An 81,054-nucleotide genomic window follows, 5' to 3' on the forward strand; every position below is an offset into this window, starting at 1 on the left:
AAATGGGGAAGGCCACGAAATGGATTTCGTCGCGGAACAGGCGGTTCTTCAACGTGCCATAGAACGGGAAGAATGCAGTGTAGTTATGGTTCGTATCCGGCGAGCGTTGCTGAAAATAAAAAGGGAACAGTGTGAAGCGGTCTTTCGGCACTTCTTTGTCCAACGTCTTGCCTCCTGCAAAAGCGAACACTTGGAGGATATGGAATCGATACTCCGCGCCGAAACGATCATAGCTGACGAGCGGGTATAGAACATCCATCTCCGTCATATCCATCTCAGGATCGGTAGTGCGGGCAAAAAGAGGCGGGATGGCCCACAGGTTGTTGCCCTGGCTTTGCTGGTGGTAAAAAAGTGGTCCTAGCAGTTCGAACCGTTCGCCAGGTTGCAATGTCAAAGGGAAGACATGCGCCAACAACCCGGCCGAGAGGCTGTTGGTCTGGGCCGAGGCCGGGCGGGCGAATATGGCCAGCAGGACGGTCAGCAGAGTTAAATAGCGCAATGTCATTGACTTGTGTGGGCGCAAAGCCGGGCTAACTTTACGTTGCCTAGGCCAACCGTCAAGGAAGGTAGTGACGGATAGGAACGGAATTCAGATGCTCTACATCAAATCACTATATCGTTACCGTTTCCGCCAGTTTCCATATATTGACGCCTTTTTTGCAAAAACAGGGTTTGACTTTTTATTCACACTTTACTAATTTTGCACAATTCGATTGAGGCAATTACCTCGGTTCCTCCCGGCCCAGTGGCAATAGTGCATTATTGTCACTGGGTTTTTTGTATCTTCCAGCCCGTTCGCGAGAGGAAAATCAACAATGCGGGCAGGAATGTTATCGATGCAATCATGCTGGCAGCGACACCGAGGGACATCACCCAGCCTAAACTCTGTATGCCTTGGTGCTTGGCCAAAATAAGGCTGCCGAAGCCCGCCACCGTTGTCAGTGCCGAAACGATCACGGCCTTGCCTGTGCTCTTGGCCAAAATGCTGGGATTCTGTTCTTCCGCGAACCGGTTCAAGATATGGATGCCGTTCGTCACGCCGATACCCACCACCAGCGGTAATGTCATGATGTTCGCGGGGTTGAAGGGAATTCCAAATGTGCCCATAATACCGAGCGTCCACATGCTGCCTAACAACACGGGCAGCAGCGCCAGGATCACACACACGAGCGATCGGAAATGGATGAGCACCATGATGGCGATGGCGATGATCGCATACCAGGCGGCTTCTTCATAACTTCTGCGTAGGAGGTCGGTGTATTCGAGCAACTGCACCGGTGTGCCGGTGATGATGGGATGATTGGTGCCTTGCGGATCCAGCGTCTGGCGCAGTTCACCCACGAACTTCTCCTGCACATCGCGCCGCCAAACATCATCTTTCGGATACGCCTGGATGAGGTACTTGCCGCCCACACCGATGAAACGATTGCGCAAAGCGGGCGGCAGATCTTCCGCCCTGAGCGGCGCGCTGTCATCCTGCGTCTTCAAGGAGGCAAAGGTTTCGCGCAGATCTTGCAGCAGGGCCTGCTGGTAAAAGGCGACCTGGTAGGAATTGAACTCCTTGTTTCCCGCGTTGATGCGATTGCGCAATTCACCGACGGCTTTCCAGATGGATCGCAGGCCGGCTTCCATTTCCGGCTCGTTCTTGCCCTGGATCATCTCCAGAGCTTTGCCGAAGTAACCTTGCAGAGAGTAAAGCGTCAGGCTCAGGTCATTGATGTTAGCCTTCCGGTCATCGATGCTGGCGAAGTGGATGTCCGCCACGGCCTCCTTCACTTTTCTGACATACTCCAGCTTGCGCGTCTGGTCTTCCGAGAGGTAGCGGCTCATGGACTGCACATCCGCCACCGAGGAAAGGCCACGCAACTTTTTCTCGATCTCGATCGCCTCCGGCAAGGTGTCCGCGACGATCGCGCCGTAAAGCACGGAGTTGGAGGCGGAGTTGATCAGCTTCTTCTCATACACCACGGCGGGCAAACCGTGGGATTGCATGTTCAGCAGGTTGTAATCGAAGATCACGTGTCGCGCCTGCCAGAAACAAAGCGCCGTGAGGAGCACCGTGGCCGTCAGCACCAGTTCCGGGCGGTCCAGCCAGAGGCGTTCGATGCGCTCGCGCCGGTCTTCTTTGGGCGGATGCACGTGATCGATCACGTTCTGGCGCCCGCGCAATAGCAGGGCTGGCAGCATGGTCATCATGGGTATGAGGCAGACAAGGAGACCGCCACCGGCGATGACGCCCATCTCCTGGATGCCCTTGAAGTCCGTGAAACTCATCGCGAAAAACGCGCCCGCAGTGGTCAGACAGCCGGTGAAGATGCCCAGGCCGGTGTTCACCATGGCCTTGTGCAAGGCGCTTTGCTGGCTGGCGCCATGGCGCAACTCCTCCTCGTAACGCGTCACGAGATGCACGCCGAAATCAATCGCCAGACCGATGAGCATCGGCGCAAAGGTGATGGTGAGGATGTTCAGATGGCCTACGGCCAAAGTGGTGTAACCCATGGTCATGCCAAGCCCCATGATAAGGCAGATGGTCGCCTTGATGGGCCGGCCAGATTCTTGATATCCGTAGATGAAGATCAACGCGCAGAGGATCAGCGAGACGATGCTGGCCACCATCGTATCCTTTTGGGATTGGTTCATCTCGTCCAGCTCCAGAACGGATTCCCCCGTGATGCCTGCATTCACCCCCGGCACTTGTTGTTGAATCTCTGCCACTAATGCACGCAAGCGCCGGATGGCGGCACCCACTTCCTCAGGATCGGCCGCTTGAGCGGAGACGAGATAAAGGCGCCCGCCATCAAACGTGATATAAATCTTCTGCTCGGCCTCCTGTCCCTGTCCGAAGAGCGCGTTCACACCCGGTGAAGGCGGCATGCCGGGACGGTCCATCGAATCCTTCGCCTGCTTGATGATGCGCTGCAGTGCGGGCAGGGACTCCAGCATCGGCTTGATGTCGATGTTGGTGTTCATGCCCGCCGCGACGAACTGGCGGTTCATCTGCTGAAACATCGAATTCAGATTCGTGGCCTGGGCGAAGGTCTGGATAAAGGGCTTGTACTCCAGCAGCGTATGGTGAAGTTCCCCCAGTTGCTCTTCCGGCACGAAAAGGAGGGCCTTTGGCCCCATCAGTTTCAGGTCGCCCTTGTAAAAGACATCCGCGAAATGATTCGTCTCCGCCTCCATGCGGGCGCCGAGACGTTCGACGAACTGGCGGTTCTTCTCCGTGCGATCGCTTTCCACCACCACCACCAGATCATCCTGCCGGGGAAACTGTTCCTTATACTTCAGGAAGTTCTGGTGATACTTCTTGTCCCCGCCGACCAGGTCATTCCGCTTCGTGCTGAAGCCGAGGAATTTGACGGTGATGCCGACGCACAGGATGAAGACCAGCACCATCGGCCAGACGAACAATTTGGGCTTTTGGTAGACGACTTCAGCCAGCCGGTTCAGCAGCTTTTCGGCAAAGGATTGTTTCGGTGCGGACATGGCGGAATCAGGCGGTCACACCGGTCTCTGCATTGGTATAAGGCGTTATCACGTTCTTTGATCCCGGTTGCCCCTGGTTTTCACATGGCGTTCTTCAACTCAAGCACCGGGAATGGGCGGCACAGGCATGTTTTTCTGTTCCGTTTCCACCTGGACCGCGGTGCCGTAGCATAGCACCTCTGTGATGCCCACGCCAATCTCTGTGGCGTCATACCGCACACCGATCACCGCATTGGCGCCCATCTCACCAGCCTGACTAAGCATCTGGCGGAAGGCGTCATCACGTGCCTGCTCGCACAGACTGGTATAGAGCGTGATGTTCCCGCCGAAGAAGGCCTGGATGCTCGCGCCCATGTTTCCAATAGCCGAACGCGAACGCACCACGATGCCGCGTGCCACTCCGCAGTTGCGGAGGATGCGGTAGCCCGGCAGTTCAAAAGCCGTGGTCGTGAGCGGATGCGTAAAACTCATACGGTCGCGGGATTCAATACCAGCGGGCGAGGAAAGACAATTTTTGATTCAGCAAACCTTTGGACAATCAGATGTGTAGAATGGACTCGATTCGGTGTGCTTTTTCAGCAGACTTGGATGCCATGGAAGCCAGCGCTGTTTGGGTTAAGGTAAGGAAATAGCAATTTTATAAAGGATATGAACCCCGGGATGAGAAACGCGTTGGGGATATATGCCCTGATCGCTGCAGGAATGATGGTGGTCTTTGTTAAAGATTTTTGGGATAAGCCCGTGTGGGTAACGGTTGCGATTCTTTTATTTGGGCATGGTGTGACGGGGGTAATGCAATCGTTTCGTGAAATCTCACCCGCAGAAAAGAAAGCTGCTGAAGTCTTCGCACAACAATATCCGCAGCTCGAAAATGGAGGAATGACAGTTCAGGCAGAGGAGAAAGACCGGGTCATCATCTTGGTTTATCACTGGGAAAAGGGCGGCCTGCCGTCCAAACCTTGCGCTTTAAAAATGTTTTCCGTGGCCAAGGATTTGAGTGCGGTCGAAGAGCTGGCGTGGGAACCGGGTTCTCCCTATTGGTTCGGGCGGAAATAAAAAAGGTACGGTGCTTGTCCCCTCACCAAAAAAGGCTTGGCGTAGCGGTTGAATTATCAGGCAGATGCGCGCAACGTAATACCACGCACAAAGCAAGAGGCGGCCTCAGCATGAAGCTATTCTCTGATAAGCCCAAACCGATGGGACCAGTGGACGGGTGTCTGAAACTGGCCATCACTTTTGCGCAGGCACATGGTGCCACTAAGATCATATTTGGTGAGCCTCCGGCTGATGGTTGTCCGCGTACCCCTTCTCAAGCCCGCATGGAAGTGCCGATACCTTGGGCAGATGAAGATATGCTGCGGTTTAGCGGGGACAGGGCTACATATGAGCATAAGTGGGCACCTGGCCGTTCCTATCCCAATATTCCCATCTGGATGAAAACGGATCAAGGATACGAGGAAAGGCCAGCCGTGCATGGCGTTCTTTGGCTGCCCATGCTGACGATGCTGGATGAGTGGAACGGCAGGCTTCTTTATCACAACGGCGAAATCGAGGATTGCCCTGATGAGTTTAAGACAGCGGATGACAGTGCGTTCATGTCCTGTTTCATCTACGAATCCAGCAAAGACCGCCGCTCCAGGGTTTCACTTGGCATGGAGTCGAACTATTGTTTTTCTCTGACACTCAATCCGCTGCCGCCAGCATAAATATTTTAAAATCATGACACGCATTCTGCTCTTCATCGGTGCTTTGCTGGGCTCAATGCTTTTATGCGGCTGTCGCTCCGCTCAGGAAGCGAAGCCGTCATCGCCCTTGCCAACGGCTGCTCAGTCAGTGGCAAAACCAACCCCCAAGCCGCTTTACATGATTAGCGCAGGCGGACCGCATTCGGTCGTCGGCTTGGACCGGCCGCCAGAATCCAATCACGTGGCCATAGCTTTCTCGCGTCAAGGCGAAGCCAGCGGCATCTACCGCCTCACCAATCATGAACCGGTCCGGGTCTTGATCTGGAATGTGCGCGTGCAGGTTCCCGCCAAAGATTCCGGCACTGACGGCTTCGGTTGGAAAACAGTTCATGACGATTATCCCACCGGCCTCAAAGGTTATAACATTCCTCCCGGCGGTGCGGATGAGATTGAGGCACCTATGTTTGGCGCAGGGCCGTGGCGCGTCTGCGTGCTCTATAGCAAAGAGAAGCTCAGTCCCGATGGAAAATATAGATTCTATGGAAGTTACGAGATCGTCAGCCGCGAATTGAACGAAGACCAGTTACGCGGTCCGATGATCCGATAGCTTATGAATATCTCCGCTGCCCGCTTGTTACTGTTCGGTTTCTTGCTCATCCAATCGTCAGTCGCTTTCGCTGCCGAGCCGCGCACAGTCATCGTCTTCGGTGATTCCATCACGCACGGCAGTGCCTTGCCTAAGGAGCAACAGGGCCAGATCTGGATGGCGCTCATCCAGAAACAGACTGAGGGCAAACTCAAGCTGGTGAACGAGGGCAAGGGCGGTCGCCCGACGAATTCCGTGAAAGAGTTCGAGGCCATGCTGCTCAAGCACAAGCAGGCGGATCAGCTCGTCATCTCGCTCGGCACGAATGATTCGCGTGACATCACGGACCAATGCGTGCCCAAGGCGGTGACGAATATCACCGCCATGATCACCAAAGCGCGCGCAGCGTATGGCGAGAAGCTGCCGATCCTGCTGGTCGGCCCGCCGAACATTAACAAAGCCGCGCTGGGACCGACGAAGCCGATCGCCAATGAACGTGAAGGCAAGTTAAAGGAACTAGGAGCCGCGTTTGAGAAACTGGCTAAGGAGAAGAATTGCGATTACGTCAGCCTCTTCGGAGTGGTGCCTGACACCAGTCTCTTGAAGGACGGTGTGCATCCGGATGTGGCGGGAAATGTGCCGATCGCGGAGACGATTCTGCCAAAGTTGGTGGCGGTGAAAAAGTGAGCGGATTTCCTGAGGGACAACCTATTTTCCTGTGGCGTCAGGCATGACAGGCTTTAGAGCGGTTGCGGACCGGGGGGCGGCTGGCCTTGTCCTTGCGGGGGGAGCTGTACCACCTGCAGCGGGATGCGGGCGATAATGTTGTTATCCAAGCTCACATCGATGGAGTAGTGACCGGCCTTCTCGAACTTCAACCCTTGCAGGCTGAAGACCATGTTCATGCTGACGAAGAAAAGGTTCTCCGGCATGCGCACGTCCATGTTTGGTTCCAGACGGGGGAGGAGGTTGCGGCCGTCTTCATCGATCATGGTGACCCGGAGCTGGTGTTTTCCCTGGTCTTGGTCATGGAATACGATGCGCAGCGCGATGGAGCAATGCGGGTGGGTGGCCGGAAGATTGCGCACGCCGATGGTATCGAACGCACCGATCATGCACAGCTTGCCACCGTAATCAGCGGCGGAATCACAGAGGGCGGCTACTTGGACCTGCATATTGGAAATGGTCGCCGGTCAAGGGGACATGGCAAGGCGGAAATTTCGTTCGCTTTTCAAGGTTCCGGTTTTTGGGTTTCGAGCCGGAATTCACCACGGAGACAGCGGCAGCTTTGCCCCACCTTGATAAAGGGGGTTCAGGCGGATTTGGACGCTGTCTCCCCCTGTATAACCAGTAATGGTAATTCTCAGCACTTGGGGAGAGGAAGCCACCGTTCACATCGGTTGAGACGGCTTGCGGGTAGCCCGGTTCGAGACGAGGGCGATTAGTTGCTGGTGACTTGTGTGGTCACGAAAAAGCGGAGGCCACGAGGCCTCCGCTGCGCGCTACTACTTCTACCAACCTAAATTCGTCACGATCAATCCGTGGGATTGATGGTCCACATGCCGGTCTGGCGGGCAAGGGCGGTGTTGGTCTGGCCCAAGGTCTTGGCGGGCGCGAGGCTTTCCGCATGTCCGTCCACGAAGAGGTAGTCGATGTTGTCGTTGTGATAGGCTTTGCGATCGACGTATTGGATGTCCGTGGTGGTGGTGGTGCCGAAGTGGACATTGGCAGTATCAATGGTCTGGTTCTCCAGTGATCCTTGCTGGCAGGTGGATCCGCCGGTGCCGGAACTGGTATTGCGGCCCCGGATGATTTCCGTGAGGAGGATGGTGCCAGTGGGGTCACGGACGATGGCGTTGTTGATGTAGCGTTGACGGCGTGGCTCAGCCGCCAGGCCCCAACCATCGGTCCCCGTGTTGGCGGTCTCATCCTGCCAGGCCGCGCCGGGAGCATCACCATGATACCAGCGCAGGCCCACGCCCGTCTGGCTGGAGGGCGAGGGAGGCCACTGGGAAACGGTGGGGTAGAGGAAGGGAGCGGTGCCCGCGCCTGATCCCAAGATGTCCATGGAGTTACGGGGCATGGCGTAACTGCGGGTGGCGTCCGGGAAGCGGGTGTCCGAGGAGAACAGCTTGTTGGAGGGGCATTTGAGGACTTTGGCCGCAGGGGGATTCTGGATGTAGTTGGCGCTGTTGGCGTATTGGGTGCCGCCCTGCATCCGACGCGGTTCCCAAGCTTTCAGAGTGCCCATGGTCTCCGGACCGCCCATGTAGTTATGCATGTAATCATCCCAAGACCAGGCGACACCGGCCACCCAGCGCAAGACAGCGGGAGGGATGCGATCGCCGTTATCCGCGCCGTACATGGACATCATCACGCCGACCTGCTTGGTGTTACTCAGGCAGGTGTTTTGCAGGGCGCGGGCTTTGGCCTTGGCCAGGGCGGGGAGCAACATGCCGGCGAGAATCGCGATGATGGCGATGACGACCAGCAGTTCGATGAGGGTAAAGGCGCGAAAGAGCCTGATACCCGGAAGCGAGGGTGGTTTTTGTTTCATAGGAGGTTGGGTGGTTTTGCAGGTTTGACAGGGTTCATTGCGCGGTGATCTCGCCGGTTTTTTGATCGATCATGTATTTCTTTCCTTTGGGGGCGTAGAGGACCTTGGCGAGGTAGCGTGATTTCACGAGTTCCTCGATGTTGGCGGGGTAGCGGCGAAATTCCGCCTGAAAGCCGGTCACGGCTTCCATGACTGTGGCCAGATTGAGGTCATGGGTCTCCGGGGTGGCCTGGGATTTGAAATCATCGATGTCCCGCTGGGACATGCCTTTGAAGATGTCTTGGGGGCCGGTCTCCTGAGTTCCGGGGATGGCAGCAGCGGAGGCGGCACCGGGAGGCGGTGTCTGGCCCGGTGCCACGGGAGGCGCAGCCGGATCGGTGGCGGGGGTGATGGCAACGGCCTCCGAAGCTGGGGGAGGCGGCGGAGGGGCGACCATCCCGGCATCCTCTTTGTTGCCACAGCCGATGAGGGTGAGACCGGTAACGAAGGCGAAACCGGCGGAGAGAAATATTTTGGACTGGTTCATCACAATCAAATCCGGTGTGGATGTGATGAACTGTAGGATTGTTTATTAATAAGTTAAATAGGCATTTTGTGTTACCTACTTATATTAGTTTATATAATTTATATAAAAATGATTGGCTGGAAACTAATGAAAGGGAATTTCAAATTCTCAGTGTTCAGTTTTCAGCGGGGAAGTGATTTTCGGGGCGTCGTTGGGGTTTCGGGGGAGAATTCAACCACTGAGACACGGAGGGCACAGAGACAGAAGACGGACATCATAACGGCCGCTCGAGCCCAGTGATAATATCTGGGATGAAGCCAAAAAAGCGGAGGCCGTGGGGCCTCCGCTTTGCGAAGTTTTATGTTAAACTAAATCAGTCCCTAGGAGCGATGGTCCACATGCCGGTTTGTTTGGCCATGGCCGTGTTGGTAGAACCCAAGGTCTTGGCCGGCAACAAGGCTTCCGCATGACCGTCTATAAAGAGGTAGTCGATATAATCGTTGTGATAGGCACGAGGATCAACGTACTGGATGTCCGTGGTGGTAGTTGTGGCGTAGTGGACGTTCGCCGTGTCAATGGTCTGGTTGTCCAGTGATCCCTGTTGGCAGGTGCTGCCGCCCGTGCCCGAGCTGGTGTTACGACCACGGATAATCTCCGTCAGCAAAATGGTTCCAGTCGGATCTTGGATGATAGCACTGCTGATACCGCGCTGACGACGGGGTTCGGCGGCTTGCTGCCAGCCGTTATCCATCGGGTTGGCCGTTTCGTCTATCCAAGCGGCGGCAGGCGCTTCGCCATCCAACCAGCGGAGACCCACACCTGTGAGGCTGGCCGGAGAAGGCGGCCATTGAGAGGTGGTGTTCACCAAGAACGGTGCCGTGCCACCTGCACCCGGACCATTGATGTCCATGGAGTTACGGGGCATGGCGTAGCTGCGGGTGCCGTCCGGGAACCGTGTGTCCGACGAGAAGAGCTTGTTCGACGGACACTTCAGCGTTTTGGAAGCCGGAGGGTTCTGGATGTAGTTGGCACTGTTCGCATACTGGGTGCCGCCTTGCATACGGCGCGGTTCCCAAGCTTTCAGGGTGCCCATCGTCTCCGGACCGCCCAAGTAGGCGTGGATATAATCATCCCAGCCCCAGGCAACGCCTGATACCCAGCGGAGCACACCTGGAGGAATGCGGTCAGCGTTATCCGACTGGTACATGCCCATCATCACACCGACCTGCTTGGTATTGTTCAAGCAGCCGTTCTGGAGGGCGCGGGCTTTGGCCTTGGCCAATGCGGGCAGGAGCATGCCGGCGAGAATCGCGATGATCGCGATCACGACTAGCAGTTCAATGAGCGTGAACGCCTTCAGGCGCTGGCTCAATGATTTGGGTTGTGGTTCTTTCATAGGGGGGTGGGGGGTTGATCGGTTAAGAGCTTACTCAGCGGTGACTTCACCGGTTTTTTGGTTGATGGAGTACTTCTTGCCTTTGGGTGCATACAACACTTTGGCCAAATAGCGGGATTTAACGAGTTCTTCCATATTGGCGGGATAGCGGCGGAATTCGGCTTGGAAGCCGGTGATGGCTTCCATGATCGGCCCGATATTCATATCATGCGTCTCCGGTGTGGCCTGCGATTTAAAATCATCAATGTCACGCTGGGACATGCCTTTGAACATATCGGTAGGGCCAGATTGGGCGGCAGGAATCGCTGCAGCGGTGCCTGGAAGCGGTGCATCAGGAGTACCGGCTGGGGCAGGAGCACCTGGAGCAGCCGCAGGAGCGGTGGCATCCATGGCCACGGGAGCGGTGGACGCCGGAGGGGGTGCCACGCTGACATCCCCGCCATCTCCACCACCACAACCGGCCACCAAAAGGCCCAGAACAAGGGCACTGCCAGCGGTGTATCGATAATAGTTTTTCATCACAATTTCTTACAATTGGTATGTTTTGAATTTGCGCCTGCTAATTCTGGTTTTGAATAGGCATTTTGGGTGGGTGGAAAATAAGCTGCTCAAAGTGGAAAAAACAAAGGTATCACTCCAACGCCCCAAAAAAGGCCGATTTTAAAGGCAAAATGCAGGTTTTCACAAATATGACTCCTGCAGGAAGAATGCCATACGTAAAGGTACGCAAAAGGGCGTATACCCCATGTGAGAGGTGAAAGGGGTTCTGCCAAGTCATGTTCATCAAGGGGTATCTCGATGGAATCGGGGATTTTGGTTCGATGGGGCGGGGAATAGCCTCTGGTTTCAGGTGGAGAGCGTTTTTTTTTATTCTGTGGCCGATTGGGGCGGGGATTATTGGGTTCGGGCGATGAAAAGATTATCAACCGAATGGGGCAAGAGAATGGAAGGTTAGGATTAAAAGGAGGAGGAGGAGGGGTGAATCATAGCAGGAGTTTTCAGCCGGTTGCACCGGTGGACTGCTCAATAGCCACAAAGAGGTACCGAAGGCGCAAAAGGGATGAACTGATTTCCAGTTTTGGATTTAGTCATGCAGTGAAAGGATGGACTTTTTGGTTTTCTTCGGTCCCCCCCAGAAACGTGCGTGATCCCTCCGGCATCGAAGTCAATCGTGCTGGAACAATCCGGCTTATTCCCGGATATTAGAGATATGAAGTTCCTGGAGTTAAACCACGTGGCCGTGCATGTCGCGGATGTGACGAAGAGCTGCGAGTTCTATCAACAAGTGCTGCGGTTGGATTCCATTCCACGACCCGCGTTTGATTTTCCTGGAGCATGGTTTCGCTTGGGGGAGCGGCAGGAACTGCATCTCATCGGGGATCGCACCGTGCCGGTGAATTCGCACAATCGCGGCGACCACTTCGCACTGCTGGTGGATGATATCGATGCGTGGGAGAGGCACTTGCAATCCACCGGCTATCCGTTTCGCCCGAAGAAAACGCGGCCGGATGGCGCATGGCAGATCTTCATCATCGATCCAGATGGGCATTACATCGAGCTATGCACGCCACCGGGACCGGTGAAATGATCCCTGTCTTCGTCATTCGGATTTGGACATTGCCGCAAGCCCCTTGGCATTCGATCACATAACAGTATAATGCGGCTGATGTATCTGCGCTTTGCCAAACGCCTGCTGGTCGAGACCGATAAACGCCTGCTCATGAAGCTGGCGTATAACTTCGGCTGGCGCGGCATGCGCTCCGTGCAGCTTTTCAAAAAGCGCATGAAGCAGGGAGAATACTTTCCGCCCTTCCTCTACGTCTCCGTGCTAAATAGCTGCAACCTCCGCTGCCAAGGCTGCTGGGTGGACGTCGCGGCCAAACAGGAGAAGATTCCGGCAGAGGATTTGCACCGGCTTATCCGTGAAGCCAGCGCGGCAGGCAACAGCTTCTTCGGCATCCTCGGCGGCGAACCCTTCATGTACAAGGGCCTGCTCGATATCCTCGCGGAGCACAAGGACTGTTACTTCCAGATCTTCACGAACGGCCAGCTCATCACGGACGATCTTGCCAAGCAGATGCGCCAGATGGGGAACGTGACACCGCTCGTCAGCATCGAGGGTAACGAGATCATCAGCGATGAACGGCGTGGCAAGGATCAGGTGTTCACGCGCTCGATGGCGGGCTTGCAACGCTGCCTGGATAACAAGTTGATGACGGGCGTTTCCACCAGCCTGTGCCAGACGAATTTCAAGGACTTGTTGCGTGAAGAGTGGCTGGATCGGCTCATCGAGATGGGTGTGATGTATGCGTGGTATCACACGTATCGACCGGTGGGGCCGAATCCGAACACGCAACTCTGCCTCACGCCGGAGCAGCAGGTGGAGATTCGCAAGTTCGTGGTGGAGATGCGTGTGAAGAAGCCTATCGTGCTGGTGGATGCGTACTATCAACACGATGGTCAGGCGCTCTGTCCCGCCGCTACGGGCATCAGCCATCATATCAGCCCCTGGGGCGCGATCGAGCCGTGCCCCATCATCCAGTTCGCGAAAGAAAACATTCGCGACAAACGGAACATCAAAGACGTTTTCGTGCAATCCGAATACCTGCGCGATTTCCGCCAGCTCGCCTCGCAGACCACGCGTGGCTGCATCGTGCTGGAGCGCCCGGACCTGCTGAAAGATTTCGTGCAGAAGCACAAAGCTCCCGATGGCACCGCGCGCCAAACCTCACTCGCCGAACTCGCCGCCATGCAACCGCGCACTTCGCAGTATCGTCCGGGCACGGAAGTGCCGGAAAAGAGCTGGGCGTACAAGTTCGCGAAGAAACATTTCTTCCACGATTTTGGGGCGTATAAGGGGTTGAAATCTTAGATTTCTCTCGTCTCAAAAAATATGCCGCGCAGGGGAATCTCTTTCGAGATCAATCCTGCCCGAATATTTTCTCGTAGATTTTCTTCTGTCCCAAAACACTTCCGTGCTCTATCTCGCGAATCGGCAAGGGCACGTTCTTTTGCACCTCAGTCACTAAAGGCATTAGCGTATCACGATCTAGCCCTTGAGCCAGGACGTACCGATCGGTTTTGCCATCGATTTCAAATACTAGTTGTAACTCAGAAAGCTTTGATTCACCCGTTCCTTCTGATGAATAAAAATCACTGATGATAAATGCAAAACTCAAATGACTGGTGACACCAAATGTCAGATTACGATCCGGAAGAGTTATCTCGCCTGTCTTGCGATCATAGCGGAATACCGTGCCACGCTTCTGAGCTGATCGATACTCAGCGCGGTTGAGCATGATGCTGAAAATTGTCGTAAAGACACCGAACAAAACTATGCCAGTCGCGATGATGTAAGAGCCCTTGCTGGCCATGAAACCAGCCATGCTGCAGGCGAGAACCATGATCAACACGCCGACGGCAAAGTGTTTGCCCGTGGGCATATTCGTCGGAACTATCTCAAACACATTCTCAGAAATCTGTGCTTTCCATTTCCGTTCCCCGCTATAAATGCCTTCACCCACAACGAACTTCTCTCGTGGTATCTGGTGAGGAGGCATGTAGGTTCCTTTTAGCTATGGTTGGTATGTATCAAAGGTTGGATTGCTGGAATAGCAGAAATCTGAAGTAAGGTTCTTTATGAAATTCAAACGCCGCGTTGATTGCTCAACGCGGCGTTTTGAATTTGCTACTCGCGCCGGGTCGGAGACCGGCGCTCCACAAGGCCTTACGCCTTCGCGATCAACTGGCGCAGCACATACGGCAGGATGCCGCCGTGCTGGTAGTAGTCGATCTCGATCGGGGTATCGATGCGGCAGCTCACGGGGACGTTCTCCACGGAGCCGTCTTTGCGCGTGATCTTGAGCGTGAGGTCTTGCTGCGGCTTCACGTCCGGGCTGAGGCCCACGACGTCGTAGGTCTCGCTACCGTCCAGCTTCAAGGTCTGTGCGGTGGTGCCTTCCTTGAATTGCAAGGGCAGCACGCCCATGCCGACGAGGTTGCTGCGATGGATGCGCTCGAAGCTCTGCGCCACCACGACTTTCACGCCGAGTAGGTTCGTGCCTTTCGCAGCCCAGTCGCGGCTGGAGCCGGTGCCGTATTCCTGACCAGCGATGACGATGAGCGGGGTACCGCTGGCGATGTGTTTCACCGCGGCGTCATAGATGGACATCTTCTCACCCGTCGGTTGATAGATCGTGTTGCCGCCTTCTTCACCACCGAGCATCAGGTTCTTGATACGGACGTTCGCGAACGTGCCGCGTGTCATGATGCGGTCATTACCACGGCGTGAGCCGTAGCTGTTGAAGTCCGCGAATTCCACTTTGTTATCGCTCAAGAATTTGCCGGCAGGCGACGACTTCTTGATGGCACCTGCAGGGCTGATGTGATCCGTGGTGACAGAGTCACCGAAGATGCCGAGGGCACGCGCGCCGGAGATCGACTTGATCGTGCCGGGTTGCAGGGAGAAGTCCGTGAAGAACGGCGGCTCCTGGATGTAGGTGGACTGGCGGTCCCATTCGTAAACGTTGCCCACGCTGGACGGGATCTCGTTCCACTTTGGATTCTGCGCGGCGAAATCTTTGTACAGCTTGCGGAAGACTTCCGGCTTAAGCGCGGACTTCATCGCGTCGCTGACTTCCGTGAGCGTCGGCCAGATGTCGGCGAGATAGACGGGTTCGCCGTCCTTGCCCTTGCCGATCGGCTCGCAGCTCAGGTCGATATCTACACGACCCGCGAGGGCGAACGCCACCACGAGCGGCGGCGACATGAGGAAGTTCGACTTGATGTTCTGATGCACGCGCGCTTCGAAGTTACGATTGCCGGACAGCACGGAGGCCGTGACGAGATCGTTCTTCACGATGGCGTCTTCCACCGCTGCATCCAGCGGGCCGGAGTTACCGATGCACGTCGTGCAGCCGTAACCGACCGTGTTGAAGCGCAGCTTGTTCAGGTACGGTTGCAGCCCCGTCTTCTTGAGGTAATCCGTCACCACGCGTGATCCGGGGGCGAGGGAAGCCTTCACGGCAGGGTTCACCTTCAGACCTTTTTCCACGGCCTTCTTCGCGAGGAGACCGGCGGCGAGCATCACGCTCGGGTTCGAGGTGTTCGTGCAGCTCGTGATGGCCGCGATGAGCACGGAGCCGGTGCCGACGGTGGCTTTCTTCTTATCGGCCATCTCCAGCTTCACGGACTTGCTGAAATCTTTGCGCGTCTTGCCGAAACCGTTCTCGGTGACGGGGCGTTGGAACGCCTTGAAGAATTCGCGTTGCAGGTTGCCCAGCTCGATGCGGTCTTGCGGACGCTTCGGACCGGCGACGCTCGGCACCACGGTGCTGAGGTCCAACTCCACGACTTGCGAGTATTCCACATCGCCCTTGTTCGGGATGCCCCACAGGCCTTGCGCCTTGTAGTAGTTCTCATACGTAGCGCAATCCGCATCACTGCGGCCTGTGCCCTTGAGGTAATTCACGCACTCGGCATCGATCGGGAAGAAGCCCATCGTGGCGCCGTATTCCGGAGCCATGTTCGCGATCGTCGCACGATCGACGAGTGGCAACGCCGCGGCACCGGGGCCGAAGAATTCGACGAACTTGCCGACGACCTTCGCCTTGCGGAGCATTTGCGTAACAGTGAGAGCCACGTCCGTAGCAGTGACACCTTCGCGGATGGCACCCGTCAGATGCACGCCCACGACATCGGGCGTGAGGAAGTAAACCGGCTGACCGAGCATACCAGCCTCAGCCTCGATACCACCGACACCCCAGCCGACGATGCCCAAACCATTGATCATGGTGGTGTGGGAATCCGTGCCCACCAGCGTGTCCGGATAATAAACGCCTTCCGCGCTCAACACGCCCTTGGCGAGGTATTCGAGATTCACCTGATGCACGATGCCGATGCCCGGCGGCACGACCTTGAAGGTATCAAACGCCTGCATGCCCCACTTCAGGAACTGGTAACGCTCGCGGTTACGGGAGAATTCCAGGTCGAGATTCTTCGCCATCGCCTCGGCGTTGCCGGAGAAGTCCACTTGCACCGAGTGATCCACCACGAGGTCCACGGGGACGAGCGGCTCGATTATCTTCGGGTTCTTGCCGATCTTCGCCACGGCGGTGCGCATGGCCGCGAGGTCCACGAGCAGCGGCACACCGGTGAAGTCTTGCAGCACGATACGCGCGACCACGAACGGGATCTCCGCCGTGCGGCTCTCGGTCGGCTTCCAGTTCGCCAGCTCTTTCACGTTCGCTTCCTGCACCTTGAGGCCATCGCAGTTACGCAGGACGGATTCGAGGACGATGCGGACGGAAACCGGCAGCTTGGAGATGGGGCCGACCCCGGCCTGTTCCAAGGCGGGCAGCGAGTAGAACTTGCCCTTTTTCCCGTTACCGAGTTCAAAAGTCTGGAGGGTATTGAAGAGATTATGCGGCGTGCTCATAAGGCGGTGATCATCAAATCGTAAAATCTAGTGCGCTAAAAATGGGGTTTTGGACGGGGGATGTCAATAAACGCGATGAAAACACCGCTGCTTCGGCATGGAAACTAGAAACCCAAGGCTTTCCACCATGGTTTCATGATCTTGCTGATGACTTTCGCGTCTTTCTCGGTCGTCACCAGCCGGTCTGGATAGATCCAAACATCAAAATCCCCGTCCTCTGTGCCGCAATAGATGATCCAGTCGTGCTTGGTCTGGCATAGCTCCTTTTGGATAGTCGCCACGATCCAAGGCAAATCCCGGATAGCCTTGCGCGAAAGCAGGCTGAGCGTGCTGGAGCGGAACATGCCGTTATTGATGGGGAAATTGAAATCCTTCTCGTTCTTAAACTTCTCACCCAGGGCCTTTTCCAGACGAGTAAGCAACCAGTCACGTTCGCTCCACATCATGGCCTCATTCAGATCTTCGGGCCGCAGGCCATATGCTTCCTGACCATTGTAGCGGAGGAACTCTGATTCGGTCACCGTTTCCATTTTAGCAGATGGAGAACTCTTGGGTTTAGGAAGCAGAAAATCTTCATCCCATGACCTCAATGATTGCAACAATTTCTCTTTTTGCTCCGGATCGGCTGACGTTTTTTCAGCCAAGCGAAACTCCCGTAATCCTTCATTCTTGGCGGCCAGCAGGTTGCTGACCTTGGGACAGTTGAAAGCCAGCGACCTAAGCCGGAGATGAACAGGTAATTCAGCTGCATCTAAAGCCTCATCAGTCCAGAGTTCTAAATGTGTAAGCTGTGCGCAGGAATGTAATGGATGCAGCTTCGAAAAACTTCCTTTCAGGAATACATTCTCAAGCTTTGGAAAATTTCCGATGCAGTCTAATTTGGTCAAGTTGGCGGCACGAAGGTTGACCAACTGAGGCATGGCAGGCATCCCCTCCAGCGTGATGTCGCCTGAGCCATTGATCTTGAGCGTGACTAGGGCATTCAATGGTCCGCTATGGGACATGTGAGCCATTTGCGAGGGAGAGAGTTCCAGAGCCTTCAGCCGGGGCAGCGTTCCCAAGAATTTCAAATCCTCCGCTGGATTCCCACGCAGATCGAGGAATTCCAAGGCTTTCAATCCGCCCAACACGTTTAAGTTGGTGAGTTCGTTGCTGGCGAGATACAGCTTCCGCAACTTGGTCAATGAGGCTAAAGGAGCGATATCCCCCGTTGGATGCCCAGATAGCACCAATGTCTCCAGACCGGTCAGTAACGCCAAGGGGGACAGATCGGCAAGCTCATCCCTTTGAAAGCTGATCCATGTCTTCTTTTCCAGTTCCGACCAGGCCAGTTCCAATTCTTTCTCACTCAATTTGGCGAGGATACCATTGGCAGTCTGGGGAGTGGCTTCCCACAAAGTATCCAAATGCTTTGACAGAGCTCCAGTAGCCGAACCCAACATCTTCACCAGCGTATAGGCTGTCTGAGAGGCGAGGTTTTGGCTTCGACAAAGGTTGATGAAACTAGCTTGGCTCATGCTCCGGTTGGATTCGCTGCATTTATGATGCTTGGTGTATTTCGTGTCCAGCGCTGACTCTTAGTAAAACTCCCGCTTGCCCGCCTCGCCGTTTCTCCCGTAGCTTTTCGCCATCATGGATGCCACGGAGGCGTATATCGCGTTAAACATGATTGAGGGTGTCGGCCCGGTGAGGGTGCGGCAGTTGCTGGACTATTTCGGCGATGCCCCATCTATCTTGAAAGCGGGCAAGGACCAGCTCATGCGCGTGAACGGCATCGGGCCGGAGATCGCCAATAGCATCGCCTCATGGGAAAGCGATGTGGACCTTAGCGGTGAACTGCGGCGCATCCAGGAATACGGCTGCCATGTGGTGACGAAGGAAGACGCCGTGTATCCCGCCCACCTCCGCGAGATCTACGATCCGCCGATTGTCTTGTATGTGAAGGGTAAGTTGCTGGAGAAGGATAAGCATTCCGTGGCCATCGTCGGTTCCCGCATGACCACGAATTACGGCACTGAGACCGCCCGGAAGTTTGGTTACCAGCTTGCCTATGTAGGTGTGACCGTGGTGAGCGGCGGCGCTCGCGGCATCGATACCAGCGCGCATCAAGGCGCCTTGAACGCCAAGGGCCGGACCATCGCGGTGCTGGGCACGGGCATCAATATCGTTTTCCCCACCGAGAATGTGCAGTTGTTCGAACGCATCTCTGAAACTGGCGCGGTCATCACGCAATTTCCCTTCAATCGTCCGGCGGACAAGCAGACGTTTCCCATCCGCAACCGCATCGTGGCCGGGATGACCTTGGGCACCATCGTGGTGGAGGCGAATCTGGCCAGCGGCGCACTCATCACCGCACGCATGGCCGTGGATGCCGGGCGACAGGTCTTCGCCGTGCCAGGTCGCATCGATTCTCCGCGCAGCAAGGGCTGTCACGAGCTCATCAAGAAAGGCGCGAAACTCTGCGAAGGCGCAGAAGATGTGCTGAGCGAGTTCGAGTATCTTTTCCCGACGACGAACAAGCCGCCTTCCTTGGCGGAAGGCGGTGAACTGCCCGCTCTGGAACTCTCCACGAACGAAGCCAAAGTGCTGGACGCCTTCAATAAAGGCTCAGAGACGAGCATGGATGAGATCATCCGGGGCAGTGGATTACCTACATCGGCTGTAGGCGCGACTCTCTTCGGGCTGGAGATGAAGAAGATCGTGAAACGGTTACCGGGGAATCTGTTTACTCGGCAGCGTTAGGCGGGATCGGCACCGGCGGAGCTTCACCCGTCGCAGGCACCAGTGCCGCTTCTTTCAATTTCGCCACAAGTTCATCCACCTTCCACTCGTTGCCGATGAAGATCGAGTAAACTCGGCCGCGCGTATCGATGACCACGGTGCGCATGTTGTGATTGAAGTTAAAGGTGCCGTCCTCGCGGCTGAAGACCATGCCAAAGCGCTCGCCGATGTCATCGATCTCGATCAACGCACCCGTGAGGAAGCTCCACTTCTCCGGTTTGTAATGCGTGCGCTGCGCGTAGGCGCGCAAGACTTCTGGCGTATCCATCTGCACATCGAAGGAGAGACTGAGCAGGTGCCAGTTCTTCGGAGCTGTCGTGTCCTCTTCGAGCTTCTGATAGGCGCGCTTGAAGTTATCCGTGAGGCGCGGACAGAAGTTCGGGAACGGACAGCGCGTGAACATAAAAGTCAACGCCACCGCCTTGCCGCGAAATTCATCCGTGCGGACGCCTTTGCCGAACTCATTGATGAAAGGATAGTCAGGCAGTTTATCGCCCAGTTTTAACACATCCACATTCCGCACCAAGCGGGTGGTGGGTGGCGGGACGGGTGGCGTGTTCGTATGGCCCAATACCTGAACCTGATCGATCCAGCCATCGTCATGCGTCACCAGCATGCGGAAGGAGATGGTGTCACCCACCGCGACACCTGCGAGATCATTGGTGCTCTTGACGCTCAGAGGCATGGTCATCGCCTCCATGTAACCAGGTATCTCCTCATGGCGGATGACCGCTGTGGTCCCGTTCGGACGAAGCTGCTGCACCACGCCCTTTACCTCAAAAATATTGGTGGCACCAGGAAGCGGGTCTTTGACCCTCGCAACCGTGGGTTTGGCAATCGTTGGCTTAGTCGGTGCAGGCGGAGCGGTCACGGCTGGCACGGTTGGCGGCGGCGGGTCACAAGCAGTGACAAAGAGCGCAACTGCCACAAAGGCAGTCACGTAAGCAAATCGATGAACCATATCCAAACGCATGATGGACCTATTATAAGATCGTTTCTCCTGCCGCACAATAACGGGCGCAAACCACCTCGTTGCTAAGGTTTCCCGCCCGCGTCTCATATTACTAGACGTGTCTTACCCGCTTTATACTCAAAAATCTTTGGCTGAATGTGCCGTCAGGTGCCTTCGTCAGTCTTTTCCTCATTGAATCGGAATGCCTTTATGGCTTTGCTAGGTTTACCCAAACAGCCCGTGAATTTGTTTATGCATCAGCGCATCCTTGCCATCACGTTCAGCCTGCTCGGCGCCGTCATCGCCCACGCCCAGCAACCGGCGAAGCTGGACCTCAAACCCGGCGAGCACATCGCCATCATCGGCAACTCCCTGCCGGACCGCATGCAGCACAGCGGCTACTTCGAGGCGCTCATCCAGGCCAAGTATCCCAAACACGAACTGGTGGTGCGCAATCTCGGTTTCGCCGGTGATGAAGTGATGAAGCGCAGTCGCTCGGAGAATTTCGGCTCGCCCGATGAATGGCTCACCAAAGTGCAGGCGGATGTCATCTTCGCATACTTCGGCTTCAACGAATCGTTCAAAGGCTACGGCGGCATCGAGCAGTTCAAGGCCGAGCTGGGCCTGTTCCTGAAAGAGACGAAGGCGAAGAATTATTCCGGCAAAGGCGCACCGCGCATCGTCCTCTTCTCGCCGATCGCCAATGAGAAGCATCGTGATGCCAATTTCCCTGACCCGACGGCGAATAACACGAATCTGGAGAACTACACCGCTGCCATGGCCGAGGTGGCCAAGGCGAATGATGTGCAATTCGTGGATCTCTTCCGCCCGTCACAGCAACTTTACGCCGCGCAGAAAGGTCAATCACTCACGGTAAACGGCCTCCATCTCACGGAAGAAGGTGACAAAGTGCTCGCGCCCGTGATGTTCCAAAGCGTGTTCGGCGAGAAAGCTCCCGGCGGCAATCTGGAAAAACTGCGAGGAGCCATCAATGACAAGAACACCGAATGGCACGCGCGCTATCGCACGGTGGATGGTTACAACGTCTATGGCGGCCGCTCGAAGCTAAGCTACGAATCTCCCAAGGGCGCGGCGAAGATCTCTAACTACGATGTGATGCAGCAGGAGATGGCGCAGCGCGATGTGTTGACGGCGAATCGCGACAAACGCGTCTGGTCCGTGGCCCAAGGCGGTGATCTCAAAGTGGATGATTCAAATCTGCCTGCGGTGACCGAAGTGAAATCCAACAAGCCCGGCGCGAATGCCGACGGCTCGCATAAGTTCCTCGGTGCAGAAGAAGCCATCGCGGCCATGAAGGTTCACTCCAGCATGAAGGTGAATCTCTTCGCCAGCGAGGAGCAGTTCCCGGAACTGGTCTACCCCGTGCAGATGAATTGGGACACGAAAGGTCGTCTCTGGGTCGCCGCGTGGCTGAACTATCCCGAACGCACACCGACCTCGAAGAAGGGCGATAGTCTCCTGATCTTTGAAGACACGAACGGTGATGGCAAAGCGGACAAGTGCACGACCTTTCTCGAAGGTCTGAATTGCCCGACTGGTTTCCAGTTCTATCAGGATGGCGTGTTGCTCATGCAGGCGCCGGACCTGTGGTTCGTGCGGGATACGAATGGCGATGGCAAGGCGGACACGATGCAGCGCGTGCTGATGGGCATGGATTCGGCTGACTCGCATCATACCGCAAACGCCATCTGCTATGAACCGGGCGGTGCGATCTACTTGAGCGATGGCGTGTTCCATCGTTCCCAAGTCGAGACGGCCAATGGCGTGGTGCGTAACAACGATGGCGCGATCTACCGCTACGAGCCGCGCACGGGCAAGTTCGAGACGTATGTTTCCTACGGCTTCGCGAATCCGCACGGTCGCGTCTTCGATTACTGGGGCAATGACTTCATCACGGATGCCACGGGTAACAACACTTACTTCGGCCCGGCGTTCAGCGGTCGTATCGATTATCCCGCCAAGCATGCGAGCATGAAACAGTTCTGGGATCGTCCTTCACGTCCTTGCCCCGGCACTGGCATCCTCTCCAGCCGCCATTTCCCGGAAGAGTTTCAGAATAATTTCCTGAATCTGAACGTGATCGGCTTCCAAGGTATTTACCGCGTGAAGGTGGATCAGGACGGCTCTGGTCTGAAGGGGCAGACGCTTGAGCACCTGATCTTCTCGGAAGATCCGAATTTCCGTCCCTCCGATGTCCGCGTGGGGCCGGATGGCGCGCTTTATTTCACGGACTGGCACATCCCGCTCATCGGCCACATGCAGCATCACTTGCGCGATCCGAATCGTGGCAGCTCACGCGGTCGCATCTATCGCATCACGTATGAGGGCCGTCCGCTGCTGAAGCCTGCGAAGATCGATGGTCAATCCATCGAGAAACTCCTCGATCTCTTGAAGGAACCCGAGAACGGCACGCGTGAACTCGCGAAGATCGAACTCAGCAAGCACGACAGCGCAAAGGTCGTCGCAGCGGTGAAGAAGTGGGCGGCAGCCTTGGATAAGAAAGATCCCGCTTATGAGCATCACATGATGGAAGCACTCTGGGTGCATCAGTGGCACAACATTGTGAACGTGGACTTGCTCAAGCGCATGCTCCGCTCACCTGAAGCGAATGCCCGCGCCGCCGCTACACGCGTGCTCTGCTACTGGCGCGATCGCGTGTCCGATGTGCTGCCGCTCCTCGCAGTGCAGGCAGCGGATGAAAGCCCACGCGTCCGCCTCGAGGCCGTTCGCGCGGCCAGCTTCTTTGAGAATGCTCAAGCCGCCGATGTCGCACTCGCCTCGCTTAAGCAGCAACCCACGGATTATTATCTGGATTACACGCTGGGCGAGACGATGAAGCAGTTGGAGAAATACTGGCGCAAGACGATAGCCGATGGCAAACCCATCGCCGCGGATAATGCCCAAGGAATCAACTACCTCCTACGCTTCCTCACATCCGGCGAGTTGCAGAAACTACCGCGCACATCAGGTGTGCTGGAAGCGATCCTCACACGCCCCGGCATCAGCGATGCAGACCGTGCATTGGCTCTCGATGAGCTGGCTCAACAACGCAAGACGGACAAAGCCACGCTGCTGATCAATCTGCTCGATAGTAATCAGAAGGACCGCACGGCGTCGGGCAATCTGGCTCGCTTGCTCGCGTGGCAAGCTCCGGCGGAATTGAAAGCGCAACGTGCGCGGCTGGCCATGCTGACCAGCTCCAATGTGCCGGATGTGCGCTCCGCTGCATGGGCCGCGCTGGCATTGGCGGGTGACGGATTTGAAACGGTCTGGAAAGATGCGAGCAAGGAACCCAAGACCTTGCAGGATCTGTTGGCGGGCATTCCGCGCCTGACGGATTCGGATTTCCGCGCGAAGGCTTACAGCAAAGTTCTTCCGCTCTTGAACGAGCTGCCTGCCGCATGGAACGCGAATGCGCCCAAGACCGCGAAGGGTCGTTACGTTCGTATCGAATTGCCGCGCAAAGGCACGTTGACGCTGGCTGAGGTGCAAGTCTTCAGTGGCGGCAATAACATCGCGTTGAAGGGCAAGGCGAAGCAATCCACCACCTCGCATGGCGGCGATGCCAAACGGGCGATCGATGGCAAGATTGATACAAACTACGGCAGCGGCACACTGACACACACTCAGGAGAATTCGGACAATCCGTGGTGGGAACTGGACTTGGGCAGCGACCAGACGATCGAGAATGTGGCGGTCTGGAATCGCGTGGAGGGTGGCTTGGAAACGCGCTTGAATGACTTCACGCTCGTGGTGCTGGATGGCAATCGTGCAGAAGTTTTCAAGAAGGCGGGCAATCCGACACCGAAGCCGAGCGTGACACTCGCCGTGGGACCGAATGATCCGACGGGAAATATCCGACGCAACGCGATTCAGGCGCTAGTGAGCATGGGACATGAACCGAAGGCGGTCTTCAATGCGCTGGCGAAGTTGATCGCGGACAAGAAAGACGTGACTGCCGCTGCCCGCGGCATCGTGGTCCTTCCGCGCGCGGAGTGGCCAAAGAAGGAAGCAGGCGAGACGGCAAAAGCCCTCGCGGCTTGGGCCAAGACAGTGCCCGAAGGCGACCGCACGGCACAGGAATTCATCGAGACATTGCAGGTGGCGAACGATCTGGCGGGGCAGCTTCCAGCAAATGAAGCCACAACGCTCCGCAAGGAATTGCGGGCGATCAGCGTGTCCGTCTTCGTCATCCGCACAGTCGTCGAGCAGATGCGCTATGACACACCGCGCATCGTAGTGGAAGCGGGCAAGCCGTTTGAGATCATCATCGAGAACCCGGACTTCATGCCGCACAACCTGGTCGTCATCAAACCCGGCACGCGCGAGAAGATCGGCAATGCCACGGCCACGATGATGCCGGACCAGCTCGATAGCCAAGGCCGTCCTTTCGTGCCAAAGGGTGGCGATGTCCTTGCCGCCACGAAACTGCTCGAACCCGGCATGCGCGAAACGCTCAAGATGACCGCTCCGACTCAGGAAGGCGTGTATGAATACGTCTGCACCTATCCCGGCCACTGGATGATCATGTGGGGCCAGCTCGTAGTGACGAAGGATGTGGATGGCTATCTGCAAGCCAATCCGCAAGTGAAGCTCTCGGCGTCAGCCGAGGGCGAAGGCCACGAGCATCATAAGAAGTAAGCGAGCGAATCGACTGCGACTCATAGCCCTTTTGGCCTAGCCTCAAAGGGCTATGGGTTGTCACATAAGTGCATGCTACGTTTCTAATAATAAAGGAACGGCATGAAGTTGATTCAGCCAACAAGCAAGCGCCTCACTGCCTTCACATTGATCGAACTCATTGTGGTTGTAGGGATATTGGCTGTGCTGCTTGTGCTGTTCTTTCCGATTCCTCATCCGCACCGCAAACGCAGCCAAGCTTCGGTCTGTCTGAATAATCTCAAACAGGTGGGCGTTGCCTTGAGCCTCTACGCGGCCGATCACTCCGGCCTTTTCCCCTGGCAACAGTTCAGTGTGCCGGGTGACACAAATTCAACACCCGCTATCCCTGCGGAAAATTTGCCTGTGTGGTCATACTACGGTCGCACGTTTTCTGATGCCTATGGACCTGATTGGTCCGGTGTTAACAAAAATCTCCTCTGCCCGGCCGATACCGAGCGCAAGCCAAGTTCATTCTCCAAGACACGTATCAAAAGCGATCGGGAAACCAGCTATTTCATCGGCTTGAATGAGTTTAATACCCGAGAAGATGTAGTGGCCTTAGGCGATCGAAACCTGTCACCCGGCAAGGGTCAGCCTTTCTATTCCAGTGCCCATCGTAAGCCAGTCAATGTCGATACCAACACCACCGTCTGGGTAACCAACAAAAACGACCAGTTTCACGGAGACTATGGCAACCTGCTCTTCACGGATGGGCATGCGGAATCGATCAGAGACATGCCTGCGCTATTGATAAGCGCAATGAAATCTGGCGGCACCAATGCCAACAGATTCCTGTTTCCGCAATGATTGCGGTCTGAAATCCTTAAAAACCGTTCGTCGATATCGGCAAACCGTGCCGGATCAGTGCCGCATCGAAATTAGTCCGCTGGGAACGATCAATACGCAGAATGCGGTGCTCCAAGCTGTTCTCATGCATCGACACGCATTGGAAACAGATGATCAACTCCGTGCTTTTGTCACCACGTTTTATCTGCACTGCGTGATGTGGGTCAAAACAGGCAAACCTTGCACCAGTCGAAAGCTGCAGGCTCTTTTGCAGCGAGGAAATCAGCTCGCGCTGTTCGTTACGATTGGTGATGACAGCGCGCCCCAGCACCTCCCAACGACCGAGCATTTCAGGCTTAGGCTTGTTCGCAGGTGCGTTGGTCACGCCTAATGCCCAGTTCTGCGTTTCCGTGTCTAAACCTAGTGAGAGGAGAACAAACGAATCGGGCTTTTCTGCGATCCACAGCGTTTGCTTGGAAAGCACATTCTTCTTTGGATCAAAACCCGGCTCGCGGGTCGTCGCGGAGGCTGTCTTGTCAGCGGAATAGGACAGCGCAGTTATCGCCATGGCGGCCATCGCGATAATCGAAAACCATATGCGTCCCTTATTTCCGTTGTGTCGGCTCAATCCGCAATCCCTCCAATTGCCCGCGCGTCACGCCTAGCTGGCTCACCAGTTTCAATTCACGCCAGAGCTGTTGTCCGGTGATTTCACCGCGCAAGAGTTGGCGATACTTCGCAATGGTGTGCGTGACTTGCTCCGGTGTTTCGTTCAGGAAATCGATGCGGAACTGGCGCGCGCCCAAGGCCACCATGCGCTCGAAATATTCCGCACCCGTCTGCGCCATGGAATTGAACACCGTGTTACGGCAACCTGCATCCGCCTTCAATGAATGCAACGCGCCTACGCGATCGCGCAAGCGCACGTCGTGCTTCTCGCACGGGCGACCGCAATCGTGGTAATCCTTGCCCTTCGAGAGGAAGGCGCAGAAGACGCAATGTTCCATATGGAACATCGGCATGTGCTGGTGCAGCGTGATCTCCAGATACTGCTCGGGCGTGGCCGAGAGCAATGCCTCAAGCTGCGTCACGTTGAGGTCATATGAAGCCGTGACGCGCTCCAAACCATACCGTTGGATGAAATACTCCGCCGTGAGCGGATTCGCCACGTTCAGCGAGAAATCCCCGCGCAGACGTGAACCGGCGAAGTAGCGCAGGTGCTCGTAATTGCGGACCACATAACCATCCGCATTGCTGGACTGCACCAGCTTCAGAATCCATTCCTCACCGGATTTGAAGATACGCGGCGGCAGCACGAAGATGCCAGCCTGCGAGCTGCTCATCGGCACCTTGCATCCACGCGCCGTGTGATACAGCGTCACCGCTTCACGATATTTCTTCGGGTCTTCGAATTCGCAATAGATTGTCTCCGCGCCGCATTGCAGCGCCGTCTCCAGTTGCGCGAGATTGCGCACGAGGATGATGAGTTCGCTATTCTGCGGCTGCCGTTGCGCATTATCAGCCGCGGCTGCGGAAAAGGCCACGGACGCGGAGCACCGCGTCCCTACCGGGTCGGGGGTGAGTGTCCACCGCTTCGGCGCGGCGCACTGTGCTTCCAATTCCGCTGCTACTTCCCGCCGGATGCGGTTCAACTCACTCACCGGCAAGATGACATTCCCCTCGAGATGATTCGTGAGTTCGCCTAAGCGGAATGGCGTGCCACCGAGGCGACCAAGCTGCTCCTTCAAGCGTTCCGTGCTCAGTGGCGTTTTCTCGGCGACCGCCAGCATCACCTCGGATTGCTTCTGCACGATGTGCCCATTCTCATCCCGCGCGATGAGTGTGAACGGCTTGCCCGCCAGCCCATGCACTTCCATCGAGATGGGACGCTGATAACGGATCTGCTCGCCCTCGAACGTCTGCCGCACGCGCTTGTCCAGTTCCGGATCATTCGTCTTCCAGAGGATGTGGCCCGCTTGGATGCGCGCGAACTTGAGCGAGCCGTGCTTGAACGTCAGCCCCACTTCACGCGCTCCGGGTGTCACCGTGCGTGATTCAAAAATCTCGTAAACGCGTCCGCCTTCTTCGCCCTCTTCCGGTTTGCCCGCATCAAACACCACGCCATCACCGGGCTTCAATGCGCCTTCCAGCTTCACGATGACGCGCTCACCTAGCACGCGCACGACCTTGCCGAGATACACGCCGCGTTTCTTCCCGAAGCGCGCATGCACCAGCCGTTGATTATCGATCCCCTCAAACCAACCAGTGAACAACCCGCGCGAGAAGGACATCTCCAGCTCGTATTTGGCGGAGATTTCGGGTTTCGCGTTTCTAGTTTCGGGTTTGGTGCTGACGGATGCTTTCGGCGACTCGAAACCAGAAACCCCTAACTCGGAACCAATCTTATCGAGCGCTTGGCGATAGACGCGCGTGATGCTTGCAACGTATTCAGGCGATTTGAGACGGCCTTCAATCTTGAGCGAGGCCACGCCGCTGCGTACCAACTGCGGCAACACTTCCAAGCCCGCGAGATCTTGCGGGCTGAGGAGGTAGCGCTTGTCACCGAGCGGCACTTGGGTGCCATCGGAGATCAAATCATAAGGCATGCGGCACGCTTGCGCGCACTCCCCGCGATTCGCCGAACGACCACCGAGCGATTCGCTCGTCAGGCACTGACCGGAATAGGCCACACACAAAGCGCCATGCACGAAAACCTCGAGCGGAAGTTTCGTGTTTTTGGTTTCTGGTTTCTGTTTATTAGACTCGAAACCAGAAACTAGAAACTCGGAACCAGCCTGCCCTGCCTGAATCTTTTCGATCTCGGCGATGGAACATTCGCGCGCAAGCACCACAAGATTGCAGCCGAGTTCTTTGGCGAAATCCACACCCGCCGCGCTGGTGACCGTCATCTGCGTGGAAGCGTGGATCGGAAAATCGGGAGAGAGCTTGCGGATGAGACGGCAGATGCCCACGTCTTGCACGATGGCGGCATCCACACCCGCCGCGATGATGGAGCGCAGATATTGTTCCGCCGCTTCCAGCTCATTCGCGAAGACGAGCGTATTGAACGTCACATAACCGCGCACGCCGCGCCGATGCAGAAACTCCATCAGCTTCGGCAGATCGGCCTCGGTGAAGTTGTGCGCCCGCATCCGCGCGTTGAATTTATCGAGGCCGAAGAAGATGGCGTCCGCGCCGTTTTCCACGGCGGCCTTGGCGCATTCCCAATCCCCGGCGGGAGCGAGCAATTCAGGCAGGCGCAGGGGGACTTTGCCAGCGGCTGGCTGGGCGGTCGTCGATTCAGTTGGTGCTAAGGCGGACATCAATCAATCTGCTTTACGCTGCCAATACTATACAGCGAAGCAGTCTAGACTACACGTGCGAATATGGAGGGCAATGGAAAGATTTCGGGGCGTGATCGTTCCAAGAAGTTGATGGAGTGATCTTCATTATTTCTACGATCACGACCCGCTTCAGCCAACTGCGGCTACTCCACTACCGTCTCCGCCATCACCCGGATGAGTTGCGCCCCATACTTCAACCGGTCTTCATGTGTTGTATAACGTCCCAGCTTCGGGCCTTTGAGCGTGCGCAATTCCATCAACGCCACGGGCACCTTCGCATCGTGATACATCGAATTCGCATCACCTGAAGTCTGCAACCGGATGCCCAGTTTGCGCGTGGGATCAAACAGCGTCTTGGCCTGCAGGTTATCGAACAGCTTCTGGAACATCGCCTGGGAGGCTTCATCGCTCGCTTGCGTATCGATGTATTCCGTCTTGGTATTGTGCAGGTTTACCATCACGGCGATGGGATATTGCGCGTGGTGAGCGAGGATCGTTTTCTTCGCATACCAGATCTCCGGCATCAGCTTCAGAAATTCTTTGTGTTGCAGATCCACCTTGTTCCAGTGGCGGTTCACATCATAGCCGTTCGCATTGAAACGCACCTGGCCGGTGGCGCAACCATCCGGGTCCAGCATGGGCGTGAATTTGAAGATGACCTTGTCCCTCAGCTCCTTCGCCACCGGATCATCAGAGATCACCCAGCGCAGCGCCCCTTCCATGGTGAACGAAGTCCCCGTCTCCCAAGCATGCTGGCGCGCTTGCAGCCATACGGTTTTCTTCTGCGCGTTCGGGATGTCGGGATTCGTGACGGTGACGAGATGCAGATCGCGGCCTTGCACAGTACGCCCGAAGACTTCCACCGTCGCGTGCGGAGAATGATCTACTTCATCCAATAATTTTAACAACTTGGAATGGGTGTATGGCACCAGCAGGGCGACCCATACAGTGTCTTGCTCGGGTGTGAAACGCAGCGTCATCTCCTTCGCCTCAGTGTTCCACGAGGTATTCGTCTGGTAGTGCCAAGTCTGCTGGTCGTAACTGATAACGGGTTGATCCTCTTTATCCGTGGAGACTGAACCAGGCTTATCGTTGTACTCGCCCTCAAGTTCGGTGAAGGTCAGCGTGAGCGGGCGTTTCGCCACGTTATCCAGGCGGAAGTAGAACCAGCTCACCTGCCGGTTGCGACCCCGCTCGTCATACTGGCCCACCAACGCGCAGCGAAACTCATTTTCGTTCACGGCCACGATCTTGCCGAGGGATGCACCTTCAAACCTGGTATTGAAACGGGGGGCGGTATTAGTCTGGGCAAACGTTTGCGACGCAAACATGAACATAAGGCCGAGTGCGAAAAGAAAACGATGGCGCATGGAAACATTCTAAGGCCGCTTCGCGTTTCTGGGAAGTATTCGTTGCCGCTTTGTCCTTGTGCGTTGGCATCCATGAACTAAACCTTTTGGTGGATGTTCCTTTCCCAGAAGCACAAACTGTTGCTCGGCGTGGTCGCTTTGCTGCTGCTTGCGTTCATCGGCATAAAGCGGTCCCAATCGCGCCCCGCCTATATTGCCATCGACATCAGGTTTCAGAGTATCACCACCAACTCGGCCGGCGTCCGGCTTGCTCAGTTCGATGTGCAGAACAATTCTTCTTTCCCGATCGAACGTGCGTGGTTCTCCGAGATACAGATCCAGACTCCTACTGGCTGGCGAACGTTGACCAACATCCATCAGTCCCATCCTGTTCCTGGCCCGGCAGTTCTTCCGGGTGAGAGCGAAGTCACGGACGTCCCTGTTCCCACCACGGCTTCTCCCTGGCGTGTTTCCTTCGTTTACTTTGAGCACGAGAGGCAGTTCGGCGCGTTGCTTCGCAGCCTGAAGAACAGCCTGCGCCAGTTCGGCCTGCCGGTGGAGAATGGGACCAGGGCGTACGCTTTTTCCAGCGATGCCGTAACGCCCTGAGAAAACTAATTCACTTTAAAAAACGTCACTCGGGAAAGGTGTATTTGAGGCGGAAGAACCTGCTCCCCTCCAATGTGTTTGTCACGGTGCGAAGATTTCCTATGGTATGCACCGTGCCGAAATAGGTTATCCATGACGGCGGCGCGATTGTTTCGCTATGTTGCAGTTGGAAACTGGGCGAATCCACCGGCCATTGGATCACCAGCTTGCCGTTCGCTGACAGCAGCGTTGACATGCTCGGCAGTATGACAAAGCCGGGATTCACCACCGTGATGCCCGCCGGATTGAAGAGCCGGACATTGCCGGACGGAGCCGTCGGTATCGTGAGCGTGAGGCGGGTGCCGGATTCCACCGTGAAGGTCGCCGGGGTGAAGGAGAAGGTCACATTCGTGACATCCAGAAGATTGATGCCCTCCAAGGTGACCGTCGTGCCGTGAGGCCCGGCCCGGGGACTGAGATCCGTGACAGTCGGAAATACCAGGAAAGGCATTGTGGACACGGCGGTACCTTCACCCGTGATGACTTCGACCGTGCCGGAGGTGACTCCGGCAGGGACCGTGGCAGTAATGAGGTTCACGGAATTATTCGTGTAAGTGGTCGCGATGCCATTGAACTTCACGCTGGTGACGTTGAAGAGGCCGGAGCCTTGGATCATCACGCTGTCACCCGCGCGGCCGCGATCAGGCACGAGCGCATCCAGCTTGGGCAGCATGGCGAAGTTTGTGATGGTGGTCATGAGGCCTGCCGGTGTCTTGATGGTGATGGGTGCGCTGACACAACTCTCCGGGACAAAGAAGCTGACGCGTGTGTTGTTCACCAACTGCGGCGTGATCACCACTTCACCGATGCGCACCTCCATGGTGGCGGTGAAATTGACGCCAGTAAGCGTGAGGGTGGAGAGCGCGGTGGCTTTCACTGGCCCGAAGCTGCCGATGTGCGGCCAGACATAGAAGAGATTGGTGCTGCTGCCGGTGCCGCCAGAAGTGGTGACGGAAAAACTGCCAGTCGTGGCATCTGCCGGAAGAGTCGTCGATATCTGGTTGGTGCCGCTGATGGATGTGACGGTATAATTTACTGACTGATTGTTCAATTTGACCGAGGACGCTCCGTTGAAACCGTAACCGAACAGCGTGACGATAGAACCGGGAGAACCAGATTTCGGCGAGAAATCTATTATCGAGGGCGTTGTGCCCACCACTGTGAACGATTCGGAGCTGGTCGACACGCCGAGCGAGTTCGAGGCGGTGATGAAGCCACTCGTCGCTCCGGCGGGGATGGTCGCATGGACTTGAGAGCCACCGGAACCAGTCATCGCGTAATTTGCCTGCACACCGTTGAAACGGATATAGACTTCATTAGCGCCGCCAGCGTGCAGCAAATTTTCACCGCCGATAACGACTGTGCTACCCACGCTGCCGCTGTTCAGATTCAAGGATGTAATCTTGGGTGCCGGACCCACGATAAAGTTACTGCTAGTTGTGAAGGAATTGGTGCCCTTAGTCAGTTTGATCGGACCGGTTGTTGCCGTGGCAGGAACAACGGCCTGTACTTGGGAGTCCGACGTCACCGCTCCGCTAATGGCTGCCACGTTATTAAAGTGAACGCTATTGAGACCAGTGAAACCGGCTCCCGTTATCAAGACGGTGGTGCCGACTGCTCCAGCAGCGGGACTGAACTCTGTAACAATTGGTCCTGGCCCGGTGATCAGATTCGTCACACTGGTCGCTTGCCCTCCGGGTGTCTGCACCTTGATCGGACCGCTGGTAGCATTAGCCGGGATTTGGGCCTGCACTTGGTTTTGCGCGGTGATTGCAAAACCGGTCGCAGGTTGTCCGTTGAAAAGCACATTCGTAACGCCCGTAAAGTCGCCACCATCGATGATCACGATCGTGCCCCAGATGGCTACAGTGGGTGAGAACGAGCGGATAATTGGCTCGCCAGTGACGAGAAAATTGTTGGTCGTGATCGTGAAACCCGCTGTAGTCATGACCTTCACCGGAGCATTGGTCGCTTCTGGCGGAACAGTCACAGATATCTGGGTGTCACTGACAGGAACAAACGTTGTGGCAATGTCACCGAAATAAACATTTGTGACATTGGCCAGGTTGTGACCCTGGATGAGCACGTTGCGACCGCTCAACCCGCGGTCGGGCGTCAGTTCCGTGATACGTGGCGTCACCACAAACGAGGTGGAGCTGGCACCACCACCAATGCTGTTATTGACACCGATCGGTCCAGTCAAAGCGTCGTCTGGCACAGTGGCATACAGAACGGTATCGCTCTCGATGAAGAAAACGGCCTGCACACCGAAAAACGTGACCGTTTTGGCCGTGGTGAAGTTCGCACCGGTGATCTTTACGCTGGCGCCGGGTTTGCCGGAAAGGGGTTGAAAGGCAGAGACAGTCGCTACCTGCGCTTGTGCTGAACCAGCCCCGAGCAGCAGAGCAAATGCACATATCAGCCACGCGTGGGCGCAGCAACCTCCTAGGATACGACGTAACGACTTCACAATATGATGGCGCAAATAATTAGCAGAAACTCTTGGACGGGAAAGAGGTAAGTTTTGCTCCCAAATAATGAGAAACGGCAGCACTTTCTGAGTGCTGCCGTAAAGCTACCTGGTTTTTCTTTCGAAAAACCCCGTCTGAATCCTAGAACCGGGCGTTCAAAGTGAGGCCGAAGTAAAGGGCTCCATCGCCGTTGAGTTGAAGATCCGCATCTTCAAAGACAAACCGGCGATCCACCACCCAGCCTGCTTCTGCCGCAACGCTAAAACCCTTACCCAACCGCGCACGCACGCCACCACCCACGCGAATCTCACGATAGCTCACGATCTCGTCGTTAAGATTAGGACGGCCGGTGCGATCACCAAAATCCTCGGCCACGCGATAGGCTCCGCCCATGAGTTCAGCACCAGCAAAAAGAGTGGTTTGCGGGTTGAGTTGATATTCCAAGGCTGGCTTGGGCAAAATCAGGGAAAGAGTCCAATCCTGAGCGAATTGCCAACGGACACCCACACCGCCGATCACCGGAATATCACGCAGGTAATCCACATTCAGCGCCGCCACCCACATAAGGGTGGCACTCTGCTGATAGGAAACACCGACGGTTAGCGGCACGTTGACATCACCGCCATCAATGTCTTCCAGATCACTGAAAAGGCCGGGGCGGACATCAATACGCAGATTCCATTTATCCGCGAATTTCCAGTCATTTTGAAAATTCAACGTTAGCGCATTCACCGTGTTCGGTAGGGGCACACCGGCTGGCAGGCCGAACCCGGAGCGTTCCCATCCAAAGCCGACGCCCCAAGCATAGCTATCACTGGTCGGAAAACGCAGCAAGTAGCTGAGATCCGTGTGAAAAGCGTCCATCTCGCCTGCATTCACATCACCGATATTGAGATCCGCTGGTGCCGAGTAGGAGAATCCGGTGGAGAACTGGTGACGGATCTCAGTCTCTGGAGCAGCGATTAAAGCAGAGGTCGTTCCAAAAAAAACCATCGCGGCCAATACAGTGTGTTTGATACGCATAGATAAAAAGGAAGCCTCACTATAGCAGGAAAGCGGCTGGTTGCAAATTGCACAGACGAGAAGGTTTCTTTAATCAACCTTAGTCGAGGGGGGCACCGCCTGAGCCTCTTCTTCCTTGGCCTTCTTCATCTCCTCCGCACCATTCCGCCATGAAAGCAGGAACAGTAATCCTACACCTGTGCAGATGGCTATATCGGCTATGTTAAAGGCGGGAAAGCCCGCCTCACCCCCGCCGCGCTTATAGACAAAAAAATAGAGGAAATCGATGACGTGATAGCGATCCGGGTGCAACCGATCCACAAGATTGCCCAAGATGCCGCCGAACATCAGCCCGAGCGCTATCTGGCCGAGCTTGGTATGCGCTTCAAAATGATGGCGGAAGAGAACGAGCGCTCCGAACGCGAGGAGCGAGATGATGGCCAGCATCTCATTGTTTCCATGGAAAAGACTCCACGCAGCTCCGGTATTCGTCCAATGAACGAATTTGAAAAAACCATCGACGATGACCACTTCCTCGGCGCGACCGAGGAAGCGCAAGACGATGTATTTGGTGAGCTGGTCGAGCAGCAGGATGGTTCCCGCAAGGGCGGCCATCCGCTGATTTCCAGTCAAGGCAGGCACTAGAACGCTCCTGCTTAGCTCATGCGCATGGGCATGAGGACGTAGAGGAACGGGCCATTGATCTTGATGACGCCCGGGCTGAGCTCATCCGTCAGCTCCAGGAACACTTCATCCCCATCCAAGGCCTTCAGCGGATCCATCATATACGTCGGATTGAACGCGATGGAAAGATCGTTGCCCTTGTAGTTCACCGCAATGCTTTCACGGCCTTCACCGACTTCCGGCGTGTTCGCATTGATGGAAAGGGTATTCTTGGAGAAGGTCAGTTTGACGGAGTTCGTCTTCTCGCTGGTCATGATTTCTGCACGGCGCAGGGCGTGCAGCAGTTCTTCGCGGCTGAGGGCGATGCGTTCCTTGGACTCTTGCGGAATGACCTGCTTGTAATTCGGGTAGTTGCCTTCCACGAGTTTCGAGATGAGCAGGATGCTGCCACCCTTTTCATCCTTCAACGTGAACGCCACCTGATTCTCCGTGAACTTGATCTCCACTTCACCCGCAGTACCGAGCAAGCGGTTCAATTCATTGATCGCTTTCGTGGGAACGATGAATTCGCCTTGGGCATCTGTGCCGATCTCTTCTTCGGCGAGCGCGAGACGTCGGCCATCCGTGGCCACCATCGTCACTTTATCTTGCTTGAGGATGACGAAGATGCCGTTCAGCACGTAGCGCGTCTCGTCTGTGGAGATGGCGAAAGACGTGCGCTTGAGCATGGCCTTCACCTTTTCCTGCGGGAGCGTGACTTTCTTGTTCTCTTTGAACTGGGGCAGGGGAGGAAATTCTTCTGCAGCCAAACCGTTGATCTTGTAGAAGGACGCACCAGCACGGAGGCTGCAAACACTCTTCTCATCAATCTCCAGTTCGATCTCACCGGCGGGTAATTCGCGCACGATGCTGAAGAGGCGTTTCACCGGTAACGTGACAGAGCCACCTTTGGCGATCTGCGCCTCGACGGATCCAGAGATGGACACGTCCAGGTCTGTGGCGGTCAGTTCGAGGCGGGTCCCTTCGCCACGCAGCAACACGTTGGAGAGGATGGGTAGCGTGGTGCGCGTGCTGACAACATTTTGCACGGCTTGCAACCCATTAATGAGCTGGTCTTTGGCGATGGTGAATTTCATGCGCGCTTACTAGTACAGAGTATCTTTCAAGAACTCCGTATTATTAAGGGGTGTGAATAAGGAAAATAACGTACATTGTCAAGGTTCTGACAGGCACTTACACAAGATATTGCGGTCTGAATAACCAAGGCCCACCAAGGCTGGCATCTCCCAAAAGTCCAAGTTATTCGTATTGTTCGCAATTCATTAACAGGTTTTTGGAACGATTCTCAGGCACGTATTCGCATCACGACCACGGGAAAACGGTCGCAGACATAGGCAACTTGCTCCGCAGTAGAATCCCGGCCTAGGGAAAACCGGACCAGTGCATTAGCTTGATTCGGCTCTACACCCATAGCCGTCATGACATGGGAAGGTTCCAAAGAACCTGCCGAACACGCGGAACCACTCGAAGCACAGATACCTTCTAGGTCTAAACCGGCCATAAGAGAGATGCCATCACATCCTTCAACGGTAACGGAGATAGTATTTGCCAACCTCTGGGTGTAAGAACCGCGAAAATGAACTCCCGGAACCGTAAGACAGCCTGTGAGTAGCTGTTCGGTAAGAGGTTTTAGGTGATTCGGGTTAAAAACCGGTTTCTGAGCGTTCTGGGCGAAGGCTTCTACCAATCCAGCTATGGCAACCATGTTCTCCGTTCCAGCGCGCCGTTCATTCTCATGGCCGCCTCCGAAGAGGATAGGGTCAGGCAGCAAAGGTGATTGGATATAGAGTGCGCCCGAACCTTTCGGACCGTGAAACTTATGGGCGCAAACGGAGACTAGGTTGGCATTGAACTGCCGGATGTCCGTAAAGGGCTCTTTGCCGATCCATTGCGCGGCATCCGTATGGAAGAGGACGCCGTGTTCCTGACAGATGCTTCCCAGCTCAGCAACGGGCTGAATGGTCCCGGTCTCGTTATTCGCGGCCATCAGGCTGGCGAACACGGTGTCTGGACGGATGGCGTTGACCAAGTCATCCGGCGAGATGCGGCCGGTGCTATCTACCGGTAGATAGGTGACCTCGAAACCCTCTTTCTTCTGCAGATATTGAAAGCAGTGCAGCGCGGCATGGTGCTCGATGGAAGACGTGATGAGGTGGCGGCCTTTGCTCTTCAGCATCCGCGTGACACCGAAGATCGCGAGGTTATTGCTTTCAGTACCGCCGCTGGTGAAGACGACTTCGCTGGGTTTCGATTTCCAGAGATGCGCCAGGCGGTCGCGCTGTTCGTCCAAGTGTGCCCGGGCGCGTACGCCGATCTGATGCACGCTGGAGGGGTTGCCGAAGATCTCATCGAGATACGGCAACATCGCGGCTTTCACCGCCGAATCAAGCGGAGTGGTGGCATTGTAATCAAAATAGACCGGCAGCACATCTCTGAAGTAGGCTAAAACAGGGACAAAGACAATGAGGTGTGAAATAATTATTAATAGCAAGGAAGGCTCTGCAGCCGGGCAAACTTATTGTCGCTAAACGCATGCTTTGAAGGGATGTGGGACTTGGTCATAGATGGGACAAAATCAATCCTAACAAGGTTTCGCAGGGTCTGGGAGAGATTCTTCAGGAGATAGTATTAAGTATTCTTCCTGAGACATGTCCTGAAAAAGCACGGAAAAACTAAGGCCAAATGGCTGCTAAAAGGCGTGGATTTCAGGCCGAAACACCCTCTTTCCATTAAGGCTGTAATAGTTCGTTGAAAAAATTGTCGGAACACAATTTAGAGTCGATATTCAGGATGATACGTGCAGCAAAGGCTGGCTTCATACCAGCATGATGCGACCGTTTATGTGCAAACATAATTTCTCCACTCCGCCCGGAATCCGATGGTCTGCAGCGACTTTGTTGCTATTCGTGTTCTGCCTCAGTGCGGGGGCGCAACCATCTCTTGCCGCTGAAGGCAACCCCAAAGGCAAGGGAAAGTCTAAACCCAAGGTGAGCGAGAGGCCTCAAGTCATCGGCGCAATATCCTCAACAACAAAACCCCTACGCCCCAGCCAAGCGGGCGGCGGTACCGAGACCTCTCAACTGGTGGCCCAGTTCCAATCTGCCCGGAATGACTATCTAGAAGCGCAAAAAGAATTGAAGATCGCCAAAGGGACCGAGCTGAACGAAGAACAACGCGCTGTATTGCGTGAAAAATCCAAAGACGCCCTGAACAGGTGGCGCGAAGATCACCGGCAATTTACTGAAGAGCAGCAAGAGCGGTTGAAGACGATCAAGGCCGAGTTGCAAACAGACCTCGCGCAACGCGTGGATAGTGTGAGAGAAGACACCACCGGCGGTCGTGGTCGTTGATCTGTCCTGATTCAGGACTGCGCGCAGCCCGTGCCACATGGCCGGAGAGGTCCCCAGCGGATTTTTTCTGATCCACGCCATTTGCGCAGCCAAATGGCCATTGTAAGGAGGGGCGACGGTTTATTATCTAACCCCGTCAATTTCTTTGCAATCATGGAGACGGTTTCGGAAAAAATCCGTGTTTTGGTGGCAGATGACCAGCCTATGGTCCGTGTGGGACTTAGAGCCATGCTGGCTTTATTCCCGAAGCTCGATCTCGTCGGCGATGCTTCCAGTGGTAAGGAAGCGGTTTTACAAGCAACCCGTTTACACCCGGATATCGTCCTGCTGGATGTGCAGATGCCTGATGGACCTGCGTTTGAAGCCTGTCGCAGCATAGTAGCACTGAACAAAGGGATCCGGGTGATATTCCTCACTTCCTTTGCGGATGATGACGTGGTTTTCGAGGCCATTTCTGCGGGCGCTGCCGGGTTTCTGCTAAAAGACTCTTCCGGTGATGATGTCGTGCATGCCATCAACCAGGTCATGACCGGAGGTTCTGTGGTGGCGCCATCCATCACGCATCACCTGATAATGCGAATCAAAAGAGGAGCCGAAAAAGCGCCAGCCGCAGGATTCGATGCACTTACTTTTCAGGAAAAACGGGTACTAGTGCTGGTGTCCCAAGGAAAGACGAACAAGGAAATCGGTGCCGAAATGTCCCTTAGTCCTAAAACAGTAAATAATTATTTGAGCAGCCTGCTGGACAAATTGGCCCTAAAAAGGCGCTCACAAGCCGCTGCCTTCTACGCCCGGAGCGTTCATGACGCCACCAACAAGGCCCTACGCGAGTAGAGTCCATTTTTGTGCTTCAATGGCTCTGGTGAACCATTGGAGAACACCTAGGCTGGAATCGTGGGAACGTGAGTCATCTGGATGCCTGTTTCGGGATGAAGCGGGAGATGGTCGCGCTTCCTCAAAGTCTCATCATGAACCTCAGTTCGCTAGCCAGACAATGCCGTGTTGCCCGTGCTCAGGCGTTCACGCTGATTGAAGTCATGATTTCCATGACTGTAGTGGTCATGATGTTTGTCAGCCTGTATGCAGGCATCACGCAAGGTCTCGCTGTGATATCCAGCGCGCGGGAAAACATGCGGGCCACGCAGATCATTATCGAAAAGATCGAGCTGCTGCGCCTGTATTCGTGGGATGAGATCACCACACCAGGCTACATTCCTATGGCTTTTGCCGAGCGGTTGATGCCCAGTTCCATCACCAATGCCTCCTCCGTCGCAGCAAATGTGGATGCCCTCTCCACGCCAGGCGGTGAGGGCACTATATTCGTTGGCACCATCGAGCTTGCCACGCCTTCTATAGCCGCTGGTTACAACGACAACTTGCGGCTCGCCACCCTGACTGTGGCCTGGACAAACGGCAATATCCGGCGCTCGCGCACGATGCAAACCTTGGTGGCCCAACAGGGCCTGCACGATTATGTGTATTAACCGTCATCGCAAGGTCCGGGGCATGACGCTGGTCGAGATGATGGTGGCCATCGGCATCGGCGGCATCGTGCTCGCCGCCTTCGCCTCCCTCAGTTTTTACACCGCGCGGAGTCTGGCCGCCATGAGCAATTATGCAGACTTGGACAGACAGAGCCGCAATGCTCTTGACCAGATGACGCTGAAAATCCGTTCTGCGGAAAGGTTGACCTCTTTCAGCACTAATGAAGTGTTGTTTCTCTACCAAGGTGAAACCCTCAAATACACCTTTAACCCATCCGCCAAAACGCTGAGCGAAACTTCCGGAACGCAAACCAGAGTCCTGTTGGAGGATTGCGATCAGCTTCAGTTCAGCATGTTCCAACGGAACGTCATCAGCAACTCCTTCACCCAGGTGCCTACGCCCACAAGTGATGAAGCGAAATCCATCATCGTCACTTGGACCTGTTCCCGTTCACTGCTCGGCAATCTGATCAATTCTGAAAGCGTTCAGTCGGCGCGCATCGTCATCCGTAACAATCCTTAGGGCCTATGAAAATGAGAATTTCATCCCGAGCCGGAGAGCAGGGCAGCATGCTGATCATCACAGTAGTGATTTCGGCCATCATCGGGCTGACACTGGCCGCCTACCTCTCCATGGTACAGTCCCAGCATTTGAGCGTCATGCGGTCACAATCTTGGAATGCCGCCATCCCTGCTTGCGAGGCGGGCATCGAAGAGGCGCTTGCCCACCTCAACAGCATCGGCAACGGGGACCGCGCCACCAATGGCTGGACGCTAAGCGATGGCGTTTACGTCAAATCCGGATCTCTTCAGCATGCTGAATACGATGTCAGCATCAGTCCTGCAGACTCGCCGGTGGTCATCAGTTATGGATATGTCCCTGCCCCTTTGGGCAAAGGTGAAGTCGTGCGCGCTGTGCGGGTGGTGACCTCCCGGCAGAGCACTGGAATGAAGGGACTTGTGGCCAAAGGTGCGATCGTCCTCGGTCCAGGCAGCATCGTGGACAGCTACGATTCACGTGTGACGTTGGTTTACAACCCGTCTACAGCGAAATCGAATGCGTTTGTCGGAGCCGTGAACGGCAGCATTTCCGGTGGCCAGATGATCAAAGGCGATGTAGCCACCGGCCCGGGTTATACGATCACTTCCCCGCATACCGGCGATGCCTCCAGTGACTTGAGCATGTCTTTCCCTCCGGTGACGGCGCCATTCTCCGGCGGATTTTCACCACCTGCCAGTGTGACGGTCACCGTTACGAACTTCTCCGTCAACAACACAACGGTGACCACCAACCTGTTTCCCAGTCCACTCCCGGCGAGCGGTGTGATCACAAACGTGGTCGTAAAAACGAATACATCTGCCCCAGCGACGGGCAGTTATTCGGCCATGACTGTCAGTGTGACGGAAACCGTCTGGCCCGGATCCTCTGTGGGAACGGTCGTCACCAACACGACTTCGATCAGCAGTGCCAAATACGCTCCGCCCGATGGCACTTACATTCCCCCGTATGTTTACGGCGGCTCTCCCAAACGGTATAGTTATCTGCGCATCGACAGCTACACCTATTCCACCAGCCGTTACGTCTACGCGGTCACCAATTTTATCTATTCGACCTCCAGCACCAATGCTGTGACCACCACCACCGAGCAATATGCCTACGTCCTGGACTCCGATAATTATAAGACGACCTTGATCAGCCTCAGCGGCACCCAGCCGCGAACCGCAGAAATGCTCGTACGCGGTGATGCGGTACTGTGGGTTACAGAAGGACTGGTCATGACGGGTAATGCACGCATCACGATCCTGCCCGGAGCGAGCCTAAAAATCTATGTCGGTGATGGCGAAGGTTCATCTGCAGAGATCAAGATAGCAGGCAACGGCGTGCTGAATATGCCCGGAGATACGGAGAAAATGTCGATCTTTGGCATGTCAGACAACACCGTTGTGAAGATCGCTGGTAACGGAACATATGTCGGGACAGTCTATGCGCCCAGCGCGGAATTGCAGGGCAAAGGCAGCGGCAGCGATGTGGATGATTTCCAAGGCGCAGCGATCGTGGCCAATGTCTCCTATAATGGCCATTTCAACTTCCACTATGACGAGAAACTGGGTGATAACGGGGGAATGATGCAGTGGAAAATCAATTCTTGGACGGAGTTTTGATTACCAGACCCCTCCCTGACCCGGCCGCAGAAGAAGGGGCTTGCGCGACCGCCGCCGTTCATCTCTCCGTTCCCCGTTCCGCGTGCCCTTTTTCCGCGACCGGTGGCACATAGATGCGGAGTGAATACGGATTTTTAACACCCACCCACCCCTGCTCCCGGCACCACTGATCCAAAGTAGAGTCACTCCAATACCCGGTGTCGTACAATCCGGAAAGGACCGCTGCCGGCGGTTCTTTTCTCAAAAGATCCGCCAAAGCTTGCGGGCCCAGAAAGTGTGAGCGGTGACGCAAATGCTCCGGCAAACGATCTGCGATGACATAGGTGAATGGCGCATAGGCCAGGTCTGCATAAGGCGTCCAGAGACCGGATTCGATCGCCATAAGTTGTTGCAAACAAAGTAAGCGTCCTCCTGCGGGGCCAGCGCCTGGCGTTTTTGCGGCCAGTTCCCGGGCGATCTGGGGCAGGCTCACTGCCACCCATTGCGAGCGGTTACTCAGCTTGACCAAATTCTCCTTCAGGAACGGTGCCACCCCGTAAAGTGAACACGCCGTCATCAAGGAGGAGAGCAGCAACGCTGTTCGGGATTGTAACGCCGTCATGCCTGCCAGCAATACGCCCGCTAGCAATACGCCAAACGCTATCGGCATGCCGAGATATTGGTACCACATGGGCGTGGGAGCAAACGCTGCTGGCCAGGCACAGAGAAAAGTGCCCGCGGCGATCAATACGGCGCTCGATAGCAAATGCAGCTGTCGCCCGGATTTTATATATACGCTTATCGCGACGAACAAGGTGATCAGCAACGCGAGGTTCGCCGGCTCGGCCAGCACCGATTGTGTGAAGCCTGATTTCTCCGCCAAGGTCAGGCGCAATCCCGGTTCGATATTATTCGCCCGGTAACGCGCCGCAGTTTCCACCCACCATGCTGTGGTATGGTGATGCGCACCCAGATTGTTCAACATGAAAAGCTCGGGATCGCGAAACCAGAAAGGCAACACCGGCAGCAGCCCGACCACGAAACCGATGATGTAAGGCACGGCCAGCTTTTTGATCACCATGGGAAAGCCTCCCTCACGTCTCACACACAGCAAGGCTACTCCGGCACCGAACGCGGCCAGCAGATAGTAAAGCTTGGTCCCGACAGCCAAAGCCATGAGCAACCCGGCTATGCCGGGCCAGATTGGCGTCCTTTGGCTGCAAGACAAGCCCACCACTGCTGCCCAACACCCTGCCAGTGAGAACGCGATGGGCATGATGTAGTTCGACGCCTCCATGGCACAGCGCACCACTGTGATATTCAGCACAAAACTCGCAGTGACGGCCAGAGTCAACCACCAGCGCCTGCTCAGATGATGCACCAGTCCTGCCAATGAAACCGCAGCCATCACCAGAAAAAAGAAGCTCGTGATTTTCCCGGCCAGCAGATGGTTATCCGGCTGGAATATCTTGAAAACAGCTGCATAGATCATCGGGCTGTACGGCATCTGCCAAAATGCAAAGTCCACATACAGACGGTGATCATGCACCATCAACCAGCCCGCCGTCAGATAAAGGCTTTCGTTGTGATCATAAGAATTGACGATCAAAGAGAAGGCATTGGCCAAGCCCAGCAATGTCATTCCCAGAAAGATCAGCAACAAAGTCATCTCCAGATTACGCGAAAGAGCAGCCGGTGTGGCGGCTTCGGTTGGGCGATCAGTATCTTGGCTGGCTGACATGCTGCCCTTTTAAGTCGCCACCGCTCATTAGAAAAGGAATTCCGTTCCATCCATTACTGTGTCCCCGCATCTTTACATCAGGAAATGTGGCCTGAATCCCTTCAGCAAATCATTCACTCTCTTGGATAGATAGTCTTCCCAAGGCAGTAAAAGTGCCTCGCAATCCTGATGATAATATCCCTTCCGGATATGGGCCCGATGCCCATCCAAGATCATCTGTTTCTGCGTCAGCAAAGAAAGCGCATCACCTGTCAGCGCACCGGCGCGGCCAAACGGATTAGTCCAAAACCACAACCACTCAAACGAGGCAAGGTCATGCGTCCGCTCAGGGAAACTACGCTTTGGATCATTGGCGCGTGACCAATATTGCTGAGCTTCCTGCCGGATATTCGGCACCCAGCGATTGTCCGGATGTTCAATGAGGTGAACGTCTTTACTATAATGCAATCGGCGCAACCAGAACGGTCCATCTCGACGGGCGCGGAACTGGGGCTGATGATGGCGTCCCCAGACTGGCATCACGGGAAAGGGTTTATGCGGACCGTACGGTAGCGCAGGAAACGGTTTGAGTTTCTCATCCCACACCCGTTCTCCATTCGGAGATTCCTCCACCTGTTCACACCATGAAAAGAAACGGGCGGTGCGTGGCATTTGCCGAATGGCAAAGCTGGAACAATGCCCTTCCGCTACACCCGTGTAACGCTCTCGCCATAACTCCCGATCGCCCGCGAGCATCTGCTTGGCGAACTGTGTGTGATACTTCTGCGCGAGTTCGAGACGCCGCCGAAAGAGTTGAAAGGCCAGCACTTTGCAATGACCCGGACTGTTATCGCCGCCCTTGCGCGCTACCGTTTCATCCAGCCATGCACCGAAGATGTGCTGAAACTCACGCCCCATCTCGTCGTAAGGCTCCTCTGCGATGATCGGCGCAAAGGTCTTCGGCAGTTTCATGGCCTTCATTTCATGACGGAAGGGCGCGGAATTGTCGATGCTGTGAATCCACCACCTTGACGAAAACTGTTCAGCCACAACTGAAAACAACATTTCACCATCATCCCTGAATGCCCGTGAATTTTCCCTTGTTGGAAGCCGTCAGGCATTTTTAACTTAGTCACATCACGTGACAGCCCTTAGCCTATTGTAACATGCCTATGTCTTCACCATCGCTGAACCGCCGCCAATTCGTGAAACAAACCGCCGCGCTCGGTGCCATCGCTGTGGCCACGCCGAATCTCTTGCTGGGCCAGGCCAAAGGTGCCAATGCCCGTGTGCGCGTTGGCATCATGGGCTTGGGCCGCGGTCGTGCCCACATTGCTGGCTACTTGGGCGTGCCGAATGTAGAGATCGCTTACCTCTGCGATGTAGACTCCGCCAAGCTGGCTGCCGTGGCGAAGGACTTGGAGAAATTTCAATCGAGCAAGCCCAAGACGGTCACCGATTTCCGCGAGATTCTGAACGATCCGGAGATTGATGCCATTTCCATCGCCGCACCGAATTATTGGCACACACCCGCCGCCATCCTCGCGTGCAAGGCAGGCAAGCATGTGTATGTGGAAAAACCCGGCAGCCACAATGCGCATGAGGCCGGACTCATCGTCGCAGCTGCGCGTAAGTACAATCGCAATGTGCAGATGGGCAACCAGCGGCGCAGTTATCCGGCGATGATTGAAGCCATCGCCAAGCTACGCGAAGGGGCTATCGGCAAGATCTATAATTCGCGTTCGTACTACACGAACAGCCGCGAGAGCATCAAAAAGGGCACGCCAGAGAAACCGCCGGAAACGTTGAATTATGAGCTCTGGCAAGGCCCGACCCCGGAGCGGCCTTACCAGAAGAACCTCACACCGTACAACTGGCATTGGGTCTGGCACTACGGCGGTGGCGAGATGGCGAACAATGGTCCGCACATGCTGGACATCGTTCGCTGGGGCCTCGGCGTGGATCACCCGAAGAGCGTGGTCTTCAACGGCGGCCGCTATCATTTCGATGACGACCAGGAAACGCCCGATACCGGAGTGGCCGTCTATGACTTCGGTCATTGCGGTGCCACGCTCGAGATATCGAGCTGCCATGCGCGCAAACCAACACCGCCACCATTCTGCGAGTTTTATGGCGATGGCGGCATGATGACCGTTTCCAGCTCGGGTTACATCATCTTCGATAACAACGGCAAAGAGGTGGCCAAGAATCCGGGCAAAGCGAGTGACATCCCGCACTTCACGAACTTCATCAATTCCATCCGTCTCGGCGAACGCCTGAACTCGGAGATCGAGGAAGCGCAAAAGAGCTCCATGCTGTGCCACTTGGCGAACATCGCCTATCGCAGCGGCAAGGTCGTCCAGTTCGATGGAAAGAAGATCACCAATCCGGAAGGCACCGAGAAATTCTGGGGTCGCACCTATCGCCCCGGCTGGGAGCCGACGGTATAAGCGAACACAAACGGTTTGAGCATTTGCGGCGGCCTTGCCTTGCGCGGAGCCGCCGCAATGTTATTTTTCCGACAGTGAACCAGTCCGCTGATCCCAAACAAAGCACACGTCAGCGCGCCCGTTATTTTCTCGCTGTATTCTTTTTCATCGCCGGGCTGAATCACTTCCTAAATCCCCGACCTTATCTCGCGATGATGCCCGAGTCTCTGCCTGCACATGAAGCATTGAACATTATCAGTGGGCTGGCAGAGATGATGGGAGCTATCGGTGTGCTCATCCCTTCCGTGCGCCGCCTCACCGGCTGGTGCCTTATCGTACTGCTGGTGGTCATTTTCCCGGCGAACATCAACGTCGCCTTGAACGGCTGGGAAGGTGTCTCCATTCCGCAATGGGCGCTGTGGGCACGGTTGCCTCTGCAGTTTGCGCTGATTTACTGGGTCTACTTCGCGTGTTTGTTGCCGAAGCAGATGTCAGGAAAGCATTGAATCTCTTTGAATTTCCTTTCAGATAGGCGCTTCAAATCTCATGCCTATGCGCCTTGTCACCGGACTCTTTGCTGTCGCCCTACTCGCTCGAAGTGCCTTTGCAGATTCTGACTGGCCGAAGTTTCTAGGCCAAGGCCAACCAGGTCATGCGCAGGGTAAGAATATTCCCATAGAGTTCGGTGAAGATAAAAACGTGCGCTGGAAAGTGGCGATTCCGGGTGAAGGCTGGTCCTCCCCCATGGTCTTGGGAAAACAGATCTGGATGGCTACGGCCACGGATGAAGGGAAATCTCTCCGCGCCATCTGCGTGGAACGTGAGAGCGGAAAGCTGCTGCATAATATCGAACTTTTTCAGGTAGCTGCCCCTGCCCCTAAACACGCGCTGAATAGCCACGCGTCACCCACACCTGCATTGGAAGAAGGCCGCGCTTATTTCGCCTTTGGCATGTATGGGGCCGCATGTGTTGATACCAAGACTGGCAAGATTCTCTGGAAGAATGCACGGCTCCCACACGATCACGGCGGCAATGGTCCGGGCAGTTCACCGATTCTGTACAAGAACCTGTTCATCCTGAATTGCGACGGCACAGAGCTTCGCTACGTCGTGGCGTTGGACAAAAACACCGGCAAGCAGGTGTGGAAGACGGATCGCTCGAACGACATGAGTACGGCGCATCCGCAGAAGCGCAAAGCCTACGCCACGCCCGCGATCATAAACGTGAACGGCCAGGACCAGCTCGTGAGCCCCGGTGGCTTCCGCCTCAGCAGCTACGAACCGCTCACCGGCAAAGAGATATGGTGGTCCGATGTCCCCGGCTACTCCAACGTGCAACCGCCCGTTTATGAAAACGGCCTCATCTACGTCTCCTCCTGTTTTGACAAAGCTCAACTCTGGGTCATCAAGCCCGATGGCAAAGGCGACGTGACCACCTCGCACCTCGCCTGGAAATACCTAAAAGGCGTGCCGAGCAAACCCACACCCATCGTCATCGGCAAAGAACTCTACCTCGTCTCCGATGATGGCATCGTCACCTGCCTCGATGCGATCGCTGGCACGGAGATCTGGAAAGAACGCATCGGCGGTGCCTACTCCGCCACGCCCCTCCATGTCGATGGCCGCCTCTACCTCTTCAGTCACGCGGGCGACATCACCGTCCTCCAACCCGGCCGCGAATTGAAGATTCTCGCCAAGAGCAAGCTCGGTGACGGCTTCATGTCTTCCCCCGCCGTGGTGGATGATGCGCTGATCCTCCGTAGCAAAACGCATCTGTATCGGATACAGAAGTGATGGAGCGTGCCTTGGCCCAAAAGGGCCAAAAGATTCCAGCCCAGGGCAGCGTCTGTCTTTTACGCTGCCCTGGGATAAAAGCATTGCAAAACCGTGCCCTGAAAGGGCACAAGAACCTCCATGCCACAATCGCTCGCCAAGATTTACATCCATCTGATTTTCTCCACCAAAAATCGCGAGCGAATGATTTCCGACTCAATTCGTAAAGAACTACACGAATATATGGGCGGCATCTTGAACGGACATGGATGTATACCCGTGGAGATCAATTCCGAACCTGATCACGCCCACATCTTATTCCTTATGACCCGCACCGAAACATTGAGCGAGGTAGTCGGCCAGTTGAAGAAAAGTTCGAACGATTGGCTAAAAAGAACTTCATCCGAATATGCTCAATTTTACTGGCAAGGCGGCTACGCAGCATTCTCTGTCAGCAAATCGCAAGTTGAAGAAGTGCGTCAGTATATCAGGAATCAAAGAGAACATAATCAGGTGAAATCTTTTCAGGATGAATTGCGGGCGTTCTTCAAAGCATACGAAATGGAATATGATGAACGCTATGTCTGGGAGTGATGCTTCTGGCGGCCCTTCAGGCCGCTATTATTAGTTAGCCACCGATTACCCAAGGCAGCCAAGCTGCCTTGGGCTGGAATCTGTTGGCCCTTTGGGCCAAATATCAAAACAACACATTCTGGATAAACGCCTCCAACGGCTCTGCCCTTGGCAATCCTTTCCTCACCACCACCGCCAGTTCCCGCTCAAACATCGGCTTGATCAGAATGCGACGGACTGCACGGCGTTTCTCATACAGAGGCAAGACACGGTGCGGCACCAGACTTACGCCCAACCCTAACGAGACGAGATTCACTATCGTATCAAAGCTGTCTAACTCCATCGCAGGCTCCAGCGGCCAGTTCTGTTTCTCCAGCCAGAGATTTAGCAGCCGGCCTGTGTTTCCATTCGGATCCAGCATCAACCACCGCTGGCCTTGCAGTAACTTCTTGGCCTCACGTAATGTGAGATGCTTCCCCGCCTTCGTCATCGAAAAACCCGGTGGTGTGATCAACGTGAACTCATCGATAAAACGATGCGTTATCTCTAACCCGCGCGGCAACCGTCTTGGCGGACACAATAATCCCGCATCCAATGTCCTTGCTTCTAGCGCAGCAATGATCTCGTTGCTCGACTGCTGGGTAACGTGCAACTGCACGTTCGGAAACTTCCGTTGAAACGAAAAGAAATAACCCGGCAGATATGCCAGCCCGATGCTGCGTGCCACCCCGATGCGCAAGGTCTGTGGCACCAATTGAAACGCCTGCTGCAATTCATGCACCAGACTCTCCGTGGAATGCATGATCTCTCGCGACCGTTTCCACAACAATTCTCCCGCTGCCGTGAGATGCACGCGTCGCGTCGTCCGCTCGAAGAGTGCCACGCCCAACTGCTCCTCCATCCCCCGGATCTGTCGTGTGACTGCACTCTGCGTCAACCCCGCCTTCTGCGCTGCCTGCGTGAAACTCCCCGTTTCCGCCACGAGCTGGAACAGGCTCAAATCGTAGAGATCGAAAGGATGCTGATTCAGATATTCATGCATTTATAACATCAATCTAATCATATTAATGAATTATGAGCAAATGAATGCTGCTGGCAGGATAGGGACATGAAAACCGGCTGGATGTCAGCCGGTCATAAAACAAAAAAGAAAGAAAACCTATGGCTTCACCAGAACTGCGGTTGCCGGAGAATGCACCCGGACCATTCTATGTAACAAGCGAGTGCATCGACTGCGACTTGTGTCGTGAAGTGGCTCCGTCGATTTATCGGCGCAACGAAGAAGTAGGCACCACCGTCGTTTATCATCAACCTGTGAATGCCGAAGAACGCGCCTTGGCTATCGAAGGCATGGACGGCTGCCCCGTCGAAGCCATCGGTTGTACCGAACCGATCACTCAACCTGCTTGATTGAGGCTCACATCCCTAGCAGCAGCTTGTAGATTACACCCATCATCCCCGCACCCAGCACCACGGGGATGATGTCCCATTTCCACTTCACCATCCCCACGAACGTCACGAGGCTTACCACCACCGCAAACCAATCCACCGTTTGCGGCGCAGGAAAAAGCACGTGCAATCCCAGCCACACGGCGAGATTCAGGATCACACCGACCACAGCGGCTGTTACGGCGGAGAGAGATGCGGTGAGGCTATCCTTGCCACGTAATTGCTCGATGTGCGGCGCACCAAGAAAGATCCAAAGGAAGCACGGCAGGAATGTCACCCATGTGGTGATGAAAGCGCCCAGTGTTGCTCCCATCATAGGTGATAATGTTCCCGGTTGATTCCAACCGCCGAGAAACCCGACGAACTGCAGCACCATGATCAGCGGTCCCGGGGTCGTCTCAGCGAGGCCCAATCCATCCAGCATCTGCCCCGCCGTGAGCCATTGGTAATTTTCCACCGCCTGCTGCGAGACATACGGCAGCACCGCATAAGCACCACCGAAGGTGACCATCGCAGCTTTGCTGAAGAAGAGCCCTTGTTTCACCAGAGTGTGATCCCAGCCCAAGCTCACACCGAGCAGCAACACCGGTGTCCACCACAGCGCGAGACAAACCGCGCAAACCTTGAGCGCCCGCGCGAGTGAAGGTTTCGCGTGGTCAGGTGTGGAAGATTCATCACTGATAAGCGCGGTCTTTCCGTCCTTCTTGCTGGCATGCCCCTTCAAGATTAGAAACTTATCCCGCCAATATTTCCCACCGAAGTAACCCACAGTCGCCGCTCCCGCGATGATGACCGGAAACGGCACATGCAGAAAAAAGATGCCGATGAACGCCACCGTCGCCAGCGCCCACATGACATTATTCTTCAACACCTTCTGCCCGATGCGGATGACCGCCGCCATCACGATCGCCAGCACCGCCGGTTTCAGTCCGTAAAAAATCGCCTCGATCCACGGCACTTTTCCGTACTGCACATAAACAAAACTCAACGCCCATAAGATGAACATGGACGGCAGCACAAACAGCGCCCCCGCCACGATGCCACCCCAGGTGCGATGCAACAGCCAGCCAATGTAAGTAGCAAGCTGCTGCGCCTCCGGCCCCGGCAGCAGCATGCAATAATTCAACGCGTGCAGGAACCGGCTATCGCTGATCCAGCGCCGCTTCTCCACCAGCTCAGTGTGCATGATGGCGATTTGTCCCGTAGGCCCGCCGAAACTGATGAAGCCGAGCTTGAGCCAAAACCGGAACGCCTCTGCAAAAGTCGGCGGCCGTGGCGGCTCACTGAGTACCACCTTCGTTTCATTGCCGCTGTTATCCACGTTGCTCATCTATCAGTTCGGAGGAATCTGGTTGTGAATCGATCTTCTGACAACGGGGAATATGGTCCAGAGTCGATTCGTCACACATCTGTAACTAAAAAACTGCTAACGCCTCCACTCTTAGTGAAGAGTCAAACTCAAGCGATCAGCCTGCTGCCTAAGCACAATACTTAAAGAGTTGGGCATCCGCTATGAAATGCCGGATAAGATCGTATCGAGCGGTTCACTTCTCGAAGCTCGTGACGAACATCCAGAGAGACACGCAAGTAAGCCCAGTCAAAGGAATCAATAGAAAACCAGAAATTGCCAGCGCGCAGGTCGCTACGGTTTTATTGTCGCCAGTCTTACGTGCGCGCCAGGCAAAAAAGAGACACCAAGGAGCGCTTAAAAAGAAAAGCGCCGTCACCAAAATGCTCACAACAATTTGGAGATGATTTTTCCATTCGCCTAAAGCCGCTAGGCCGATAAGTGCGATACCCGGAATAAGCGTGAGCATCAAGGCAGAGGAAGCCGAGGCTGGCTTGTATCGGCTGCGCCAACCAAGAATAGCGCCAACGCTAACTAGCAATATTGGCATACAGAGAAACAGACGGAAAAGGGCAATTTTGGTTTCTGGCTCCATCGTTACAACAATCGGGATTGCCCGCTGTTAATCGCCTTCAAGCCCAACCGTCGATAGCCCAATTCTGTGACGATGCGCCCTTGCGGCGTGCGATTCAGGTAGCCTTCCATGATGAGGTAAGGCTCGTACACTTCTTCGAGCGTATCCGCTTCTTCGCCCACCGCCACTGCGAGAGAATTCACACCCACCGGACCGCCGCTGAACTTCACCACGATGGTTTCGAGGATGCGCTTGTCCATCTCATCGAGCCCATGCTCATCGATCTCCAGCATGGCGAGAGCACGATGGGCGATGTCTTGAGTGATGCGGCCATCGCCTTTCACCTGTGCGTAATCCCGCACACGCCGCAATAAGTTACCCGCGATACGTGGTGTGCCACGACTGCGACGCGCGATCTCCAAGGCCCCGGTATCTTCGATCGCGATGTTCAACAGGTTCGCCGCACGCACGACGATCTTCTGAAGCTGATCGGCATTGTAGTAATCAAGGCGTTCCTTGATACCAAAGCGCGTGAGCAAAGGTGACGTGAGCAAGCCGCTGCGGGTGGTGGCACCGATCAAGGTGAAGCGTGGCAGGTTCAGACGCACACTGCGGGCGTTGGGGCCTTGGTCGATGATGATATCGAGTTTGAAATCCTCCATCGCCGGATAGAGATATTCCTCGATGGTCTTTTGCAGGCGATGAATCTCATCGATGAACAGCACGTCGCCTTCTTCGAGATTCGTGAGCAGACCAGCGAGATCGGCAGCCTTTTCGATCGTCGGGCCACTCGTCGCCTTCAAGCTCGTGCCCATCGCCTTGGCGATGATGTTCGCGAGCGTGGTCTTGCCGAGGCCCGGAGGCCCGCTGAGGAGGATGTGGTCGATGGCTTCGCCCCGTTGCTTGGCGGCAGTGACACCGATCTCCAGACGCTCCTTCACCTTGGCTTGGCCGGTGAAATCGGAAAAAAGCGAAGGCCGCAACGTCATCTCCAACGCTGCGTCCGGCTTGGTCAATACATCCGAAATCATCCGTTCAGCCATGTCGCGAAGAATGGGGAAGGGTGCGTGAGCGGGCAAGTCCTAAGCGCGTCGAATCACTCGCTTATCCCGTGCCAAGAGCCATGCTTGCGGATGATGCTCGAAGCCGATGTGAGGGTAGTAACTGACCGCTGCGGGAGCCGAGAGCAATATGAGCGAGCAGCGAGGACCGAGCTTGCTCTGCGTGAGAGCGATCAATTCACGACCGATGCCTTGTTTCTGATACGTTTCATCCACTGCCAAGTCCGAGAGGTAACAGCAGTAGTGAAAATCGGTGACGGAGCGTGCGATACCTACAAGCTTGTCGCCATCCCAGCACGTTGCGGTGAGGTCGGTGTGGTCCAGCATCCCTTGCAGACAGGCATCGTCGCTGAGCGGGCGGCGAACACCGAGCGCGCAACGGCTCAAAACATCGCGGAACTGTTCGAGAGAGATTTTAGCGTCCGTGGAATAGCTCAGCATGGATGGAGCGTAATGAGGGTTGATGATGCATTCAATGCTTTGACGTGAGTGAATGATTGAGGAATGCTGTGCGTCACTGATCACCCGGAGCATCGCATGAAAATCATCGCCTGTTTGATCCTGAGTTTTTCACTGGCTATCACGGCTTTTTCTTCTGATTACCAAGCTGGTGTGGGCCGGGCGGACATCACGCCGAAGGAACCGATCTGGCTCGCGGGTTATGCGAGTCGAAACAAACCATCCGAGGGCATCGACCAGAAACTGAACGTGAAGGCGCTAGCGTTGAAAGATGCTGCAGGAGCGCTCACGGTCATCGTCTGTGCGGATACGATCGGGACAGCGCGGGAATTCACCGACAGAATCGCAGGACGTTTGGCGGAGAAGCATAAGCTTCCGCGCGAACGGTTTCTTTTCGCCGCCTCGCACAGCCACAACACACCGGTGATCTACGGCAACTTGAAAGATATGTATGGGCTGGAAGGTGAGAATCTGGCCGTAGTGAAGCGTTACACGCAGTTCTTTGAGGATCAGGCCGTGGCTGCAGCAGAACAGGCGTTGAATTCTTTGGAGCCAGTAAAGCTGAAATACGCGGAAGGGAATGCGGGGTTCGCGGGGAATCGCCGTGAGTTTGGTCCGGCGGGGGTTAAGTTCGGCATCAACGCGACCGGTGCGGTGGAACATTCGGTGCCGGTGCTGCGAATTGAAAAGCCGGACGGCTCGCTGAAATCCATTTTGCTCGGTTATGCCTGCCATTGCACGACGCCGGGGCAGGAATACAAAGTCTCGGGCGATTGGGCGGGCTATGCGCAGGAATATCTGGAGCTGACATATCCCGGCGCGAGCGCGCTGTTCATCACCGGTTGCGGTGCAGATGCGAATCCAAATCCGCGTGGGTCATTTCACTACGCACGCCAGCATGGACTGGCCTTGGCCGGTTCTGTTGCCCGTGTGCTCAATGAACCGATGAAGGAAGTGAAAGGGAACATCACCGCCAAGCTGACGAATGTGGATCTGCCCATCGGCACGCCTCCGGGCAAGGCTTACTACGAAGTGATGCTCACGAACAAAGCGCCTGCCGTTCAACGCTATGCGCAGCGGCACATTGGGATGATGGAGCGCAACGAGCCGTTCATGAAATCGTATCCATGTCCGGTGCAAGTGTTCCGCTTCGGCAACGATCTCACGATGATCTCGCTCGGTGGTGAGGTGGTGGTGGATTACACGCATCGTTTGAAGCGCGAGTTGCCGCAGGAGAAGCTGTGGGTGTCTGCCTATTGCAACGACGTCTTCGCCTACGTGCCATCCATGCGGATCCTGACGGAAGGCGGTTACGAGGCGGACTTCAACCTGATCTATTACAGCATTCCTTACCGCTTCACACCACAGGTGGAGGATATTTTGGTAAAGGCGATCAAGGGGATGGTGACGGAAACGGCTACGAAGTAAGTCGGGTTACTTCACGGAATCTTCGTGAGCAGCATGTCGATGGTGCGCTGGGTGGCACCTTGATTTTGCTTCACCACAGCCAATCCATTACGGCCGAGTTCTTCGCGTTTGGTCGGATTGTGCAGCAGGTCGGCCAGCACACGCTCGAGTTCCGCAACATCCTTCACTTGCACTGCGCCATTGGCTTGTAAAAACGCACGCACGATACTGGTGAAGTTCTGCATGTTGGGCCCGAACGTCATCGCCTTGCCTAGGGCAGCAGGTTCGATCGGGCTTTGACCGCCATTTGCCGTGATGCTCTTGCCGACGAAAACGACGGTGGCATGCTCGTAAAAAAAGACCAGTTCACCCGTGCTGTTCACCAGCAGGCAATCTGACTTCTGCGGTGCATCAAGCCCATTGAGTTCGCTGCGCAGTGTCACCTTCAAACCCAAGGCATTGAGATCCGCCAATGCTTCATGGGCACGCTCGAAATGACGCGGCACCAAGACAAGGAAAAGATCGGGATGCTGTTGCCGTAAGCGCAGGAAGATATCACCGAGGATTTTCTCCTCACCCGGAAATGTACTACCGCCCAGCAGGATGGGTGCGTCCGATTTCACACCCAAGGAAGCGAGCAGGGTGGGGACATCGATGGGACGTTTCGTAGGCAGATGGACAGCATCGAACTTCAGGTTGCCAAACACATGCACGGTTTCTGGGCGGCAGCCGATCTCACGCAGGCGCACAGAATCTTCTTCATTCTGCGCGCCGATGCCTTGGAATGATTTGAACAAAGGCGCGAAGAGGAAGCTGAACCGGCGATAACCGCGATAGGAACGCTCGGAGACGCGGGCATTTACAAGGAAACGCGGAATGTCACGGCGTTGCAATTCCCACAAGAAGTTCGGCCAGATCTCCGCCTCGATAAGCGCGACGGCAACCGGCTGGATGCGATTCAAAGCGCGCTTTACGAAGGGCAGGAAATCGACGGGGTAATAGACCTTCTCAATGTCTTCGGGCAGGCGTTTGCGGAGTTCACCCATGCCCGTGCTGGTGGTGGTGGAGACGATGATGCGGTATTGCGGTGCACGCTGGCGCAGATCGCGGATGACCTGCGCGCAGATGTTCACCTCACCCACGCTTACCGCATGCAGCCAGATGGCGGGGCGCTTCGGGTCTGCGGGCGGCAAATCTTCATAACGGCCGAAGCGCTGCTTGAAGCCCGCCTGCCAGTTGCCCCGTCGCCACATCTTCCAGAAATAGTACGGCGCACTAAGGCAGAAGAAGATGACGAACAGTATGTTATATAAAAACCGCATCAGAACCGCCCCGTATGTGTCAAAAATGGGAGAGTCTGACAAAGTAAATCGCAGGCAAGCGTTTCGCGGGGGTGACTTTTGAATTCATTTTGACCTCCACCTGTGACAGCATCGAGATATGAAACCTTCTCCATCCTTGAGGCGTCTCATGCTTTGGAACATGAAACTTTTTTCTATCTTCAGCGCGGTGATGCTTTGTCTTTTGGCGGTCTCAACGGCGATCCATGCTGCGGAGGCGAAGAAACCAAATGTCATCCTCATCATGGCGGATGACTTGGGCTATGAAACGATCGGGGCGAATGGCGGCACGTCTTATCCTACGCCGCATCTCGACAAGCTCGCCAAGGAAGGCGTGCGCTTCACCCAATGCTATGTGCAACCGCTCTGCACGCCTACGCGGGTGCAGTTGATGACGGGGAAGTATAACATCCGCAACTACTCCACGTTCGGCCAGATGGATCCGAAAGCCGTGACGTTTGGCAACCTCTTCAAGCAAGCTGGTTACGCCACCACCATCGCGGGTAAATGGCAACTTGGTCAGGACCCGGAACTGCCGAAGAAGTATGGCTTCGAGGAACATTGCCTCTGGCAGCACACACATCGCCCGCCGCGCTATGCCAATCCCGGCCTCGAGATCAACGGTGTGAAAAAGGATTACAGCAATGGTGAATACGGACCGGATGAGGTGAACCGTTACGTGCTGGATTTCATCGCACGTAAGAAAGACGCGCCATTCTTCGTTTACTATCCCCTGATGCTCACGCACTCGCCGTATCAACCCACGCCGGACAGCAAGGATTGGGATCCGAAAGCGATCGGCGAGAACGTGAACAAGAATGAAAAGCACTTCGGCGAGATGGTCACCTACATGGACAAGCTCATCGGCCAGATCATCGCGCAACTCGACAAGCAGGGCTTGCGCGAGAACACGCTCGTGATCTTCCTCGGCGATAACGGCACTGGCTCAGGCACCAAGTCTATGATGGGCAGCAAAGTGGTCATCGGCGGCAAAGGCAAGACGACGGATGCCGGTATGCATGTACCGCTCATTGTGAACTGGCCCGCCAAAGCCGCGAAAGGCAAAGTCTCCGACGACCTCGTGGACAGCACGGATTTTCTCCCGACCATCTGCGATGCCGCAGGCATCAAGCTGTCCAAAGACTTCGTGACCGATGGCCGCAACTTTCTGCCGCAAGTGCGCGGCGAGAAAGGCCAGCCGCGTGAATGGGTTTATTCCTGGTATGCGCCTTACGCGGAGAACTTGCGCGAGATGGCGTTCACCTCTCGCTATAAATTGTATCGCAACGGCAACTTCTACGACCTGACGAAAGACTTGGAGGAGAAGAATCCGCTGAAGGTGAGTGATCTGACTGGAGATGCCGCCAGCTCGGCAAAGCTGCTGCAAGGCGCCTTGGCGAAATATGAGAAAGCGCGTCCCGCGTCTTTGCCACAGCCGGGCGCGGATACTGGCGAGGGTAAAAAGGCCAAGAAAAAGAAAAAGCAGGACGAATAAGACGAATCTGGTGTTGGCTTTTACGATTTTCTCAGTGACCTTCGCGACGTGCTGTTGAGTATTTCGCACATCACGCTTTATCGCTACGACCAACCGGTCGCTTTGGGAACCCATCGCCTTATGGTTCGGCCGCTGGAGGGACATGACGTTCAGATCCGATCCTCCACGCTGAAAATCTCGCCTACTGCACGGGTCCGTTGGATTCACGACGTCTTTGGCAATTCCATAGCGCTTGCCGATTTTCTGGAACCAGCCGCCGAGCTGCGCGTGGAAAGTGCTGTCAAAGTCGAGCAATACAACACGAACCCTTTTGATTTTGTGTTGGACCCGTCAGCCGTTGAGCTGCCATTCAATTATTCTGTAAACGAATTCCCGGATGTGGCTCCTTACTTGCAACGTCAGCATCCGGAGGATGAAGAGCTCTTGCGGCACTGGCTGCGACCTTTTTTGAGGGTTAATGGAAGCGCGCGGACACTGGATTTTCTTATAGCCTTGAACAAATCCGTTCCGATCTTCTTCAACTACCGGCGGCGCGAGGAACATGGCGTGCAAAGTCCCGGTCAGACATTGCGTTACCGCTCCGGTTCATGTCGGGATTTTGCGCTGCTTTTAATGGAAGCGGCACGGATAATGGGCTTGGCCGCCCGTTTCGTAAGCGGATACATGTGCCAGTCTGCCAGCGGCGTGCATCAGGCAGCCTTGGGTGCGACCCACGCCTGGACCGAGATCTATCTGCCGGGAGCGGGCTGGAAAGGTTTTGACCCGACGTGTGGCATCCTCGCAGCAGATTCACATGTAAGGGTCGCAGTCACGCGATTGCCTTCACAGGCGGTGCCGGTCGGCGGCAGTTTCACGGGAAATTCTGTGCATTACCGGGGATTGCAAGTGATGGTGGACGCTCGCGTAGTGGAGTAAATCACTCCACCACCCATCGCTTCGCCTTCAATTCATAACGCGGCAAAGCATTGGCCGCTACGATCTCGATGGGCACCCGCAAAGCGAGTGATTCTTGAAACGCCTTTTGCAGACGTTGCACGAAAGCTTTCGTGTCCGCGCAATCAGCCACTAGCTCCACTTCCAACTTCAGTTCGGTGAGTGATTGCACTTTCGTCACACGCACGCGGTATTCGGCCACTTCAGGAAATTGACGCACGATGGATTCTATCGCGGTGGGATAGACGTTTACGCCGCGTACCACGATCATGTCATCTACGCGACCCAAGATGCCGCCTTCCAACGCGAGGACGTGGCGTCCGCATACACAAGGTTCATTAGCACCCCGCGTCTGCACCTTCACCAGATCACCTGTGCGATAGCGCAGGAGCGGGGAACCGGTGCGGCCCAAGGTGGTGAGGACGAGTTCGCCACGGGCAGCAAGTGCGCCGGTTTGTGTGTCGATGACTTCGGGGTAAAAAGCCGGTTCAATGATATGCAGAACGCCTGCTTGAGCAGGGCATTCGTAGGTCACCGGGCCCACTTCTGTCATGCCGTGATGATCGAAGATGCGGGCATTGTTCCAAAGGTGGCTGAGCCGTTCACGCGTGGCCGGAATGCTGCCGCCAGGTTCACCGGCAACGACGATCGTGCGCAGCGGAATCTGCGTAAGATCGATCTTCTCCTGCGCGGCCACTTCGGCGAGATGCAGCGCGTAAGTGGGCGTGCAGCAGAGGGCGGTGGCCTGATGCGCGATCATGGAGCGCAAACGCGCGGCGGTGCTGAGGCCCCCACCCGGAATGCACATCGCCCCGATGTGTTCACCGGCTTCGAACGCGAGCCAGAAACCGATGAACGGGCCGAAGGAAAAAGCGAAGAAGATGCGGTCCTTGTTCGTGATCCCGGCGGCGTGAAAGACCTCCGCCCAATTCGTCACCATCCAAGCCCAGCTTTCCGGCGTATCCAGCCAGCGCAAGGGATTGCCCGTGGTGCCACTGGTCTGGTGCGTGCGCGTGTAACGCTCGAGCGGAAAGGAAAGGTTCGTGCCGAAGGGCGGATGCTCCGCATGATCGGCCACGAGTTCGGTCTTCGTCGTGAAAGGAAAGCGCGCGCTGAATTCCGCGAGCGAGGCCACGCGATGTGGCGCATCGGCAGCCATGAACTTTTCCTGATAGAAGGCGTTGCCCGCGTGGATAACCTCCAAGAGCCGGTTCACCGCGGCGAGTTGCTCGCACGCGATGACATCACGGTTGGGAAAGTCACCAGGCATCGCGAGAAATCATTTCGGCGCTTGCGGAGCAGTCGGTGCCGGAGCAGCAGGCGTCTGCACTGCAGCGGTCTTCACCGGAGCCGGCGGAGGCGGCTTGAAGTAAGTAGCCATGGTGCCACCCACGGCAGCGAGTGCGATGCCAACGTAGAACTGCCACTTGATGGAACCCCAACCTCCGGCGGGCGGGTGCAGGAGAATGGCGACCACCGCATTAACGATGGGCGCACCGGCAAAGATGATGGACATCACGACCGTAGGTGAACCTTTCGCACCGAAAGCCAGCAACACACCAAACGCGCCGATCGCCCCTGCGATACCGGCGATGAGAGACCACCACATGCCCTTGCTCGAGTAACCGGTGAAGGCCACACCTTTCGCCATCAACAAGGCCAGCGGCGCTAGCACGGCCACGAGGAAGTAGGCGATGCCGACGAACAGGAACGCCTTGTAACGGTTCATCGTGGGATCACCGCCGGGATTGATGCTTAACTGGCCCGTATGCAGCAGGAGGCCGTAAACGCCCCAGCAGACGACGGTGAGGAGTGAAAAGTAGAGCCAGGCAAAACTCGAATTGGCAGGACTGTCAGTCGGCATAATGGGTAAAAATCTAGCTTCCGGTGCCCTTTACAGCAAATGGTTTATGGGCATACATTTGAGAAACAAACTGAATCGCTGGTGCGATCGGTGCGTCCAATGATTTATCGTGAAGCTGTATCTGACAGTCCTGATGGCCGGAATGCTGGCCTTGGCCGGTTGCAAGTCCAGCACCGTGGAGACGCGGCGTGCTGAACGTCCAGATGCCTATGCGGCGTTGAAGCCCGAGCAAAAGGTGCTCGTGGATCAAGGCCAGATCAAAGTGGGCATGACGGAGGATGCTGTTTACATCGCCTGGGGCAAACCCGCGCAAGTCGTCACCAGTGAAGATCAGACCGGTCGCACCACCACATGGTTGTATCACGGCACGACTCTGGAAGAGAGCCGCTATTGGTCGTATCGCGAAGTGTCGCGCGATGGCCGGGTGTATCTAGAGCGTTATCTGGACCGGGATTACAACGCACGGGATTACATCAGCTCCGAGATCGTTTTTCAAAACGGGGTGGTGACGCGCTGGCGGACTTTGCCGCGGCCGACGAATTGATCAATTCTGCGGATAAAACTTTTCAGCCAGGACCATGTTCAGCTCATGCACGGCGAGTGTGAGTTGCCCGAAGAGGTCGTAGAGTTCCTCTTCGCTTTTCTGTTCCAGCCATTCTTCTATATCACCAGATTCAAAACGCTGACGGAGTTTGCGGAAGCGCACGCTGAGAGAAACCGTTTCGTTTTTGTCTCCGATCTCGCGCATCAGTTTGAGTACCTTGTCCGCCTTGCGACGCGTGGAGCGGATGAGTTTCAGCGCCGGCTCGGTATCTGTGTGACCTGCCATCACATCCAATAACAGAGCGCATTCGAACTGACGGCAGCGGGTGGGACGATCTGCGTAAATGCGGCATTTGCAATCGGCACCCAGAGCCACGCAGGGCTGGTTGAATTTCCCTGCTTTTCCGCGGACGGGCATCGCCAACGTCTTCAATTTGCCTACATCATCGCCCGGCTGCAGTTCCACATCACGAAAAAGCACGCCATTGCAACAGAGGCCACATTGGAGACAGAGCTGGTCGATGGTTTGGTTGGGAAGCATGGCGGCTGGTCAGGGAGTAAAGTAATAGCGCGTGACGTGAAAAAACACCGGCGCAGCAAAGCAGATGGAATCAATACGATCCATCACGCCACCGTGGCCTTCGATGAGATGGCCCCAGTCTTTCACACCGCAATCGCGTTTGATGGCGGACATCACTAAACCACCTGCGAAGCCCAGGAGGCAGATCAGGAACGCCATACCGGCTGATTGCCAGGGTGTGAACGGCGTGGCCCACCAAAGGCCTGCACCAATCAATGAAGTCGTGGCAACCCCGCCGATGAAACCTTCCCAAGTTTTGTTAGGGCTGACCAAGGGCGCGATCTTTCGCTTGCCCGTCGTCTTGCCCCATACGTATTGCATCACGTCGCTCAACTGGACAACGAGGATGAAGTAGAAGAGCAGCTTGCCGTTCTGGCCTTCGTAACCAGGGATGTTTAACGTGAGCAAAGCAGGTGCATGACTGACGCAGTAGACACAGATCATTAGCGCCCATTGTATCTTGGCGGTGCGTTCCAGAAATTTTTCACAATCACCAGAGAGTACGCTGCGCAAAGGGATAAACAGGAAGGCGTACACGGGGATGAGAATGGTGAAGAGACCATACCAATCAATCGCCACCAGCAAGTATTGCAACGGCGTGATGATGAAGAAGCTCCAGAACAACGTGCGATGATCGCCCGGACGCGAAGGTGTCAGCGTGATGGTTTCTCGCAATGCGAGAAAAGAGAGAACTCCGAAGAGGATAACGGAACCGAGACCGCCGGTAGCCAAAGCCACACAGAATACCGCCACCATGCCCCACCAAGCGCGGATGCGGTCGTTCAGGTTGGCGATGGTTTTGGATTCGCCGCCGTTGCCGCGCGCGAGCATCCAGCCGATCATGCTGGAAATGATCAGCAGCGCGATGACGCCGCCAACGAGCCAGATGGTTTCCTGATCCAGTTTCAGATTCATGTGAGTCGCAGGTTCCACACCGCCAGGCGGGCGCGTTCCAAGAAGTCCGCTTTGGCTTCTTCCGCACCCAAGCTGATGGGCGCACCCACGGTGATACTGCCGAGCATGGGCACCGGCAGCACTTCGCCTTTCGGCAGCACGCGATTGAGATTCTCCAAGTAGACGGGCACGAGCTCCAGTTGCGGCAACTTGCGGGCGAGGTGGAACAGGCCGCCTTTGAACGCATGCGGTTCCGGTCCGGCATTGCGCGTGCCTTCGGGAAACAGGATGAGCGAAGAGCCATTGGCCAAGGCCGCTTCCATCTGTTCCAGGGGATTATCACTGGCCGTCACTTTCTTTCGCTCGATGAGCAAGGCGTGCAAGACTTCATTCGCCAGATAAGCACGCAGACCACTTGACCAATAATCTTTGGCGGCGATGGGTCGTGTCTGTTTACGGATGGCTGATGGCAAGGCTGCCCAGATGACGAGTGCGTCTAGGTTGCTTGAGTGATTGGCGAAGTAGATGCGTTGTCGCAGTTCAGGCCCTGTCCCTTGCCAGCGCATGCGTGCACCGGTGAGCAACCGGACCAGGCCGATGAGCAAGGCGGCGATCATTGGCTCTCCAAAGTGCGGACGATACGGCTGGTGCGGCGGAAGATCGTGATCAGGCAACCGATGCTGACGATGACCAGGCACCATGGCAGCAGAGTGAATGACCAGCCGAACCAGAGAGCGAATGCATCGAGCAACGAAGCAATCGTGACCGCAGCCATGCGGTGTGGCTTAGCCATCGGACCACAGAATTGCTGCCCGGCACCGGTGGAAGCACCGAGTGCACGGACATACGCGGTCATCACCGCTAGTGCTGCTGCGAGCCAACCGACATGATGCAGCCAAGAAATCGTGAGTGAAGTGTACCCGGCACCCACCAGAATAAAGATGTCAGCAAAGCGATCAGGCAGTTCGTTATAGATCTCGCCGGACTTCGTCTTGAAACCGCCTTCAATGGCGATCATGCCGTCGAAGAGATTGCACAGAAGGCGGAGCTGGATGTTCAGCGCGGCTGCAAAGAGAAACCAGGGTTGCAACGAAGGGATTTGCTGTGGGGCGAGCCAGAATGCCACTCCGGCGAGAGCGGCGAAGAAAATGCTGAGCACGGAAACGGTGTTCGGACGGAGACCGCAACGGATAAGCAAACGGGCCGCCGCACCTGCCCAGAGGGTATCGCGTGACTTCAGCGGACGACGTGAAGGAGAGTTTTCGACCATGGTCCAGTTTCCTCTGCACAAAGTGAGATTTTCGACGGAGCTTGGAAAGGAGAAACCGACAAAAGTCCCAGAGCGAAGGTGCATTTCCGCGTGCAAGCACCGCTTCCTTCGCTATGGTTAGCGGCATCAGCAAAACGAGCCGCCCGCAGACCGGTCTAATCCGGGGAAGGCGTCCGCTTATCCGGCGCCGGTCTTGAACAGGACGACACGTTTGCAACGAAAGATATCGCCATGCCCGTCAGCACTTGCAGTCATTGCGCACAACACATCGAATTTCCCATTGAGATGGCCGGCCAACGCGTCGAGTGCCCCTCGTGCGGTGGACCGACCACGCTTGTTCTACCACAGAGCGGCGGTGCCATCCATGTGCCACAGCAGGGACGCCAGGCACGCGTGGGCAATGAGGAAGTGATGCGCGTGGGCTCCACGGCGATGCGCATCATCGACAACGTGGAGAAAGTCATCGTGGGCAAGCGACAAGAGGTCACGCTCACGCTCATGGCCCTCTTCGCGGAAGGACATGTGCTGCTGGAAGACGTGCCGGGTGTGGCGAAGACCATGCTGGCACGGGCTCTTGCGCAAAGCATCGGGTGCAATTTCAAACGATTGCAATGCACGCCCGACCTGTTGCCGAACGACATCACAGGCGCCTCTATCTTCAATCCCAAGACGACGGAGTTCGAGTTCCGCCCCGGACCGCTCTTTGCACAGATCGCCCTCGCGGATGAAATCAACCGTGCCACACCGCGTGCCCAATCCGCGCTGCTGGAAGCGATGGCGGAGCGGAAGATCACGGTGGATGGGACGAATTATGAATTGAAGCGGCCGTTCTTCCTCATCGCCACGCAGAATCCGGTGGATCACGAAGGCACATTCCCGCTGCCAGAGGCGCAACTGGACCGCTTCCTCGTGCGACTCAGCTTAGGTTATCCGAGCATGGAGGAGGAAGGACGCATGATTGACCGCATGCGTACTGCGCATCCGATTGATTCACTCGGTGCGGTGGTGAGCGCGGAAGAAGTCGTCGCCTGCCAGCAAGCGGTGCGTGAAGTGCAGGCGGACCCGAAGGTGCGAGATTACATCCTGCAGATCGTGCGCGGCACGCGGGAACATGATGCGGTGCGCTTGGGCGGCAGCCCACGTGCTACGCTCTCGCTCTTCCGCGCGGCGCAATCCATGGCGGCCATCCAAGGGGATGAATTTATCCTGCCAGATTACGTGAAACAGATAGCACCAACGGTGCTCGCGCACCGGTTGATTTTGAAACCGGAGAGCAGGTTGCGGAAGGTGACGCCAGCGGGTGTGATCGAGGAAGTGTTGCGTAAGGTACCGGTGCCGCTGTTGCCAGATACGATGAGACGATGAAGTGGATCATTGGAGCGCTGGTGTTGCTGGTGGCCGGGCTGGTTCTGCGGCTCGAGCTGCTGGTGTATGCCATGTATGTGCTGCTGGGCGTCTTGCTCGTCAGCCGTCTGCTGGCGCGCACATGGATCGAGAGCCTGTCGGCGAAACGGAAGTGTGAGGAGGCGCAACTGGAAGTAGGCGGCACATTGCCCGTGAAAGTCACGTTGAGCAACAGTGGGGCGCTCGCAGTGCCTTGGGCGCTGGTGGAGGATTCGTTACCCACGGAAGCGTTACAGGCGAGTCCGGCGCAATTGCAGATAGAAGGCCCGCGGTTGGGCTTAGTTCGCGTACCATCGCGCGGAGAGAAGGTCATCGAATACAGCGTCACGTTCTTGCGACGAGGTTATTATCAAGTCGGTCCGTTGCTGGTGGAGAGCGGCGATCTGTTCGGATTGCACCGGCGCTATCGCGTGCTAACGTTGCCGCATTACGTCACGGTGCTGCCGCATGTGGTGCCGCTGGAGGGATACGACATCGCATCGCACCGGCCACTCGGCGAGATACGGCTGACGCATCGGCTCTTTGAGGACACGGCACGCATCTCGGGTGTGCGGCAATATGTGGAAGGCGATGCGTTGAATCGCATCCACTGGCGGGCGACGGCACGCACGGGTGTGTTGCAATGCAAGACGTTCGAGCCTTCATGCATCGCCGGTGCCACGCTTGTTCTGGATTTTCACAAGGACAGTTTCAATGTGCCCGGTGCGGAGTATCGGGCGGAACTGGGCGTGACCACGGTGGTATCCATTGCGAACGCGCTTTACGAATTGGGCGAGCAGTTCGCCTTTGCCACGAATGCACGCGATGGTGCGGAGCGAGTGGCCACAGAAGGCTGGCGCTTTGAATTCACCACGCGTGATGCGGCACAGAAGATGGCGGCGCCAGCAGAGCGGAAGGATAGGCTGCGCCCGGTGGTGATCGAGCCGAACACAGGCGACGAGCATTTTACTCATCTACGCGAAACACTGGCGCGCGTGGAATGGAATGACGGGCTGACGTTATCGCAATTGCTGAACGAAGTGGAATCAAGGCTCTCGCGGGATACAACGGTCATCGTAGTCGTGCCGCAGATCACGGAGGAGATGGCGTTCGCACTCGGGGCATTGCAACGGAACGGTTTCAAGGTGTTCGCAGTGATGATCACGTTCGGGGATGAGGATTACCATGATTGGGCCAAGCCACCGGTGTGGGCGGGACGTTTGTTGGCGGAAGGAGTCGAGTTCCGCTGGATCTTTGATGAGGCGGGGTTGTCGTCTCTGTGTGCGAGCGAGGTGTGGAGATGAGCGCTTACCAGCCACCACCGCAGAAGACGATCGTAGATCACCTGGCGATCCTCGTTTGTCCGCTGGTCATCATGGTGATGGTGGGGAGCCTGGCACTGTTTTTGGCTAAGATCGGTTACACGGGGCGTTATGTCTCGCGCGTGAATTGGGCGTTGTGCTGGTTCGTGTTGGCTTCCGTACTCACATCTCGCATTGGGATTCAATACGGTTCGGAGCGGGCTTCTATTTATGGATTATTCTTGGGTGGCGCCATCGCCGTGTTCTTCTGGCGGTTCCTAGGGTTTGGCATGCCGCTGTATATCCTGCTCGCGATCCTGTGTTTCATCTGGTGGTGCACGAGCCAGCTCACGTGGGACTGCACGATGATCGATGATGATGAAGATTCCTCAGGGCAAGGTTTGCTGGAGGCATCGGGGTTGGACGGCAATGCGGCGAAGGAAGCGCAGGAGGAGACGAAGAAACATCAACTTCGGCGGAAGCGCAAGCTGTGGTGGCAACATCTCTTCGGCAGTCAGGCGAATCGCAAAGGACAACCGCATGCGCCGGGCATCTGGATCATCCTGTTCTCGCTGCTGGCGCTACCATTGTTTGGCATCGGCCAGTTGAAGTTCGGTTCCGCAGATTCGCCGGACCGGCGGTTCGGTTTCATGCTGCTGGGTATTTATGTCGCGGCTTCGTTGACGTTGCTGTTACTCACGAGCTTCTTGGGATTGCGTCGTTACTTGCGTCAGCGGCGGCTGGAGATGCCGGCAATCATCACGGGTTCGTGGATGATCTATGGCGTGATCCTTGCGGCCTTGGTGATGGGCGCGTGCCTCTTGCTGCCGCGACCGAATGCGCAGTTCACGCTCACGGCCTTCGTCAACAAGGTGAGCCAGGAGATTGAGCAGAAGGCATCTAAGTATTCGATGCTTGGCGGGGAATCAGCGCAGGGCGAAGGCAAGCGCAAGGGAGAAGGTGAAGGCGAGCCGAAGGGTGAGGAGCAGGACAAAGGCAGCGGCGGCGAGAAGAAAGGCGAGAGCAAGGGCAAGACAGGCGCAGGGGAGGAAAAAGGAGAGGGCCAAGGAAAGCAGAAGTCAGAACCTGGCGAGCAGAAGAGTGATGCGAAGAAAGGCGAAGTCTCAAACGAAGGCCAGAAAGATGGTGAAGGGCAACGCCCGGAGAATCCGACGGAGCAGCCGACATTGACGCCGCAGGAGGAGAAGACGAACTGGATCAAGTGGATCATCTACGGGTTGCTTGCGCTGACGGCGCTGTATCTCCTCTGGCGTTATCGGCAGATCATCAAGAAAACATTGGCTGCCATGTGGCAGGCTATCTGCAAATTCTTCCGTGAACTGTTGGATTCATTCAAACGGGTGCCACGTCCGGAAGCATTGGAGTCGAAACAAAACGAAATACCAAAGCGGCGATTCAGTGAGTTCATGAATCCTTTCATCGCGGGGAAGACGATGTCATCGGACGAACTGGTGGCGTATACGTTTGAGGCGTTACAATGTTGGGCGAGTGAGCATGGAGCGGCCCGGGCGCACGGAGAGACGCCGTATGAATTTGCGGGACGATTGGGAAACAAGGAACCGATGCTGGCGGAGGATGCGCGGCAACTGGCGTGGTTCTATACGCGGATGGCGTATGCGCAGCAGAGTCCGCCTGAGAGCGTGGTAAAGAATGCGCGGAGTTTGTGGGAGTTCATGAGTGTGGCGGGGGTGGTTGAGGTGAGGTGAGGTTTTCAATCCGCTTGGCTCGCTCAACCCTCATCACGGCTCTCTCCCTGGCCGAAGTTCGGCTTCCCAAAGGGAGAGGGAGAACATTTGACGCTCCCTTAAAATGATATGGGGCGGTGATTTTCGAATGCGCCGTTGCGAAAAGGGTTTGGGCATCGCGGCAACGATGCCCAACCGGGATAAGGCTTACTTCCGTTTCGCAGATTTTAGAAGGGATTCGGCGTGGGTGCGGGCAGCCGCAGATTGTCCGCCGAGCATGCGGGCAATCTCGCTTACGCGCGATTTCTCATCGAGCAATTCGAGGGACGTGGTGGTGCGGCCTTCGGCGACGTGTTTGGCCACGACGTAATGGGCATCTGCACAGGCAGCCACGGGGGCGAGGTGCGTGATGCAGAGGGCTTGGCGATTCGCACCGATTTGGCGCATCTTGTCGCCCACAGCATTCGCAGTTTCACCACCTACATTCGCATCCACTTCATCGAAGACGAGCACGGGGATCTGATCGTGTGCGGCGAGGACCGTTTTCAATGCGAGCATCACCCGGGCCATTTCACCTGAACTCGCGATGGCACGGAGCGGGTGAGCAGGTTCACCAGGATTCGGAGCGAAGAGAAATTCGATGGTGTCCAGGCCGGAGCTGGCGGGGAGTTTATCGCTAGAAACTTCGGTGGCGCTTTCGATCCGTACATCGAACTGGCTTTGCTTGAAGCCGAGGTCGGTGAGTTGGGTGACGACGGCTTTGCTCAATTTGGGCACGAGCTTCTTGCGTTTGGCGCTGAGATCTTTGCCGGCTTCCATCATCTGCTTGTTCAGCTTGGTGATGCCGGTGTTGATGCGTTCCAGTTCGGCATCGCGGCTCTCAAGCTGGCGCAATTTATCCGCACTCTCCTCACCGAAGGCGATGACATCGCCGAGAGTGGAACCGTACTTGCGCTTGAGCGTGTGGATGAGGTTCAGGCGCTGCTCGACTTCTGCCAGGCGTTCGGGATCGATATCCACGCGATCGGCATATTGTGTGAGCGCGTGCTGGAGATCGTTCAGAGTGGAGACGGCGGTGGCGTGGAGCTCAGCCATCGAAGAGACAGAGGAATCGATGCGCTGGAGTTCATGTAAGGTCCGCCCCACGGCACCGAGGGAATCCATGGCGTTGCTCTCGGCTTCGGACAAGGCGCCGAGGGCGTTGCGGCTGAGTTCGATGAGGCGCGCGGAGTTCGTGCCACGTTGGTACTCTTCATCGAGGCCCGCTTCTTCATCCGGTTTCACGCGGGCGGCGGTGATCTCGTTCGCCTGATGGCGGAGGAGATCGAGTTGCTGCGCATAGGTCCGCTCATCCACGACGAGATCGGCCTTTTGCGCTTCGAGTTCCTGACGTTGCTTCACCAAGCCGGCAAATTGCGCGCGCGCTTCGGCCAAGCCTCCGAAAGAGTCGAGGATATCGAGCTGCTTGGAAGCGTGCAGTAGAGACTGATGATCGTGCGGGCCGTGCATGTCCACGAGCCATTCGCCGAGTGTGCCGAGGGCGTTGAGCGTGGTGGGTGAGCCGTTCACGAACTGGCGGTTCGCGCCGGTGGCGGTGAAGGTGCGCTTGATGACGAGCTGACCGTCTTCACACGGTTCCAAGCCGTTCTCATCCAAAAATTCTTTGAGCGGGACCTTGAGCTGCGAGACATCGAAGACGCCTTCCACGGTGCAGGCATCGGTGCCGCTGCGGATGAGGGTACGGTCGGCGCGCTCGCCGAGCAGGAGGTTCAGTGCACCGATGATGATGGACTTGCCTGCGCCGGTCTCGCCGGTGAGGGCGTTAAAACCGGGGCGGAACTCCACCGTCAGGTCACTGACCAGCGCGAGATTCTTGATGCGCAACGTGCTTAACATGCAATGCCGCGTTCGTTCTTGGGAAATCTGCCGGGAACAGTGTTTAGGGGCAAGCAGGTTGAGCAGGATATTCTCTGCTGTGGTTTGGTCACCAGTTTATCTGGTTGCTCCCGCTGCTTCCACAAACGCTTTTGCCAATCGTGTCAGTTCCGCCCAATCCCTTTCCTGCAAAATCTTCTTCGACACCAATGAGGAGCCTACGCCCAAGGCTGCACAACCGGCTTTCAAGAACTCACCGACATTGTGCAGATCCACACCGCCCGTTGGCACGATCTTCAGGTGCGGCAAAGGAGCACGCAGGGATTTGATATAATTCGGCCCCAAGCCCTCCGCGGGGAATATCTTGATGAAATCCGCCCCGGCTTCGTGCGCCAGTTGCGCCTCCGTCGGCGTGTAAGCCCCCAGCATTACCGGCTTGTCCAACGCATGCGCGGCATCGGCGATCGCAGGTCGCATGATGGGTGTCACCACGAATTGCGCACCGGCTTCGATCGCCTTCTGGCACGTCTCCACATCCAGCACTGTGCCTACACCGATCAGCGCCTTGTCACCTAGCTTCGCCGAGGCTTCCCGGATCGCCTCGATCGCATTCGGCGTCGTCATCGTTATCTCGATCGCTATGACCCCACCCGCGAGCAATGCTTCCGATAACGGCATAACGTGCTCCTGTTTTTCAGCGCGAACGACGGCGATGATGCCGGGATTCTTCAGGGCGGCGATGATGTCGGATTTACTGCGCATAAGGGGAAAATGACTAATGACGAAATCCGAATGACGAAGGAATGAGCAATGAACAAATGCTTAAATGGGATGACGAAACGAGCAAGCAGACAAATCTTAAACTAAGTTTGCGACATAGCCTCCTTCTCCCCAAGGGAGAAGGAAGGGATGAGGGGGAAGGAAACGTCCCTGAGCAAAGACTGCTCTCAAACCGAACTGGAACATTTGAAAATTCCTTCGTCATTCGGATTTCGTCATTTGTCATTCCGCGCACCAGCGCGGCGATAGGCTTCCGCCAACAACGTTATCGGATGCGCCAGCCGCACGTTCAATCCCTGCTTCTTCGCACCGTTGATAATGTGCAGGAGGCAACCCGGATTGCCCGTAGCCACGATCTCAGCCTTCGTGCTGACGATGTGCTTGAGCTTGCGATCAAGCAACTGGTTCGCCATCTCCGGCTGCACGATGTTGTAGATGCCCGCACTGCCGCAGCACCAGGTGCTCTCCGGCAATTCTATGAGCTTCAGATTCGGGATCGCCTTCAACACTGTGCGCGGTTGTGCCGTGATCTTCTGCCCGTGGCAGAGGTGACACGCCTCATGATACGTCACGTTCTGTGCAGGCTGATTCTCCGCAGCGGGTGATTTAATGCCGATCTTCGCCAGCCACTCGTGTATATCATACACGAGGGAATCCCAGAGTTTCGCACGTTCGGCATAGGCCGGATCATCCTTCAACAACGAGCTATAATGTTTGAGATGTGAACCACAACCGGCGGCGTTCGTGATGATGGCATCGTGAAATTCCGGCTTGATCAGGTCAATCTGGCGGCGAGCGAGCTGGCGGGCCATCTCCAATTCACCGTTGTGCGCATGCAAGGAGCCGCAGCACTGCTGTTCACGGTGCGTGATCACCTCACACCCATTTTCCACGAGCACCTCAACCGTATCCCGGTTTACATCGCTGAAGATCAGGTCTTGCGCGCATCCGGTAAGCATCGCCACATGGTAGTTGGACTCCCCTTTCGGCAACGTCACTTGGTCGATGAGTTCTGCAGAAAACTTGGACTGCACCGTGGGCGTCATCGCCTCCAACTCGCGGAGGCGTTTGGGCAAGAGATTCAAGACCCCGCTCTTACGCACAGCGGTTTGCAAACCGAGGTCTTGATACAATCGCAAAGCACTGCCGAAGGTCTTCAGCCGTTCATGCTCCATGAAGAGCCAGTTCAGCGTGAGACTGCGGATGGCACTGCGCTTCGGCGAATCCATCACACCACTTGCTTCAGCCTCCCCGCGCGCATGCTCGAACAACTCCGCGTAATTCACCCCTGCCGGACAAGCCGTCATGCATGCAAGGCAGCCCAAACAGAAATACATTTCCTCGGCGAATTCCTCCGAAGCTTCCAACCTGTCATCCGCAATGGCGCGCATGAGCGAGATGCGACCGCGCGGGCTGTTGCGCTCCAGCTTCGTGGCATCGTAAGTGGGGCACGTGGGCAGGCAGAGCCCGCAGTGCATGCATTGCTGCACCACCGAGTAATCCAGATCCTTCAAATGCGAGCCCGCGCTTTTCATGTTGCTGTTGCTGGGCCCAGATTATGCCGAGGTGAAGCGGAGGGCAAATGATGAATACTTACGGTTTGTGATGTGAGCCTTGCGGATCGAGTTCTTTAACCACTTTCATCACCGCATTGCTGTCCGCGGAATTGGTAAGTGTCCCGGAAAAAACAACCATATGCGGCACCAGTTGGATGGCAACCGGACCAAGTTTTTCTTTATAACGCTCAAAAAAGGAACTCCAGTCCGTATCGCGATTTGCTGCCAGATTTACCAGATACTCGGCCTCTGCCTGACCTTGCCCCGCAATGCGAAGGATGCTCAATGCAGCGTCTCTTTTAAACCAGGCGTCAGCTTTGGGATACGCAAAGGATTGGCGAAACATCGGCAAGCAAATCCCTGCCTGCTGTCCGTAGGCAGCGATGGTGTCTGCTGCTTGAAAACGAAACCAAGTAGCATGGTTTTCATCTTGAAAAATAGGGATAAGTTTGGGGATCACCAGCTCTGGTTCAGAGTGGATACTAGCTAAAAGCTCTAGTGCTTCCCGACGGTCTTGTCCTTTGGCACTGTCCACCTGTTGCAGCAGTTGGGGCACTAATTGCCTGGCCTCAGGCCCCAGCCAAAGGAGCAAATAGTACGCCCGCTCGTTTGAATAAATGATGGGCGAGCGGTTGCCAAATAGAGCGCGAACTTCTGCGCGTAGACCGGTCCAAAGCCGGGATTCACCATGACGGTATTCATTCCAGAGCAAAGCAACACCGTTGGTTCCCATGGCCTTCAATGCCAGAGCGGAAGGCATCGTTTCAAACGTCTCTATTCCAGGGAAATAGTGGTCGTGAGTTTCAAATTGTGCTTCCGCAAACCATTCCGCCGTCGTCTTTCCTTGATACTTTGGTTGTGTCGCGCGGTGAATCGCCTTAATGCCCCAGAGTAGTAGACACAGACCTGCCAAGCCCAAAAACAAACGAGAGCGGATGAAGTGAGCTTTGGGTTTGGTTGCGGTTGTTTCCACTGGTGGCGCGATGTTCACTGTGGTGCCGATTCGCTAACCTATTCACTCCGCAAGCCGTTCAACAACTGCCCCCGCAACGCGAACGCTGCGGCTACCAGGGTCCACACGCCGCCGCTGAGCAGCACGGCTCCGAGGGTCATCGCGAGTGACGCATAAGGAATCTCCGCACCCGGCGAGAGCAACGCTGGCAACACCGCGATCAATGCGGAGATCACGCCCACCGCCAAGCCCACGAGCAACAACACGCCATGCTCGCTGATGACGAGCCACTTGAGTGTTTGTGCGCGGAAACCGATCGCCTGCATGAGCGCGAGTTCACCGCGACGTTCCAGCACGTTGCGCAAGACCACCACGCCCAAGCCGAGGCTGCCGAGCAAGAGGCCGAGTCCACCAAGGATTTGGAAGGTGCTGAGGTAAGTGTTCTGCACGGCATTGAAGGCATTCAAACGTTGTGCCGTGGAAGTCAGTTCCAGACCTTCGTTCTGCAAGGCCTTGGTGAGTGTGGCGGAAACTTCTTTCGCGCGTTCCGCCGGAGTATCGATGAGGAACATGCGATGGCCGCTCTCGGAAGGATACTTCGCCACCAATGCCGCTTCATCGATGAGCAAGTTGCCTTGCAGGATGGAATTAGCCACGGCACCCACGATGCGCACCTTGAAGACCTGGCCGCGTTCGTCACGGAAATCCAGCGTATCGCCCACCTTCTTGCCCATCGCCCACATGATGGAATTGAAATCACCGATGGCGGGAACTTCATCACCTTGCACCGAAGCTTTCAGCGCGAGCCACGGTTCTTCTTTGCTCACGCCATCGCCGAGCTTCGCGAAGGTGAATGCCTTGCGCTCCTGCAAGAGCAGCGGATTCACACCGAGCAAACGCGGTGTCTGCGCGCGGTTCAGGTTGAGGCAGCTCGCGTCATCGCCATCCTTCACGCGGAACGGCACGAGCGAGACATCCTTCAGCTTCTTGTCATCCAAGCCGAAGAACTCTCGCCCTTCCTGCACGTTCAGATCATGCACCACGGGCAACGTCGTATCCCCGATGAAGGCGAAGCCACCCGTGCCCGCAGAACGCTTCCCGGCATCGGCGATGGCGTTCAACTTATTCGCCCCTACCGCTACCACAAGGAAGCTGCCGCACGCGAGCAAGCTGATCGTCGCCAGACTGCGCTTACGCCGACGCACGGCATTGCGGATGCCGAGGCCGTTCAAATGAAACTGTGCCGCAAGTTCATCCGCCGAAAGTTTCAGGCCCGCATCACGCAATTTGTTCAACCACGCGGCACTCGCTGCTAAGCCGCCGATGAGGAATAGCCCGCCTGCGCCGAAGAATAATCCTGCTGCGCTGCCACCATCACCGCCAACCTTCGCCCAGACGACCATCACCAAACCAAGCACGATGCACACGGTAGCGATGATGCCCGCCTTGCTCTTCTTGGAACCTTCCAGAACGGTGCGCCGTTCCTCGGCACCTTCGGCGAGCAATTCACGCGCGGGGCGTTGCACCTGCTTTCGCACGGCGAGCCAGATGGTGATGAGCGCCACGAAGAAGCTCGCCACCGTGCCGATCACCAACGTCTGCGGCTGCGCATGAAACGCGAGCGAGGACGTGCCGACGGCATCGCGCCACAAGTTCGCCAAACCATAGAGCATCCCGCGCGCATACCAGATACCGCCCACGGCACCCAGCACACCACCGATCAAAGCGATCGCACTTCCCTCGCCCAACAACAGATTCCGCACTTGTTTGGGCGTGAAACCGAACGCGAGCAACGTACCCACTTCACGCGCGCGTTGCTCCACACCCAATTGGAACAAAAGCGCCATGAGCAACAACGCCGCCACGATAAGGAAGAAGCTGAACCCGATGAAGAGGCCGCCGAAGTCTTGCGATTGATCCACCGCCTTGAGCGCCTGTTCGCGCACCGGCAGGAAACTGAGACTGACGCTCGCGGGGTCCATCTGTTGCTGGATGGCTTGGGCGAGTTGATTCGTCGTCATGCTGCCGCTGTCGTAACGCACAGCCGTCAGATCACCGAAGCGATTGGACCAAAGTTTTTGCCCGGCAGCCAAAGAGATGAAAGCCTTGGGCGTGCCCTTGTGATCGTCCCAATATTTTTCATCCTTGTCTGTGATGGCGTCCATCTTGATTGGAAAGCCCGTGTCCCAATCTCGGCAGTTCTCGGCATCCGTCATGCCGGGGAAATCCGGCATGAGCGAGCGGTCCGCATAAATGCCGCTGAGTGGCACCACGGAATGCACGCGGAAGGTATTCGTGCGCTCCTCCAGCTTGCGCCCGATGCCTACGAAATAATACGTCATCGTGACGATGTCGCCCGCCTTCGCGCTGAGGTCATCCGCAGCCCATTGTCCGAGTACGATCTCATCCTCTTTGATGCCCGCAGGCAACCATGGCTCCCCGGCCGCCGTCACCATGGAGTAGGGTACGGAGTTCGTGCCGAGGCGGATATCATTCGCGAAATACGTAAGAATCTTCTTTCCGTTCGCGCCCGCTTTCTCAGAAGCTTGCGCCATCGGTGAATCGAGAAACACGCGCGGTGTGCGTATCTCAATCGCTTTCGCATCTGCCAAATCACGCAGCTCGATCTGCGCATCGGCGATCTGCCAATGCTTCCTCAAGGCGGCCGTGAGCTGATCACCATTCGCTTCGCCTTTGCCCACGAGCAACAGGTTTGCTTTGCCGGGAATATCGAGGCGTTGTTGCAACCACGCGATGGGCATGAACGCATTGAAGGGTGGCAACTGGCTCGCTTGCAGACCGAAGCGCCCGAACTCTTCATCCGTCACGATCGCATGCACCGTCACGCGCAAGGCGGCGGACGCATCCTCCTGCGAAGCGAGTGGTGCATCGCGGGAAAGTGCCGAAGGTTTCGGCACACGAAAGACCACATCCTCCTTTTCCTTCACGCCAAGCTGTCGGGCGAGCCCTTCATTCAAAACGACTGAGCCATCGGGAATCGTCGCCCACGAGGGTTTCTTCTGCGCAAGATCCCAGAAGCCGTTCTCCACGCCTTGCACCTGCACCTTGTTCGCACGCCCTTTACCGCCACGGGCACTTGCGGTGCCGAGCACTTGCACGATGGGTGTTACCGGCGTTTTGACTTCCGCAGAAATCTCTCCGGCCAAAGCAGAGCGGAAGAAGCGGTCGTTCGAAGCAAGTGCTTGCTCCGTCTGGCCAAGGCGCAAGAGCGCGAGCTTCTTCAGGCTCGCCCGAACGGAATCGCCGACGAGCAAGGCGCCGATCAAGACCGCACTACCGACGACGGCACCAAGCAACACACCCAGATGCGCGCGCCAATGATACGCGAGACTGCGCCGCACCAATGTTCCCAGGCTCATCATACGAGCGCCTCCGTGGGGGTTTTAACCACAGATGAACACAGATGGACACAGATAGATGAGAATTGTTGGCGTGAGGCGTTAGAGCGAAACTTATATACTTGGCGTGCGGTTGCCCCCTCACCCCGGCCCTCTCCCCCGAGGGGGCGAGGGAGATGAATGCGTTGGCGCGTTTCCCATCTGTGTGAATCTATGTGCATCTGTGGTTAACCCTTTTTCTCCACGAGTTTGCCGTCTTGCAGTTCCAGGATGCGGTTCATCTTTTTCGCGAGATCGAGGGCATGGGTCACCACGATGAGTGTCACACCCTCTTCCTTGTTCAGCTCCACGAGGAGTTGCGCGAGGTTATCGGCTGACACGCGGTCCAGCGCGCCGGTAGGTTCGTCCGCGAGCACGAGCTTCGGCTGATTGATCAGCGCACGCACCACGGCGACGCGTTGCCGCTCGCCACCAGAGAGCTGGCCGGGCTGATGGCTTAGGCGTTGCGCCAGGCCGACGCGCTCCAGTAATCGCTTCGCGCGCTCCACCGTTTCCGGTCCGCGCTTACCATCGGCGGCCAAGGTCGGCACGAGGACATTTTCCAGCACCGTGCATTGCGGGAGCAGATGGTGGGATTGAAAAATGAAACCGATTTCGCTATTGCGCAGCGCGGCCAGCGCGAGTTCATCGAGCTGCGTCACATCGCGTCCGCCGAAGGTGACCTTGCCTGCGCTCGGCTTATCCAGAGTGCCGAGCACGTTCAGCAACGTGCTCTTGCCCGAACCGGACGGACCGATAATCGCCACGGCCTCGCCCTGCGCGATATCCAGCGTGACTTCTTTCAAGATGTAGAGCGGCGCCGCCCCTTCGGCGGAAGGATACTGTTTGGACAATCCTTCCAGCCTCAACAATGCTGCCTGTGTTCCCATAGCGAGGATTAGACACCAGAAACCGCTGGATGTCAGAAAATTTCTTGGCGTTAACGAGCCGTTGTGGTGAAGCTCAATGAACCACCATGCGCACTCATAAGGCCAAGTCTCCAAGTTATTCGCTCAAGTATGAAGAGATGTTCGCTTTATTGGAGCAGCCGCTAAAGGGCCGTGATGGTGTAGCGGAACAGAAAATCACAAGTGCTGAGAAGCGACTGGGTATCAAGCTGCCGACGGCTTTGCGCGAGTATTATCTGGTGGCAGGGCAGCAAAACAAATTGAACCGTGCCTATAACCGTTTGCTCCGGCCATCTGAATGGTATTTGCACAAAGGTAAACTGTGTTTCATGGAGGAGAACCAAGGGGCAGTCGTTTGGGGGACCAATACCGGTGCATCAGATGCCGCTGTTTATCAGAGTCCGTCAAACGAGGATGGCCTCGCGAAATGGTATTTGGAGAATCGCAAATGCTCCGCGTTTTTGATGGGTATGCTCGTTTGGCAGTCGACCTTCGGCGGTGGTTTGCCGCATACCGGCTCGATACTTTGCTCAAAGGGGATGCTCGCTTTGCTGGAGAAGAATTGGAACTTTGTCAGTGAGATCAACGGCATGCGCACGTATGTCCGTGAAGGACAGGCCGCCAGCTTTCTGAAATGGTTTCAAAACGACTGGTGCGTCTTCGTTGGAGCGACAACGCCTGAAGGCCTCGCTCTCATCAAGAACGATCTGAAATGAGCAGCTCGAATCACTCTTAATGATTATTTGTATGCGTTATCTTGCTGTCCTGTTTGCTTTGGTTGTCGGAAGTTCCCTGCACTCTGCCGAACCCAAGCCTCTCGATCCCGCTGCCCAGATCGCGGCCAAAGTGGAGCCCACCCGCAAGGTCGTTTACAAAGAGATTGCCGGACGCGAGCTGCGCCTGCATATCTTCGAGCCAAAAGGTTTGAAAGCGGGTGATCAACGTCCCTGCTTTCTCACGATTCATGGCGGTGGTTGGCGTGGAGGTGAGCCGCGTCGCATGTATCCTTTCGCTGTGTACTTTGCGGAGCGCGGCATGGTTGGCATCAGCATGGAATACCGGTTGGTGACAACGAAGGGGACGAATACGGTTTTCGATTGCGTGAAGGATGGCCGTTCGGCTGTACGTTACATCAGGGCGCACGCGAAGGAGTTGGGGATTGATCCGAATCGCATCGTGGTAAACGGTGGCTCTGCCGGTGGACACGTGGCCGCGAGCACCGCGATGTTCGAGGGCGTTGATGAATCCACCGATGATCCGAAGATATCCAGCGTGCCGAATGCGATGATCCTTTATTATCCTGTCATTGATACATCGAAGGAAGGTTACGGCAATGCCCTCATCGGCAGCCGTTGGCAGGAGATCTCGCCAGCGCATCAGGTGAAGCCCGGCACTCCACCTACGCTCACCTTGCATGGCAGCGGCGATACGACGACCCCATTCAAAGGCGCACAGAAGTTCCATGACGCCATGCTGAAGGCGGGTAACCGCTCCGAACTGGTCGTGAATGAAGGTGGCGTGCATGGCTATTTCATGTTCGACGGAGCGTTGTTGAACGATGCTTTTATCCAGACGGAACAGTTCTTAGTGTCCTTGGGTTGGTTGAAATAGGTGGCCAAGCCCCTCGCAACCGCTTCTTGCGCAATAACGGTAACGATTGCGTTACGGGCGTTGACTTTCTTTTTTCCGTTCGCTAGGTTCCGCGCCGTCGATACGGGTTTGAGTTCCTATGAGTTCATTCCTTGACCAGCAAGTGCTTGTGCTGAACCGCCTCTGGCAGGCAGTCAATGTCTGCAGTGCGCGTCGCGCTCTTGCTCTCCTCTTCCAAGGCCAGGCGCAGGTCGTTTTAGGCGACCAAGATGGCGAATTCGAAACCTACAATTTTCCCCAGTGGAAAGACTTTTCCGAACAGGAGCCGCATCCGGAAAGCGTCACCACGATTTCCTTCAGCATCCGCGTGCCGCGTGTGATCATGCTGCTGGTGTTTGATCGCCTGCCGAAGCAGGAAGTGAAGTTCACCCGTCACAACATCTTCGAGCGCGATCACAATACCTGCCAATACTGCCGCAAGCAGATGGATAGAAGGGATTTGAATCTGGATCACGTCATACCGCGCGATCGCGGTGGCCCGACGACGTGGGAGAACATCGTCTGTTCCTGCATCCCGTGTAATACGCGGAAGGCGAACCGCACTCCGGCCGAGGCAGGCATGAAGCTCTTCCGCAAGCCCACGAAACCGAAGTGGCGTCCCTTTGTGCAGTTCAATTTCAGCGCCCGTTGCCATGATGATTGGAAGCACTTCCTTGATGTGGCTTACTGGAACGTGGAGTTGAGGGATTGATGGTTTTCTTAAGATTTTAAAAGAAGAAGGGCATCCAAACGGATGCCCTTCTTCTTTTTAAAATAGCGTAACGTAACGGGATGTTACGCCGTCTTTTTCGCTTCCTCGATCAGTTCCCAGAATTTCGGATTGTCCTGTAGCGCTTCGTCTTCACCCGTGGGCAACTTGGAGCGGAACAGGAAATCTTTCATCGAGTTCTTGCTGAGGATGCGATGAACCACCACGCCGAGATCGTGGCGCTCAAAGTAGACGCGGTAATCACCCAACCGGAAGCGGTGGAGAATCTTGCCGTCACGTTCCAGCTTGCCGAACGTTTCCAGATCCGTGCTGACGCACTCTTGCGGAAGGCCGCGGAACTCCCCGAGGATTTCCAGTTGGAGTTCCTTCGGCATCTTGGCCAGTTCCGACGCGCTCGTCGGATTGAAGATGATCTGAAAATGACGCATGGACATACGTTCGGATGTCAGGGCTGAAAGTGCAAGGGCAACGTGTTGAAAAGCAGAGCGACCGAAACTGGAAACAAGAAACCCGAAACTAAGTTGGTAGCGCGTACGGGAATCGAACCCGTCTTTCAGCCTTGAGAGGGCCGTGTCCTAGCCGATAGACGAACACGCCAATAGGGAAGAGATAGTAATTCCCGGAAGTGAAGTGTCAACCGTGATGTCGGGAAGCCTCGGGCGCATCTTGACACTGCCCCCGATTAGGTAGTGAACCAGAGTTGATCCCAGTGGTGATTATGGCGTGCCTCGGAGAGTGCGGCCAGATGGCGCATGCCTTTGGGCGTCCAGAACTGGCCGGGCCGTTTGAAGCGGCAC

71 protein-coding genes and 1 tRNA gene (1 of these 72 cut by a window edge) are annotated in these 81,054 nt (G+C 56.0%); 30 read left to right on the plus strand and 42 right to left on the minus strand.

The features are described from left to right. The 3 genes from VGH19_15600 to VGH19_15610 form a co-directional block, all read right to left on the minus strand. A protein-coding gene (locus VGH19_15600) for a hypothetical protein (protein HEY1172792.1) crosses the window boundary here: on the minus strand, window positions 1-499 show its start. The gene continues 971 nt to the left of window position 1, outside the view; 499 of the gene's 1,470 nt are visible here — the first part of the coding sequence; its start codon is at window positions 497-499; its stop codon lies beyond the left edge, outside the window. Between the two features lie 266 nt (window positions 500-765). Continuing rightward, complete coding sequence (locus VGH19_15605) at window positions 766-3,486, minus strand: MMPL family transporter (protein HEY1172793.1); 2,721 nt, start codon at window positions 3,484-3,486, stop codon at window positions 766-768. A gap of 99 nt (window positions 3,487-3,585) precedes the next feature. Beyond that, window positions 3,586-3,957, minus strand: coding sequence for a YbjQ family protein (locus tag VGH19_15610; GenBank protein ID HEY1172794.1), 372 nt, complete (start codon window positions 3,955-3,957; stop codon window positions 3,586-3,588). Window positions 3,958-4,146: 189 nt separating this feature from the next. Here VGH19_15610 and VGH19_15615 point away from each other — a divergent pair, with 189 nt between their 5' ends. The 4 genes from VGH19_15615 to VGH19_15630 all read left to right on the plus strand — a co-directional run bounded on the left by VGH19_15615 (window position 4,147) and on the right by VGH19_15630 (window position 6,444). Beyond that, window positions 4,147-4,542, plus strand: a complete 396-nt coding sequence (locus VGH19_15615) for a hypothetical protein (GenBank protein HEY1172795.1) — start codon at window positions 4,147-4,149, stop codon at window positions 4,540-4,542. Between the two features lie 110 nt (window positions 4,543-4,652). Further along, window positions 4,653-5,192, plus strand: coding sequence for a hypothetical protein (locus VGH19_15620; GenBank protein ID HEY1172796.1), 540 nt, complete (start codon window positions 4,653-4,655; stop codon window positions 5,190-5,192). A gap of 13 nt (window positions 5,193-5,205) precedes the next feature. Further along, entirely contained in the window at window positions 5,206-5,778 is a 573-nt protein-coding gene (locus VGH19_15625; GenBank protein HEY1172797.1) for a hypothetical protein, read from the plus strand. A 3-nt stretch (window positions 5,779-5,781) separates the two neighbouring features. Next, window positions 5,782-6,444 carry an SGNH/GDSL hydrolase family protein gene (locus VGH19_15630; GenBank protein HEY1172798.1) on the plus strand — a complete coding sequence of 221 codons (663 nt, stop codon included), beginning with the start codon at window positions 5,782-5,784 and terminating at the stop codon, window positions 6,442-6,444. 53 nt (window positions 6,445-6,497) lie between these two features. On the opposite strand, the gene VGH19_15635 is transcribed toward VGH19_15630, so the two are convergent. The 5 genes from VGH19_15635 to VGH19_15655 all read right to left on the minus strand — a co-directional run bounded on the left by VGH19_15635 (window position 6,498) and on the right by VGH19_15655 (window position 10,734). Then, a complete protein-coding gene (locus VGH19_15635) occupies window positions 6,498-6,932 on the minus strand; it encodes a hypothetical protein (GenBank protein ID HEY1172799.1) in 435 nt (144 codons plus the stop codon). Between the two features lie 359 nt (window positions 6,933-7,291). Then, window positions 7,292-8,314, minus strand: coding sequence for a type II secretion system protein (locus VGH19_15640; GenBank protein HEY1172800.1), 1,023 nt, complete (start codon window positions 8,312-8,314; stop codon window positions 7,292-7,294). A 34-nt stretch (window positions 8,315-8,348) separates the two neighbouring features. Further along, the gene (locus VGH19_15645; protein HEY1172801.1) at window positions 8,349-8,840 is read right to left on the minus strand and encodes a hypothetical protein; all 492 of its coding nucleotides are present in this window, start codon (window positions 8,838-8,840) and stop codon (window positions 8,349-8,351) included. A 352-nt stretch (window positions 8,841-9,192) separates the two neighbouring features. After that, window positions 9,193-10,215, minus strand: a complete 1,023-nt coding sequence (locus VGH19_15650) for a prepilin-type N-terminal cleavage/methylation domain-containing protein (GenBank protein ID HEY1172802.1) — start codon at window positions 10,213-10,215, stop codon at window positions 9,193-9,195. Between the two features lie 30 nt (window positions 10,216-10,245). Further along, window positions 10,246-10,734, minus strand: a complete 489-nt coding sequence (locus VGH19_15655) for a hypothetical protein (protein ID HEY1172803.1) — start codon at window positions 10,732-10,734, stop codon at window positions 10,246-10,248. A 691-nt stretch (window positions 10,735-11,425) separates the two neighbouring features. Here VGH19_15655 and VGH19_15660 point away from each other — a divergent pair. Together VGH19_15660 and VGH19_15665 are read left to right on the plus strand one after the other, a co-directional pair. Next, entirely contained in the window at window positions 11,426-11,803 is a 378-nt protein-coding gene (locus VGH19_15660; GenBank protein HEY1172804.1) for a VOC family protein, read from the plus strand. Between the two features lie 78 nt (window positions 11,804-11,881). Beyond that, window positions 11,882-13,087, plus strand: coding sequence for a radical SAM protein (locus VGH19_15665; protein HEY1172805.1), 1,206 nt, complete (start codon window positions 11,882-11,884; stop codon window positions 13,085-13,087). Between the two features lie 49 nt (window positions 13,088-13,136). Here VGH19_15665 and VGH19_15670 read toward each other — a convergent pair whose 3' ends face one another. The 3 genes from VGH19_15670 to VGH19_15680 all read right to left on the minus strand — a co-directional run bounded on the left by VGH19_15670 (window position 13,137) and on the right by VGH19_15680 (window position 18,168). Then, the gene (locus tag VGH19_15670; GenBank protein HEY1172806.1) at window positions 13,137-13,739 is read right to left on the minus strand and encodes a hypothetical protein; all 603 of its coding nucleotides are present in this window, start codon (window positions 13,737-13,739) and stop codon (window positions 13,137-13,139) included. Window positions 13,740-13,942: 203 nt separating this feature from the next. After that, window positions 13,943-16,651: an aconitate hydratase AcnA gene (gene acnA, locus VGH19_15675; GenBank protein ID HEY1172807.1), complete on the minus strand. Its 2,709-nt coding sequence runs from the start codon at window positions 16,649-16,651 to the stop codon at window positions 13,943-13,945. A gap of 104 nt (window positions 16,652-16,755) precedes the next feature. Further along, window positions 16,756-18,168: a leucine-rich repeat domain-containing protein gene (locus tag VGH19_15680; protein HEY1172808.1), complete on the minus strand. Its 1,413-nt coding sequence runs from the start codon at window positions 18,166-18,168 to the stop codon at window positions 16,756-16,758. A 115-nt stretch (window positions 18,169-18,283) separates the two neighbouring features. Here VGH19_15680 and dprA point away from each other — a divergent pair, with 115 nt between their 5' ends. After that, window positions 18,284-19,393 carry a DNA-processing protein DprA gene (dprA, locus tag VGH19_15685; protein HEY1172809.1) on the plus strand — a complete coding sequence of 370 codons (1,110 nt, stop codon included), beginning with the start codon at window positions 18,284-18,286 and terminating at the stop codon, window positions 19,391-19,393. Here dprA and VGH19_15690 read toward each other — a convergent pair. Further along, window positions 19,377-20,405, minus strand: coding sequence for an SCO family protein (locus VGH19_15690; protein ID HEY1172810.1), 1,029 nt, complete (start codon window positions 20,403-20,405; stop codon window positions 19,377-19,379). The two genes, dprA and VGH19_15690, sit on opposite strands and share 17 nt — an antisense overlap. 231 nt (window positions 20,406-20,636) lie before the next feature. Between VGH19_15690 and VGH19_15695 the strand changes: the two genes are divergently transcribed. Beyond that, the gene (locus tag VGH19_15695; protein HEY1172811.1) at window positions 20,637-25,046 is read left to right on the plus strand and encodes a PVC-type heme-binding CxxCH protein; all 4,410 of its coding nucleotides are present in this window, start codon (window positions 20,637-20,639) and stop codon (window positions 25,044-25,046) included. Window positions 25,047-25,148: 102 nt separating this feature from the next. Then, window positions 25,149-25,874: a type II secretion system protein gene (locus VGH19_15700; GenBank protein HEY1172812.1), complete on the plus strand. Its 726-nt coding sequence runs from the start codon at window positions 25,149-25,151 to the stop codon at window positions 25,872-25,874. A 16-nt stretch (window positions 25,875-25,890) separates the two neighbouring features. On the opposite strand, the gene VGH19_15705 is transcribed toward VGH19_15700, so the two are convergent. From VGH19_15705 to VGH19_15715, 3 genes are all read right to left on the minus strand, one after another. Next, complete coding sequence (locus VGH19_15705; protein HEY1172813.1) at window positions 25,891-26,430, minus strand: hypothetical protein; 540 nt, start codon at window positions 26,428-26,430, stop codon at window positions 25,891-25,893. Window positions 26,431-26,458: 28 nt separating this feature from the next. Continuing rightward, complete coding sequence (locus VGH19_15710; protein ID HEY1172814.1) at window positions 26,459-29,176, minus strand: DUF3656 domain-containing protein; 2,718 nt, start codon at window positions 29,174-29,176, stop codon at window positions 26,459-26,461. A gap of 164 nt (window positions 29,177-29,340) precedes the next feature. Beyond that, a complete protein-coding gene (locus tag VGH19_15715; protein ID HEY1172815.1) occupies window positions 29,341-30,567 on the minus strand; it encodes a M14-type cytosolic carboxypeptidase in 1,227 nt (408 codons plus the stop codon). Between the two features lie 93 nt (window positions 30,568-30,660). On the opposite strand from VGH19_15715, the gene VGH19_15720 reads away from it, so the two are divergent. Further along, entirely contained in the window at window positions 30,661-31,155 is a 495-nt protein-coding gene (locus tag VGH19_15720; GenBank protein ID HEY1172816.1) for a hypothetical protein, read from the plus strand. Between the two features lie 25 nt (window positions 31,156-31,180). Here the strand turns inward: VGH19_15720 and VGH19_15725 are convergent, their stop codons facing one another. The 5 genes from VGH19_15725 to VGH19_15745 all read right to left on the minus strand — a co-directional run bounded on the left by VGH19_15725 (window position 31,181) and on the right by VGH19_15745 (window position 37,779). Next, window positions 31,181-33,679 carry an IPT/TIG domain-containing protein gene (locus tag VGH19_15725; protein ID HEY1172817.1) on the minus strand — a complete coding sequence of 833 codons (2,499 nt, stop codon included), beginning with the start codon at window positions 33,677-33,679 and terminating at the stop codon, window positions 31,181-31,183. Between the two features lie 127 nt (window positions 33,680-33,806). Then, the gene (locus VGH19_15730; GenBank protein ID HEY1172818.1) at window positions 33,807-34,688 is read right to left on the minus strand and encodes a DUF6268 family outer membrane beta-barrel protein; all 882 of its coding nucleotides are present in this window, start codon (window positions 34,686-34,688) and stop codon (window positions 33,807-33,809) included. 69 nt (window positions 34,689-34,757) lie between these two features. Further along, window positions 34,758-35,282: a signal peptidase II gene (gene lspA, locus VGH19_15735; protein ID HEY1172819.1), complete on the minus strand. Its 525-nt coding sequence runs from the start codon at window positions 35,280-35,282 to the stop codon at window positions 34,758-34,760. Between the two features lie 41 nt (window positions 35,283-35,323). Further along, window positions 35,324-36,427 carry a DNA polymerase III subunit beta gene (dnaN, locus tag VGH19_15740; GenBank protein ID HEY1172820.1) on the minus strand — a complete coding sequence of 368 codons (1,104 nt, stop codon included), beginning with the start codon at window positions 36,425-36,427 and terminating at the stop codon, window positions 35,324-35,326. Between the two features lie 209 nt (window positions 36,428-36,636). Further along, window positions 36,637-37,779: a cysteine desulfurase family protein gene (locus tag VGH19_15745; protein HEY1172821.1), complete on the minus strand. Its 1,143-nt coding sequence runs from the start codon at window positions 37,777-37,779 to the stop codon at window positions 36,637-36,639. 397 nt (window positions 37,780-38,176) lie between these two features. Between VGH19_15745 and VGH19_15750 the strand changes: the two genes are divergently transcribed. From VGH19_15750 to VGH19_15770, 5 genes are all read left to right on the plus strand, one after another. After that, complete coding sequence (locus VGH19_15750) at window positions 38,177-38,701, plus strand: hypothetical protein (GenBank protein ID HEY1172822.1); 525 nt, start codon at window positions 38,177-38,179, stop codon at window positions 38,699-38,701. Between the two features lie 93 nt (window positions 38,702-38,794). Next, a complete protein-coding gene (locus tag VGH19_15755) occupies window positions 38,795-39,535 on the plus strand; it encodes a response regulator transcription factor (GenBank protein ID HEY1172823.1) in 741 nt (246 codons plus the stop codon). Window positions 39,536-39,669: 134 nt separating this feature from the next. Then, entirely contained in the window at window positions 39,670-40,185 is a 516-nt protein-coding gene (locus tag VGH19_15760; GenBank protein ID HEY1172824.1) for a prepilin-type N-terminal cleavage/methylation domain-containing protein, read from the plus strand. Next, entirely contained in the window at window positions 40,175-40,708 is a 534-nt protein-coding gene (locus tag VGH19_15765; GenBank protein HEY1172825.1) for a prepilin-type N-terminal cleavage/methylation domain-containing protein, read from the plus strand. Before VGH19_15760 ends, VGH19_15765 begins: the two co-directional genes overlap by 11 nt. Window positions 40,709-40,755: 47 nt before the next feature. Beyond that, entirely contained in the window at window positions 40,756-42,348 is a 1,593-nt protein-coding gene (locus VGH19_15770; GenBank protein ID HEY1172826.1) for a hypothetical protein, read from the plus strand. 58 nt (window positions 42,349-42,406) lie between these two features. Here the strand turns inward: VGH19_15770 and VGH19_15775 are convergent, their stop codons facing one another. Together VGH19_15775 and VGH19_15780 are read right to left on the minus strand one after the other, a co-directional pair. Next, window positions 42,407-43,969 carry a hypothetical protein gene (locus VGH19_15775; protein ID HEY1172827.1) on the minus strand — a complete coding sequence of 521 codons (1,563 nt, stop codon included), beginning with the start codon at window positions 43,967-43,969 and terminating at the stop codon, window positions 42,407-42,409. A 171-nt stretch (window positions 43,970-44,140) separates the two neighbouring features. After that, window positions 44,141-45,019 (minus strand): hypothetical protein, encoded by an 879-nt coding sequence (locus VGH19_15780; protein ID HEY1172828.1) that lies wholly within the window; start codon window positions 45,017-45,019, stop codon window positions 44,141-44,143. 200 nt (window positions 45,020-45,219) lie between these two features. Between VGH19_15780 and VGH19_15785 the strand changes: the two genes are divergently transcribed. From VGH19_15785 to tnpA, 4 genes are all read left to right on the plus strand, one after another. Then, window positions 45,220-46,497 carry a Gfo/Idh/MocA family oxidoreductase gene (locus VGH19_15785; protein HEY1172829.1) on the plus strand — a complete coding sequence of 426 codons (1,278 nt, stop codon included), beginning with the start codon at window positions 45,220-45,222 and terminating at the stop codon, window positions 46,495-46,497. 74 nt (window positions 46,498-46,571) lie between these two features. Continuing rightward, window positions 46,572-46,982: a DoxX family protein gene (locus VGH19_15790; GenBank protein ID HEY1172830.1), complete on the plus strand. Its 411-nt coding sequence runs from the start codon at window positions 46,572-46,574 to the stop codon at window positions 46,980-46,982. Between the two features lie 40 nt (window positions 46,983-47,022). Continuing rightward, on the plus strand, window positions 47,023-48,270 hold the full coding sequence (locus VGH19_15795) for a PQQ-binding-like beta-propeller repeat protein (GenBank protein ID HEY1172831.1): 1,248 nt from the start codon (window positions 47,023-47,025) through the stop codon (window positions 48,268-48,270). Window positions 48,271-48,390: 120 nt separating this feature from the next. Next, a complete protein-coding gene (tnpA, locus tag VGH19_15800; protein HEY1172832.1) occupies window positions 48,391-48,843 on the plus strand; it encodes an IS200/IS605 family transposase in 453 nt (150 codons plus the stop codon). Window positions 48,844-48,946: 103 nt separating this feature from the next. On the opposite strand, the gene VGH19_15805 is transcribed toward tnpA, so the two are convergent. Next, window positions 48,947-49,864 (minus strand): LysR family transcriptional regulator, encoded by a 918-nt coding sequence (locus VGH19_15805; protein HEY1172833.1) that lies wholly within the window; start codon window positions 49,862-49,864, stop codon window positions 48,947-48,949. 119 nt (window positions 49,865-49,983) lie between these two features. On the opposite strand from VGH19_15805, the gene VGH19_15810 reads away from it, so the two are divergent. Next, a complete protein-coding gene (locus tag VGH19_15810; protein ID HEY1172834.1) occupies window positions 49,984-50,232 on the plus strand; it encodes a ferredoxin in 249 nt (82 codons plus the stop codon). 7 nt (window positions 50,233-50,239) lie between these two features. Here VGH19_15810 and chrA read toward each other — a convergent pair whose 3' ends face one another. From chrA to VGH19_15830, 4 genes are all read right to left on the minus strand, one after another. After that, window positions 50,240-51,601, minus strand: a complete 1,362-nt coding sequence (gene chrA / locus VGH19_15815; GenBank protein ID HEY1172835.1) for a chromate efflux transporter — start codon at window positions 51,599-51,601, stop codon at window positions 50,240-50,242. 214 nt (window positions 51,602-51,815) lie between these two features. Next, window positions 51,816-52,214 carry a hypothetical protein gene (locus VGH19_15820; GenBank protein HEY1172836.1) on the minus strand — a complete coding sequence of 133 codons (399 nt, stop codon included), beginning with the start codon at window positions 52,212-52,214 and terminating at the stop codon, window positions 51,816-51,818. Window positions 52,215-52,216: 2 nt separating this feature from the next. Further along, window positions 52,217-53,236 carry a Holliday junction branch migration DNA helicase RuvB gene (ruvB, locus tag VGH19_15825; protein HEY1172837.1) on the minus strand — a complete coding sequence of 340 codons (1,020 nt, stop codon included), beginning with the start codon at window positions 53,234-53,236 and terminating at the stop codon, window positions 52,217-52,219. A gap of 39 nt (window positions 53,237-53,275) precedes the next feature. After that, window positions 53,276-53,695 carry a GNAT family N-acetyltransferase gene (locus VGH19_15830; protein HEY1172838.1) on the minus strand — a complete coding sequence of 140 codons (420 nt, stop codon included), beginning with the start codon at window positions 53,693-53,695 and terminating at the stop codon, window positions 53,276-53,278. A gap of 96 nt (window positions 53,696-53,791) precedes the next feature. Here VGH19_15830 and VGH19_15835 point away from each other — a divergent pair, with 96 nt between their 5' ends. Next, window positions 53,792-55,141 (plus strand): neutral/alkaline non-lysosomal ceramidase N-terminal domain-containing protein, encoded by a 1,350-nt coding sequence (locus tag VGH19_15835; protein HEY1172839.1) that lies wholly within the window; start codon window positions 53,792-53,794, stop codon window positions 55,139-55,141. Between the two features lie 11 nt (window positions 55,142-55,152). On the opposite strand, the gene VGH19_15840 is transcribed toward VGH19_15835, so the two are convergent. After that, window positions 55,153-56,442: a 3-deoxy-D-manno-octulosonic acid transferase gene (locus VGH19_15840; protein HEY1172840.1), complete on the minus strand. Its 1,290-nt coding sequence runs from the start codon at window positions 56,440-56,442 to the stop codon at window positions 55,153-55,155. Window positions 56,443-56,602: 160 nt separating this feature from the next. Between VGH19_15840 and VGH19_15845 the strand changes: the two genes are divergently transcribed. After that, entirely contained in the window at window positions 56,603-57,955 is a 1,353-nt protein-coding gene (locus tag VGH19_15845) for a sulfatase-like hydrolase/transferase (GenBank protein ID HEY1172841.1), read from the plus strand. Between the two features lie 48 nt (window positions 57,956-58,003). Further along, window positions 58,004-58,870: a transglutaminase family protein gene (locus VGH19_15850; protein ID HEY1172842.1), complete on the plus strand. Its 867-nt coding sequence runs from the start codon at window positions 58,004-58,006 to the stop codon at window positions 58,868-58,870. Window position 58,871: 1 nt separating this feature from the next. On the opposite strand, the gene VGH19_15855 is transcribed toward VGH19_15850, so the two are convergent. Together VGH19_15855 and VGH19_15860 are read right to left on the minus strand one after the other, a co-directional pair. After that, complete coding sequence (locus VGH19_15855; GenBank protein HEY1172843.1) at window positions 58,872-60,158, minus strand: AMP-binding protein; 1,287 nt, start codon at window positions 60,156-60,158, stop codon at window positions 58,872-58,874. Window positions 60,159-60,167: 9 nt separating this feature from the next. After that, the gene (locus VGH19_15860; GenBank protein HEY1172844.1) at window positions 60,168-60,752 is read right to left on the minus strand and encodes a hypothetical protein; all 585 of its coding nucleotides are present in this window, start codon (window positions 60,750-60,752) and stop codon (window positions 60,168-60,170) included. Between the two features lie 109 nt (window positions 60,753-60,861). Here VGH19_15860 and VGH19_15865 point away from each other — a divergent pair, with 109 nt between their 5' ends. After that, window positions 60,862-61,296: a hypothetical protein gene (locus VGH19_15865; protein ID HEY1172845.1), complete on the plus strand. Its 435-nt coding sequence runs from the start codon at window positions 60,862-60,864 to the stop codon at window positions 61,294-61,296. Here VGH19_15865 and VGH19_15870 read toward each other — a convergent pair whose 3' ends face one another. The 4 genes from VGH19_15870 to VGH19_15885 are packed head-to-tail and all read right to left on the minus strand — an operon-like array spanning window position 61,297 to window position 64,039. Then, the gene (locus VGH19_15870) at window positions 61,297-61,836 is read right to left on the minus strand and encodes a YkgJ family cysteine cluster protein (protein ID HEY1172846.1); all 540 of its coding nucleotides are present in this window, start codon (window positions 61,834-61,836) and stop codon (window positions 61,297-61,299) included. A 9-nt stretch (window positions 61,837-61,845) separates the two neighbouring features. Next, entirely contained in the window at window positions 61,846-62,790 is a 945-nt protein-coding gene (locus VGH19_15875; GenBank protein HEY1172847.1) for a phosphatidate cytidylyltransferase, read from the minus strand. Next, window positions 62,787-63,386 carry a lysophospholipid acyltransferase family protein gene (locus tag VGH19_15880; protein ID HEY1172848.1) on the minus strand — a complete coding sequence of 200 codons (600 nt, stop codon included), beginning with the start codon at window positions 63,384-63,386 and terminating at the stop codon, window positions 62,787-62,789. Before VGH19_15880 ends, VGH19_15875 begins: the two co-directional genes overlap by 4 nt. Next, entirely contained in the window at window positions 63,383-64,039 is a 657-nt protein-coding gene (locus tag VGH19_15885) for a CDP-alcohol phosphatidyltransferase family protein (GenBank protein HEY1172849.1), read from the minus strand. The genes VGH19_15880 and VGH19_15885 overlap by 4 nt, the downstream gene beginning before the upstream one ends. 411 nt (window positions 64,040-64,450) lie before the next feature. On the opposite strand from VGH19_15885, the gene VGH19_15890 reads away from it, so the two are divergent. From VGH19_15890 to VGH19_15900, 3 genes are read left to right on the plus strand one after another with little or no spacing between them, the layout of a single operon-like run. Beyond that, window positions 64,451-65,404, plus strand: a complete 954-nt coding sequence (locus tag VGH19_15890) for a MoxR family ATPase (GenBank protein HEY1172850.1) — start codon at window positions 64,451-64,453, stop codon at window positions 65,402-65,404. Further along, window positions 65,401-66,726, plus strand: coding sequence for a DUF58 domain-containing protein (locus VGH19_15895; GenBank protein ID HEY1172851.1), 1,326 nt, complete (start codon window positions 65,401-65,403; stop codon window positions 66,724-66,726). The genes VGH19_15890 and VGH19_15895 overlap by 4 nt, the downstream gene beginning before the upstream one ends. Next, window positions 66,723-68,450, plus strand: a complete 1,728-nt coding sequence (locus VGH19_15900; GenBank protein HEY1172852.1) for a DUF4129 domain-containing protein — start codon at window positions 66,723-66,725, stop codon at window positions 68,448-68,450. Before VGH19_15895 ends, VGH19_15900 begins: the two co-directional genes overlap by 4 nt. A gap of 186 nt (window positions 68,451-68,636) precedes the next feature. On the opposite strand, the gene recN is transcribed toward VGH19_15900, so the two are convergent. The 6 genes from recN to VGH19_15930 form a co-directional block, all read right to left on the minus strand. Further along, on the minus strand, window positions 68,637-70,325 hold the full coding sequence (recN, locus tag VGH19_15905) for a DNA repair protein RecN (protein ID HEY1172853.1): 1,689 nt from the start codon (window positions 70,323-70,325) through the stop codon (window positions 68,637-68,639). A 96-nt stretch (window positions 70,326-70,421) separates the two neighbouring features. Then, window positions 70,422-71,066, minus strand: a complete 645-nt coding sequence (locus tag VGH19_15910; GenBank protein ID HEY1172854.1) for a bifunctional 4-hydroxy-2-oxoglutarate aldolase/2-dehydro-3-deoxy-phosphogluconate aldolase — start codon at window positions 71,064-71,066, stop codon at window positions 70,422-70,424. A 233-nt stretch (window positions 71,067-71,299) separates the two neighbouring features. Further along, entirely contained in the window at window positions 71,300-72,619 is a 1,320-nt protein-coding gene (locus VGH19_15915) for a (Fe-S)-binding protein (protein HEY1172855.1), read from the minus strand. A gap of 58 nt (window positions 72,620-72,677) precedes the next feature. Then, window positions 72,678-73,631 (minus strand): hypothetical protein, encoded by a 954-nt coding sequence (locus VGH19_15920; protein HEY1172856.1) that lies wholly within the window; start codon window positions 73,629-73,631, stop codon window positions 72,678-72,680. A 20-nt stretch (window positions 73,632-73,651) separates the two neighbouring features. Beyond that, the gene (locus tag VGH19_15925) at window positions 73,652-76,975 is read right to left on the minus strand and encodes an ABC transporter permease (protein HEY1172857.1); all 3,324 of its coding nucleotides are present in this window, start codon (window positions 76,973-76,975) and stop codon (window positions 73,652-73,654) included. A 203-nt stretch (window positions 76,976-77,178) separates the two neighbouring features. Then, complete coding sequence (locus VGH19_15930; GenBank protein ID HEY1172858.1) at window positions 77,179-77,880, minus strand: ABC transporter ATP-binding protein; 702 nt, start codon at window positions 77,878-77,880, stop codon at window positions 77,179-77,181. Between the two features lie 86 nt (window positions 77,881-77,966). On the opposite strand from VGH19_15930, the gene VGH19_15935 reads away from it, so the two are divergent. From VGH19_15935 to VGH19_15945, 3 genes are all read left to right on the plus strand, one after another. Beyond that, window positions 77,967-78,614: a hypothetical protein gene (locus VGH19_15935; protein ID HEY1172859.1), complete on the plus strand. Its 648-nt coding sequence runs from the start codon at window positions 77,967-77,969 to the stop codon at window positions 78,612-78,614. A 31-nt stretch (window positions 78,615-78,645) separates the two neighbouring features. Then, window positions 78,646-79,509: an alpha/beta hydrolase gene (locus VGH19_15940; protein HEY1172860.1), complete on the plus strand. Its 864-nt coding sequence runs from the start codon at window positions 78,646-78,648 to the stop codon at window positions 79,507-79,509. 118 nt (window positions 79,510-79,627) lie between these two features. After that, window positions 79,628-80,239 (plus strand): HNH endonuclease, encoded by a 612-nt coding sequence (locus tag VGH19_15945; protein HEY1172861.1) that lies wholly within the window; start codon window positions 79,628-79,630, stop codon window positions 80,237-80,239. Window positions 80,240-80,322: 83 nt separating this feature from the next. Here VGH19_15945 and VGH19_15950 read toward each other — a convergent pair whose 3' ends face one another. Then, window positions 80,323-80,691, minus strand: coding sequence for a hypothetical protein (locus VGH19_15950; GenBank protein ID HEY1172862.1), 369 nt, complete (start codon window positions 80,689-80,691; stop codon window positions 80,323-80,325). 88 nt (window positions 80,692-80,779) lie between these two features. Continuing rightward, a tRNA-Glu gene (locus tag VGH19_15955) sits at window positions 80,780-80,854 on the minus strand. Between the last annotated feature and the right edge of the window lie 200 nt (window positions 80,855-81,054).

The organism is Verrucomicrobiia bacterium (assembly GCA_036405135.1).
Lineage (GTDB): Bacteria > Verrucomicrobiota > Verrucomicrobiia > Limisphaerales > JAEYXS01 > JAEYXS01.

Excerpts from the sequence above, each read along its gene's own strand:
- VGH19_15605 (HEY1172793.1), bottom strand. The coding sequence starts at position 3,486 with ATGTCCGCACCGAAACAATCCTTTGCCGAAAAGCTGCTGAACCGGCTG.
- VGH19_15610 (HEY1172794.1), bottom strand. The coding sequence starts at position 3,957 with ATGAGTTTTACGCATCCGCTCACGACCACGGCTTTTGAACTGCCGGGC.
- VGH19_15615 (HEY1172795.1), top strand. The coding sequence starts at position 4,147 with ATGAGAAACGCGTTGGGGATATATGCCCTGATCGCTGCAGGAATGATG.
- VGH19_15620 (HEY1172796.1), top strand. The coding sequence starts at position 4,653 with ATGAAGCTATTCTCTGATAAGCCCAAACCGATGGGACCAGTGGACGGG.
- VGH19_15625 (HEY1172797.1), top strand. The coding sequence starts at position 5,206 with ATGACACGCATTCTGCTCTTCATCGGTGCTTTGCTGGGCTCAATGCTT.
- VGH19_15630 (HEY1172798.1), top strand. The coding sequence starts at position 5,782 with ATGAATATCTCCGCTGCCCGCTTGTTACTGTTCGGTTTCTTGCTCATC.
- VGH19_15635 (HEY1172799.1), bottom strand. The coding sequence starts at position 6,932 with ATGCAGGTCCAAGTAGCCGCCCTCTGTGATTCCGCCGCTGATTACGGT.
- VGH19_15640 (HEY1172800.1), bottom strand. The coding sequence starts at position 8,314 with ATGAAACAAAAACCACCCTCGCTTCCGGGTATCAGGCTCTTTCGCGCC.
- VGH19_15645 (HEY1172801.1), bottom strand. The coding sequence starts at position 8,840 with ATGAACCAGTCCAAAATATTTCTCTCCGCCGGTTTCGCCTTCGTTACC.
- VGH19_15650 (HEY1172802.1), bottom strand. The coding sequence starts at position 10,215 with ATGAAAGAACCACAACCCAAATCATTGAGCCAGCGCCTGAAGGCGTTC.
- VGH19_15655 (HEY1172803.1), bottom strand. The coding sequence starts at position 10,734 with ATGAAAAACTATTATCGATACACCGCTGGCAGTGCCCTTGTTCTGGGC.
- VGH19_15660 (HEY1172804.1), top strand. The coding sequence starts at position 11,426 with ATGAAGTTCCTGGAGTTAAACCACGTGGCCGTGCATGTCGCGGATGTG.
- VGH19_15665 (HEY1172805.1), top strand. The coding sequence starts at position 11,882 with ATGTATCTGCGCTTTGCCAAACGCCTGCTGGTCGAGACCGATAAACGC.
- acnA (HEY1172807.1), bottom strand. The coding sequence starts at position 16,651 with ATGAGCACGCCGCATAATCTCTTCAATACCCTCCAGACTTTTGAACTC.
- VGH19_15680 (HEY1172808.1), bottom strand. The coding sequence starts at position 18,168 with ATGAGCCAAGCTAGTTTCATCAACCTTTGTCGAAGCCAAAACCTCGCC.
- dprA (HEY1172809.1), top strand. The coding sequence starts at position 18,284 with ATGGATGCCACGGAGGCGTATATCGCGTTAAACATGATTGAGGGTGTC.
- VGH19_15690 (HEY1172810.1), bottom strand. The coding sequence starts at position 20,405 with ATGCGTTTGGATATGGTTCATCGATTTGCTTACGTGACTGCCTTTGTG.
- VGH19_15695 (HEY1172811.1), top strand. The coding sequence starts at position 20,637 with ATGCATCAGCGCATCCTTGCCATCACGTTCAGCCTGCTCGGCGCCGTC.
- VGH19_15700 (HEY1172812.1), top strand. The coding sequence starts at position 25,149 with ATGAAGTTGATTCAGCCAACAAGCAAGCGCCTCACTGCCTTCACATTG.
- VGH19_15705 (HEY1172813.1), bottom strand. The coding sequence starts at position 26,430 with ATGGCCGCCATGGCGATAACTGCGCTGTCCTATTCCGCTGACAAGACA.
- VGH19_15710 (HEY1172814.1), bottom strand. The coding sequence starts at position 29,176 with ATGTCCGCCTTAGCACCAACTGAATCGACGACCGCCCAGCCAGCCGCT.
- VGH19_15715 (HEY1172815.1), bottom strand. The coding sequence starts at position 30,567 with ATGCGCCATCGTTTTCTTTTCGCACTCGGCCTTATGTTCATGTTTGCG.
- VGH19_15720 (HEY1172816.1), top strand. The coding sequence starts at position 30,661 with ATGTTCCTTTCCCAGAAGCACAAACTGTTGCTCGGCGTGGTCGCTTTG.
- VGH19_15730 (HEY1172818.1), bottom strand. The coding sequence starts at position 34,688 with ATGCGTATCAAACACACTGTATTGGCCGCGATGGTTTTTTTTGGAACG.
- lspA (HEY1172819.1), bottom strand. The coding sequence starts at position 35,282 with ATGGCCGCCCTTGCGGGAACCATCCTGCTGCTCGACCAGCTCACCAAA.
- dnaN (HEY1172820.1), bottom strand. The coding sequence starts at position 36,427 with ATGAAATTCACCATCGCCAAAGACCAGCTCATTAATGGGTTGCAAGCC.
- VGH19_15750 (HEY1172822.1), top strand. The coding sequence starts at position 38,177 with ATGATGCGACCGTTTATGTGCAAACATAATTTCTCCACTCCGCCCGGA.
- VGH19_15755 (HEY1172823.1), top strand. The coding sequence starts at position 38,795 with ATGGCCATTGTAAGGAGGGGCGACGGTTTATTATCTAACCCCGTCAAT.
- VGH19_15760 (HEY1172824.1), top strand. The coding sequence starts at position 39,670 with ATGAACCTCAGTTCGCTAGCCAGACAATGCCGTGTTGCCCGTGCTCAG.
- VGH19_15765 (HEY1172825.1), top strand. The coding sequence starts at position 40,175 with ATGTGTATTAACCGTCATCGCAAGGTCCGGGGCATGACGCTGGTCGAG.
- VGH19_15770 (HEY1172826.1), top strand. The coding sequence starts at position 40,756 with ATGCTGATCATCACAGTAGTGATTTCGGCCATCATCGGGCTGACACTG.
- VGH19_15775 (HEY1172827.1), bottom strand. The coding sequence starts at position 43,969 with ATGACATTGCTGGGCTTGGCCAATGCCTTCTCTTTGATCGTCAATTCT.
- VGH19_15780 (HEY1172828.1), bottom strand. The coding sequence starts at position 45,019 with ATGAAACTGCCGAAGACCTTTGCGCCGATCATCGCAGAGGAGCCTTAC.
- VGH19_15785 (HEY1172829.1), top strand. The coding sequence starts at position 45,220 with ATGTCTTCACCATCGCTGAACCGCCGCCAATTCGTGAAACAAACCGCC.
- VGH19_15795 (HEY1172831.1), top strand. The coding sequence starts at position 47,023 with ATGCCTATGCGCCTTGTCACCGGACTCTTTGCTGTCGCCCTACTCGCT.
- tnpA (HEY1172832.1), top strand. The coding sequence starts at position 48,391 with ATGCCACAATCGCTCGCCAAGATTTACATCCATCTGATTTTCTCCACC.
- VGH19_15805 (HEY1172833.1), bottom strand. The coding sequence starts at position 49,864 with ATGCATGAATATCTGAATCAGCATCCTTTCGATCTCTACGATTTGAGC.
- VGH19_15810 (HEY1172834.1), top strand. The coding sequence starts at position 49,984 with ATGGCTTCACCAGAACTGCGGTTGCCGGAGAATGCACCCGGACCATTC.
- chrA (HEY1172835.1), bottom strand. The coding sequence starts at position 51,601 with ATGAGCAACGTGGATAACAGCGGCAATGAAACGAAGGTGGTACTCAGT.
- VGH19_15820 (HEY1172836.1), bottom strand. The coding sequence starts at position 52,214 with ATGGAGCCAGAAACCAAAATTGCCCTTTTCCGTCTGTTTCTCTGTATG.
- ruvB (HEY1172837.1), bottom strand. The coding sequence starts at position 53,236 with ATGGCTGAACGGATGATTTCGGATGTATTGACCAAGCCGGACGCAGCG.
- VGH19_15830 (HEY1172838.1), bottom strand. The coding sequence starts at position 53,695 with ATGCTGAGCTATTCCACGGACGCTAAAATCTCTCTCGAACAGTTCCGC.
- VGH19_15835 (HEY1172839.1), top strand. The coding sequence starts at position 53,792 with ATGAAAATCATCGCCTGTTTGATCCTGAGTTTTTCACTGGCTATCACG.
- VGH19_15840 (HEY1172840.1), bottom strand. The coding sequence starts at position 56,442 with ATGCGGTTTTTATATAACATACTGTTCGTCATCTTCTTCTGCCTTAGT.
- VGH19_15845 (HEY1172841.1), top strand. The coding sequence starts at position 56,603 with ATGAAACTTTTTTCTATCTTCAGCGCGGTGATGCTTTGTCTTTTGGCG.
- VGH19_15855 (HEY1172843.1), bottom strand. The coding sequence starts at position 60,158 with ATGCCTGGTGACTTTCCCAACCGTGATGTCATCGCGTGCGAGCAACTC.
- VGH19_15860 (HEY1172844.1), bottom strand. The coding sequence starts at position 60,752 with ATGCCGACTGACAGTCCTGCCAATTCGAGTTTTGCCTGGCTCTACTTT.
- VGH19_15870 (HEY1172846.1), bottom strand. The coding sequence starts at position 61,836 with ATGCTTCCCAACCAAACCATCGACCAGCTCTGTCTCCAATGTGGCCTC.
- VGH19_15875 (HEY1172847.1), bottom strand. The coding sequence starts at position 62,790 with ATGAATCTGAAACTGGATCAGGAAACCATCTGGCTCGTTGGCGGCGTC.
- VGH19_15880 (HEY1172848.1), bottom strand. The coding sequence starts at position 63,386 with ATGATCGCCGCCTTGCTCATCGGCCTGGTCCGGTTGCTCACCGGTGCA.
- VGH19_15885 (HEY1172849.1), bottom strand. The coding sequence starts at position 64,039 with ATGGTCGAAAACTCTCCTTCACGTCGTCCGCTGAAGTCACGCGATACC.
- VGH19_15890 (HEY1172850.1), top strand. The coding sequence starts at position 64,451 with ATGCGCGTGGGCTCCACGGCGATGCGCATCATCGACAACGTGGAGAAA.
- VGH19_15895 (HEY1172851.1), top strand. The coding sequence starts at position 65,401 with ATGAAGTGGATCATTGGAGCGCTGGTGTTGCTGGTGGCCGGGCTGGTT.
- VGH19_15900 (HEY1172852.1), top strand. The coding sequence starts at position 66,723 with ATGAGCGCTTACCAGCCACCACCGCAGAAGACGATCGTAGATCACCTG.
- recN (HEY1172853.1), bottom strand. The coding sequence starts at position 70,325 with ATGTTAAGCACGTTGCGCATCAAGAATCTCGCGCTGGTCAGTGACCTG.
- VGH19_15910 (HEY1172854.1), bottom strand. The coding sequence starts at position 71,066 with ATGCGCAGTAAATCCGACATCATCGCCGCCCTGAAGAATCCCGGCATC.
- VGH19_15915 (HEY1172855.1), bottom strand. The coding sequence starts at position 72,619 with ATGAAAAGCGCGGGCTCGCATTTGAAGGATCTGGATTACTCGGTGGTG.
- VGH19_15925 (HEY1172857.1), bottom strand. The coding sequence starts at position 76,975 with ATGATGAGCCTGGGAACATTGGTGCGGCGCAGTCTCGCGTATCATTGG.
- VGH19_15930 (HEY1172858.1), bottom strand. The coding sequence starts at position 77,880 with ATGGGAACACAGGCAGCATTGTTGAGGCTGGAAGGATTGTCCAAACAG.
- VGH19_15935 (HEY1172859.1), top strand. The coding sequence starts at position 77,967 with ATGCGCACTCATAAGGCCAAGTCTCCAAGTTATTCGCTCAAGTATGAA.
- VGH19_15940 (HEY1172860.1), top strand. The coding sequence starts at position 78,646 with ATGCGTTATCTTGCTGTCCTGTTTGCTTTGGTTGTCGGAAGTTCCCTG.
- VGH19_15945 (HEY1172861.1), top strand. The coding sequence starts at position 79,628 with ATGAGTTCATTCCTTGACCAGCAAGTGCTTGTGCTGAACCGCCTCTGG.
- VGH19_15950 (HEY1172862.1), bottom strand. The coding sequence starts at position 80,691 with ATGTCCATGCGTCATTTTCAGATCATCTTCAATCCGACGAGCGCGTCG.